Annotated in this window: 73 protein-coding genes (2 of these 73 cut by a window edge); 46 read left to right on the top strand and 27 right to left on the bottom strand. The window is 54.9% G+C overall.

What is annotated here, in order from left to right; translation table 11 throughout:
* The 4 genes from RS9916_RS11545 to RS9916_RS11560 form a co-directional block, all read right to left on the bottom strand.
* Positions 1–138, bottom strand: partial view of a phytanoyl-CoA dioxygenase family protein gene (locus tag RS9916_RS11545; RefSeq protein ID WP_007099600.1) — the beginning only. Its footprint begins 630 nt before the window's first position; 138 of the gene's 768 nt are visible here — the first part of the coding sequence; it begins with the start codon at positions 136–138; its stop codon lies off the left edge, out of view.
* Positions 125–940: a hypothetical protein gene (locus RS9916_RS11550; protein ID WP_007099601.1), complete on the bottom strand. Its 816-nt coding sequence runs from the start codon at positions 938–940 to the stop codon at positions 125–127. The genes RS9916_RS11545 and RS9916_RS11550 overlap by 14 nt, the downstream gene beginning before the upstream one ends.
* Complete coding sequence (locus tag RS9916_RS11555) at positions 928–1443, bottom strand: 2OG-Fe(II) oxygenase (protein WP_232199580.1); 516 nt, start codon at positions 1441–1443, stop codon at positions 928–930. Before RS9916_RS11555 ends, RS9916_RS11550 begins: the two co-directional genes overlap by 13 nt.
* 176 nt (positions 1444–1619) lie before the next feature.
* The gene (locus RS9916_RS11560) at positions 1620–3044 is read right to left on the bottom strand and encodes an NADP-dependent isocitrate dehydrogenase (RefSeq protein WP_007099603.1); all 1425 of its coding nucleotides are present in this window, start codon (positions 3042–3044) and stop codon (positions 1620–1622) included.
* Between the two features lie 95 nt (positions 3045–3139).
* Between RS9916_RS11560 and RS9916_RS11565 the strand changes: the two genes are divergently transcribed.
* Complete coding sequence (locus RS9916_RS11565; RefSeq protein ID WP_007099604.1) at positions 3140–4093, top strand: glycosyltransferase family 2 protein; 954 nt, start codon at positions 3140–3142, stop codon at positions 4091–4093.
* Here the strand turns inward: RS9916_RS11565 and RS9916_RS11570 are convergent.
* Positions 4065–5456, bottom strand: coding sequence for a ChbG/HpnK family deacetylase (locus tag RS9916_RS11570; protein WP_007099605.1), 1392 nt, complete (start codon positions 5454–5456; stop codon positions 4065–4067). The genes RS9916_RS11565 and RS9916_RS11570 overlap by 29 nt on opposite strands.
* 32 nt (positions 5457–5488) lie before the next feature.
* Here RS9916_RS11570 and RS9916_RS11575 point away from each other — a divergent pair, with 32 nt between their 5' ends.
* From RS9916_RS11575 to RS9916_RS11615, 9 genes are all read left to right on the top strand, one after another.
* Positions 5489–5914, top strand: coding sequence for a hypothetical protein (locus tag RS9916_RS11575; RefSeq protein WP_007099606.1), 426 nt, complete (start codon positions 5489–5491; stop codon positions 5912–5914).
* 73 nt (positions 5915–5987) lie between these two features.
* The gene (locus RS9916_RS11580) at positions 5988–6701 is read left to right on the top strand and encodes a heme oxygenase (biliverdin-producing) (RefSeq protein ID WP_007099607.1); all 714 of its coding nucleotides are present in this window, start codon (positions 5988–5990) and stop codon (positions 6699–6701) included.
* 43 nt (positions 6702–6744) lie between these two features.
* A complete protein-coding gene (locus tag RS9916_RS11585; protein ID WP_038023722.1) occupies positions 6745–7827 on the top strand; it encodes a glycosyltransferase in 1083 nt (360 codons plus the stop codon).
* A 78-nt stretch (positions 7828–7905) separates the two neighbouring features.
* Positions 7906–9723, top strand: coding sequence for an ABC transporter ATP-binding protein (locus tag RS9916_RS11590; RefSeq protein ID WP_007099609.1), 1818 nt, complete (start codon positions 7906–7908; stop codon positions 9721–9723).
* Between the two features lie 7 nt (positions 9724–9730).
* Positions 9731–11992 carry a glycosyltransferase gene (locus RS9916_RS11595; protein ID WP_007099610.1) on the top strand — a complete coding sequence of 754 codons (2262 nt, stop codon included), beginning with the start codon at positions 9731–9733 and terminating at the stop codon, positions 11990–11992.
* Positions 11989–13167 (top strand): glycosyltransferase, encoded by a 1179-nt coding sequence (locus RS9916_RS11600; RefSeq protein WP_038023723.1) that lies wholly within the window; start codon positions 11989–11991, stop codon positions 13165–13167. Before RS9916_RS11595 ends, RS9916_RS11600 begins: the two co-directional genes overlap by 4 nt.
* A gap of 1 nt (position 13168) precedes the next feature.
* A complete protein-coding gene (locus tag RS9916_RS11605) occupies positions 13169–14446 on the top strand; it encodes a glycosyltransferase (protein ID WP_007099612.1) in 1278 nt (425 codons plus the stop codon).
* Positions 14443–15561 (top strand): glycosyltransferase, encoded by a 1119-nt coding sequence (locus tag RS9916_RS11610; RefSeq protein ID WP_007099613.1) that lies wholly within the window; start codon positions 14443–14445, stop codon positions 15559–15561. Before RS9916_RS11605 ends, RS9916_RS11610 begins: the two co-directional genes overlap by 4 nt.
* The gene (locus RS9916_RS11615; RefSeq protein ID WP_007099614.1) at positions 15558–16421 is read left to right on the top strand and encodes a sulfotransferase family protein; all 864 of its coding nucleotides are present in this window, start codon (positions 15558–15560) and stop codon (positions 16419–16421) included. Before RS9916_RS11610 ends, RS9916_RS11615 begins: the two co-directional genes overlap by 4 nt.
* Here RS9916_RS11615 and RS9916_RS11620 read toward each other — a convergent pair.
* The 3 genes from RS9916_RS11620 to kdsA are packed head-to-tail and all read right to left on the bottom strand — an operon-like array spanning position 16400 to position 20890.
* Positions 16400–18184, bottom strand: a complete 1785-nt coding sequence (locus RS9916_RS11620) for a hypothetical protein (protein ID WP_007099615.1) — start codon at positions 18182–18184, stop codon at positions 16400–16402. The genes RS9916_RS11615 and RS9916_RS11620 overlap by 22 nt on opposite strands.
* Positions 18181–20016: a hypothetical protein gene (locus RS9916_RS11625; protein WP_007099616.1), complete on the bottom strand. Its 1836-nt coding sequence runs from the start codon at positions 20014–20016 to the stop codon at positions 18181–18183. The genes RS9916_RS11620 and RS9916_RS11625 overlap by 4 nt, the downstream gene beginning before the upstream one ends.
* A gap of 22 nt (positions 20017–20038) precedes the next feature.
* Positions 20039–20890, bottom strand: coding sequence for a 3-deoxy-8-phosphooctulonate synthase (gene kdsA / locus RS9916_RS11630; RefSeq protein ID WP_007099617.1), 852 nt, complete (start codon positions 20888–20890; stop codon positions 20039–20041).
* A gap of 81 nt (positions 20891–20971) precedes the next feature.
* Here kdsA and RS9916_RS11635 point away from each other — a divergent pair, with 81 nt between their 5' ends.
* Positions 20972–21676 carry a hypothetical protein gene (locus RS9916_RS11635; protein WP_007099618.1) on the top strand — a complete coding sequence of 235 codons (705 nt, stop codon included), beginning with the start codon at positions 20972–20974 and terminating at the stop codon, positions 21674–21676.
* Entirely contained in the window at positions 21676–22494 is an 819-nt protein-coding gene (gene kdsB, locus RS9916_RS11640; protein ID WP_007099619.1) for a 3-deoxy-manno-octulosonate cytidylyltransferase, read from the top strand. The genes RS9916_RS11635 and kdsB overlap by 1 nt, the downstream gene beginning before the upstream one ends.
* Here the strand turns inward: kdsB and RS9916_RS11645 are convergent.
* Genes RS9916_RS11645 through RS9916_RS11655 form a run of 3 tightly spaced genes read right to left on the bottom strand, consistent with a single transcriptional unit; the run spans position 22485 to position 24917 of the window.
* On the bottom strand, positions 22485–23363 hold the full coding sequence (locus tag RS9916_RS11645) for a sulfotransferase (protein ID WP_007099620.1): 879 nt from the start codon (positions 23361–23363) through the stop codon (positions 22485–22487). The genes kdsB and RS9916_RS11645 overlap by 10 nt on opposite strands.
* Complete coding sequence (locus RS9916_RS11650) at positions 23356–23919, bottom strand: HAD family hydrolase (RefSeq protein ID WP_038024599.1); 564 nt, start codon at positions 23917–23919, stop codon at positions 23356–23358. Before RS9916_RS11650 ends, RS9916_RS11645 begins: the two co-directional genes overlap by 8 nt.
* A gap of 11 nt (positions 23920–23930) precedes the next feature.
* Positions 23931–24917, bottom strand: a complete 987-nt coding sequence (locus RS9916_RS11655; RefSeq protein WP_007099622.1) for an SIS domain-containing protein — start codon at positions 24915–24917, stop codon at positions 23931–23933.
* 76 nt (positions 24918–24993) lie between these two features.
* On the opposite strand from RS9916_RS11655, the gene RS9916_RS11660 reads away from it, so the two are divergent.
* Genes RS9916_RS11660 through RS9916_RS11680 form a run of 5 tightly spaced genes read left to right on the top strand, consistent with a single transcriptional unit; the run spans position 24994 to position 29915 of the window.
* A complete protein-coding gene (locus RS9916_RS11660) occupies positions 24994–25191 on the top strand; it encodes a hypothetical protein (RefSeq protein ID WP_156777535.1) in 198 nt (65 codons plus the stop codon).
* The gene (locus tag RS9916_RS11665; RefSeq protein WP_007099624.1) at positions 25192–26286 is read left to right on the top strand and encodes a hypothetical protein; all 1095 of its coding nucleotides are present in this window, start codon (positions 25192–25194) and stop codon (positions 26284–26286) included.
* Positions 26279–27529, top strand: a complete 1251-nt coding sequence (locus RS9916_RS11670) for a CCA tRNA nucleotidyltransferase (RefSeq protein ID WP_007099625.1) — start codon at positions 26279–26281, stop codon at positions 27527–27529. Before RS9916_RS11665 ends, RS9916_RS11670 begins: the two co-directional genes overlap by 8 nt.
* Positions 27526–29022 carry a hypothetical protein gene (locus RS9916_RS11675; protein ID WP_007099626.1) on the top strand — a complete coding sequence of 499 codons (1497 nt, stop codon included), beginning with the start codon at positions 27526–27528 and terminating at the stop codon, positions 29020–29022. Before RS9916_RS11670 ends, RS9916_RS11675 begins: the two co-directional genes overlap by 4 nt.
* Before the next feature lie 2 nt (positions 29023–29024).
* The gene (locus tag RS9916_RS11680; protein ID WP_007099627.1) at positions 29025–29915 is read left to right on the top strand and encodes a sulfotransferase; all 891 of its coding nucleotides are present in this window, start codon (positions 29025–29027) and stop codon (positions 29913–29915) included.
* A 16-nt stretch (positions 29916–29931) separates the two neighbouring features.
* Here RS9916_RS11680 and RS9916_RS11685 read toward each other — a convergent pair whose 3' ends face one another.
* Positions 29932–31701: a hypothetical protein gene (locus tag RS9916_RS11685; protein WP_007099628.1), complete on the bottom strand. Its 1770-nt coding sequence runs from the start codon at positions 31699–31701 to the stop codon at positions 29932–29934.
* An 86-nt stretch (positions 31702–31787) separates the two neighbouring features.
* Between RS9916_RS11685 and RS9916_RS11690 the strand changes: the two genes are divergently transcribed.
* On the top strand, positions 31788–34175 hold the full coding sequence (locus RS9916_RS11690) for a UvrD-helicase domain-containing protein (protein ID WP_007099629.1): 2388 nt from the start codon (positions 31788–31790) through the stop codon (positions 34173–34175).
* A gap of 22 nt (positions 34176–34197) precedes the next feature.
* Here the strand turns inward: RS9916_RS11690 and RS9916_RS14570 are convergent, their stop codons facing one another.
* On the bottom strand, positions 34198–34338 hold the full coding sequence (locus tag RS9916_RS14570; RefSeq protein WP_007099630.1) for a hypothetical protein: 141 nt from the start codon (positions 34336–34338) through the stop codon (positions 34198–34200).
* Between the two features lie 3 nt (positions 34339–34341).
* Here RS9916_RS14570 and RS9916_RS11695 point away from each other — a divergent pair, with 3 nt between their 5' ends.
* Positions 34342–35319 carry a hypothetical protein gene (locus tag RS9916_RS11695; RefSeq protein ID WP_156777536.1) on the top strand — a complete coding sequence of 326 codons (978 nt, stop codon included), beginning with the start codon at positions 34342–34344 and terminating at the stop codon, positions 35317–35319.
* Here the strand turns inward: RS9916_RS11695 and RS9916_RS11700 are convergent.
* Positions 35264–36184: a sulfotransferase gene (locus tag RS9916_RS11700; RefSeq protein ID WP_007099632.1), complete on the bottom strand. Its 921-nt coding sequence runs from the start codon at positions 36182–36184 to the stop codon at positions 35264–35266. The two genes, RS9916_RS11695 and RS9916_RS11700, sit on opposite strands and share 56 nt — an antisense overlap.
* Before the next feature lie 155 nt (positions 36185–36339).
* Between RS9916_RS11700 and RS9916_RS11705 the strand changes: the two genes are divergently transcribed.
* Positions 36340–37077, top strand: coding sequence for a hypothetical protein (locus RS9916_RS11705; protein WP_007099633.1), 738 nt, complete (start codon positions 36340–36342; stop codon positions 37075–37077).
* Here the strand turns inward: RS9916_RS11705 and selD are convergent.
* The 5 genes from selD to RS9916_RS11730 are packed head-to-tail and all read right to left on the bottom strand — an operon-like array spanning position 37074 to position 44502.
* Entirely contained in the window at positions 37074–39182 is a 2109-nt protein-coding gene (gene selD / locus RS9916_RS11710) for a selenide, water dikinase SelD (RefSeq protein WP_038023732.1), read from the bottom strand. The genes RS9916_RS11705 and selD overlap by 4 nt on opposite strands.
* Positions 39172–40491 carry a hypothetical protein gene (locus RS9916_RS11715; protein ID WP_156777537.1) on the bottom strand — a complete coding sequence of 440 codons (1320 nt, stop codon included), beginning with the start codon at positions 40489–40491 and terminating at the stop codon, positions 39172–39174. The genes selD and RS9916_RS11715 overlap by 11 nt, the downstream gene beginning before the upstream one ends.
* A gap of 1 nt (position 40492) precedes the next feature.
* Entirely contained in the window at positions 40493–41533 is a 1041-nt protein-coding gene (galE, locus tag RS9916_RS11720; protein WP_007099636.1) for a UDP-glucose 4-epimerase GalE, read from the bottom strand.
* A gap of 10 nt (positions 41534–41543) precedes the next feature.
* Positions 41544–43295: a Wzz/FepE/Etk N-terminal domain-containing protein gene (locus RS9916_RS11725; protein ID WP_232199581.1), complete on the bottom strand. Its 1752-nt coding sequence runs from the start codon at positions 43293–43295 to the stop codon at positions 41544–41546.
* Positions 43296–43308: 13 nt separating this feature from the next.
* The gene (locus tag RS9916_RS11730; RefSeq protein ID WP_083773061.1) at positions 43309–44502 is read right to left on the bottom strand and encodes an SLBB domain-containing protein; all 1194 of its coding nucleotides are present in this window, start codon (positions 44500–44502) and stop codon (positions 43309–43311) included.
* 168 nt (positions 44503–44670) lie between these two features.
* On the opposite strand from RS9916_RS11730, the gene RS9916_RS11735 reads away from it, so the two are divergent.
* The 18 genes from RS9916_RS11735 to RS9916_RS14590 all read left to right on the top strand — a co-directional run bounded on the left by RS9916_RS11735 (position 44671) and on the right by RS9916_RS14590 (position 63918).
* Complete coding sequence (locus RS9916_RS11735; RefSeq protein WP_071961572.1) at positions 44671–46026, top strand: exopolysaccharide biosynthesis polyprenyl glycosylphosphotransferase; 1356 nt, start codon at positions 44671–44673, stop codon at positions 46024–46026.
* Positions 46027–46155: 129 nt separating this feature from the next.
* On the top strand, positions 46156–47223 hold the full coding sequence (locus tag RS9916_RS13570) for a nucleotidyltransferase family protein (RefSeq protein ID WP_007099639.1): 1068 nt from the start codon (positions 46156–46158) through the stop codon (positions 47221–47223).
* 6 nt (positions 47224–47229) lie between these two features.
* Positions 47230–48207, top strand: a complete 978-nt coding sequence (locus tag RS9916_RS13930) for a Gfo/Idh/MocA family protein (protein ID WP_071961573.1) — start codon at positions 47230–47232, stop codon at positions 48205–48207.
* Positions 48208–48214: 7 nt separating this feature from the next.
* Entirely contained in the window at positions 48215–48928 is a 714-nt protein-coding gene (locus RS9916_RS13575; protein ID WP_050752271.1) for an acylneuraminate cytidylyltransferase family protein, read from the top strand.
* A complete protein-coding gene (locus RS9916_RS13580) occupies positions 48915–49685 on the top strand; it encodes an oxidoreductase (protein WP_007099641.1) in 771 nt (256 codons plus the stop codon). The genes RS9916_RS13575 and RS9916_RS13580 overlap by 14 nt, the downstream gene beginning before the upstream one ends.
* 2 nt (positions 49686–49687) lie before the next feature.
* On the top strand, positions 49688–50323 hold the full coding sequence (locus RS9916_RS14575) for a hypothetical protein (RefSeq protein ID WP_156777538.1): 636 nt from the start codon (positions 49688–49690) through the stop codon (positions 50321–50323).
* The gene (locus RS9916_RS13585; protein ID WP_007099643.1) at positions 50316–51314 is read left to right on the top strand and encodes an NAD-dependent 4,6-dehydratase LegB; all 999 of its coding nucleotides are present in this window, start codon (positions 50316–50318) and stop codon (positions 51312–51314) included. The genes RS9916_RS14575 and RS9916_RS13585 overlap by 8 nt, the downstream gene beginning before the upstream one ends.
* The gene (locus tag RS9916_RS11740) at positions 51311–52507 is read left to right on the top strand and encodes a LegC family aminotransferase (RefSeq protein ID WP_007099644.1); all 1197 of its coding nucleotides are present in this window, start codon (positions 51311–51313) and stop codon (positions 52505–52507) included. The genes RS9916_RS13585 and RS9916_RS11740 overlap by 4 nt, the downstream gene beginning before the upstream one ends.
* A 23-nt stretch (positions 52508–52530) precedes the next feature.
* Positions 52531–53424: a methionyl-tRNA formyltransferase gene (locus RS9916_RS13590; RefSeq protein ID WP_071961574.1), complete on the top strand. Its 894-nt coding sequence runs from the start codon at positions 52531–52533 to the stop codon at positions 53422–53424.
* Complete coding sequence (gene neuB, locus RS9916_RS13595) at positions 53424–54425, top strand: N-acetylneuraminate synthase (RefSeq protein WP_007099646.1); 1002 nt, start codon at positions 53424–53426, stop codon at positions 54423–54425. Before RS9916_RS13590 ends, neuB begins: the two co-directional genes overlap by 1 nt.
* Positions 54426–54427: 2 nt before the next feature.
* On the top strand, positions 54428–55582 hold the full coding sequence (gene neuC, locus RS9916_RS13935; RefSeq protein WP_232199631.1) for a UDP-N-acetylglucosamine 2-epimerase: 1155 nt from the start codon (positions 54428–54430) through the stop codon (positions 55580–55582).
* A 73-nt stretch (positions 55583–55655) separates the two neighbouring features.
* Positions 55656–57431 carry an ABC transporter ATP-binding protein gene (locus RS9916_RS13940; protein WP_083773062.1) on the top strand — a complete coding sequence of 592 codons (1776 nt, stop codon included), beginning with the start codon at positions 55656–55658 and terminating at the stop codon, positions 57429–57431.
* Between the two features lie 22 nt (positions 57432–57453).
* Positions 57454–58242 (top strand): class I SAM-dependent methyltransferase, encoded by a 789-nt coding sequence (locus tag RS9916_RS13945; RefSeq protein ID WP_071961576.1) that lies wholly within the window; start codon positions 57454–57456, stop codon positions 58240–58242.
* 74 nt (positions 58243–58316) lie between these two features.
* Entirely contained in the window at positions 58317–59510 is a 1194-nt protein-coding gene (locus tag RS9916_RS14580; protein WP_156777539.1) for a hypothetical protein, read from the top strand.
* 1 nt (position 59511) lies between these two features.
* Positions 59512–60576, top strand: a complete 1065-nt coding sequence (locus tag RS9916_RS14585; protein ID WP_156777540.1) for a hypothetical protein — start codon at positions 59512–59514, stop codon at positions 60574–60576.
* Positions 60570–61670: a hypothetical protein gene (locus tag RS9916_RS15165; RefSeq protein WP_232199582.1), complete on the top strand. Its 1101-nt coding sequence runs from the start codon at positions 60570–60572 to the stop codon at positions 61668–61670. The genes RS9916_RS14585 and RS9916_RS15165 overlap by 7 nt, the downstream gene beginning before the upstream one ends.
* Before the next feature lie 99 nt (positions 61671–61769).
* Entirely contained in the window at positions 61770–63089 is a 1320-nt protein-coding gene (locus RS9916_RS13950; protein ID WP_071961577.1) for a surface carbohydrate biosynthesis protein, read from the top strand.
* A 31-nt stretch (positions 63090–63120) separates the two neighbouring features.
* Positions 63121–63918 carry a hypothetical protein gene (locus tag RS9916_RS14590; protein ID WP_007099650.1) on the top strand — a complete coding sequence of 266 codons (798 nt, stop codon included), beginning with the start codon at positions 63121–63123 and terminating at the stop codon, positions 63916–63918.
* On the opposite strand, the gene RS9916_RS11750 is transcribed toward RS9916_RS14590, so the two are convergent.
* The 3 genes from RS9916_RS11750 to RS9916_RS11755 all read right to left on the bottom strand — a co-directional run bounded on the left by RS9916_RS11750 (position 63905) and on the right by RS9916_RS11755 (position 67017).
* Positions 63905–65296: a hypothetical protein gene (locus RS9916_RS11750; RefSeq protein ID WP_007099651.1), complete on the bottom strand. Its 1392-nt coding sequence runs from the start codon at positions 65294–65296 to the stop codon at positions 63905–63907. The genes RS9916_RS14590 and RS9916_RS11750 overlap by 14 nt on opposite strands.
* Entirely contained in the window at positions 65271–66056 is a 786-nt protein-coding gene (locus RS9916_RS14595) for a hypothetical protein (RefSeq protein ID WP_198003423.1), read from the bottom strand. Before RS9916_RS14595 ends, RS9916_RS11750 begins: the two co-directional genes overlap by 26 nt.
* Before the next feature lie 106 nt (positions 66057–66162).
* The gene (locus tag RS9916_RS11755; RefSeq protein WP_007099653.1) at positions 66163–67017 is read right to left on the bottom strand and encodes a glycosyltransferase; all 855 of its coding nucleotides are present in this window, start codon (positions 67015–67017) and stop codon (positions 66163–66165) included.
* A gap of 3 nt (positions 67018–67020) precedes the next feature.
* On the opposite strand from RS9916_RS11755, the gene RS9916_RS14600 reads away from it, so the two are divergent.
* From RS9916_RS14600 to RS9916_RS13970, 5 genes are all read left to right on the top strand, one after another.
* Complete coding sequence (locus tag RS9916_RS14600; protein ID WP_156777541.1) at positions 67021–67950, top strand: hypothetical protein; 930 nt, start codon at positions 67021–67023, stop codon at positions 67948–67950.
* Positions 67947–69206: a glycosyltransferase gene (locus RS9916_RS13960; protein ID WP_083773063.1), complete on the top strand. Its 1260-nt coding sequence runs from the start codon at positions 67947–67949 to the stop codon at positions 69204–69206. The genes RS9916_RS14600 and RS9916_RS13960 overlap by 4 nt, the downstream gene beginning before the upstream one ends.
* A 145-nt stretch (positions 69207–69351) precedes the next feature.
* Complete coding sequence (locus tag RS9916_RS14605) at positions 69352–69933, top strand: hypothetical protein (protein ID WP_156777542.1); 582 nt, start codon at positions 69352–69354, stop codon at positions 69931–69933.
* Positions 69933–70562 carry an HAD hydrolase-like protein gene (locus tag RS9916_RS13965; RefSeq protein ID WP_071961579.1) on the top strand — a complete coding sequence of 210 codons (630 nt, stop codon included), beginning with the start codon at positions 69933–69935 and terminating at the stop codon, positions 70560–70562. Before RS9916_RS14605 ends, RS9916_RS13965 begins: the two co-directional genes overlap by 1 nt.
* Positions 70559–71305: an HpcH/HpaI aldolase/citrate lyase family protein gene (locus tag RS9916_RS13970; RefSeq protein WP_007099654.1), complete on the top strand. Its 747-nt coding sequence runs from the start codon at positions 70559–70561 to the stop codon at positions 71303–71305. The genes RS9916_RS13965 and RS9916_RS13970 overlap by 4 nt, the downstream gene beginning before the upstream one ends.
* On the opposite strand, the gene RS9916_RS13975 is transcribed toward RS9916_RS13970, so the two are convergent.
* Positions 71283–72029 (bottom strand): 3-deoxy-manno-octulosonate cytidylyltransferase, encoded by a 747-nt coding sequence (locus RS9916_RS13975; RefSeq protein WP_071961580.1) that lies wholly within the window; start codon positions 72027–72029, stop codon positions 71283–71285. The two genes, RS9916_RS13970 and RS9916_RS13975, sit on opposite strands and share 23 nt — an antisense overlap.
* Complete coding sequence (locus tag RS9916_RS11765; RefSeq protein WP_198003424.1) at positions 72026–73045, bottom strand: class I SAM-dependent methyltransferase; 1020 nt, start codon at positions 73043–73045, stop codon at positions 72026–72028. The genes RS9916_RS13975 and RS9916_RS11765 overlap by 4 nt, the downstream gene beginning before the upstream one ends.
* 125 nt (positions 73046–73170) lie before the next feature.
* Here RS9916_RS11765 and RS9916_RS14610 point away from each other — a divergent pair, with 125 nt between their 5' ends.
* On the top strand, positions 73171–73878 hold the full coding sequence (locus RS9916_RS14610) for a hypothetical protein (RefSeq protein WP_156777543.1): 708 nt from the start codon (positions 73171–73173) through the stop codon (positions 73876–73878).
* A gap of 27 nt (positions 73879–73905) precedes the next feature.
* Here RS9916_RS14610 and RS9916_RS11770 read toward each other — a convergent pair whose 3' ends face one another.
* Complete coding sequence (locus tag RS9916_RS11770; protein ID WP_007099658.1) at positions 73906–96246, bottom strand: autotransporter outer membrane beta-barrel domain-containing protein; 22341 nt, start codon at positions 96244–96246, stop codon at positions 73906–73908.
* A 106-nt stretch (positions 96247–96352) separates the two neighbouring features.
* Between RS9916_RS11770 and RS9916_RS11775 the strand changes: the two genes are divergently transcribed.
* Both RS9916_RS11775 and RS9916_RS11780 read left to right on the top strand, forming a co-directional pair.
* Complete coding sequence (locus RS9916_RS11775) at positions 96353–97294, top strand: UDP-glucuronic acid decarboxylase family protein (RefSeq protein WP_038023746.1); 942 nt, start codon at positions 96353–96355, stop codon at positions 97292–97294.
* Positions 97295–97319: 25 nt separating this feature from the next.
* On the top strand, positions 97320–98105 hold the full coding sequence (locus tag RS9916_RS11780; RefSeq protein WP_007099660.1) for a YdcF family protein: 786 nt from the start codon (positions 97320–97322) through the stop codon (positions 98103–98105).
* A 9-nt stretch (positions 98106–98114) separates the two neighbouring features.
* Here RS9916_RS11780 and RS9916_RS14155 read toward each other — a convergent pair whose 3' ends face one another.
* Both RS9916_RS14155 and RS9916_RS14620 read right to left on the bottom strand, forming a co-directional pair.
* A complete protein-coding gene (locus tag RS9916_RS14155; RefSeq protein ID WP_083773064.1) occupies positions 98115–99437 on the bottom strand; it encodes a YadA C-terminal domain-containing protein in 1323 nt (440 codons plus the stop codon).
* 304 nt (positions 99438–99741) lie between these two features.
* Positions 99742–115343 carry the 3' portion of an autotransporter outer membrane beta-barrel domain-containing protein gene (locus RS9916_RS14620; protein WP_038023751.1) on the bottom strand. The gene runs 5602 nt beyond the window's last position, so the window shows 15602 of its 21204 coding nt (coding positions 5603–21204); its start codon lies beyond the right edge, outside the window; the stop codon is at positions 99742–99744.

Raw genomic sequence — 115343 nt, forward strand, 5'->3', positions numbered from 1 at the left:
TCCCTGGCTTTCCCAGCGCTTGGCTGCTTCCAGGATGGGAGCTGTGAGTCGACGCAGTCTGGTGCGGCTGGCCTGGTCCAGCAGCTCAGGCACCCAGGTGAAACCATCCCGCTCCAGGCAGGCGTCAGCGAGGCGCATGGCTCAGCAGATACAACTTCATCGACCAGGTGCCATCGCTCTCAGGGCTCAGTTTGAGATGGCTGAAGCCGTCTTGATGGCTCGGACTCTGCTGTTGACGCCAGTTGTGATGGTGTCGCTGGCATTCCGTGATGGTCTCAGGCGAACACCAGGGCTCCAGTGCTTGCAGCAGGGTCTGCACCAGTGGGTCATTGATCGCGCTGCCACGCTGCAGCCGTCCTACGGGGAACAATTCGAACCCCAGGCGTTGGATGCCATCCGCTCCCCAGTCACATGTGGCGGACCAGCAGAACGTTTCTGCCTGGAGGAGTTCTGCCAGGGTGTCTCTGCATAGGTTTGGTGCCTGGCGTGTCAGCCAGGCCCACTGATCGGGGCCGGTGAGGTTGAGGCGAATGGCCCCGTGTTGGTGGTCGGTTCTGCTGGGGAAGAATCCGCAGTGACTGATCCCCAGGTCCAGGTCGTCGCTGCTGGGCCAGTACAGCGGTTGCTCGACCTGGGGTATGAGCTGCTGGCGCGCTGCCCCCACACCTTCGGCCAGCGCTCCTTTGCGGTGATCGAGGCGAAAGAACACACCCGGGGGATGCGCAAAGGGATGGTCGAATTCCAGCCAGGGTTCCCGCAGCACGCCCCCGGCCACCTGCAGGCTCCGGTCGATGCGATCGCACAGGTCGCTCCAGGCGTCCCAGCCATGGCGCTGCCGGGGTGGTGGCAGCGGGAAGGACAGGTCTGCAGGCCTCTTGGGATCGTCCAGGCGGTACTCGCAGAGAACGACCCTGGCGATTGGTGGCGTTAGACGTAGCAATGCAGTCGGGTGTGGCTGCGATTGAGACGCAGGAATCCTCCCAGCACCACCCGCAGTTCCGGTCCTGATGTGGGCAGCACCTGATGGCGGCGGCAGCCGGCGTTAAACAGCAGCAGCTCGCCAGGGGATAGGGGCACGCAGGTCTCATCGGCGCTGATCTGCAGCTCTCCTCCCTGGGTGGCGGAGCGGACGCCGTACAGAAAGCTCAGTTGAAACGCGGGCTCCAGGGCCACGTCGCAGAGGGTGCCGTTTTCGATCAGGTTGAGGGGATTCCAGTCCTGCTCGCAGTGCTCTGGAATGCGGCCTCCGCTGGCCATTTCCCGCAGCGCCCACCCCGGCAGTTGGCTTCCGTCGCTGCTGCTGAGCAGGTCCAGGGGTAGGCCGAAGTGTTGGCTGAACAACGCAGCCACCGGTGCAAAAAACAGTTGCTCGAGTTGGTCCACGGCGGCGAGCTTGCAGCGCAGCTGGAGATGGTCGAGGTAGCGCTGAGGATCGGTGCCCACGCAACTGCGTGGCAAGGTGCGCCCCCAAGGTGTTGGCGCCCAGGTGCCGCTGTCATCGAGCCCCTGCAATGCATTGCAGAGGGCGGCGATGGCGGAATGGTCCAGAGCGGGTTGCCAGCGTCTCAGCGCCAGCTCCCCCCTCAGGACTGCGGCAACGGCTTCGGCGGTTTGCGGGCTCAGAACCGTTCGATGATGGCCTCGGCGAAGCCGCTGCAGCTGACGGCATCCACTTTGGGCTCCATCAGTCGGGCCAGGTCATAGGTGACCTGCTGGTCGGCAATGGCGGCGCTGAGCCCTTTGGTAATCAGATCGGCGGCCTCTTGCCAGCCGAGGAATTCCAGCATCATCACGCCGCTGAGGATCACCGAGCCGGGGTTGATGCGGTCGAGGCCGGCATGCTTCGGGGCGGTGCCGTGGGTGGCTTCGAAGATGGCCGCATTCGCTCCGATGTTGGCGCCGGGGGCCATCCCCAGACCGCCCACCATGGCGGCCGCGGCATCGGAGATGTAGTCGCCGTTGAGGTTCAGGGTGGCGAGGATCGAATACTCCTGAGGGCGGGTCTGAATCTGCTGGAAGATGCTGTCGGCGATACGGTCGTCCACCAGCACCATCTCCCTCCACTTGCCGTTGCCATGGCTGGCGCCGATGGTGTCAATCACGGCCTGAACTTCGGCGTCGATCGCCCCTTTCTTTTCCGGGGTGAGGCTGTCGTAGCCCGGTTCGATCATGCGGGCATTGGCCTGCACGCTCAGGTTCGCATCGTTATCGAGGTTGCCCAGGATCCAGCTTTCCCGCTCGGTGATGCACACGTCGCGGAATTCGGTGGTGGCCAGTTCATAGCCCCAGTCGCGGAAGGCGCCTTCCGTGAATTTCATGATGTTGCCCTTGTGCACCAGAGTCACGTGGCGCTTGTCGCCCTGGAGGCGCAGGGCGTGCTGGATGGCCTTGCGGATGTGGCGCTGGCTGCCGTGCTTGCTCACTGGCTTGATGCCGATGCCGGCCCCTTCAGGAATCTGGCGCTTGCCCAGCTTGCCGTTGGCGGGGATTACCACCTCGTTGAGATGTTTCCGTAGTTCCTGGCCCACGGCGTCATCGGCTTCCCACTCGATCCCCATGTAGATGTCTTCGGTGTTCTCCCGGTAGACGATCACGTCCAGATCCTGGGGACGCTTGTGGGGGCTGGGGGTGCCTTCGTAGTAACGGCAGGGGCGCACGCAGCAGTAGAGATCAAAGATCTGGCGCAGGGCCACATTCAACGACCGGATCCCGCCTCCGACCGGCGTGGTGAGAGGGCCCTTGATGGCGACGCCGTAGGTGCGGATCGCCTCGAGGGTGTCTTCGGGCAGGTACTGGTAGGTGCCATAGAGGTCGCAGGCTTCATCACCGGCGTAGACCTTGAACCACTCGATTCGCTTGGCGCCGCCATAGGCCTTGGCCACAGCCGCATCCAGCACTTTCTGGGTGGCTGGCCAGATGTCCACGCCGGTGCCATCGCCGCGGATAAACGGAATGATCGGGTCGTTGGCCACTACGGGCTGGCCGTTCTCGAAGCGGACCGGTGTGCCCTGGGTGGGGGCGGTGAGCTTCTCGAACTGAGCCATGGAGAACGGGAGCCGTGGGGCGTTAGTGCAATGGGGCGAGCCTATGACTTAGACGGCGATCCCTAAAGTTCCCTTTGATCAGCCTCCGGTGACCCATGGTGAAACCTGCAGGGGTTTGGGTTGTGGCTGCCTGTTTCAACGAGCAGGCCGTGATCACCCATTTCATCGAACGGGTGCTGGCGGTGCCCGGGGTGGAGCGGTTGGTGCTGATCGATGACGGGTCCCGAGACGGCACCGTTGATCAGATCCGCGCGTTTCAAAAGCATCAACAGCAGCTTGGCGAGCCTGTTCCCGTCACCCTGTTGGAGCTCACCCGCAATTTCGGCAAGGAGGCGGCGATGCTGGCAGGCCTCGACCATGCCCGAGGGAACTGTGCTGCCGCGGTGTTGATCGATTCCGATCTGCAGCACCCGCCCGAGCTGATCGAAGCGATGATCGACCAGTGGAAGGCTGGTGCAGAAGTGGTCACGGCGGTCCGCGATGACAGGGATCAGGAATCCCGCCTCAAGGTGGCCAGTGCTTCCTGGTTTTACCGGGTGTTCAACAAGCTGGTGGATTCAATTCAGCTCCAGGAAGGGGCCGGCGACTACAGGCTGCTGGATGCACCGGTGCTCGAGGCGCTGACCCGGCTGCGGGAATCCAGCCGGTTCTCCAAAGGTCTGTTGCCTTGGACTGGGTTCCGCAGTGTTGAACTGCCTTACCAGCGGGTGAGCCGCAGCGGCGGTGCCAGCTCCTGGAGTCCGCTCAAGCTCTGGAGCTATGCCCTTGACGGCATCTTTTCCTTTTCCGTGCTTCCTCTGAAGGTGTGGAGTGTCATCGGGGTGCTGGTGTCGCTGCTCAGCCTGATCTATGCCCTGGTGATCGTGCTCGACACTGTTTTCACCGGCGTTGATGCTCCAGGCTTCGCCACCTTGATCGTCGCCATCCTCTTTTTGGGCGGTATTCAGCTGATCGGGATTGGGGTCTTGGGGGAATACATCGGTCGGATTTATGTGGAGGCCAAGGCCCGCCCCCACTACTTCATCCGCGCGATTGACCGCACCGATTGAGGGTGCGCACGGCCTCCCATTCCCGTTGGCGCCAAGGGGAACCGGCGAATGGAGCTGACACCCCAAACCCATCCCTCTGCAGGTCGCGCTCGAGCGGAGCGCCTGGATGAACCAGCACTTGGGGTGGCGTTTGCGACGGGTTCTGAGCTGGAGCTCGACTGCTCAGTTCCCTCCACCCGGCCTCCAAGGCCAGGGGCCCCATCTGCCCGGTGAACAGCACGCCCGCAAATCCGTCATTGCTGGCGATGCCCTGTCTGCGCTGACGCCCTGCTGCCCGGGTGGTGAGCACTTGCAGGACTCCCCATTTCAGCAGCCCAGCACTGCGGATTGCGGCACGCCAGCTGCTGAGGGGGAGCCCTGTGGGCAGTGGCTCAGCGGTGCTGCGCATCCAGGTGATGCCTTTCTCCTGCGCCAGGTTGAGCAGGGTGTCGTGGATCAGGGGGACGAGGTGGATGTGCTGGTGGCCGTCTAGAGCCAGTGGCGCGACACCGCCCACCAGTTGCTCGAAGCGTTCGATCTGAGCGTTGATTTCGGCTCGCAGCTGGCGCCTGACCCTGCGGCGACGCGGGTGCCTAGGCGGGAGCAATGAGATCAGCAGCCACTGTCCGAACGACAGCATCAGATGGCCATTGGCGTCGACCAGATCAGGGATGCTCGCAGCCGGTGCACAGCAGGGACCTTCGGTGAGGCAGAGATGCAGGCAAAGTTGCAGATCGCTCCGTCTTGCCTCCAGGTTTTTCCAGCGCCTGACGGCAGGTTGCACCTCAGCACCCTGCACCAGCAGGCTGGCGCCATCGAGCTGGCCTGCTTCGATCAACGCCAGGATCGCTTCGTTGCTGGCCTCACTCAGCCCCAGGTCATCGGCATGGAGGCGGGGCCGGCTGCCGCTCTGACGGCGGCGTTGACTGAACCGGGCCGCTCGTGACCAGATCAGGGCATTGAGCACGGTGGGGGTGAACACCAGCATGGCGAGCCGCACGGGTGCGGGAACCAGTGCCGGCAGCACCAGAGGCAACAGGCTGCAGATGGTGAGATTGACCGCGTATTGCAGCACCAGCCAGCGGCGCGCAAAGCGGGCGCCGCCGGTTTCCGGGCGGAAGGTGAAGCGGGCATGGCCGAGATACCCCGCCAGGGATGCGGCCAGGAAGGCCAGGGGATTGGCGAGCCACAGCGGCATCACCACACCGAGGGCCAGCAGCACCCCTGCATGAACCGCGGCGGCCGCGACGCCGACGAGGCCATAGAGGCTGATTCGGGTGCTGATGGAGCGCAAAGCCATGGTTGGCCCCCCTTCGACCAGAACCGTTCCGGTTTGAACACTGTGGTCGCAACCGTAACGGTCGCTGGCACGTGCGCTCAGCACCCTTCATCCTGAACGCATCGCCTTCGACAGTCGTGAACGCAGCTGAAGCCATTCACAGCGTTCCACAGGCCCAGGCGCTGGCGTCGTCCGTGACGCTGGTGCGGCAGCACTTCCCTGCAGCGAAGCCCAACCTCAGCCCCTGGCGCGATGACCCGCAAACACGCCAGTGGACGGAAGAGGAAACCCTCGACCTGGCCTTCCACTTCCCTGGCTGGAGTCCGCGCCTGCAGTGCCGCAGTCTGTTGTTGCAGCTGCGTCTTCGGGTGGACCCGCGGGAAGAGAGCTCTCCGTTGCTGGGCGTGCTGATGCGCGGGATGACCTACGACGGTGAACGCTGGCGATTGGCCACGGTGGGCGACTGGCAGCCGAGTGGCTCCCATCTGCCTCAGCCCGATCAAGTGCTGCGCTTGCAGCAGATCTGCCGTGAACTGCACACCGTGTTTGCCGTGGCCTCGTAACCCTTCGCAAACCAGAGGGCTTCTGGCGGGAAATGGCTTTTATGGTTCTCTTCTGTGCCACAAGGTCTGTTCCATGTCTGTCGCTTTGGCTGCCCAGCTGCGTGAAGGCACCAAGAAGTCGCACACCATGGCCGAAAACACCGGCTTTGTGAGCTGCTTCCTCAAGGGTGTGGTCGACAAGGCCAGTTATCGAAAACTGGTGGCCGACCTTTATTTCGTGTACACGGCGATGGAGGAGGAGATCGCCAAGCTGGGTGATCACCCTGTGGTGGGCCCCGTGGGGATGAAAGAGCTCAACCGCAGCGAAGCGCTGGAGCAAGACCTCACCTATTACTTCGGTGCCAACTGGAAGGACGAGATCAAGCCATCCCCTTCCGCAGCTGCCTATGTGGAGAGGATTCACGCCGTCGCCCAAGAGTCACCTGAGCTGTTGGTGGGTCATCACTACACCCGTTACCTGGGTGATCTCTCCGGTGGCCAGATCCTCAAGAACATCGCTCAAAAGGCGATGAACATGGATGGCGATGACGGACTGCGTTTCTACGTCTTCGATGACATCGCTGACGAGAAGGCGTTTAAAACCACCTATCGCTCAACGATGGATGAGCTTCCTATCGATCAGGCCATGGCTGATCGCATCGTGGAAGAGGCCAACCATGCGTTCCACCTGAACATGAACATGTTCAAAGAGCTGGAAGGCAACCTGGTGGCCGCCATCGGCAAGGTGTTGTTTGGTTTCCTCACCCGTCGTCAGCGGGCTGGCAGCACGGAGGCCGCCACCGCCTGATTTCAGGCTTGCTTGAGCGGGATGGTTTCGTCACCCTGAGCTGATGCCATCCGCTCCTCCGTCGATTCCACAACGACTCACTCCCATCAGGGTTCTGGTGCCTGGCACCGGAACCCGTTTTCGTTGTGGTGGGTTGAGTGTTGCACTGCAAACGGCCCGGCTGTTATCGCAGTTGCGGCCCATGCAGCTGGTCACCTACCGCCAGCGCCAGGCCGATCATCCGTTTCTCGATGACCTGTTGCGACAGGAGAAGGCTCCAGCCGACGCGCTCTGGCTGGTGAGCTGGGGCTTTGACGTGCCCATGCTGTTGCGCCGGCTGCACGGTCGACCCGTCATTTACCAGGCCCATAGCAGTGGCTACGGCTTTGACCTGCCGCCAGGCGTGCCGGTGTTGGCGGTCAGTCGAAACACCCTCGGGTATTGGGGCGACCGTGCTCCACGAAACCCCCTGTTCTTTCTTCCGAACGCCCTGGAGCCGCAGTGGTTTGAGCGGGGTGCTCGCCACCAAGCATCGGACGCGCGTTCCCTCGATGTGCTGGTGCAGCGGCGCAAAAGCAGTGACTACGTGCTTCGGCAGCTTGTGCCTGCCTTGCGAGCCAGGGGGCTGCGGGTGGAGGTGCAGGACGGCTGGGTCGACGATCTGGTGGATCTGTTCAACAGCGCCAAGGTGTATGTCTATGACTCGGCAGAGCACTGGCGTGCTGCGGGGGTCAGTGAAGGGTTTGGCTTGCCTCCATTGGAGGCGATGGCTTGCGGGTGTGTGGTGTTCAGCAGTGTCAACCACGCCCTTGCCGACACTCTCACGCCTGGAGAGATCGGGCATCAGATCGGTTGCGGAAGTCTGGACCACGACGTCAATCGCATTGCTGCTGCCGTGGCTGATCCAGCCGCTTGGCGTCCGCCTGCGGAGGTGTTGGATCCATTCCTCGAGCCCTATTCCGAGCCCGCTTTGATGGCTCGCTGGCAGAGGGTGCTCCAGCACTTGGATGACCTTCTTCCTGCCCTTGCCACTGGCTCAGTGTTGCAGTCGCAATCGCTCTGGCGCCTGCGCTGGAACCGCCGCCGTCGCGGGCTGCTGCGGGTGGTCAATCGGTTGCCTGGCTGGCCTGCAGGCCGGAAAGGTTGAGGGTTCGAGCGGTCTAAGGTCCAATGATCTGGAAATGGATCGCCTTGTGATCAGCAAGGTGGATCCCTGACGGTCTCCATGCCCTTGCAAAGTCAGACCTGGAGCAATCTCCGTCAGCTGCTGCGTGAGTTGCCGAAGCGGCGCGTCCGCTTGCTGATCCTGGTTCTGCTGGCCTCCCTGGTGCAGGGCCTGCTGGACGTGTTTTTGGTGGCTCTGTTGGCCCGCCTTGTGGGTCTGTTGGCAGGTGCGCGACTGGAGGACTACTTGCCCGGGATCAAGGTCTTTGGCGGTGGTTTCCTTGATCAGTCGGGATGGCTTGTGGCGCTGCTAATCGCGTCCTTCTGGCTGGCGTCGGCGATTCGTTTTGTCGTTGCGTTGATGCAGAGCCTTCTCAGCGCTGAGGTTTGGAACGATCTGGTGAACAAGGTGTATGACAACCTCATGCGCCAGAAATACGAATTCTTTATTCGTCAGCGCACTGCCAATCTCTCTGAAAAGTTCAACCGAATTCTCAATAGCGTTTCTACTGGCGTCATTAGTCCGATTCTGCTGATTGCTGGAAATCTGGTTTCGGTTGCGTCGCTCCTGGTGGGCGTGGTGGTGGTGCTGGGGGTCAAAGCTTTGGCGGTGTTTGCGCTGATGTTGCTGGCCTATGTGATCTCCTCCAAGATCATTACCCCTTATCTCCGCCTTGCCACCAAGCAGCGCATTCGTTACGGGCGTCGGATCAATTTGTTGTTGATGGAATCTCTGCGTTCGATGCGCGAGGTTCAGCTGTATTCCGCCGAGCAGTATTTCGTCTCCCGCTTTGCTCGCGATGGGGTCATTGCCAAGCGTTACGACCGAATTGGTCGCTTGCTCCCCGATGTGCCTCGTCTGGTGATCGAACCAGCAGGGATCACGATTCTGTTCGTGGTGGGCATTGTTCCCGCCATGCTCAGTGGTGATTCGGAGGGCATCAAAAATGCCATCCCGGCGCTGTCAGCGGTGTTGGTGGCCCTGCTGAGGATTTCAGGTCCGTTGCAGTCGATGTTCCGCAGTATCAATCGCTTGCGGGGCGGCTTGCCAGAAATTGCCGATGCTTTGGAGTTGCTCAGCCTCAAGCCCGAGCGTTATCTCCTTGATTCGCCAGGAGTGCCCACGCCTGATGGCGTGATGCCGCGCCGCTATATCCAGCTGCAGGATGTGAGTTTCGCCTACGCCAGTGATGCCAAGCCCGTGATCAATGGCATCAACCTTTCCATTCCGATTGGGGCTCGCATTGCCCTGGTGGGGCGAACCGGCAGTGGAAAAACCACGCTGGCCCATTTGATTTTGGGATTGTTTCAGCCCACGCAAGGGGAGCTGTTGCTCGATGGCATTGAAGTATCCGATCAGGAAGTGCCGGCTTGGCAGGCCAACTGTGCGTTCGTTCCTCAGACCATCCGTCTGATTGATGGCAGCATTCGCGACAATGTGGCCTTCGGTTGTGACGGCGACTCCATTGATGATGACCAGGTGTGGGCTGCTTTAGAGGCGGCTCAATTTGATGAATACGTCGCGGGAATGACCTACGGCCTCTACACCATGATTGGAGAAAACGGCATCAAGCTGTCTGGTGGGCAGCGTCAACGTCTTTCTCTCGCCAGAGCCTTTTTCCGTGGGGCCAAGGTGTTGGTCTTGGATGAGGCCACAAGCGCTTTAGACAACAAGACTGAGCACGATGTGATGCAGGCTCTCGATATTGTTGGTCGCCGCTGCACCACGATTGTGATTGCTCACCGTCTCTCCACGGTGAAAAAGTGTGACCTGATTTATGAAATGGCCAACGGTGAAATTATTGCCAGCGGCGATTTTCAGCAGTTGCAGGAACGTTCGCCCTCGTTCCGTGAGATGGCCCTGATCGAGGGCGACTGAGGCGGCGATGGCGGATTTTGTTGTGCTCGCCACCGCGGATTGGGACCATCCGCTCTGGACCAACAAACAGCACACGGCGCTGACTTTGGCCGCAGCGGGACACCGGGTGCTCTATGTGGAGTCCCTCGGGATTCGTCCGCCGCGGGTGGGTGCTGCCGATCGAACCCGAATTGTTCGGCGTCTGCGCCGCCTGCTGCAACTGCCTCGTCAGCGGCGTGAACGACTCTGGGTGTGGTCACCTCCTGTGTTGCCCGGCGGCCACAGCGGAAAGGTGCTCCAGCTCAATCGCCGCCTTCTCCAGGGTGGGCTCGAGCTCGTTTGCCGTTGGCTCGGCTTCACCAATCCGATCCTCTGGACCTACAACCCGCTCACCACCCTCTATCTCGATCCAGAGAGCTACGCAGGCAGTGTTTATCACTGCGTTGATCGCATTCAGGATCAGCCGTGCATGCCTGTGGCGCGCATCGAAGCCAGTGAGCAAGAGCTCTCTCGGGTTGTGGATGTGGTGTTCGCCACGTCGCCCCAACTGCAGATCAGCCATCGCCAGTGGAATCACCACACCCTGCTGTTCGGGAACGTGGCGGATCACGGCCATTTCAGTCGCGCCCGCTTGGGGGATGACATGGGGCCCTTGCGGTGCCCTGAGCCCCTTGACGCATTGCCCCGGCCAAGGTTGCTGTTCATGGGGGCGATCGATGCCTACAAGCTCGATCTGGCCTTGCTGCTTCAGTTGGCGCAGCGCAATCCTGCCTGGCGGTTTGTGCTGATCGGACCCGTGGGGGAGTGTGATCCCTCTACCGACGTGGCCGCGCTGATGGCCTGCCCAAATGTGGACTTGATGGGGCCTGTGGCCTATGGCGACCTGCCTGCCTGGCTGGCCCATGCCGATTTGGCGTTGTTGCCGTTGCAGGTGAACGGCTACACCCGCCACATGTTCCCGATGAAGTTCTTCGAATACCTTTCGTCGGGACTGCCGGTGGTGGCCACGGCCATTCCCGCCTTGGAGGCCCACGCCGATGTGGCTTGGCTATGTCCGCCGGAGACTGAGGCGTTTGAGCAGGCGATTCAGGCTGCTCTAGTAGGGCAGGGCCCGAGCATGCAGCAGCGCTTGGGGCGGGCGGCGACCCAGACCTATGAGGCACGCACGGATTCAATGCTGGCCTATCTGGATCGGGTGGGTCTGCTTGCGGAGGCCGAGCGCAATCAACCGGATTCTTGTGGCGGGCAACCGTCGCTGCTCCAGCGTGCTGGTCTCTGGTTGCGGGGCCTCAGCAGTCGGGGGCTGGTGTGGATTAGTCACCGGCTGATGCGGGCCGGCCACCCTCGTGCTGCTGTGGCGGTGCTTCAGGGGCTGGCAAAAAGCCGCTGGGGCGATTGCATCCTGCGGGGAGGGCTGGTGTTGCCGCTTGTGCGCTGCGGTGACTACCGCCAGGCCCGATTGGTGATGGAACAGCTCTGGCAGGCCTATGGCCACGTGGGCGAACTCAAGCAGCTGTTGTTTCGTCGCGGCAATCGCCCGTCGGAGCGCAGTGAGCAGGTGTTGCTGTTCGAGGAACTGGTCACGAGCACGGTGCTTCCCCTGTATGCCCTCAACTACTGCCAGGTGGTGCTGGCCCATCGCTGTGTGGATGTGAAGGACAAAGTGCGCATGCGCCAGTCGGCGATGGCGATTGCCGCCATGGCAACCGCTCTAGAGCAGGATCCCGGCACGCTTTTTTGCTTGCGCTCGAATCGCCGCAACCGCAGCAAGCTGTTGGTGTCGTGTTACGCCACGCTGCTGCGTTTGCAGCTGGGGTTGCAGCAGTTTGATGCCCTGTCGGCTCTGGGTCTGCGTTGCCTGAGCTGGGCTGAGCAGTTGGATCTGAATGCGATTGATGCCGATACGTCGTATCGGCTGACGCGCAACATCCTGCGGGTGTTGTTGATCAACGTGTTGGAGGCTTGGACCGAGCGGGATCCTGCCCTGATGCAACGCACAGCTCGGGTGATCGAGCGCGTGCACCATCACTGCCATCGTGGCTTGTTTGACCAGCAATCGGCTCAGGAGAACCACCGCGGGTTTGCTGATGCTGTGCTGGCGCGGGTGCAGCGGTTGGAGCAGGCGCAGCTTCAGAGCGATCCAGAAGGCGCGTTTGAGGAGGCGCTGCCCAGCCTGATGCTGCTGATGCTCAAGAGTGAACGGGAGCTGGCCAGTGAAGCGATCCGCCAAGACCGTCTGACCAACGTGTTGCCTCTGTTCAGCCCCTATCTCGCTGGAGTTCCGTTGTGAGTCCCCCGAAGCGAGTGGTGCTCTATATCGACAGCCTCAAGCTGGGAGGCGCCGAACGGGTCACCCTGACCTGGGCCCGCTGGCTCTACCAGGCGGGATGGCAGCCCATGGTGCTGACTCGTCAGCCCGTCAGCTGGGATTTCTATCCCGTTCCTCCAGATGTGGAGCGGGCTGTGGAGCCCGCTGATGTGTCTTGGATGCGGCGGTTGGGCCCGTTGGCGTTTCCCTTTCGGGTGTTGCGTCTGCAGCGCTGGCTGAATGACCAGAACGTGGACCTCGCCATTGGTGTGACCTCACTCCCGGCCATCAAGTTGCTGTTTGCTGCACGCCTCTTGGGAGTGCCGTGTGTGGTGTCGGAGCGCAATTATCCCCCGCTGAAGCGGATTGGCCGGATCTGGAGTGGGTTGCGCCGGCTCAGTTATCCCTGGGCTGCTCTCCACCTCGTGCAGACCCGCGCGGTCGGAACCTGGATGGCAGCCCATCTGGGCGCCCATCGACAGTTGTTGTTGCCTAACCCCGTGCAATGGCCTTTGGCCCGCTTTCATCCCAGCCTTGAGCCCAAGCACTGGCTGGCGCAACGGGGCTGTCAAGCCTCCGATCATGTGGTGTTAGCGGTAGGAACAAAAGCCGACCAGAAGGGTTTCGATCGACTGGTGCGCTGGTGGATTCCCCTTGCTCAGGCGGATGCTCGGCTGCAGTTAGTGATTGTGGGTCTCGATGAACGGCCTTATCACGGTCGGGATCAACAGGCCGAGCTGCGGGCGTTGCTGGTGGATCATCCTGAGCTCCAAGGCCGGCTGCAGTTCCCCGGCCGCGTGGGCAACCTGGCGGATTGGTATGCCCGAGCCCAGCTGTTTGTGCTCTCGTCGCGTTACGAGGGATTCCCCAATGTGCTGTTGGAGGCGATGGCTGCAGGTTGCTGTTGTGTGGCGGCCGATTGCCCTCAGGGGCCTGCCGACCTGATCCAAGACGGGGTCAACGGTCGTCTGCTTCCTGATACGGCTTCGGACTCGCAATGGCTGCAGGTGCTGGCGGAGTTGTTGGCGAATGGGGCAGAGCGGCAACGCCTGGCCGCTAACGCGGTGGAGGTGCGGGAGCTGTATGCCCCAGCAGCGTTGCAGCAGCGATTGATGCAAGCTCTTGAACGGGTGATGCAGGAGGCGGCCGCGAACTGAGATGCAGCACGCAGCACCTGAGCAAACCGATGATCTCTGGCTGGTCTTGCCTCACCTAGGGCCTGGTGGAGCCCAGAAAGTGGCGTTGCTGGCGGCCGGTTTTTTTATGGCCAAAGGCTGGCGCGTGCGCCTGGTGACGATGCTGCCGGGTCCGGCTCAGGCCCATGCCATTCCAGAGGGATTGCTGGTCACCGATCTCGCCCCTGCCGTGGATGCGCTCTGGAAGCGGGACCACTGGAACCGTTCGCTGTTGGCACGCGGTCGCCGCTTTCTTGCGCCGCAGCGACGGCTGCATCGCGCGCTGGCGCGTCTGGTGATGGGACCACTGGTGGGACTGTTGGAGCCGGTGCAGCCCGGCCCGCGTGACTGGCGCTCGCGTTTGCTCCGTTGGTGTGTGCAGGGCATTGACGGACCGCCCTCCTGGGAGCTGGAACGATTGCTTCAGTCCCATCGCCCCAGACGGGTGGTGTCGTTTCTGAGTCGCACCAACATGCGCATCTGCAGTGCCCTTTGGTGGCGGGATTGCCATCTCGTGGTTTCGGAACGCAATGACCTGCGCAAGCAGCAGTTGCCCTTCCCCTGGCCGCGCTTTCGCCGTCTGCTGTACCGCCGAGCGGATGTACTCACGGCGAATACAGCTGGTGTGATGGACAGCCTGGTGCCCTTGTTTCAGGCCCGTCAGCTGGCCCTGCTTCCCAACCCGCTGCCGATGCCGGTGGTGCCTGCTGCGGTGGGGTCGGCAGGCGATCGCCAGGGGTTTGTGACCGTGGCGCGGCTGGTGCCGCAAAAGGGCATTGATGTGCTGATTCGTGCCCTAGCTCAAAGTGCTGGTGCGGCGCGCAACTGGACGCTGACCCTGGTGGGGGATGGGCCGGAACGGGCGGCGCTGGAGCACCAAGTGCAGCAGGTTGGTTTGCAGGAGCGGGTGCACTTTCTTGGCTTTTGCACGGATCCCCAGACGTTTCTGCTGAGGTCCGGAGTGTTTGTCTTGCCCTCCCGCTTCGAGGGCATGCCCAATGCCTTGTTGGAAGCGATGGCCGCGGGCCTGGCGGTGGTGGTGACGGATGCGTCGCCCGGGCCGCTGGAGGTGGTGGAGAACGGTGTCAGCGGGTTGGTGGTGCCCAGCGATGATCCGTTTGCTTTGGCCGAAGCCCTTGATCGTTTGGCGCTCGACCCTGCGTTGCGGGAGCGCTTGGGTGCTGCGGCGCGAGACACCCTGCGTCAGTTGGATTGGCCTGTGGTCGGTCCGATCTGGGAGTCGTTGGTGGATCAGCCATGACCCTGCGACGGTTGCTGGTGTTTGCTCCCACCCGCCGGGCGGCATCGGAAACCTTTGTGCGCGCCAATTTGGCGGGGTTGCCGTTTGAGGTGCAGGCCTACTTCGGTGATGAACGACCTTGGAACCAACCGGCACGCTTGGCCTATGGCCTTGCGGTGGTGTTGAGCAAGGCCTGCACGCGTCTAGGGCTGTTGCGTCTGGCGGGCTGGCCGGCTGCGGTGGTAGCGCGGGGGTTGATTGCTCGCCATCGGCCCGATCTGGTGTTGGCGGAGTTTGGCTTCCATGCGGTGCGGGTGATGGAGGTGGCCCCGGTGATGGCGGTGCCCTTGGTGGTGCACTTTCGTGGCTCCGATCTCTCTGCCCAGTGCAAATTGGGCGTGTTGCGCGGCCGGTATCGCCGCTTGATGGGGTTGGCGGCCGGGTTGATCTGCAAATCCAAGCCCATGGCCCAGACCTTGCAGACACTGGGTGCGCCTGCGGATCGCATCTTGATCAGTGCATCCGGAGCAAATGCCCAGTTGTTCCATGGCAGTGCGCCGGCAGCGGCGCCTCCGGTTTGTCTGGCGGTGGGACGGTTTGTGGCGAAGAAAGGACCGTTGCAGACGATTCGAGCCTTCGCAGCCCAGCCCCAGGGTCAGCTCTGGATGGTTGGGGAGGGGCCCTTGTTGGCGGAGGCAAAAGCGTTGGCAGAGGATCTGGATCTGGGGGAGCGGATTCGTTTCCTGGGGGTGTGCAGTCAGGTTGAAGTGGCGGCGCTCATGCGGCAGGTGCGGGTGTTCGTGCAGCATTCCCTGGTGGCTGCTGATGGCGATAGTGAGGGCAATCCTGTGGCGGTGATGGAAGCGCAGCTGAGTGGTTTGCCCGTGGTGGCCACGCGCCATGCCGGCATCCCGGAAGTGGTGATCGATGGTCAGACCGGACTGCTGGTGGCGGAAGGGGATGTGCAGGGAATGGCCGCGGCGATGGAACGGCTGCTGCAGGATCCAGCGTTGTGCTCCCGGTTCGGAGCCGCAGGCCGTTGCCATGTGGAGCAAGGATTCACCCTGGACAAGCACTTGGCCGATCTCAGCCGCTTCCTGATCCAGACCCATGCGCAGGCGGTTAAGGGCGCATGAGTGGCATGAAACAACGGTTGTTGTTGATTCGGGGGCTGGGCCACAGCGGCACCACGATCCTCGATCTCGCCCTTGGGGCCCATCCCAAGATCACCGGTCTTGGTGAAGCGGTGCGCTTGCTGGAGAAACCGGCTGTCCAAGACAGCCACCGTGGCCCGGCCCAGTTGCGTGGTGAGCTGCGTCATCAGCGCCGGTGCACCTGCGGCCTGGTGGCCGATGCCTGTCCGGTGTGGGGGCCGATCTTGCGCTGGCTGCCGTCTCACGACGAGCAACCGCTTCCCGACAAACTTAAGCGTCTGCTGGCAGCCCTGAAGCCTCCAGAGGAGGGCTCCTCCATCAACTCCTGGGTGGTGGAGTCGTATCAAGACGATTTCGTGCTGCCCTTCCTGGAGGATCCGGCCTTGGACATCCGCGTGCTCCATCTCACCCGTGACGTGCGCAGTTGGGTGCATTCCCGTTCCCGCGACGGACGCCAACGGGGGCGTTGGCTGCCAGGACTCCAGCCGTTGTTGCGCTGGTGGCGTCTCAGTGCACGGCACGAACGGCAGCTGCAGTGTTGCGGCAAGCCGGTGTTCCGGCTCGGCTACGAGGAGCTGGCCCTGCGGCCTGAGCAGACTCTGCGCCGTCTGTGTGACTGGTTGGAGCTGGAGTTCGACCCGGCGATGCTGGCGCCTGTGGCCCAGTCGGGTAGCCACATTCTCTCGGGCAATCGGGTGCGCTTCGATGCGGAGAAAGGGGCGGCCATTCATTACGACGCTGCTTGGATGACCCATGGGGCCGGGATCGCCCAGCTCGCCTTGGCCTGGCCGCCGCTGGCGGCCCTCAATCGGCGTCTGGTTTACTCCGCTTCTCGCCGGTAGATGTGGCCGTTGCTGACCGCTGGATCGAAGTCATAGATCAGCCGATAGGCGCTCAGATCAATGCCATATTTTTTGAGCTTTTTGCCCGAATCGAGATCCAGTAGCAGGTCTCCTGGCTGCGCTTGGTAAGCATCGCCCCGGTCGATGCCATCGATGATCTCGGCCTGGTGGGTGTCTGGGTCGAGGTAGATCAGGCGGTCGTAGGGGAGGGAGCGCAGGTAATCGGAGTGTTTGAACCACGACTTCGAGAGAATCAGATTCACCGGTTCCCCCCGGCGCTTCATTTCCAGTGCCAGTGTTTGGGCGGCATCAAAGGTGGCGCGCCAGGAGTGTTGGGTGTTGCGAATGGAGCTGAAGCGCTCCTGGAAGTGATGGGCGAAGCGGTGCTCTACGGCCACAATCGACAGGCTGAGTCCCACGCCAATGGCCCCGGTGATCCTGCGGCTGGAGCGGTTGAGGAGCCAGGGGCTGATCGCGACGGCCCACACCACCAACATGTCGAGCACCGCCACCCAATTCACGGGAAGCGCCATGTAGCTCGTGCTTTTGAATCCCACCAGTGCCCAAAGGGCCAGGGCATAGGCGAGGGCTCCGAGATTGAGACCGTCGATCACTGAGAACGAAAAGTCGTTGCGCTGGCGGCACCACTGGGTCAGACGCACCACGATGAACAGCAGCACCACCACCGTGCGGATGTCGAGCTCGAAGGTCGAGAAGCGCAGGCTGGCGTCGTAGCGCTGATCGCCGAGGTAAAGGCTGGGCAATAGGCTGAGCCAGGTGGCGCTCGCCAGAAAGAACGGCACCAAGCAGAGCAGATTTCGTTCCAGCTGGTTGTGCTGGTTCCATTGGTTTGGAGCCCGGCTGAGTAGAGACGCCAGGGCGGGCACCGCGAACCAGAGGATCGCCGTGTCTTTGAGGAAGCTGCCCAGGAGTGCCCAGATCAATGCGAGGAGAGCGGCCCGGTGGTCTCCTGTCTCGCGAGATCGAAGCCAGTGGAAGGTGAACAGCGCCAGCAGCAGGCTCAGCAGCCGTTCGCTGTAGATGAACTGGAAATAGTTGTAAGCCGCGGAGCTCGTGAACAGGTAAAGGATGCAACTGATCAACAGCAGTGCTGGAGCCTTGGCGGCTTGAGGCTTGGTGAGCCTGAGGCTTTGCTGCACCACGGCCACGCTCAGGCCGATGGTGGCCACCAGCTCCGCTGCACTGATCAGGGCCCAGACCTTGGGATAGGGCGTGAACCAACTGAGGATGTGGAGGTCTTGGTGGGAGAGGGGAAAGAAGCGGAAGTCGTTTCGGCCCATGGCTTCACCGATGAAGCTGGGCCGGGGGCCGAAGTTGTCGAGGAGTAGTCCGTTGTGGATGTCGTCGAACCAGGTGACGATTTCCTTGTAAAACCAGCTGCTCTCGCTCACCATCAGCAGCGCGTAGACGGTCAGCAACCCGCAGGCGATCGGGTGGCGGCGGATGAACGTCCAGGTTTGGTGGAGCAAGCTCTTGTTCTGACCCGATGCCTGAGCTGGAGCAGGGAGCCGTTGGATGGCCAGCACCAGCACACCGATCAGCAGAAGCATCACCATCAACCAGAGCTGGTGGGCCAGGGCGTTGTAGTGCTCCAGCAGTGCCGATCCCTCAGGCAGCAGGGGGTCGGGCAGTTGCTGGCGGTGTTGCACCAGCCAGGTGCTCAGGCCCAGACCGAGCAGCAGAATCCCGCTCGAGAGGCCTGCCAGCCAGGCCATCAGCCGGTTGATCCTGGCCATCGTCATGGCTGAATCCGGTAGACGCGGCCGTTCTCCTGGCCGTCGTTGTCTCGGTAGAGCAGTTGGGTGGGCCAGCGCTCCAGCAGGGGTTGGAGGGTGCTGGCGTCTTTGTCGATCGTGAACAGAAGATCGCCTGCCTGGGGTGTGTAGAGCTCGCCTTTGCCTGTTCCTTCCTCGACGCTGAAGCGGTTGTGTTGCTGGTCAAATTCGATTAGGCGGTCAAAGCGAAGCCGGCCCAGGTGGCGTTTGGCCGAGAACCACGATTGTTTGCTGTAGATCAGGTTGATGGCTTCGCCTTGGGTACGGATTGGAGCGCTGATGGCATCAATGGCTTGGTACGCCTCCAGCCATGACTGCTGACGCACCTTGATGGTGCTCACGTTGGCGGCGAAGTTTGGAGGCTGCAGATGGTCGATGCCGATGGTCCCCAGCACGACCGCGGACCCCACAGCACCAGCTGTTCGGGCTGAGCTGTGGCGCTCCAGTGCAGGGCTGATCCAGCAGGCCCAGACGAAACCCAGATCCAGCACCGTCACCCACTGCACGGGCAGGGTCAGGTATTTGTGCGACTCGAAGCCAATCAGCACCAGCAGGCCGGCGGCGTAGGTGAGTGCAGCCAGGTTGAGACCATCCAGCAGGTTGATGCGGCTGCGGCGCACGCTGATGGCTGCGGCGCGAATCAGACAAAAGCCGATCAGAAACCAGAAGCGCCAGTCGGGAGCAAATAGGAACCCCTTGTTTTTGTTGTAGGAGCCCTTGTTGGCAAAGGCGCTGGGCAGCAAGGAGAGCACCACATAAGCCAGCAGAAAGATCAGGGCTAGGGAGCAGAGCCAGAGCTCGAGGCGGTAAGCCTCTGCCCATTCCGATCGGGAGCTGTTATCCCAGCTGGGACGACCTTCCACCAACCCCAGGCTGCCAGCGACCAGCATCACCGCGGGGGGCACCACGAACAGCACCACGGCGATGTCTTTGATGAAGATGCCGATCAGGCCGAACAAGAGAGCGGCATAAAACGACGCCTTGTCGCGGTGCTGGTGATGGTGCAGATAGGCGCCGCAGTAGAGGGCAAACAGGAACGTGAGGAAGCGTTCGCAATAGGAGAACTGAAAGAAGGCCATCCCGGTGGCGGGATGGAACAACAGCAGCAAGCTGGTGATCAGCAGCAGCGCTGGAATCTGGCTGCGGCCACTGAGCCTGCGCACAAACCGGGCACTCACCACCACGATGGTGAACAGCTCAGCGGCGCTCACCAGCATCCACACCTTCACGTAGGCCGTGAACCAACTGAGGATGTGAAGATCCTGGTGGGCGAGGGGAAAGAAGCGGTAGTCGTCCCGCCGCATCGTTTCGCGCAGAAAGTCCTGACGGAACGAGAAGTTATTGAGCAGGTGCTCGCCTGGAATGCCTCTGTACCAGCCCACCAACTCGGGATACATCCAGTTGGTGCCATGCACCATTGCCACTGTGTACCCGGCGAACAGGGCCACTACCAGGGGATGGGCACGGGCAAAGCGCAGCAGCGGATTGCCCGGGGTTGCCTGTTGCTGTGTCGGCTGCTGTTGGCGTTGTTCGTTTTGGGCCCGGCGGATCAGCACCAGCAGGGTGAGCACGCTCAGGGCAAGCAGCGCTAGAAACAGGTCGTGGGAGGTGGCCTGGTACTGCCTGAGCAGGGTTTTGCCGGCACGCACCTCCGGGGAGTGCAACTGGTCGCGGTGCTGCAGCAGCCAGATCCAGCAGCCCAGCCCCAGACCGATCAGCACACTGGCGACGGCATCGATCCAGGCCAGCAGGGGAATGGGTCTGTTGTGGCCTTTTGGTTCGCTCAGCTGCGTGCTCATGGCTGTTTGGTGATGGTCCGCCTCAGTGGATCTCCAGCGCTGGCATGGCTTTGACGACCTTGTCGATGGCCTTCACCTGGCTGAGGAAGGCCTCCAGTTGATCCAGGGGCAGGGCGCTGGGACCATCACAGCGCGCTGTGTTCGGATCGGGGTGGGACTCCAGAAACAGGCCTGCCAGGCCCACCGCCATGCCGGCTCGGGCCAGATCCACCACCTGGCTGCGGCGACCACCGGAGGCGGCCCCACCGGGATCCCGGCATTGCAGGGCATGGGTGACATCAAAAATCAGCGGCAGGTCATGGCAGCTGCGCTTCATCACCCCGAAGCCGAGCATGTCCACCACGAGGTTGTCGTAGCCGAAGTTGCTGCCCCGCTCGCAGATCAGCAGCTGTTCGTTGCCGCATTCGCGAAATTTCTCCACCACATTCGCCATCTGGGATGGGCTGAGGAACTGGGGTTTCTTGATGTTGATCACCGCTCCGGTGCTGGCCATCGCCTCCACCAGGTCGGTTTGGCGGGCCAGGAAGGCCGGCAGCTGGATGATGTCGCACACGGCAGCGGCCGGCGCTGCCTCCTCCGGGCTGTGCACGTCGGTGATCACCGGAATCCCGTGGGTGTCTTTCACCGCTTGGAGCATCTGGAGACCGTCCTTTAGGCCCGGGCCCCGATAGGAGTGGATCGATGAGCGGTTGGCCTTGTCGTAGGAGGCCTTGAACACCAGTGGAATGCCGAGGCGCTGGCAGACCGCCTTGTAGTGACCGGCCACCTCAACCGCGAAGTCGCGCGACTCGAGCACGTTGACCCCGCCGATCAGCACGAACGGTGCGTCGTTGGCGAAACGGATGTCGCCCAGTGCGACGCAGCGTGCGGCCATCGGATGCAGCTCAGGTGAAACGAAGCCTAGGGCTGGCTCTGGGGCCGCTTTAATCTCCCCTCACAGCCGAGATGCAGGCGAATGGCCGTCGCTCCGATCCCGATTTTCATCGGATACGACCCGCGGGAGCGGGCGGCCACCAATGTGTTGATCGACAGCCTTTATCAACACAGTTCTGCGCCCCTGGCGATCACGCCGCTGGTGACGCCCCAATTGGAGGCCCAGGGCTTGTACCGGCGCGAACGTGATCCGAAACAGAGCACGGCCTTCTCCTTTACCCGCTTTCTCGTGCCCCACCTGATGGGCTATCAGGGCTGGGCGCTGTTCATGGATTGCGACATGCTCTGCCGCGCTGACATCCAAGCGCTGTGGGATCAGCGCGATGACCGCTATGGCGCCATGTGCGTGCAGCATGAGCATGTGCCGGGTGAGACGGTGAAATTCCTGGGGGAAGTACAGAGCGCCTATCCCAAGAAAAACTGGAGTTCGCTGATGCTGCTCAATTGCAGCCGCTGCACCAAACTCACCGTCGATTACGTCAACACCGCCACCGGCTTGGAGCTGCATCGCTTTCACTGGCTGGAGGGCGACCATGAGATCGGCGCCATCCAGGGGGGCTGGAATCATCTGGTGGATGTGCAGGCTCCGCCCGAGACGCAGCAGGCTTCACCGATGCTGCATTGGACGCTCGGTGGGCCATGGTTCCGGGAGCAGCGCACCATGGGTGGTCCTTTGGCGGCGGAATGGTTTTCGGCCCGCGATGACGCCATGAAGTTGTGGGACTGATGACGATTCAGCGTTCTGTGGTGGCGGTGCCGGCCCGCCTGGCGTCCTCCCGTCTGCCAGACAAGGTGCTGGCGGAGATCGGCGGCAAGCCGATGATTCAGCGGGTGCTGGAGCAATGCGCCAAGGCCCAGGGGCCGGCGGCGGTGGTGTTGTGCACCGACAGTCCCCGCTTGCAGCAGTTGGCGGAGAGCTGGGGTTTCCCGGTGTTGATGACTTCGGAGTCCTGCAGTTCCGGCAGTGAACGGATTGCCTCGGTGGCCGATCAGCTGGTGGCCCGGGCCTGGAGTGAGGCTGCACAGGGCTGGGAGTCAGCCGTTCGCGCCCAGCGCCTGGCCAGCACGGCGGTGATCAATGTGCAGGGGGACCAGCCATTCCTTGAGCCGGATGTGGTCACCGCGATGGTGGAGGAATTTGGTCGGCGTGATCCTGTGCCCGCAGTGGTGACACCGGTGTATCGGCTCCAGCCCGAGACCATCCACAACCCGGCGGTGGTGAAGACGCTGTTGGCCCATGACGGACGGGCGCTCTATTTCTCCCGCTCCGCCATTCCCCATGTGCGGGATGTGGACCCTGCTGCATGGCATCAGCACACGGATTACTGGGGCCATGTGGGCATGTATGGCTTCCGCGGCGATGTGCTCGCAGCCTGGGATCAGCTCCCGGCGTCTCCGCTGGAGGATCTTGAGCGGCTGGAACAGTTGCGTCTGATTGAGGCGGGTCACACGATTGCGACCTTCCAGGTGGAGGGCACGTCCCTCTCGGTGGATACCGCCGAGCAGCTGGAGCAGGCCCGCCAGATGGCGCTGGCTCAGGCCTGAGACCAGCGGCTGGTGGTAGGCCACAGCTGTTGAAGGTCTAGGCCGGGCAGTGCCTGCTGTGCCCGCTTGAGATCGTCCGCGTGTTGGCGACCCATCTCTGCCAGCAGGTCATCGGGAATCACCGTCTTGGTGGCGCTCACGTTCACCTTCTCGCCCCAGGCGGGTGCCTGGTACGGGACCCCAAGGAAGTGGCAGAGCTCTGCGTAGGTGGGTTGGGTAAACAGGGTTTCAAACAGTCCTACAAAGCAGTGCTCCAAGCCAAAGGCCTGATCGAGCGCATCGAGGGTCTGGCCGTAGTCGCTGCGCAGGCCGCGCCCTTTGGCCACCCGTTTGCGCAGGGTGGCCACTTCCGTGGCGGCATCCCGCAGCCCCTGCTTGCGCAGTTTCATCCGCTGGCTGGAGATCAGCCGTTCGATCGGATCGCGCATCAGAAACACCGGTTTCACGGGGGTGCCGCGGACCTGGAAGCTGGTGTTGATGCCCTTCAGGGTGTCGGCGCTGAGCAGCGCATAGGAGGGGGTGATGTCTCCCGTGAGCTGGATCTGTGCGCCCCGCAGACGCGGACGGGTCAGCAGCCACTGGAAATACTCCGCGTAATGCTCGGGGTTGTGGATGAACCACTGGCGCAGCCAGGTGCGCGGTTGAACCCAGGTGCGCGGTTGCAGAGGCTTGCAATTGAGCTGCCGGAAGCGCTTCAGCTCGGCGATGGTGCGGGCGTCGTGAACGTGATATTCCTTCAGGCAGCCGAAATCGGCGTCAGGCCGCGTGTGCAGCTGCTGATGTAGCCAGGAAGTTCCTGCTTTCTGGGCCCCGACCCCCAGCAGGAATACGCCTGGAGGATTGGCATTGGAATCGAGGGACTTAGTCATTGCGGTCTCTCCAGCCGTTGCGGCTGAGGTCGGTCCAGAGCCCTCGAGCTTTCAGGATGTGTTCCGCCAGCTCGCGGACGGCGCCATGGCCACCCCGCCGGAGCAGCACCCCGTCGGCCTGCTGGCGTACAGCAGGGCAGGCATCGGCTGGGGTGATCAGCAGCCTCACCTGATGGTGCACGGCCAGGTCGTTGAGGTCGTCGCCGATGAAGGCGGTGCTGGATGGTGTCGCACCCACCTGCTGTTGGAGCCGGGTCAGTGCAGTGGGTTTGTCTTTGATGCCCACCAGGCAGTACTCAATGTCCAATTGCCGGGCTCGTACTTCGGTGGCTCCTCCTTTGCCGCCGCTCAGGAAGGCCAGCTGCAGGCCAGCCTGTTGCAGCAGGCGGATGCCCAAACCATCGCGCACGTCAAAGCGTTTCTGCAGGAGCCCATTGGGGTCGAACCAGAGGCCGCCGTCGGTGAGCACGCCATCCACATCCAGCACCAACAAGTCGATCTGGCGCAACGCGGGCCGTTGGCGTCGCCATTGGAGTGCATTGAGCAGACGTTTCATCAGGCCAGTCATCAGGCCAGACCTGCCTGGACCAGGTCATGGAGTCGCAGTAGTCCGTCCAGCTCCCCAGCGGCATTCACCACGGGCAGCACGGAAATCGGTTTGCGCCGGTTGTGTTCCATCCGTTGGATCGCATCCACGGCCATCAGCTCTGCCGTCACGGTGATTGGATCCGCCGTCATCAGGTCTTTGGCCTGCAACGATGCCCAGCCTTCAGGGTTTTGGTCACGCAGGGCTCGCCTGAGATCGCCATCGGTGATCAGGCCCACAAGACGGCCTGCATGCTCTGGGTCCTCCACCCAACCACTACCGATCGCTCCCTGGGTGAGTTGGCTGATCACATCCGGCAGGGGCGTCTCGGGCCTGAGAGCTGGCAGCTGCTGGGCCGGCACCATCAGGTCGGCCACGGTCATGGTGAGCTGTTTGCCCAGTGATCCGGCCGGGTGATTGATGGCGAAATCAGCCGGGGAGATGCCGCGCCGTTCCATCCAGACCGCCGCCAGGGCATCGCCAATGGCCATAGCCACTGCTGTGCTGGCGGTGGGGGCGAGGTTGAGGGGGCAGACCTCCCGGTCGACGGAGGCTTCCAGCACCACATCACTGCCCAGAGCTAAAGAGGATTCCGCCCGCCCTACCAGGGCAATGCGCGCGGTGCCCCGGCGTTTGAGGTGGGGCAGCACCTCGAGCAGCTCGCTCGTTTCGCCACTGTTGGAGAGCAGCAGGCAGACGTCGTCAGGAGCTACCACGCCCAGATCCCCGTGCAGGGCATCGAGGGGATTGAGGTAGAGGGCCATCAGGCCGATGGAGGAAAAGGTGGCGGCGATCTTGCGGGCCACGATGCCGCTTTTGCCCACGCCGGTGATCACCAGCTTGGCTTTGCGATCCGCGCAGCGTTCCAGGAGGGCCAGGGCTCCTTCCACCTGATCAACGCTTAGACGATCAGCCGCAGCAGCGATGGCGGCCGCTTCCTCCTGCAGGCAGCGGGTGAGTGCAGACAAGGCAGATGGCGTCGCGCGTGTGCCGATTCTGGGCCCTGGCGCTGCTCGTAAGCTTTTCCAAAGGACAGGCAGGTTCGTGAACAAGGCGCTAAAGGCTCTGGTGCTGGTGGCGGAACGCCTTGGCGGCCCTGGCTTTGTGCAGATGCTGCAGCAAATGCAACTTCCACGTTTTCGCTTCTCGTTCTTTGTTGGGGAGTACTTCGAAGTGGGTGTCGGCAAAGATCTGGACTACAAACGTTCCAGCGATCACTGGAAGGTGTGGGTCCGCAGCTGAATGGGGATCCGTGCTCAGCTACGCCTCGCTTTCGGTCTTCCGGCCCCCCCGCGTCGGCCACCACCAGTGCGCTGCTCGGTGGAGGGGCCTCGTCGTCTGATCGCTTACCTGACAGGAGGCTCCCAGGGCTGGATTCTCGAGTTCCTCTGGCGAGACATCACGGCGATGCCGGTGTGGGGCGAACAGAACGCGCCTGAACTGCTGGTGGCATCCGATCGGGCCAGCCTGGCTGCGGCCATGGACGGGTCCAATGCTCTGGTGGTGGTGATGTTCCAGGGCCATCTCCAGCGCCTGTTGCGCGATGGCATCCCGGCGGAGCGGGTGATTCTTTATCTCAGCCATTCACGCATTGGCTTGGCGCTTCCTGATCTCAACCAGCTCCATGCTGTCTTGGCGCTGAATGGTCAGGAACAGGCGCTGCTTCGGGTTGCGGGGGTGGAGTCGCAGCGGTTGCACTGGTTCCCTGCGGGCTACGACCCTGGCAAATTTTTTCCTGGTCCACCTTTGGCGCAGCGCTCCATTGATGTGCTGCTGGTGGGGCGGTATGTGCCGAAGACGAACCCGAGTTATCACGAGCGCAAGCGTTTTGGCCTGCTTTGCGAGCTCTCAGGCCTGCTGATTGATCAGGGTCTGCGGGTGGTGGTGCTGGGCAGCGGCTGGCAGAGCTGTGATTATCCCCTGCCCTCATCCGTTGACGTGAGGGATGTGCCCCACGGCGACTACGGCGCGATCTACCGCCAGGCCCGGCTGGTGTGCTCCGTTTCTGCCCAGGAGGGTGGACCGGTGTCGTTCCTGGAAGGTTTGGCCAGTGGTTGCCTGATGCTGTCAGTGCCCACTGGCTTTGCTGCTGATTTTCAGTGTGGGGTGGACGGCATCTGGCATCTGCCGCTGTCGGCGTCAGCAGCGCAGTGGTGTGAACAGATTCAGCACTGCCTGCAGCGCGGTCAGGCGGATGCGGGCATGGCGGCTGGTGACGGATCACCGCAGCGGCAGGCCTATCTCCGCCAGGCGCAGTTCGAGCAGTTGGCACGGCAATTGCGCCAGCTCTGTGATCAGCCGGTGTCAGACGGCAGCATGGAGCGACCCCATGGCTGAAGCCTCCCCTGTGCAGCTGCCAGGTATTCCAGACAGTGTGTTGCTGGCCTTGCAGGACGAGGCGCGGTTGCAGGGTGGCGTGCGGCTGGCGTTGGTGGGGGGTGCGGTGCGCGATGCCCTGCTGCATCACAACCATCGGGATCCCTGGCGTGAGCTGCCGGATCTGGATCTCGTGGTGGAGGGCAGCACAGAAGCCCTGGCTCAGGGGTTACGCCAACGGCTTGGTGCTGAACGGGTGCCGGAGCTGCGGGTGCATGGCAGTTTCGGCACGGTGGAGATGGTGCTCGACGGCGTGCTGCTGGATTTGGCCCAGGCTCGTCAGGAGCGTTATCTCGCCCCTGGAGATAACCCTGTGGTGGAGCCAGGCTCTTTAAGGAACGACCTGGCGCGGCGCGATTTCACGGTCAATGCCATGGCGCTGGTGCTGGGCGTTGGAGACGCTGAGCCTGAATTGCTGGATCTGCATGGGGGGCAGGAGGACCTGGAGGCGCGTCAGCTGAACTTCCTGCACGTGGGAAGTGTGCAAGACGATCCCACCCGTGTGGTGCGGGGGGCTCGTTACGCGGCGCGGCTTGGATTTGGGCTGGCTCCCCAGGCCTTGGAGCAAGTGCAAACCACGGTGGGGGCCTGGCCCTGGCCATGGCGCCAAGGTGATGCCCTCGATCGGGTGCCGCCAGCTTTGGGCACCCGCTTGCGCATGGAGTTGGAGTTGCTGTTGGGCCGGGAGCCCTGGCGGCAGGCGTTGGGGTATTTGCAGGCTTGGGGTGCGTTGCCCCTGTTGGACCCATCGCTGCAGAACGATCGCTTGTTGTTGCGTCGTTTGCGCTGGGCCGAGCGGTTGGGTGTTCCTTTGCTCTCCGCCCTGGTGGCGGCCTCCGCATCGTCCCTGGCCTTGGCCCAGCGGCTGCAGTTGCCCTTGCAGCAGCAACGTTGGATCGAGGAGCGGATGGGGTTTCAGATCTGGTTGGCGGAGCAGGTGCTGCCCTGTTCCTGGCAGGACTGGTCTGCGGCCCGCTGGACGGAAGCCTTGGAATCACGCCCCTGGAGTGCGGAGGTGGTGGCGCTGGAGGTGGCGTTGATGGGCCCCTGCTGGCGGCCGTTGTTGCGTTGGTGGGGGCGTTGGCGCCATGTTCAATCACCGCAGACAGCGCGCGACTTGATCGCAACGGGCCTCAAACCCGGTCCTCAGCTCGGGGAGACCTTGCGCCAATTGCGTTTGCAGCGTCTGGAGGCGATGCGATGAGCGGAGCGCTCGGGGTTGTACGCCCACGTCTGGGACTGGTGTTGGTGGTGCTGGTCTGCAGCGTGTTTGCCCTACGGGCGCTGCTGCTGATTGATGCCACAGGCCTCTGGAGTGATGAGCTCTACACCGTGGGCAAGAGTTTTCAGCCCAGTTATGCGGCGCTGCTGGCGATGCTGCGGCTGGATACCCATCCGCCGCTCTATTACTCATTGGTGTGGATCTGGGGGCGGGTGCTGCCGGCTTCGGCCGTCACCTTGCGGCTGTTCTCGTGGTTGGCCTATCTGGCGGGCGGTCTGCTGATCACGGCGCAGGCTGGAGCTCTGGCCAGGCGGTGGTCTGGGGCCAAGCCGCGGCTGGCGGTGGCTGCTGCAGCGCTGATGGCCTTCTGTTCGCCCTACCCCGTGCGCTTTGCGATCGAGGGCAAGGGCTATGCCCTGTTGGTGTTGCTGGTGGCGTTGGCCTGGTGGTGGCGCCAGCGTCACCAGTGGCTGGGCTACGGCATCAGCGTCGTGTTGGCGGCACTCACCCATTACTACGGACTCTTCCTGTTTGCCGCCGCCGCTGTGTGGGACGGCTGGCGTGGCCGTCGCAGGGCTTCCCTTGTTGCGTCGGTTGGGTTGGTGCCGGCTTTGCTGTGGATGGTGCAGGCTTCGGCCTACCTAATGCGCAATGGCACAGGTGCCTGGATCGGTCGGCCGGATTTCGCATTGTTAGAAGACACCCTCGCCAGGGCTCTGGGCCTTTGGCCGCTGCCCAAGCTGGCTTTGCTGCTGCTGGTGGCGGTGGTGGTTGCGCGGGCAGGTCTGCAGGCGAGCCCACCGGATCAGAACCCCCGTTCAGAGAGTCCTGGTTTGGCTGATCGCAGCGGGCTGACGCCGAGCTTGCTGATGGTCGGCGGCGTCGTGGCGATGTCGTTCTGGAAACCAATGGCGTTCAGTCGTTATTTCGTCGTGCTGCTCCCGGCTTTGATTCCCTGGTTGGCCGTGCGCCTGTCGGCGTTGCCGTTGACGCAGCGTGGCCGCGGCGTGGTGGCTTTGGCGGCTGCAGCGCTGGTGCTCAGTTGGTGGTGGCACAGCTTCTGCGAGTTGGATCCGGCCGTGAATGGCCATGGGGCTCGGGAGGCGGATCAGTTCCAGTTGGTTAGTCGCGCCTTGGCGGCGGAGCCCCATCGCTTCTCGCGGCGAGAACGGCTGTTCAATCTCAGCGACCGCATGGAGGTGGCGGCTGGTCGGATGGCGCAGCCCGAGGTTCCCTGGGGTGGGGCATCCGAGTTGGATCAACTGCTGGTTTCGTCTGCTTTGCCTGACGAGCTTTGGCTGGCCGATAGCGGCGATGTTGAGGGAACTCGTCGGCGGCTGAAGGCGTTGCGGCGGCGGGCGGAAGGGGCGAGTTACCGCTGCCAAAAGGCCGAAATCGCAGGCTCTGGCAGTGCTCCCTATGCCCAGGTGCAGCAGTGCCAGCTGGAGGTACCCCTACATTCAGAGCACCGCTGACCATGCCGGGACTGATGCCGCTGCAGAGCCAGCAGACGATCAAGCCGCGGGTGCTCTACATCACCAGTCGTGGCCACAGTGGCTCCACCTTGCTGTCGCTGCTGGTGAGTGGTCACAGCCAGGTGGTGAGCGCCGGTGAGTTGAAGATGCTTTCCAATCCCGACCCGCAACGGCGCCTCTGCAGTTGCCACCGGCAGGTGCCATCGCAGTGCCCCTTCTGGAGTGTTGTGGAACAGCGTGTGAAAGAGCAGGTGGGCTGTTCACTCGATCAATTGCTGCTGGTGGATGAGGGCGATGACGCCACGTTCCGGCGCCACAACGAGGCCTTGTTCAGCGCGATCGCGCAGGTGAGCGGCAGTGCGCTGATCGTCGATTCCTCGAAATCCCTGCCCCGGCTGTCTCGCCTGCTCTCGGTTGAGGCCCAGGGGGCGGCATTCGAGTTTCATCCTGTGCATCTGCATCGCGGCCCATTTGGCTCGATGAACAGCGCTCGCAAACGGGGGGATGCCCTCCGTCAAGCGGCCTACAACTACACCCGTTTGTTTTTTCTCACCCGGGAGCGGTTGCGTGGAGTTCGCGCGCTGCGTGTCTATTACGAGAATCTGGCGGCCGATCCCCGCGCGGAGATGCGCCGGGTGATGGCCTGGCTCAATCTCCCGCTCGAGGAGGGTCAGTTTCAGTGGCGTGATGGCGTCCGCCGGGACATCCACGGCAACGACATGCGCTTTGGCAGTTCAGATCAGATCCGTGTGGATCAGAGTTGGCGACAGCAACTCACCTGGACGCAGAAGCTGGGGGTGTTGGCCTGGACCCTGCCGGTGCGGTTGCGCTCTGCCTGGTTGTTCCGCCGCGTGCGGCTGTGGATCAAGCCTGGCGTGGATCCCTTCCCCTGAAATCTGCGGATCGCGCTTAGGGCTTGCGTTCGTAAATGGCGCCGTAGTTCATCCCAGGGCGGAAGCGATAGATCTCGGCATAGCGCTGGCTTTCATTGCCCAGCACTGACAGCCGGCGTTTGTCGATGTTGGCGAGCAAGTCCCCTGGTTTGGGTTCGTAGGCCTGCCCGGCACCGATGCCATCGATCACCGTGTAGGTGACCTGATCGGGGTTGAGTTCGATCAGCCGCTCATAGGGAAGGCGTTCGTATTCGCTGCGGCCAAACCAGGTCTGCATGAAGATTAGGTTGCGTGGTTGGCCGGTCTCTCGCCGCTTCTTCAACAAGTGATCCAGCTGCTCGAAGGTGGATTGCCACTTCTGTTGGTTGGTTTGGATCTTGCTGATGCGTTTCCGGAAATTCTTTGGCTGACCGCCTTCCAGAGCGAGCACCCCTCCACCGATCCCTATGGCGATCGCTCCCACAAGGGCGGGGTTGGCTCTGCTGCCCAGTGACGGGGCGACCCACTGGCTCCAGATAAAGGCCAGATCCAGCACGGTGATCAGTTGTACTGGCAGGGTCCAGAAACTTTCGTAGGGGTAGCCAACGCTCAGCCACAGCCCCGTGGCATAGGCCAGGGCAGCCAGGTTCAGGCCATCGGTCAGATGGGCTTGGCAGCGTTGCTTCGCGATCAGAAGCCAGCGACTGAAGGCAAACAGCAGCAGTGCCACCAGGCGCCAGTCAGCCATCAGCGTGAAGCGGTCACCACTGTCGAAGCCACCGTTGGCGGCGTAGAGGCTAGGCAGCAAGCTGAGCACTCCATAGGCCGCGATCGCTACGAGGCTGAGGCCCATCAACCACCACTCGAGGGCATAGGAGGTGCGCTGTTGCCCGCCCCGGCCCGTGGCTGCCAGCAGCAGGGTGAAGGCGGCGGGGGCGACGAACAGCACCACAGCGATGTCTTTCACGAACACGCCCACCAGGGCGCAGCTGAAGGCGAGCGCAAACGAGCTCCTGCCCTCATGGGTCTGATGGGTCAGCAGGGCTGTAATGAAAACGGCTAACAACAGGGTGAGCAGCCGTTCGCTGTAGATCAACTGGAAGAATCCCCAGCCGATGGCGGGGTGGAAAAGCAGCAGCAGGCTGATCAGCCAGAACTGGCCGGGTCGTTCGTGTCCGTCTGATAACTCGCTCACCGCGCGGTTGGCTAAGTGCACGATTGCCACCAGCTCCAAGGCACTCACCAGGGCCCAGACCTTCACGTAGGGCGTGAACCAGCTGAGGAGGTGCAGGTCCTGGTGGGCGAGGGGAAAAAAGCGAAAGCTGTTGGCCCGCATCGTTTCGTTGATCAGGCCATCGCGAAGCTGGAAATGGTCCAGCAGCGGGGGTGCCTGAATCTCCCGGAGCCAGCCCTGTAGTTCGGGGTAAAACCCCGAGGTGCTTTGCACCATGGCAATGGTGTAAGTGCTGAACAGGATCAGCAACAGCGGATGCTCGCGGCACCAGCGCAGCACCCGTTCCCCCCGTAGGAGTGGAGGTTCGAGGTAGTGCTCGGTGTTGGTCGTGGTTGCTTGTTGTGCCCCGCGCCAGAGGCCGGCGATGGTCAGCCCTACGCCGCTCAGCAACAGGCCATGGGAGAGGTGGTTGTAGTGCCGCAGCAATGCTCGGCCGGCATCTGATGAAGGTGTGGGGAGGCCGCTGTGACCACTGAGTAACACCATGGCGGCCGCCAGGACGCTGACCCCGACCAGGCCGGAGGCGATCAGGAGCCAGCGCAGGGACGGAGGTGGTTGCAGTGCCGGAACCATGGGCAGAGAAGCGTTCAGGCCCTGCTTTCGTTGGAATCGAGGCTACGTCCGGCGCTGGGGCTAGTCGTGAGCGATAGCCTCACCCCATGAGTTTTCTTGCCGGTCTCAACGACGCCCAGCGCCGGGCGGTGGATCACCATGAGGGGCCCCTGTTGGTGGTGGCTGGAGCTGGCAGTGGCAAAACCCGGGCCCTGACCCATCGCATCGCCCATCTGATCGGTGAGCACGGGGCCGACCCAGCCCAGATCCTGGCGGTGACCTTCACCAACAAAGCCGCCCGTGAGATGAAGGAGCGGCTCGAGTTGCTTCTGGCCCAGCGTTTGGCGTCCAGTCAATTCGGCCAGCCCTGGAGCACCCTGCCGGCGGTGGAGCAGCGGCAGCTGCGGTCGCGTATTTATCGGGAGGTGACCAAGGAGCTGTGGATCGGCACCTTCCATGCGCTGTTTGCGCGCATGCTGCGCTTTGACATCGACAAGTTCAAAGATGCGGAGGGCCTCACCTGGACCAAGCAGTTCTCGATCTACGACGAGGCCGATGCCCAGAGTCTGGTGAAGGAGATTGTCACCCAGGAGCTGCAGCTCGATCCCAAGCGTTTTGAGCCCAAAAAAGTCCGTTGGGCGATTAGCAACGCCAAGAACCAGGGCTGGCTACCCGATCAGCTGGAGGCCAATGCCGAGGGACAGCGTGGCAAGCTCATGGCCGATGTCTATCGCCGCTATCGCAAAGCTCTGGCGGCCAATAACGCCCTCGATTTCGATGATCTGCTGCTGCTGCCGGTGCAGTTGCTTCAGCAGAACGAGCAGGTGCGTGGCTACTGGCACCGTCGTTTCGCCCACGTGTTGGTGGATGAATACCAAGACACCAACCGCACCCAGTACGAGCTGATCAAGTTGCTCGTGACCGATGGCAAGGAACCCCAGGTGTACGACAACTGGACTGGGCGCTCGGTGTTTGTGGTGGGCGATGCAGACCAGAGCATCTACAGCTTCCGTGCTGCCGACTTCACGATCCTGATGGGCTTTCAGGACGACTTCGGTGACAAGGCTCCTGATGACGCCACCCGCACGATGGTGAAGCTGGAGGAGAACTACCGCTCCACCGCCACGATCCTGGAGGCGGCCAATGCCCTGATCGCCAACAACAGCGAGCGGATCGACAAGGTGCTGCGGCCCACTCGCGGCGAAGGGGAGCTGATCACTCTTACCCGTTGCGACGACGAAATCGCCGAGGCCGAAGCCGTGGTGCATCGGCTGCGGATGATGGAGGCGGCCAACCCCGAGCTGAGCTGGGGCGACATGGCTGTGCTGTATCGCACCAATGCTCAGTCACGGGCGATCGAGGAATCGCTTGTGCGCTGGCGGATTCCCTATGTGGTGGTCGGCGGTCTGCGCTTCTACGACCGGCGCGAGATCAAGGATGTGCTCGGTTACCTGCGGCTGCTGATTAACCCGGCTGACACCGTCAGCCTGCTGCGGGTGATCAACGTGCCCAAGCGAGGGATTGGCAAAACCACGATTCAGCGCTGCACCGATGCGGCCAATCAGCTCGGCATTCCCCTCTGGGATGTGGTGAGCGATCCGGAAGCGGCCCGTTCCCTTGGGGGGCGTTCGGCCCGTGGGCTGTTGCAGTTCTGCGAACTGATCAACGATCTCAAGCAGCGCATTCACGACACACCGCCTTCGGAGCTGATCCAGCAGGTGATGGAGAAGAGCGGCTATGTGAGCGAGCTGATTGCCGAAGGCACGGACGAAGCGGAGGAACGCCGCCGCAACCTGCAGGAACTGGTGAATGCAGGTCTGCAATACCAGGAGGAAAACGACGAGGGCGATCTCGAGGGCTTCCTGGCATCAGCGGCGCTGGCGAGTGATGCCGATAGCAAAGACACCGAAGCCGACCGGGTCACCTTGATGACCCTGCACAGCAGTAAGGGGCTGGAGTTTCCGGTGGTCTGCCTCGTGGGCCTGGAGCAGGGGCTGTTCCCCAGCTACCGCTCCCTTGATGATCCGGCCTCACTCGAGGAGGAACGGCGTCTCTGTTATGTGGGCATCACCCGCGCGAAGGAACGCCTGTTCCTCTCCCACGCCAGCGAACGACGCCTTTGGGGCGGGATGCGGGAGCCGGCCGTGCCCAGCGTCTTCCTCTCTGAGTTGCCGGAAGCCCTGGTGCAGGGCGACATCCCGCGCTCGGGCGGCGCAGCGATTCGCCGTGAGCAACGTTTAGATCGTCTGACCCGGGTCGATCGCGCCAAGCCCACCAGCGCGCCGGCCAATGCGGTTCGACGCCGTCAGGCCGGCCCTGCCCCTGGCAAAAGTTGGTCTGTGGGGGATCAGGTCAGTCATGCCAGCTTTGGCATTGGCGAGATCACCCACACCTTCGGTAGTGGGGAGAAGGTGTCGATCGCGGTGAAGTTCCCCGGCATGGGGCCGAAGATCCTCGATCCGCGCCTGGCGCCGATTGAGCCCGTGCAGGGGTGATGCGATGGGGTGGCGAGACCGGCTAAGGCGCGGGTTCCGTCGTTGTTGGACCGCATTGTGGTCTGCCCCGCAGCCCCCAGAGCTCGATCCGGGTGTAGCGATCGATGGAGGCAATGGTTTCGGCGGGCAGAAGTTGCTGCGCTCCATCCAGCCGGCTGGCCATCAAATGCAGAGGGGGTCGCAGCTGCTTCCATTAGCGGATGTGCAATTGATCACCCGTTATTGCGGGATTGAAGCGCCCTACTGGCCCAGCTTTCTCAGGCATTACTCCTCCTTGGGTGTGGAGTGTCTCCATGTCTGCGTTCAGACCGACGCAGATGCCAAGGCGGTGGAAGCGTCTGTGATGTCAACGGGTTTTCGGTGTCAGCTGCATCGATTGCCGCTCGCGTTGTCGCCGGATCAGGCCTTGAAGCAGTTGCCTCTAAAAGCGCTGGTCCATGGAGCTGCTTACACCTTGCTGGTGGATGGGGATGAATACGTCACACCGTTGCGCTCGGATGTGGGTGTGGCTCAGTTGTTTGCTCTTTTCCCGGATGTGCAGCAGTTCTTTCTCCCCTGGTTGATGACACCGTTTCTTGACGCTGGTCAGCCTCCGCGGTATGGGTATTGGGGGCATATCGGTAAGCCAGTGGTGCGCTCCGACTGCATGGCTGGCATTGCTTTTGATCACGGCTTTTTTGTTGATGAGACCCATGCCAATCACCGCTTGGGCTCCGCTCCAGCGGGTGTGTTTGGTTTGGCGATCGCCCACTACTGGGCCCGTGGTTTTCGCGAGTGTCTGCTCAAGACCTTTCACAACCGCTTCAACGATGCCAAGAGTGTCGATCGCTTTGAGGCCCTTGCCCTGATCCGTGCTGGTGAGTTGCCAATTCGCCTTCGGCTGTTGGCCTTTCTCACGCTTCAGCAGGGGTTTGTGCCGCTGCCGTCTTGGCAGGAGCAGTGGATTGATCGAGGCCTGGAAGCTCAGTTGCTGCGCCAGGTGCTGAGTGAGGAGGAAGAACGCCGCTGCCGTTTCTGTTTTGACCGTTATCAGCAGTTGTTGCGCGCTCACCTGCCGCAGCTTCCTCTCTATCCCGCTGCCTCGTTGCTCACGTTTGCGAAGCTGTTGCCGAGCTTGGCTCAGTTGGAAGCTTCTCGGTTGTAACCCAGCGTGCATGGGGCCAGAGATCAAGCACCGTCTCGCTGAAGCGATCCACCATCGCTGCATACACATCCCGGTAGGCGAGGGCCACGGTCTGCTGCAGCTTTGGGCAGATATCGATCGTTTTGGGCGAAGCGTTCACCCGGGTGCCGAAGTCGGCGGCGGGGAGATCGAGCTCCAGAAATGCAGCCAGGCGTTGATGGGCGTCTGGGGTGAACAAGCGTTCGTAGAAGTCGATGTGGATCTGATTGGTAGAGAACACTCGCTCCAACCGCTCAAGCGTGCGGTGGTACTGGGTTTTGGCGGCAAAGCGGGGATGGTGATGCAGCAGGGCGAGGGCCGTTTCCTCTTCGCGATAGCCGCAGAGGTCGGGAAAGCGGTTCTGGCGTCGCAGCATGCGCAGCTGCGACCAGACTCGCTCCACTGGATCCCGCAACAGCAGGATCACCTTCACGTTGAAACCGCCTTTCTCCAGTAAGTGGCGGATGTGCTGGAACTGCTGAGCGCTGAGTTCGCTGTAGTGGGGAGAGATGTCTCCCGTTGCCAACAGCTTGGGGTCACGTCGCACCAGAGTGCGGAAATAGTGGCGATAGGCCCTCGGGTCCGTGCGTATCCACTGGAGCTGATCTGTTGCAGACAGCTGCGCAAACCGTTGCGGATCGAATTTTGGCGGGCGTGTCGGCCATGGCCATCGGTTCTTGGGTCCCGTGGACTTGATGCTGGGGAAGGCTTTGTATTCCTTGCAGCCCCCCAGATCAACTGTGGAACAGCGACTCAGCTCCCGGTGCAGCCAAGTGGTGCCAGCTTTTTGTGCTCCCACCCCAAGAATGAAGCTGGGTTGTTGCAGAGTGGCGCGACGGCTTGGCACGGTGAAGGGCGCGGCAGAACAGGGCGGGATAGGCTCCCGGGGGCACCTGGATCATTCAGGCTTTGGCGCACAAGTTATACGTTTGTGGTTACTGGCCAGTTCGTGGAAATCTGAAGCGATCAGGAGAGCATTACAACACCCTGCTCCCTCAGACTTTGCAGCTGATCCGCGGTGAGGAGTTGGTGTTCTACTCCTCATCGGAGGAGATCCTCAGCCGGGTAGAGAGCATTTGTCAGCAGTTTTCGATTCGCATGCGTCCGGTTTTGCAGGCGTTGGAACATCTCCCGGCCTGGTCCTTGGCTGATCGTTTGGTGCAGTGTTGTGGGGCCATGCAGCTCGATCAGTGGCAAAAACCTCGCTCCTTTGGTGGTGAAAAGGGCGTGATTCATTACTGGCGCGACTACAAAGGTGCCGGTCCGGATGCATTTCGGGCGATGCATGCGGTCTGGCTAAGCAAGCTCGCCCTGGTTGCTGAACAGGCCAGTCAAGTGGAGCATGAGCGCCTTGCCTGGATGGATTCCACCGTCGCTCGTTTTCAAGGTCTTCGATCGAATTGGCGGTTCAGGGTTGCGAACGAACATCCGCAAAAGTTCTCTCATTACGGCAGCGATATGCGTCGTTTTGGTCGTCTTCTTCCACTGAATGCCTCCTATATCTCAGGCCCGCGTCTGCAATGGCCAGCATTCCAAAATCTTTTTTCAGAGAAAGCTGAGTTGGCGACTCAGATGCCCTATGGGAATGATGAGGAAACCATCCTTTCGGAAGTCATTCGCGAGCAACCGCACTGGTTCCAGTGCATCGGCATGCCTTACAAACGGCTGACGGGTCGCCAGCTAATGAAAGCGCGTCTCAAGGATGGTTTGATGGCTGTTTATCCCAAAGTGCATCCTTAGGCCTGGCCAATGGCGATCCAGCCTTGGTCTCCCAGGATTCGAGCCGTGGCGCCGGCGCAGCTCACTAACAGCGGGCCGCAGGTTTGGGGGTCGACAAGCAGTGCTTCGAGACCAGCCTCAAGGCTGTTGCTGACATCTTCAGAGTGCTGAATCGTCCGCACACGACTGCCCAGGCTGGCCAGGGCTCTCCGGTTTGAGGGGGCCAGGGTGCTGGCTAGACCGCTCTTCAGTAGATCCAGGGCTCCCTCGAAGCTGGGGATTTTTTCGATCCAGAGATCGACGCAGGCTGCAGGGCTGGCGGCCAACATTTCGTTGAGGTGGCCCAGTAACCCAAAGCCGGTGATGTCTGTGCAGGCATGGATGCAGCCAGGATCCTCAGCTTCGAGCTTGAAAAGTTCGTGGAGACGTGAGTGCTGGCTGGTGCCTAGCTGCTTAAGGCAGGCATCAAGATGCCATGGATCACAGCGCCCTTGCATGGCGGCTGCAAACATCACGCCGCTTCCAAGGCCGCGGCTGAGCAGCAAGACATCTCCAGGCTGGATCGGTCCTTTCGACCAGGGTTGTGCGCCCGTTGGGGTTTCACCTGTGACGCTGAGGCTGAGCTGACAATCGAGGGCTGATGGGGTTGCAGACGGCTGGCGCGATTCCATCGTGTGGCCGCCAATCAAGTCAGCTCCTTGTTCTTTCAGGGCGGATCGCACACCGGCCAGGGTCTGGCTGAGCAGCTCCACCTGATGGTCGGGATCGATGGCCGGCACGGTCACGATCGCGTGCACGGTGGTGACGCGGGCGCCTGAGGCCCATAGGTCTGAGCAGGCATGCAGAGCGGTCAACCGTCCGTTGAGCCAGGGATCCGGGATCAGTGCAGGGAATCCATCCACAGAGCTGAGCACGGTGGCGCCGTTGTCGGTTGCGCCAATGGCTTGGGCGTCTTCAGGTTGCTGACCCAGTTCCCCAATTCCGCAGCGTTGCAGGGCCTGCTCGAGGGGGGCGGCTGGGAGCTTGGCGGCGCAACCACGGCAGGCCATGGAGGTTTTTTCTGCCTCGCTTTCAGCGCTGACCATGGAGTCATTGGGCTGGAGCATGCCTATGAAGCGTTGATCGAGATGGCGCTTCCAGCGCCAGATCCAGCGATGGGGGCCAGCCCAGACGGAGCCCCAGATCAGCCAGGCCGAGGGTGTTTGCCCTGGCATCGGACAACCGAGCAATTGCAAGGCTCGTTGTTGGGGGTGCCATGGACGCAGCGGTTGTTGTCGACTCAGGCGCTCGAGGTTGTTGGCGAGTGGATTGGCGGCTCGGACGGCCCAGACCCCAGAGGCTGGGCGTCGATGGTGCTCAATTACGGCGCAATCGCCGGCCGCGAAGATCTTGGGATGACCCATCACTTGCAGGGTCGCGTCGGTTCTCACCCGACCCTGCTCGTTGCAGGGGAGTCCACTGGCTTCCAGCCATGACGGCGCATGACTGCCAGTGCAGAGCAGCGTGTTTGCGGTGTCCGGGGCTGGTTCAGACCTGATGGCAATACCTGCTTGTTGCAGGTGCTGAATCACATTTTTGTCGAGTGAAGAATGCTTGGTATGCATAATCAGCTTGCGGTTGGACCAGCGTTGTCTGAGGGCAAAGGCAAGTTCAATTCCTGCTAAGCCCGCGCCAACAATTCGGAAAGGTTCTGGTGATGGGTTGTCGGCTCTTGGATCTTGTTGTGTAACTGCCTCTAGGCCAGATTCCAGGGGCTTGATGCTGATGGCGTGTCGGAAGTCTTGGCGGTTAGTAATTGCTCCTACATTGAGGCTGAGTCGGTCAAAGTGCAGTGCAGGTCGATTGCTGAGGAGTAGTTCTCCATCCGGTTGCAGCCCAACAATCTCTGCTTGAACGAAATCGACTTGGGCTTGCTGGGCCAGCCAGCGCACATTGATGCTGATTCGATCGCGCTGATCAATTCCAGCGATATAAGCCGGCACCATGCCGGAATACAGCGAAGCACTGTGATTGCTGACAAGAGTGATCCTCCCCTGAGGTCGCTTATGAGGCTTCATGGCCCAACGTCTGAGCAGCAGGGCGTGGCTGTGGCCACCGCCAGCAAGAATTAAATGCTCAGAAGCCAATGCTGAACTGGGTGATCCAACGCAATTCGTCGAAGCTCACAATTTCGTCGTTTTCAGCAAAGTGAACGCCTGCGGTGACACGCAATGGGATCCCTCCGGTGAGGTTGGCGGAGATGCCCAAGGTGGCACGACCGATGGCGTATTCCACAAAGGTGCCCCACCACTCGTCGAAGACAAGGCTGACCGATCCAATGGGCCCCCAGCAAAGATTTTCATCAACTTTGCCTACCTTTCGGTTGGACTCCACAGGGGTGCAAGTGAAGTTGAAGGGTTCGTCCTTGTCGGTGAGGCTTGCGAAACGCCCCGTGCCAAGGCCGCCGTTGGCGATGAACAGCGGATAGTCCTTGCCGTTGTCTCCCAGCCACCAGCCATTGGAGGCCATCAGATAAAGGTTCCGTCCTGTATCGGTATTATCATCCCACTGGATTACCTGCTCGCCACCAAAGGCAATGCCCCCTGTGTCGCCGATGGCCCGTGCGATGCGGAAGCCAGAGGAAACGCCATCTTCAATGCCTGTGCTGCCACCGGGAATATCAGGGTTGTTCTGAAGGCTGCGGAATGAGGTGTTCAGTGCAACGCTCCAGTTTGTGGTTTGAAGAATATTGGCGTGAATGATTCCCCAGCCATCAAGATCTCCGGAGTCTCGAGCTGGAATAAACGGATCGCCTGGATTGCGACCGTTCTGATAGTCGTAACCAAGAATGCTGACATCGCCAAACCAGCGTTGGCTCCAGCGGAAACCATTGGGAATTCGTAGGCTGATGTCGGGTCCAACTAAGCCATCGCCAAAGGCAACCGAGCGATTAAGAGCTTGGATCGGTGGTGGAGGTGGTGGACCTGGGAAAATGCGAGGCGGCATTGCTGCTTCCTGGGCGACGACCTCTGGGGGCGCGGCTTCTTGTTCGTTGGCTGACGCACCAATTTTGTCTTTAGCCAGGTTTTCGCTATGGGTAGACACAAGAGGTGTATCACTTTCTTGGATAGCTTCCCACACTACAGTGGTATTTAGATGAGTTCTATCTGCAGGAGACTCGTTTTCGGATATGCGCACCCAGATTATCGAACCACTTTTCTGATTCTTTTTAGTTTCAGTGAAAGGTGCGATTTCCCAGACGAGGTGTTTGGTAGGCGTTGAGTATTGTTTCGTATTTTTAGATTTGAAGCCTTGATTGCTTTCAGGGTTTGATGTATTTTCTTTTACTGGACGCCATATCGGCTGCGCTTGAAGTGGACGAGGAGAAATAATTGGCAATAGAAATAATAAGATTAAAAGGTCAATATAATAGCCTAAATTTTTAGTTGAAATCATCTTATGTATTCTTATACCCATCAGGATTCTTTGACTGCCAGGACCAGCCATCTCTGCAAATATCAGTAATGTCTCTTACGCATCTCCATCCTATTTTATCTGCTGCTAGTGTTGGATCAGCGATGGTAATTGCAGCATCTCCATTCCTCTTTTCAACAATCTCGTAAGGGATAGAATTTCCAGATGCAATTTCAAACTCTTTAATCAGCTGAAGAACTGAATACCCAGAACCACTCCCTAAATTAAGTGTTACTAGTTGTGGCTTATCGTTCAACAAATAGTTAAGAGTCTCCACATGTCCCTCTGCTAAATCCATTACATGAATATAATCTCGAATACCAGTTCCGTCTGGCGTTGGCCAATCTCCACCAAAAACACTTACTGAATTTCTTCTGCCTATTGCAACTTGACTTATATAAGGAAACAGGTTATTAGGTGTTCCTAGAGGGTTTTCACCAATGAGACCGGAAGGATGAGCCCCGACAGGATTGAAATACCGTAAGCAGGCGATCCGCCAAAGTTGAGAGTTGCTATCGAAAAGATCAGTCAACATCTGCTCAACAGCTGCTTTTGTATATCCATAAGGATTAATTGGTTTTATAGGTGCAGTTTCTTTAATCGGTACTTCAACTGGATCACCATAAAGAGTTGCACTACTGCTAAATACTAAAGTATTGCAGTTATTATTTGACATCGCTGACAAAAGCGAATAGGACCCGCAAACGTTGACATTCCAATATTTCAATGGATTGTTTACTGACTCTCCGACGGATTTAAGCCCCGCAAAATGAATCACACCCTCAAATGGTGCTCCTTGTTTGCTGGCAATGCTAAATACTTGGTCAAGAAAATAATTATCACAGATATCGCCTTTAATATATTCCAATGATTTAAGTGAGATATCTTGAACTCTTTTCAAAGCAAGCTCAGAACTATTAGAGAAATCGTCGATGATGGTTATCTCATGTCCTGCTTCAAGTAATGCAATGCATGTGTGGCTTCCTATAAAGCCGGCTCCTCCAGTGACAAGTAATTTAGCCATCTTAAAATCGCTAAATATTTAATGTTGAAACTAGATTTGTATCTAACAATACCCAACCAGTGACGTCACCACCTTGCAGAATCAGCTCTTCTCTAAGTCTATAAATATCATCTCTTTTCGCGGCTCCCAGTGCAGTTATTATCACTTGAGTGCTACATGCACGTGTTTCTAAAAGGTTTTGATTTAATATGATAGTTTTATTCGCGCCAAGATAAGTTTGAAGATGACTGGAAAAATTTTTCACTATAGCATCATCAATCTTCCCTAAAGTAATAAGGGCAATTGAATTGTGTGCCAATAAGGGACCTTGCGCGATAAGTTTTATTGGTTCAATCCATGATTTTTGAATCGTTTGATCAGGGTATGGAAGGCGGTTAAGAAGAACGCCAGGAAGTACCGCTTTTAATTCTCTTATACTAAAAATTAGCCCACTTCGCTTATCTATGGTTAGAGCAATGAAAGCGCCTAGAAAAATACCTATAAGTAATCCAGATCCAATTATTCGGTATTTCCGAGGACTAACAGGATTTTCAAGCATTGTTGGGGAAGATATTAATTCCCAGGGGGATGCCTTTCGAGCCTGTTCTAATCGGAATTGATTAAGTTGGTTTTGCAAAGAAACCAGAGTAGCCTCATCCCGCAATGCCTTTTGAGTTAATTGCCTGTGAGCATTGACTACATCTTTGGGACGATCAAGGGCAGACAGATTTGCAACTGCTAAATCAAGCTCTCCTTTAAGAAGTGAGATTGTTTGCGTGTTAATATAGCCAATAAGGGCCATTCTTTCTCTCTCAAGCTTTAATATCAGTGGGTCAGTATCAGTAAAACGAGAGCGATATTCTGCGAGTTTTGTTTCTAGTGAAGTAAGTTGATCAAAAGTTGATGACTTATCGGTAAGTGCTGAAATTTGGGAGGCAAAGTACAAAGAACCTCTTCCAGCATCTTGAGCTCGTTTGATTTGTAATTTAAGTGCTCTAATTTTTTGTATAGCTGCGGTTCTAGCGGCTTCTATGCCACCACCTGTTCCAGAGACAGCCTCTCCAGGTCTACTGCCTGACGCACCACCAGAAACAGTACCAGCTAGGGGCAGTCCATCGAGTAATCCAAGTGCATTAGCATATCCATAATCAAGAGCCTCCTTTGTACTAGCTTCTGACTTTAACTTAATATCTATAATTTGTTCTTCTAAGTAAGAAATTACATTTTCCAGTTCACGCCTTCGTCCTCTATTGGAATAGTCTTGATATGTTTTTGAAAGCATTTTAGATATTGGTAATACTAAACTTTTATCAGAATCCCTGTATGCAACTTTTAAAACTGAGGTGCCCTGTAATTGCTCGGCAGAAACTGATGAATTAACCCAGCTTTGAAATGTCAGATCATCAGTATTAGTCTTTGTTTTATTTGCAATTACTAGATTATAGACTGGTCTTAATACAGAAGGACTTCTCAAAATTTGGAGCTCTGTTGCTATCGAATCATTCCCACTTACACCGCTTAAGCCCGCTATAGCTGCCAGTGCTTGATTTTGAGATAATATTGACTCACCTCCTGCCTTGTTCGCACTCAGGACTATCTCAAATTCTGCTTGATAAACTGGACTTGTACGTGCAACTTGGATCAATCCTAAGCAAAGACCTGCAATGCCCCCACCAATAATCCAATGTAAACGGCGAAGACAAGCATTTTTTAGTTCAATCAGATCAATCTCGCCTGTGAGAATATCTAACGATTCTATTTTTTTATCTGAGGAGGAGGTCATTTTCATTCTTAATCTACCTAAAAAGATTGTAAATTGAGTAAACGCCAACCGCCGGACCAGTGACCTCATTAAGTACGTCTAGAGTTGCGGATAAAGGAGATTGATTAACTCTAATGACATCTCCACTCATCAATATTGGGTTAGTAAATGATCCGGCCGAATTACTACCATCACTGAAAAAATTCCGTTTATCTGTGCTTCCATTACGATTGAACCGAACAAACTCAACTTGTCCACGCAATAGCTTTTGTCCTCCTGCTGCAGCTAATGCTTGATCTAACGAAGCTCCTTGTGGCAAAATCTTCATACCGGGGTCACGTACTCTACCTGTAATATAAACTTGAATAAAACTAGGACTTAAATTCGTTTGACTTGCTTTGATAATTTGATCTCTAAGTTCAGTAGTGGACCTTGTGACGAATACTGTATCTCCGTCTACTAGTCTAAGATTTCCAGATTCATCACCATTGGTTATTAACGATAAAAAATTTACTTTTGCTCTCATTGATCCACCGCCTTCACTCAATGGGCGCTTACGTGTTACGGTGACCTCTTCAAGATTTGAAAATGGAGTGACTCCGCCAGCTACTTGCAATGCATCAAACAATCTAGGTAATCTATTGGAAGATGGATTTTGTTGACCATTATTTGATAGATTATTAAATTGTTGAACAATTTCGGATTGCATTTTGATGTTTGAATTAAGGTTAAGAGCATCGCGCCTGGATGCATAATCTTCGGATATGACTGTATTGGTTGTACTTAGATAATAGTATCCAGGACGAGCCACTTCACCACCTACGTAAACCCTAACAGGCCGATACGCGGCAGGACTTACAAAAATATCTGGATCCTTAATAAAGGATGCATATTGGGAGAAAAGAAAATACCTTAGTTCTTCAACTGTCAATCCCTCAACATATAATGATCGGAGCCTTGGCAAATATAAAGTACCATCTGGACCAATCGAATAAACACCAGAAAATTCTGGTATATTGATTAATTCTATAAATACCGAATCTCCCGGACCTAAGATATAATAATTACTGTGGAGACTCTTTTGAGAAATACTTTTATGTTCAGTTGTCTCTTTTTGATAATCAATCTCATTAGCATTACTTGCTAGAGGGAAAAGAATGATGGATAAAATTTGGAAGAATAAGAGGAATTTAAAGTTAACCAAGCTTTGAACACTTAACCCTAACATCTTATTTCTGGACTACCATTACAGCCTGATCAGTGGACACGGCTCGTACTGTCCGATTCGGGGCAACAAAGGTGTCAATCATGCTATATGTTGAAATGAGATTATTTTAGGTTTCACCATAAGCAAATAAGATGTTTATTTATCTTTTTCAACGGTAATAACCACTATATGCAATTCAGAATACCGTGGATTCTTTCTAGAAAACGATTAATTGCCGCAACATTACTTGATTCTGTAATCTTTATTGCTAGTTATACCTTTTCATTTCGCTTAAGCTTTGAGCGTTGGCCTGATCTAAATTTTTCAATCGCTTTTTTTTTAATCTATTGGTTAATTGTTAGTTATGTTATAGGACGTTATCCTAGGTCACATCATCCTCCTCAGATATCCACTTTATTAAATATTAGTCAACAATTATTCAAAACCCTCTTTGTTGCACTTTTAAGTACTTGTTGCATAATCGTTTATTATAATTTTTTCAAACTTACTAACAGCGTTGAAAGTGTAAATATATTTTTACTGCAAAGTGGCATCTTGTTTTGCATTATTAGTTCTAGCTCCCAAGTACTTTTTGACGACTGGATAAGAAGAAATTCGAAGAAGAATAATTTATGGACATTCATAGGGTCGCAAAACAATTTTCATAAGCTTCAGAATTACCTTCAGTGGTCTCGAGTTCCTGCAAAGTTGTACTTTGCCGAAATAGATAATTTAAACATATGTAGTTCCTTGCAAATTGTTGTTGATAACTATACCGACTATAATAAATCGCAGCTTGATAAGCTTCTTCACTTTCAACAAACAGGAATTACCATAATCACCAAATACTCTTGGTGTAAACTTATCCTTCAACGTTTTCCTCCTGATCTTTTAACAGAAGTTGAATTATTACGTGGTGAATTCTCCATGCCTCAAAGTAATTTACAGACTCGCATTAAACGGTTAGGAGATGTTATAATTTCACTTCTATTACTTATTTCATCTTTCCCATTAATATTCTTTTCATGTTTTTTAATTTTCTTGGAGGATGGTAATCCAATCTTTTATTCTCAAATACGTAGCGGGTTGTCTGGTAAGTCTTACAGGGTTTGGAAATTGCGTACTATGTACCGTGATTCTGAGAAAAATGGACCTCAATGGGGAATGAAAACTGACCCTCGTGTCACCAAGATTGGATATTTTCTAAGAAAATTTAGAATTGATGAACTTCCACAGCTTTTATGTGTTTTAAATGGAACTATGAGTCTTATTGGACCACGACCTGAACGTCCAGAATTTGATGTTCAGCTTGAGGCCGAGTTGCCATTTTACAAATTACGTTATAAAATGAGACCTGGTCTAAGTGGATGGGCTCAAGTCAACTATCCGTACGGAGCATCTGTCAAAGATTCAGCCAATAAACTCAGTTATGATCTCTACTATCTTAGAAATGCATCACTTTGGTTGGATTTGCTGATTTTGGTGAAGACCATTCGACTGGTTTTTAATGCTCAGGGCTCTATACCTGTCGACAAAATTAATTAACAATTTTAATCTATAACTATAATAATGCAATCATCCCTTTTAAACGAAGAATCTGCAGCATCCGCTTCTTTATCAGATATATTTACTAACCAGATTTTTTAAAAATCAACCTTCAAGACACTCTAAATTTTGAATCACTCCTTTTCTGGTCCTAGCAATCTTAAGAATCTTCTTTTATCGGCTGACGCGAAGATTCTCGACGCAATGCGAGTTATTGACTCTACACCCGCCCATATTTCGCTTGTAATTGATAAAGCCAATAAGTTAATCGGAACCCTGACCGACGGTGACATTCGTCGTGCATTGCTTCACGGAGAATCTTTAACTTCTCCTGTAGAAAATATCATGAATCACGACTTTTATGCATTAGTGCACAATCAAGACAAGAGTCATGCCTTAGATATCATGAAAAAAAAGAAGATTAAGCAGATTCCCATTGTTAATTCTTCTGGAGAAGTTATTGATTTATTGTTCGATGATCAATACAACACTTCAAATGTAGTCAGCAACCCTGTGGTGATTATGGCGGGAGGTAAAGGTACTCGTCTTCGTCCATTTACCGAAAATTGTCCTAAGCCTATGCTGTTAATAGATGGCAAGCCAATGCTTGAAATACTGCTTGAAAATTGTATTTCCTCAGGGTTCAGAAATTTTTACTTCTCTGTAAATTATCTCAAAGAACAGATTATTGATTATTTTGGCGATGGTAAATCATGGGATGTTTCTATTAACTATCTTATAGAGAGTGAGCCGTTGGGTACAGCAGGTTCACTTAAATTGTTGCCCAAAACTGTAAAAGAGCCAATATTGGTTCTAAATGGCGATGTTTTGACAAGCTTAAATCTTTTGCATTTATTAGATTTTCATACACATCACCATGCTCAGGCAACTGTATGTGTCCGTCAAAATCAAACCACTATCCCTTTCGGTGTTGTTCAAGTTGATGGATTGGATTTAATTGATTTCGAAGAAAAGCCTGTTTACTCACATTTGGTAAATGCTGGAGTTTATGTTATTGACCCTATTTTGTTGACTAGTATTCGTCCTGATTGCTTTACTGATATGCCTACACTGTTACAAGTTTCTCGCTCCAATAGTGAGCGTGTTATTGTTTATCCTATTCACGAGTATTGGATTGATGTAGGTCGCCCTGAGACATTAGAAGAAGCACATAAAACTTGGAAGAATCTAAATTAAATTCATATGGAAGGTTGCAAAATTTCAAAAATTCTTATATGTGGACTTGGTAGTATTGGAAAACGTCATTTCAGGGTTCTTAAGCGACTTTATCCTTTCATGAAGATCGGAGCGTTACGTTCTGGTTATGGTCTTGAGAGCAAAGAGTCTAACTCTGTGGACATTACTTTTAGTAGTCTAGATGAATCTATCAAATGGTCACCTAATGCGGCTATTATTGCATCACCCGCTCCTTATCACTTAGCGACGGCAATTCGATTGGCAAGATCTGGAATTCCTCTTCTTATAGAGAAACCTATTGGTACTGGATTTGAGTCTACTGACCTTTGGAACGAATTGCTCGCAATATCCCAAGATCTTCCTATATTAATTGGTTATGTCTTTCGCCACGATAAATGTCTTTCAAAGGTAATTAACCTTTTGAATTCCAATCTAATTGGCAATCCTGTCGAGTTGGATATATATTGCGGGTCTTGGCTCCCGGATTGGAGACCTAACCAGGATTACAAAACATCTGTTTCTAGTTGTAAAAGATTGGGGGGCGGTGTGTTATTAGAGTTGAGTCACGAAATAGATTTGGCTTTTAGGTTGTTTAGTGATCTACAGCTTGAAAGTTGTTTATTGTCTCTGTCTAGAAACCTTGAGATAGATGTAGAGGATAACGCAGTTCTGGTATTGAGATCATCAAGATGTCAATCTATTGTTATACGTATAAATTTCTGCACTACCCCGCCAAAACGTTTTTTATCAGTCCGAGGCACATCAGGAGAAATTTCATGGAATTTGGCACAAAATTTTGTGAGTTTACACTCACGCCAACTAGATACAGTTTTCCACTCACATGAAGTCATTGATGACTTGTATTTTAAACAAATTAAGCATTTTTTTGCATGCATCGAGGGACAAGAAAGTGTTATGTGTACTGTTGAAGATGGCTTAAAAGTAATTAGCCTTATTGCTCAAGCCAAATCAATTTCGAGTTGAACTTTTAATGAAAATTGTAAACGCATTTATTTTTGCTCGTGGCGGATCCAAAGGTTTGCCAGGTAAAAATATTTTACCTTTGGGTGGTGTTCCTTTAATAACTCGGTCTATTCAACTCGCACAAGACCTAAAGTGTGTGAAGAATACTTTTGTATCTACGGATTGTCCGCAAATTGCCGATATTGCTTCTTCAAGTGGTGCAGAGATTATTATGCGTCCTGCTGACTTGGCGACTGATACTTCCCCTGAGTGGCTATCTTGGCAACATGCTATAAAGCAAGTTCAAAACTCTCATGGAGACTTTGATAGTTTTCTAAGTCTTCCAACAACTTCACCACTTCGGTCGATTCGAGATGTTGAAAAATGCATTAATTCTTTGAATAATGGGGTTGACATATGTATTACTATGACACCTTCAAGGCGAAGCCCTTGGTTTAATATGGTAACTCAATCTCAAACAGGTTTTGTTGATTTAGTGTCCGGAGAAGGTAATGTCGCTTGTAGGCAGCAGAGTAAAGTTTGCTACGACATGACTACAGTTGCTTATGTTGCGAGGCCAGACTTTGTTTTAAATTCTTCTAAAATGTGGGATGGTAAAGTGTATGGAGTTGAAGTACCTGCTGAGCGTGCTATAGATATTGATACTCCTCTTGATTTTGAATTTGCAGAATTTCTTCTGAGTAAACTCACTAGGCTACCCCAGAACTATGAATCTATCTGATCAAACTGTCCTTATTACCGGTGCTGCAGGTCGTATTGGATCTGCAGCCGCAAATCTTTGTCTAGAGTATGGCGCTAGTTTAGTACTGGTTGATATTTCAAAGGAAAGGCTTGAATCATTTGTAAACCAAATGCCAGCCGATCTGCAAAATAAAGTAAGTACAATTGTATGTGATCTCACTTCAGAACAACAGCTCAATCAATTGTTCCTTAAAATTAACGAGTCTCCTTTTTTGATTACATCAGCTGTTCATTCTGCTTATCCTACTTCTTCAGGTTGGGGCACATCTTTTGAGGATTTGACTCCAAAAAACCTAGCATCTGACCTTTGCTCTCAACTTGGTGGAGCCATCCTTTTTTCGCAGAAAATGATGAATTATTTTCAGGAAAATAGCGCAGGTAACCTTATTCATATATCATCTATTCAGGGTATTTCAGCCCCTAAATTTGAGCACTATCATGGCACTAATATGTCGTCTCCAATAGAATACTCAGCCATCAAAGCAGGTGTTATTGCGATTACTAGATGGCTTTCAAAATACTATTCAAATCAGAATATTCGCGTAAATTGTGTCAGTCCAGGCGGCATTTTGGATAATCAGCCGGAATCATTCTTGCAAGCTTACAGAGAAAGTTGTACAAATATTGGCATGCTATCCTCCAAGCAAGTAGCAGAGTGTATTTGCTTCTTGTTGTCTAGTTCTTCTGCTGCAATTAATGGGCAAAATATTATAGTAGATGATGGTTGGTCCTTATAAATATGCATGATCTTTTCACAGGCATCAAGGATTGTTTCGCTCATCAAGCATTGCTCTTTTGCAATAAGAATCTAAATCTTGATTCTTTTGGGCCTTTATTCACTAATTCTCAACAGAGATACCATCATTGTCTTTCCAAGAAAAAAATCAAACATTATCCTACTTCTGTATTGCTCCATGCAGATGAATATACTAGTTTTCTATATATACTATCTAATGAAGCATGGAGACTCGGAATTATAGAAGTGGCAGAAGTTGCTTATCTGCTTAATAGGAGGATTAATAATTTTGAATGCTTTTACACGCGTGAGTTGCCAGATGTATTTCATCTTGAGCACCCAGTTGGTTGTGTCTTAGGTCAAGCAGCCTATGGAGAGAATCTTGTTATTTATCAAGGCGTCACTGTCGGAGGAGACCTAAAATTACGTTACCCTAGGATTGGAGCCGGCATAGCCCTGTTTGCTAATGCTACAATAATAGGTAATTCTTCTGTAGAAGATAACTGTGCTTTAGGTGCAGGGGTTCAGATTTACGGCGAAAAAATCCCCGCTAATTCCTCTATTTCTCTGAGAAATGGTATACAATTGACCTTACCCATGCAGTGGTCTGTAACCCACCGGTTTTTCTCTTATGACTAAGGTACTTGTTACAGGAGCCGATGGTTTTATTGGTAGTCACTTAACCGAGAAGTTGCTTAGTGAAGGATACGATGTTAGAGCATTTTGTCTTTATAATTCAAATGGCTCTTGGGGGTGGCTTGATTCTCTTCCGCACGAAGTTAAATCTAATTTAGACGTAGTTTTAGGTGATATTCGCGATCCATTATGCGTACGTTCTGCTATGAAAAATTGTGATGTTGTTTATCACTTGGCCGCTCTGATTGCTATCCCATATAGTTATATCGCCCCATCTAGTTATGTCGATACTAATATTCATGGCACGTTAAATGTTCTGCAAGCAGCAAGAGAATTAAATGTTTCTAGAGTTGTGCATACCTCAACTTCGGAAACTTACGGAACGGCTCAATATGTCCCAATTGACGAAAAGCACCCCCAAGTAGGTCAATCACCATATGCAGCTAGCAAAATAGGTGCTGATCAGATAGCTTTGAGTTACTGGCGTAGTTTTGAAACTCCGGTTTCCGTGCTTAGACCCTTTAATACTTATGGTCCACGGCAAAGCTCCCGAGCCGTTATACCAACCATTATTACTCAAATAGCGTCAGGAAATCATCAGTTACGACTAGGTTCTCTTTCACCAACTCGAGATTTTAATTTTGTAGAAGATACTTGTAATGCCTTTCTTTCAGTAGCTTCTTGTGATACTTCTTTAGGTCAGGTCTTGAATTCTGCCAGTTCATTTGAAGTTTCTATAGGCGAGACAGTAAATATGATTGCCAATATTATGGGTTCAGATGTAGAAATTATTGAAGATACTTCTCGTTTGAGACCAAAAGACTCTGAAGTTAATCGTCTATTTGGAGATAATACGTTACTTCGTTCCCTCACAGGTTGGCAGCCTTCATATTCGGGGTTAGAGGGCTTCCGTCGAGGGCTTTCAATTACCATTGACTGGTTTTCTGATCCTACTAACTTGCGACAATACCGTCCTGGTATTTATGCCGTATGAATCATCTACAAAAAGCAGAGTCAGTATTATCCCATTTAAAGTCATCTTATGACTCTGAAGGCATAAGGCTTCCAGTTCACCTTCATGAGCCGGATTTTAGGGATACTAATGCAATTCAATATGTCTCCGAATGTATAAATACAGGTTGGGTTAGTTCTGCAGGTCAGTGGGTGAATAAATTTGAGCAACAATTGTCAGTATTTACAGGAGCTCGTCATGTTATAGCTGTTACGAATGGAACGGTTGCCTTGCGACTTGCTCTTCATTTGGTCGGAGTTCGTTCTGATGATGAAGTAATTGTTCCACCACTTAGTTTTGTAGCGACCTGCAATGCAATTTCTCACCTAGGAGCTATCCCTCATTTTGTTGACATTAATAACCGTACACTTTCTCTTGATACTGTTAAGCTATCCGATAGACTTTCCCATATAGCCATAAAAAGAGAAAACAAAGTCTATAATAAAGAATCAGGCCGAAGAATAGCAGCTATTGTACCTGTACATATTTTTGGGCATCCTGCAGATCTCGATGATCTAATGCGAGTATCTCAAGATTGGAACCTTCCTATTGTTGAGGATGCTGCAGAGGCTCTTGGAAGTTGGTTTAAAGATAAACATTGTGGCCTTACTGGATCTGTGGGCATCTTGAGTTTTAATGGCAATAAACTCATTACTACTGGTGGCGGTGGTGCATTAATTACCAACGATGATCTTATTGCTAAGCAGGCTCGTCATCTATCCACTACTGCAAAAGTATCTCATCCTTGGGAATTCTATCATGACAGTGTTGGTTGGAATGATCGTATGCCTAATATTAATGCGGCATTAGGCTGTGCTCAGCTGGAAAAACTTCATAGTCGTCTTCAGCTTAAACGTAAAATTTACTCATTTTATTCTAATCTATTTTCTAAATTTAGTTATTGCCAAGTAATTGAAGAGCCTACTGGTTCAGTGAGTAATTATTGGTTAGTATCTCTTCGGCTTATTGAGCAAGACTTATCCGAGGTACTTGCCCTGCGTAATGCACTACTTGCTTCAGCACATTCCCAAAAGATTTTTTTGCGTCCATGTTGGAACTTGCTCAGCGACCTCCCAATGTATAGGAATTGTCCATCAGGAAGCCTTTCAAACGCAAAAGACCAGGTTTTACGTCTTATTAGTTTACCTAGCAGCCCATATCTGTTGGGCCAATAATTGTTTCTTGTAAAAAAAAAACTATGACACCATTCAAAATTGGTTATTTTGCAGATGGCCCTTGGTCACATGGCTCACTCGATTTAATTACTAGTGATCCATCCTTAGCTGTTGAGTTTATATGTGCACGATATGATGCGCCAGACCCAGTTTTAAGAGAGAAAGCCAATTTCCTCAACATTCCTTTTTTAACGCACGAAAACGTTAACTCTCCTGCATTTACTTCATTATTGAGTGATATTAATTGTGATATTTTTGTTTCAATGTCTTTCAACCAGATTTTACGGCCGAAGACATACTCTTTGCCTCGTTTTGGAACCATAAACTGTCATGCCGGCATGCTTCCTTATTACAGAGGCAGAAATATACTTAACTGGGCATTAATTAATGATGAAAAATCATTTGGCATAACTGTACATTATGTCGATTCAGGGGTTGACACTGGTGATATTATTTCACAAAAGTCATTCCCAATATGTGACAATGACGACTATTCTTCTCTTTTAAAAGTAGCCTATAAGGAATGCCCTCCTCTCCTCTATGGTGCTATCTTAGATATTTGCAATTGCCGTGCAGATAGAATTCCCCAGAAAACAATACACCCTCATGGGTCCTATTTTAGCCAGCGTGTTGTTGGTGACGAAATAATCGATTGGAATCAACCTTCTAGATCAATTTTCAATTTTGTTAGAGCTCTTTCAACTCCTGGTCCAAACGCCCAGACATTTGTTGGTAGTAATTGCATCAAAATAGCCAAAGTAGAGCTTATCGATACCGCTCCTATTTATAAATGTATTCCAGGAGCTATTCTCGCAAAAGATGATAATACCTTCATAGTAAAAACCTCAGATTCTTACTTAAGGCTGCTACAATGGCAGTGTGACTTTAAACTTGCCGCCGGCATGAGGTTTTCCTGATGGTTCTAATTATTGCTGAAGCAGGTGTTAATCATAATGGCAGCGTAAAAATGGCCAAGGAGTTGATTGATGCAGCATCTTCTGCTGGCGCAGATGTTGTAAAGTTCCAAACATTTAAAGCTTCTTCATTGGTTACTAATTATGCATCTAAAGCCACTTATCAACAAACTAATACTGACCCGCTTGAGTCTCAACTTAATATGTTGAAAAGTCTTGAGCTAAGTGAAGATGACCACTATAGTCTTATAGATTATTGCCAGAGCAAGGGCATAGTATTTCTGTCAACTGCTTTTGACTTATTAAGCATTGATTTTCTTAGGAAAACACATCCAGTTTTTTGGAAGATTCCTTCTGGTGAAATCACGAATCTACCGTATTTAAGATCTATTGGCTCGTTTAATATGCCTGTTCTTCTCTCTACCGGTATGTGTACCCTTGGAGACATAGAGACTGCTATAAATATCCTCGAAAATGCCGGAACTTCTCGTTCTAACATAACTGTCTTACATTGTACGACGGAATACCCAGCACCATTTGATGAAGTTAACTTAAATTCGATACCAGCTATTGCTAAAGCTTTTGGTACATCCGTTGGTTATTCAGACCACACCACTGGTATATCCGTACCAATAGCTGCAGTCGCGCTTGGTGCTACCGTCATAGAAAAACATCTTACTTTAAATCGTAGCCTACCTGGGCCCGACCATAAAGCCAGCTTAGAGCCATCAGAATTCGCGGCTATGGTTGATGGAATTCGCTCGGTAGTCTCTAGCCTAGGCGACGGTATTAAGAGACCCACTTCCAGCGAGACTAAGAACCTTATCATTGCTCGTAAATCTATTGTCGCTGCCACTCCTATAAAAGTTGGCGATCGTTTTACTTCTTCCAACCTTACAACCAAACGTCCTGGGTCTGGCATCTCCCCAATTTATTGGGATTCTTTACTTGGCAAGTCTTCTACTAGAGACTATATGCCTGATGATTTAATCTATTGGCTCTGATTATGCGGAAAATCTGTGTAGTTACAGGTACACGGGCTGACTACGGCTTGCTTAGATGGGTTATTGACGGAATCAGTAAGTCCTCCATGCTTCAACTGCAGATTGTTGCGACTGGAATGCATCTATCTCATGAATTTGGTCTTACTTTTAAGGAGATTGAGAATGATGGTTATAATATTGATCTTAAAGTTGAAATGCTTTTGAGCTCTGATTCAAGTGTCGGGATTACCAAATCAATTGGATTAGGAATTATTGGTTTTGCAGATGCTTTTAAAGAATTGAATCCTGATATTGTCTTGTTGCTTGGCGATCGTTTTGAAATTTTTGCTGCAGCAACGGCAGCACTTATTTCTAAAATTCCAGTTGCTCATTGTCATGGTGGCGAGACAACTGAGGGTGCTTTTGATGAGTCAATACGACACAGTATCACTAAAATGTCTCACCTACATTTTGTCGCGGCTAGAGAATATCAGGAAAGAGTTCTGCAACTTGGTGAAGATCCTGAGAATGTCCACTTAGTTGGTGGATTGGGAATTGATAATATCAAAAAGCTATCGCTTTTGGACAAGTCCTCATTAGAGTCAGAACTTGAATTTAAATTTCAAGATACTAATTACCTTGTTACCTTCCATCCAGTAACGCTTGATACTTACTCTGGAACTGAGCAGATTACTGAGTTACTTAGAGCCCTTTCTAATTTAGTAAATACTGGAATTATTTTTACAATGCCGAATTCGGATACGGGCAGCCGTCCCTTGATGAACCTTATAAATAACTTCTGTAGCGACCATGAATATGCATCATCATATACTTCTCTTGGTCAAATAAAATATTTATCTACGCTAAAGTATGTTGATGCCGTTATTGGAAATTCTTCTAGTGGCTTGCTAGAAGCACCGACATTTAAAACTGCTACTATTAATATTGGTGATCGACAAAAGGGCAGGCTTATGGCTAGTAGCGTCATTAACTGTGATCCCAACTGTATTTCAATCCAAAACGCTATTAATCATTTAAATTCTCATGCTTTCAAGCAATCCCTTAATACTACCGTTAATCCCAATGGATCTGGTGGAAGTGCAGACAAAATAATCAAAGTCTTAGAAAGCTATAAGTATCCTACAAAACTACAGAAAAAATTTCATAGTTATCCATAAAAACTCTCATTTTTATTGTGATTCCAATCTAGTACTTCTTTCTTTTCTTTTATACTAGTCACTTTTACTGAAAATGCCCGTTTCATTTATCATCTTAAAAACTTTATGGTTGCATATCCCTTATCGTATCCAAAAGCTTTTATTATTTCAACTATTTTTAACTATTCTAGTAGGCATTTCGGAATTTTTACTTTTAGGCTCAATTTATCCTTTTTTACAGGTTCTTACTTCGACAAGCAATGAGAAATCACCCCTTATAATTAGTATATTATCTCAATTAAGTGTTAGCCTGACCGATAATAATATATTATTATTTTCTTGTATAATTTTTATCTTTTCTATTGTATTTACCACTTCTGCAAAATTGTACAATTTGCACTTTGGTGCTTTTGTAGCTTCTCAAGTTGATTCCTGGCTGTCCAAACGTTTATTCGATGGATTCCTTACAATGACATATTTAGAATCCACATTAACTAGTAGTAGTAATATTACAACCACAATTGTCCAACATGTAGCGAGTGTAACTTCGGTTGTTCGTGCCTACATTCTCATTATTACATCTTTTACCTCTGCTATTGGCATTCTGGCTGCATTATTTTTTACCGAACCTTTTCTATCCTCTTCTGTTCTTATTATTCTTATCATTTGTTATATCCTCATTGGTTCAAGAGTTAAAGAAATTTTATTGAGCAATGGTTCTATTGCTTCTCAATTAACTACTGACATCTATAAGCATATTCAGGAATCATATGGCGCGCTATCTGATATTATTATCAATAGCTCTCAAGTTATGTATTCTAAGAAGTTTGATGTTTTAAATCAGCATAAAAAAAATCTTCAAGCTCAAAAATTATTTCTTACTTCTTTTCCCAGGTTTCTACTGGAAGGGATATCTCTCACGGTTCTCATAATTGTCGCTTTTACCTCATACCTTCTTGTTTCCACTAATGTTCTATCAAAGATTGCTGTATTAGCCCTCGGTCTTCAGAGAATGTTACCTTCACTTCAGCAAATTTACGGTAATTGGTCAAATATTAAGGCTTCTTCAACACCAGCTTTTAATGTTTTAACGCGACTTTCTGACGCTGAACCCAAATTTTTAGTGCAATCACAGATTAAAGCACTACCCTTTAATAAAAGTATTACATTGAGCAATGTCTCTTTTGCTTATCCCAATTCACAAAAGACAACCATATCTAATATTAGTTTATTTATTCAGAAAGGCGAAATCGTTGGTTTCGTAGGAAAATCAGGTCAAGGCAAAAGTACTCTAATCAACATCTTGATGGGTTTGCTGATACCTACCTCTGGTTCCATTTACATTGACTCTGAACTTATTTCTATTCCTAACGATCCCAATTTCAATGTCTCCTCTCGATGGATGAAAAATATTTCTCACGTATCCCAAAATATTTTCATTTTTGATAGCACTTTATCTTCTAATATTTCATTAGAAGAAGACTCAAGTATATGTTTGCAGAATTTGCGTGAATGTGCCACAGCAGCATGCATAGATGACTTTATTATGTCCCTACCTGACCAATACTCCTCAATGGTTGGTCAATCTGGTGCGAAGCTCAGCGGGGGACAAAAGCAGCGTATTGGTATTGCCCGTGCCCTGTATCAAAATCCATCGGTGCTTGTCCTCGATGAGGCAACCAGCGCTTTAGACCCAGACACAGAATCGAGAATTATCCGCAACATCATTAATTTTAATAAAAAAATGACAATTATTATGGTGTCTCATCGTTATGGTACATTATCCAATTGCGATAAAATCTTTTCTGTCGATTCAACAGGTGTTAAAGAAATTTCCTATTCTTCATTAACATCTCCTCAGCTTTCCTAAGTTTCATTCCCTACAATCTCAAATGTTTAATCATAAGTTTGTTAAGAAGCTTCCCAAAAATCCTTTTGGGACAAAGCCTATGGCTACTGCTGATGAGTATCTACTTCTTTACAATGAGCTTATTTCGAAAAATGAAAGCCCACAGCTTCTTGAATTTGAAAAAAAATATCAGTATAATATTCCATTGGATTGGTTTTACCCCTTAGTTCTACAAACCAACGTCGTTATAAAGAAATCAGCCCTTAATTGTTCTCATGGTAGATATTTATACACTTTACTTTCTCATTATATTTCATGTTACTCCTCTCAGGATATAACAATTCTTGAAACTGGTACAGCTAGAGGTTTTTCATCGGTATGCATGGCTAAAGCGCTTAAAGATCAAAATACTAATGGGCGAATTCTCTCAATTGATTGTATAGCACATAATTCACCCATTTACTGGAATTGTATCGCTGATAAATATGGCCCTATGTCTAGGTATCAGCTCTTAGCTCAATGGAGAGATTTGTGTAATTCAATTATCTATCTTACTGGATGGACAAACGATGTTCTTAATTCTTTATCACTTAACAGAATTAATTTTGCATTCCTAGATGCTCAGCATGACTTTGACAGCATTCTTGTTGAGTTTGACTTTGTAAGCAAGCGCCAAATATCAGGTGATATTGTGTTTTTTGATGATGTTACTGAATCTGCATTCCCTGGTGTATGTGATGCAGTTAGATATATTAATTCACTTGGTAGCTATACAGTGACTTATCTTGACTCTGATCCATCCCGAGGTTATGCTATTGCTATTAAAAATTAAAGATGCATATTAGTCCTTCGAAACATATTAAATATATAATACTTCCTTTCCCTTCAATAGGTTCCCTTGAGAACTTGCTTTCCTTCAGGGACATTTATATAAAAAAACCTGTTGCTCTTTTATTTCTTAATAATGAACATATTTATCAGTATCTAAGCTATTTACTCTTGACTAACTGCTGTTCATTACAGCTTTACTCTGATGAATTTCTAGTCATCGCCTCCAATAATCGCTTGATTGACATTAAATTTATAATTACCTTTTTCTTTGGTCTTGTCAATCTATCCTTTCCGCTTAAAAAGCTGATCCTGATTCTTATACGACCTCTTATTTGCAATCCTCTCCTCTATCATAGTTGGACATTTTTTATCCCTAATGTTAATTTTGATTTTAGCAATTTACAAGTTATAGTTTCTGACTTTCTAGCTCTTCACACTAAAAACCTCCTTTCTTATCTTAGGCGGTTTAAGCCTAATCAATATATTTCAATTAGACATGGTGTAACCATTTCTCCTTTGTGTCCTGTTACTAGTGACCAAAAAAAGTTATATTCTGACTTCAGTTTGCCTTCCGAGCATTTGTATCTGTATACTAACACTCATGAATTAGATTATTTTTCAACTGTCCTTCCTTGTAATTCATCAAAGTTTCTTTATATTCCCGTTTTGCGACTTTTAAATAAATCAATTTCATATTCATCTATCGATTCATCTACCATATCAATTTTCACTCGACCTATTTCACCACCATATTTGTCTAAAGATGATATTCTTGATTTTATTTACTTAGCAAATCAGATCACGGCTTATCGTTCTGACCTTACTTTCGTTGTAAAAAATCATCCAAAAGATAAGCATAAGTACGTTTATAGGCTTTTAAAAAAAGGACTTACCAATTGTTCGGTTTACGAAGCTCATTATGATGCAATTTCACTGGCGCGCAAATCGAAAATTTCAATAACCTTTTACTCAAATCTGTCTGTAGATTTTTCCTATCTAAAAATACCTCATTTTGAATTCTACTGCAAATCTTTAGAAACCATACATGCTGAATCAGGTTTATTTCACGACTGTAATCACTATCCTAGTCTAGACTACCGCTATTTTGGCCTCTCTCCTGTATTACACAATTCCGATCAATTACATAATGCTCTTCTCGATAATTGTTGTTATGAGCATCATGTCGACTTTTCCTACAATGCGCATATTGAACTATTTAATCCTACTTTGCCATTAGATCATATCTACGAAGGCTTGCCAGCATCTTAAAATGACCTCTGTAAAAGTATCTGTAAATCTAAAAGTTTTTTTTCAATATAAGCTTCTCCTGTTTTTCGCTAAAACAAATGTTTGCCCTCTTTTAACTGAAAAAATATTTCCTCGAAGCGGACCAAGGTATTTTTTCCTAAATCTTCTTGTTGCAATTACCTCCCATAAGTATTTAAAAGTTTCATATAATACATCAAGATCTAAGTATCATCTACATAATAGTGGTGATGTAACTATTAAATATTTTTCCTCTATTCCACCTAGTAAATCGATTCTTCGTCTTGATGGTATCGGTTTTGAGTCATACGAAGGCGAAAAAAGAAAACAATATGTCCATACTATGAATGAACTTGTAAACAAATCTCATGCATTAATATTCCAATCCAATTTTTCAAAATCCATATTTCAAGATTTCTATTCTGACTTAATTCTTTCTAAGCCGCATACCGTTATTACTAATGGCTCATCTCAGTTATCTTCTAGTATCAACAAACGTAAACTTCAAAAGAGTTATAATATATATTTGCCAGATAAATTTTTCGTCGTTGCCGGTCGTAATGTACCAAGAAAGCGTATAAATTTAATTATAGACCTTTTTAAAAGCTTACCTCAATATAATCTAGTAGTTTTATCTGATGTCAGTTCAAATTTTTTCGAATATCCTAATATTTATCCACTTGGTATTCTACCTCCCGGAATTGCTAGGTATATCATCTCTATCTCTACTGCACTTATCCACGTAGACACCTACGACTGGTGTCCTAATATTGTTGTCAATGCTTTATATGATGGCGCTTCTATTATTTGTTCAAACTATGGAGGTACACCCGAAATTGTGCGTAAATCATGTAACAACCACTTCATTATCCAGGAACATCATACGCATTCCGATACCTTCGACTACATGTGTAATTTATCCAGTGCTAAGTTTCCTCTAGATTTATTTTATGATGCTTTAGATAAAGCTTATAACAAACAAACGATAAATCTTACTTCTCAGTACGAATTCTCAATAGATTATTCTGCTTTCAACTATTCAAGTTTTATTCAAGGCCTTTCATGTTAAATATTTTTGGATTGGCTAATGCTCTTTCGCTTCCTACCATGGAAGCTTATTCTTTAAATCCCCTTTTAACTTTAACTCTTGCACTTACTCCGTTAGCTCTTTTTTTCTTTAACTCATTAACCTACCGAGTACGAGTTGCTTTACTTTGCCTTATTCTTCCTTTAGTACAATCCCTCCATAGAGCAGGTGGAGATCTTTTTAATTATACTATTGCAATCAATACATCAACAATTTGGAATATTGAACCCTTCTGGTTCATCTTCTTCTTGCTCCATAAAATTTATCATGTCAACAATGAATTTTTAATTTCTTTCCTTTATTTTATCATTAGTTTATTATTCTTCGGCTCCATACTTTCCTTTTATAATGGTCATAACATTAAGGACATATTCTATGGATTGTTACTTGCATCAGTTATGTTTGGCCCCGCTTTGTATCAGGCCCAAATACGGCTTTCTTTGTCTATAGCATTTACTTACTTATCTATCTTCTTATTTAAAAAGCGCAAATCAGTTATAGCTACTTTGCTTATGCTTTCAAGTGTTATCAGCCATTCAACATCCATCCTTTTTTCACCATTAATAATATACCTTGCTTTCTCAGATAATGTCGATGATTATCTCACACTACTGATCCAGAAATCACGAGTGAAATTTATATTCTTAATGGTTTTAATTCTTCTAGTTTCGTGTGTTATTGTTGTTTTAGTTGTTCTTGCACCAAGATATTTTAGTGCCGACTCAAGTCAGTTTCAGCTTGGCCAAGCAAGTGGGTCTTTTCTCTATGACCTTATTAGCTCATTTACTATTTTTATCTTGTACAAGTTTTCTTTAAATTCAAATTTCGTCTTTCAATTTGCTTCTTCTTCGAAATATATTCGTAGCCAATTTTTTAATTCAATTATTTCGTCTTCAATTCTTCTTGGATTTATTGGATGGCTCGGTCGATTTAAATTTTGGTTTTATCCCTATATCTCATTGACTATATCTTCAAATTACAAGCCATTTATATTTTTCATTCTTGCTTTATTCACTCTTAGGAATCTTCGATTATATTTTCTTGTAGACCCATCTTATATGGTCTTTCTCTTTTGAGCTTCCTCATTTTTAATACCTTTGTATTTATTTGCTTTTAATGCTCAGCACCTACCCACATGTGTCTGGTAGAATTACTCTTGCTTTTCTTTTCCGTCAGTGTTCGTTGTCATAACTTATGAAATTCTTAACAGAGAGGCTCCTTTCATCTCAGCACTCACCTCTCAATTCAAGCGTGATGGTATATCTGCTATTGTTTTGCATCAACAGCACTTAGTCCCTATCCTTCGCTTCCTTCCAAAGTGTTTTATAATTTTTAAAAGCGCCGATCATGGGAGACTTCCATGGTATAAACTCGCTAAGAAATATTTGCATACTGTCAGTTGCTTTGATTCTGAAGGCCTTTTCGTACATCCTAAAGACTTCACTAAAGTGCGCATTTCCTCAGATGTATATGAACTCTTAGACATTTATTTCATATGTGGAGTTTATCAAAAAGGTTTATTAACTAATGCCCCTTCTTTTGATGCTTCTAAGTCACTAGTCGTTGGTTCTCCATCAATTGATTTTCTTAAATCCTTAAATATTTTCGAACGCGGTGTTCCAAAGTTTGACATTGGTATCCTGACTGGCTTTGGCGGTTACAATCATCGTGGTGGCCACGACTATCGCCTTTTAGTTCAATCAATTAAAAATACTCCTTTTACTAAACAAGAATTGTCAGATATTAATGAGTACATTGATACAGCTAGACGTGCCCTTTTTGAATATGTTGATTTGGTTTCCAATATTTGTAAAAAATATTCTCAGCTGAAAATCCTTATCCGAGTTCACCCGTCCGAATGCCCGAAGCGTTGGAAATGCTTAGAAGAACAATTCCCCCAACAAATATCTGTAGATTCTACTGGAACAATATTTGAGTTTTTAAACAAAACTAATCTTATCGTTTCATTCAAAAGTACTGTTTCGCTTGAAGCTCTCGCACTCAAGAAACCTATTATTTCCTATGCTCCTTCCTCTATCGATCCAAACAATATCTTTTACCCAAATAATGAGCCATCCAACTTATCTTTGCTTGTTACTGAACGTTCTGATCTCTTTAGTTATATTGATGCTATTGTTAGTAACGAGTATAAAACCATCTCTTTGCCAACACCGCCTAGCGCTTTGCAAACAGCAGATAGCATATGTGAAGGTTTCTCTAGCTGTACTTATTCTTCTGTTACCTATCTTGTGAGTTACATTACAGAGCATTTTCAGCCTTCACGCTTGTCTATTATTAACCGTATTCTTCTTTGCTATATATCTGTTCTTTGCTTTTTTTCGCATGTATTTTTGATTGTTCGTCGTCCTAAATCCTATCTTCTTTATGGTAGGTCAAAAATTGGCAGTAGGCTTAAACTTGCTGGGCTATCACCTGATAAGTCTAATCCCTTTTCTCTTATTCTTGCCTTTGTCACTAGAACCATTATTACTTGATATTTTTATTCCTTTTTAACTTTCCATTTCTATGCTTAATGCCTCTATTGTTGTATACTCTCAACATTCAAAAATAAATCACTTTAAACTTGAAATTCTTGCCAAACTTGTAGATAATCTTTCTTCTCATCCTCTTCTCTCAAGTTTATTAATTGTAGACAACAGCCCTTTCCCATATTTCTCTCGCTTAGCAAGCTATCCTAACATATTTTATCACCATTCACCTGAGAACGTTGGCTATGGTGCCGGCCACAACCTTTCAAGACAATTCTTATCACCTCAAAAATATCATTTAATTGTCAATCCCGACATTGACCTGATTTCACCCAATGTTATCAATATACTTATAGACTATCTTGAGCAGCAAGCTCAAGTTTGTATGATACAGCCCCAAATAACCACTATTGGTTCAGGGGAAATTCAACATTTATGTAAATTAAATCCAACATTATTCGCACAAGTATCCCGATTATTAATCTCCTTATTTCCTAGGATTCGCTTTCTTAAATACTATAACAATAGATATATTATGCTCGACAAAGCCTATAACGAAGAAATAATTTCTTCGTCTTATCTTTCAGGGTGCTTTATGCTGTGCCGAACAAAAAACCTGGATCAAGTCGGTTGGTTTGATGAACGTTTTTTTATGTACCTTGAGGATGCTGATCTTACAAGAAGTCTAAGTAACATAGGTGAATGTCTTCACTACCCTAAAGTTAAGATAGGCCATCTATGGGCTCGACAGAGTTATTCCTCCCCTTTCTTATTTCTTGTCGCAATTCATTCATTTATCAAATATTCTATGAAATGGGGTCTCAAGTTAATATAATATCTTCTAGTATTTTTCTAACTTCTGTTGACTTTATCTCTTCTTTCTTATGATTTGTATCTGATAAAATTCTTTCAGGGTCTATCGTCCATAAGATACCTTTTTTTGAATGTTTGCCTGTATGGTGATCTGTAACATTAAAAAACTCGAATCCAAGATTACCATATAATTTTCTCATTTGTTTTATTGTGTACTCCTCCTTGTAGAAATCTATAGTGATTACTAGTTCGCACTTATTAATATCAATCTTATGTTTAATCCTTTCTTCTGCGCAAAATTCTCTTATTAGTTGAGCGGCTATCTCTGCCTCTTCACAGGTACGACAACTAATTCCATACTGAGGTTCCATATTATTCTTTTGTTTCAATGGTATTTCTCTTCCCTCTCTTAACTCAATATATTCGCGAATTCTACTCATAAATAATTCCATTTTCTGTATCTTTCCATCGTACATTCTATTTATGTTTGCGGTTTTGTTCGCTTTTTGTCCCATCCCCGTACATAAGATTATTATTGTATCTTTCTTACTCATAGAGAATATATCACCAATGAGATCGTCAAGTAGCCATAATGAATAATCTATAATTCGTGATTTCTTTGATAACCACTTTTTAGTATACATTGGCTTGTCGAATTCTTCTGGCCATGTTGCCGCCCAATATCTATGCATATTTGCTGCTATATGGTTACTAAAAAGAATTGATACATCAGGCCTTTCTTCTCTTATTGTATTTACCAAAATCGCCGATTGATAAACATATTGCAATGTCCTGATCAGCTCAACTTCGGAATACTTTATTATCTTAGCAATAGTCTTCATGGTTAAATACAGAGACTTAATAGTTATGCCATTGCTTATCGGCTTTTTTATTGTGTTTATAGCAAATTTCAATGATTGAAATACAAGTTTCTGCAACCTTACCCTTCGTCCTGATGCACTTGTAATTTCATTATTTAGTTTAACAAATTCTGTGTATGTTCGAGGATACACTTTATTTATATCCCCAAATGCGTCCGGAATAAACAGTTTAATGCTAGGTCTATCTAGTGCCTCCTTTTGTATTTTTGATGAGTGAAGAACTCCTATAGCGGCTACAGATTTTCCGCTCTTTATCACTTTTTCTAAAATCGTTTCATCTTTTAAAGGATCTGAATACCAGTAACACCCATGTTCATCGTAAGGTTTTCCAGTATGAACAGTTGCCCATACTTGCGATGGATAAAGATCCTTTTCACAGACATCATCATTAATAATACTTTTTTTGTATATTTTGTTTGCCACAAAGTACTTCGATAAATTTGAGCTTTTATTCTCGACTATGAACTGATGTAGGACCTTCTCAGGAACTTCATTAATCTCTAAAATTATTGTTTTCAATGAAGGTTTTAGCAGAGCCTATTAAGTATGTTAATACCTCGACTCCTATTGCCAGTAGCCTAAATGCCCAGTTGTTTAAGTGGCCACATTTTGCATTATATGATTCTTGATAATTCTTTCTTCTGCGTCTCATTGATATTCCCGGTGTTTCAATGTCCCACTTACCAAATATCTTGTTAGTTTGATGACAATATAGGTCTTTCTGCTCCTTTATTACCCTTCGCGCTTCTAGATTTAGTTTGTAGTCAGCAAGCGCTGTGTAGTTTTCATCGTACATTCCTAGACTTATTACAAAATTTTTCTTATATATAATAGCTTGATGATGTGTTGGATTTCTCTCTATCGCTATCAACAGTTGCTTGTAATTATCAATTTTTGCTTCTCTCAATTTTTTCCCAACTTGTACAATACCAGTTGCAACAACTATTTCCCACGAATTCAAAATATCCCCAATCTCACCAATTACACTTCTTAGGTTTTGTATATATGGTGTGTCGGTATCTCCACAAAAATATAACCATTTTCCTGATGCGTGCCTTATCCCCTCATTCATGGCAGCATAAATTTTTCCCTTTGACTTAACTAAGATCATACTATAATCTTCACTTTCCATGCAACCTTTATAGTTTTCTGGTACAACTACAATTAGCTCTATCTCCTTATACCTTTCAACCGTTTGTGCTAGTATCAACAGCTTTTCGCTTGCTAGTTCACTTCCTAAGCTCGGTACAATAATTGATAAATTCATTTTTTCTTTCAATCTTACCATACAGAGCACTCTGGCTGCATTGTTTCAATTCCTTGTATTTATAATTATTTATCCTAGATCTTCGTAACCCTAATCATTTCACTTTTGTCATTAGCAATTAGGAAAACATGATCTTGTCAATACATTTGTATGCTATTGCCTGTGAGATGTATTTTATTCTGTTTATGTAGTTTGTTTTTTCCTTTCCTTTTTTCCGCAGCAAACATTGTCTCATTAGTATTAAACCACTTATATGCCAGCTTGCATATCCTCTTTTCTTCATTGTGTTATTGCTTATTTTTATATGGCTTTCTATCTGATCGTCTCTCTTTTTATTTGTGATTGAATCTTCTGATATACGATATCTAATTTGCTTTTCTTCTATTATCACTGAATTATCCCTTTTCACTATTCTTGACCATAGCTCATAATCCTGAGCCGTTGTGTAATTCTCATTGTACTTGTTCCTGTTTAATACATTTTTTTTAACGGCGATGCTTGAGTGTATAAATGGATTAGCAATAGCTAGTGCAGCGTATGTCCCCAACTTTGACCTTTTTTTTCCCATTAAGCCTATTTTTTTTCCCTCTTCGTCTATCACCTCAGCGCGTGTTCCTAATATTTCTAGGTCACTATCCTTATGCATGTAATACAATGTTGTTTCTACTCTTTTCGGGTAACTTATGTCGTCCGCATCCTGACGCATTAATATTGTTCCATTGGCTTTTTTTATTCCTTGATTTAAGACCTCAGCTAAGTTTTTGCAGCATTCCACATTAATTACTCTTATTCTTCTATCAAGCTTTTTTGCCCATGATATATGATTTTTTATTTTCTCTGATGCACCATTGTCCAATATCATAATTTCAAGATTACTATAAGTCTGATTTACTATACTATTAAGTGACGCATCAAAATGTTCTACCTTGCCATCACGTATTGGCAATAGTATACTTACTAGATCTCGTTCCATCTAATGCAAAAATCTTTAATTATTGTACACTCTGATGGACCTGTAGCCTCGACCTCGCTCGCTGGTTTATGTGAGTATTATGGCTTTTGCTTCTTGCCTTTGCGCAAATTTCTTCTTGAAGAATATATATCAGGTTCCATTCCCTTTTATTCTGATAAAATCAGACATCGTATCTTAGAAGTCATTATATCTTTATCTATACCTCGGCAAACAGGCGGTGTTTCCGTATCTCATCGTGATCAATTATTACCAATAGTTCTTACAAAACCTCCACTTGCTAGCGATATTGAGTCATTTTTGTCTTATATGCCGACCAGTTTGGAGGATCAGATATTTTCGTGCCTTCAATTTATTGAAGACGCACTTATTTACAAGACGCCTAGCTCTTCTAACGGATACATTATTCTCACTTTACCCCGTCCATTACTCTCAGAATCTTTATTCTTATCTTGCTGTAATGACAGCAATTATATTCGAACCCTTGTCATGACTCGTCCTTATATTGACTGGTGTTTATCTCTTTTGTCTCAAGAAGACAGTAAATCTCAATTTTTTAATTTTACACGCCTTTCTTGTTTGTATCAACGCCACGTTAATTCACTAGATCTACAAAATCGTTTTTCTGAAATTCCAATTTCTACTTCTGATGTTTTGCTGCCAAATACTTTCTCATTATTTAATAAGTTAGGCATTCTTTTTGGTGCCAGAGTCCTTAGTACTGAGTTGCTAACAAGTTCAAAGTTTGATCTTTATGGTAGGCTTCTTGATTTTAAATCTGCTTTCACACCTTCGTGTGATTCCATAAATGTCTCTAATAATATATCACGTTTTTTCATTAAACATTTTTCTAGCCCATCATTTATCCCACCTTTGTTAACCGACTCTTTATTTGTACTTCTACGTTTGACTAAGGTTTTTTCTTTTAGGCAATGAAGATTATTCTTTTTTCTAATTCTGATCACCATGGAGGAGCTTCGCTTACAGCTCTTAATTTAGCTAGCGCACTTTTTGAATATTTCCCGAAGGAATTTTGCGGTTTATATGTAAGTCGAAGACGTTACTCTAAGCCCTTTGTTTATTATTTTCCGTTTTCCAGGTACCTTGTTTATCCTTATCTTCGCAATAAGTTAGCTCAGTATATTCTTTCTCTTATGTCTTATTCAAATCCTCATGTTCAGTCACTCGCCCTCTTTCCGTCAGCTTTAAAAAATATTATCTCCCAATACTATAGGCCAATTGTTCATTTGCACTGGATTAATGGTGAGTTTATTTCCATTTCTGATTTAGATGGTATCAACTCTCCTGTCGTTTGGACACTACACGATTGTTGGCCATTCTTGGGAACTGAACATCATGATTTTCTCTCTACTACAGATCGATTTTACGACGTTACTCATTCAATGCAAGCGCCCTCTCAGCTAAAAGGCATTGACTTATCTTTATGGACTTGGAAGCGTAAATTAAATGTTTATCGTCAATTAAATTTACACGTGATATGTCCCAGTAACTGGATGAAAGCAAAAGCTCAACGCTCTCTTCTTCTCAAAGATATTCCTCTTCATGTCATACCTAATGCAGTTGATACTTGTACTTTCTCTACTTTTGATCGTAAAGACGCTCGTACCGCTCTTAATATTCACACCAATAAAAAGATAATAATGTTATCTTGTTATGGTAATTCTTCTTCAGACCTTAAGGGTTTTTCTTTCGTTCCTGAAGTTATACGTTTACTTGCTCTTCTTGATCTTCCCATTCAGTTTCTGATTGTAGGCAGTAATTCTTCTATTCCTTTGAACACTGACAATATCATTTCAATGGGTAATATTCATGATCCACGTATTATGGCGAGGTGTTATCAAAGTTCAGACCTTTTCTTAAGTCTTTCTAAATTTGAGAACCTTCCTACCGTATGTATTGAGGCTCAATCATGTGGTGTCCCTGTGTTTGCCTTTGACGTAGGTGGTACTCGGGATACTATTGCAGATGAGTCAACTGGCTTTTTGGCCTCTCCTTATGAATTAACTGAGATCGTCTCTGCCATCCATCAATTTCTTGTCTATAACACTATTAATGGCAAGCTATTTTCTCCAGTTTTTTGCAGAAATAAGACCGTTAAACGCTTTAGCTTCTCTTCTGTTGCTAATCAGCATATCGAACTTTATCGCTCGATTGAAAACACCCAACTCTAACACATTTTATGTAGTCTTAGTTGGGTTTCCTGTTTTTAATTTATACCTTGCGACCTCTCTTGATTCATTAATTTTCTTTATGTGAAGGCGTTCTCCCTCAAGGTTCCTTCCATCCTGCTATGATTATTGAACACTCTTTAACACGATGATCGCAGGTTTCGATAATTTCTCGGAAAAGTTTGCTTCTGTTCTTTCTTCTGACTCTTGGAAGAAGGCTGAGTCTGATTTTTTGTCCTCCTCTCGTATTCTTGCCGTTGGCAACGGTGGCAATCTTGCTGTTTGTGATCACGGTGCTATTGATATTGCTCGTCTCACAAACAAGTCTGCATCTGCACCAGGAAGTGGTATCCTTGCGAGTTCTTTGATTAATGACGTCTCTCATGATGAATGGGTGAAAAATTGGCTTTCCATCTCCTTGAGAGGTCTTCCAGCCTCTTCTGTGAGCGAGACGATGTTGATCGGTGTGAGTAGCTCTGGTTATTCGAAAAATATCTGTATGGCTCTTGATCACGCTCTTCAACTAGGTTGCAAGGCATGTTTAATTTCAGCTCAGCAGCCAAAAATTGATGGCACTTATAACACAGTTATTCTCGATGTTGATGAGTATCATACTAGTGAAGTTTTGACTCTTTCTTTGTTTTACCAGTTGATTGACTCTGCTGGTTTCTCTTGCCCAACGATTAGTTCTTCTGTCGCCCGTACCCAAATTGATGATTATTCCAATTAATGCAATTTGATTTACGTGCCTCAATAGATAATTACGATACTTTTGTCTTTGACTTTGATGGTGTCATAAAGGATTCTGTTCCTGCAAAGTCAAAGGCTTTTTCTCTCCTTTTTTCATCATATCCTTCTGTTCTTCCTAGAATAGTTGCTCACCACCTTGCTAATGGTGGTATTTCTAGAGATTATAAATTACCACTTTATATGTCTTGGTGTGGCATTGATCCCTCTGACATCAATGTTTCGACCTATACTTCCAGCTTTTCATCGATTGTTTCATCACTAGTTATTAATTCTCCCTTTGTTTTAGGTATTTATAATTATCTTGAATTCTTATCTTCTAATTCGAAACGCTTGTACATCCTTTCTGCTACTCCACAGCAAGAGATCATAGATATTTCTTTGGCTCTTCAGCTAACACAATATTTTTCTACTAAAAATATCTACGGGCATCCCGCCACTAAGTCCTCCATTCTTCAAAGACTGTCACTTACTTCGCCAGTCTTATTTTTTGGTGATTCCTTGAGTGATTTCCAATCCTCAATTGATTCTAATGTTGATTTTGTTTTTTGTTCTACAAATCCATCGGTTACTATTCCTAATAATACACCTACTATTTCTTCCTTTTTATGAAATCCCCTTCTCTCCTTCGTCATAAATTTCAGCTTGGTCAGCATTCTGTTGGCACTTGGATGCAAATTTCTTCTCCCGAAATTGCTGAGATTTTTGCTGCTAATAATCTTTTTGACTGGGTTGTTGTTGATGATGAGCATGGATGTTTCAATTCTTCTGTTTTGCCATCTATTTGTCGTTCTATTGAATTGCATGGAAAGTTACCTTTTATTCGCCTGAAAGATCGAACCTACAAATCAGCGCGGGATGTTGCGGAATTCGGTTTTTCTGGTTTTATAGTGCCTATGGTTGAATCCGCTAAAGATCTACTCAATGTATTTAATGCGATAAATTACCCCCCTTTGGGTACGCGTGGTGTTGGTTTTTGTCGCTCTAATCAATATGGTATTAACTTCAATAGTTCCTTTAAGCAAGATTCTCCCTTCCTCGTTTCAATAATAGAAAGTGCTCTTGCTGTTCAAAACCTCGATTCAATTCTTCAATTTAAACACTTAGATGCGATTATGGTTGGTCCATATGACTTATCCACTTCATTGTCTATACCCGGCGAGTTCGATAACCCTTTATTTACTTCAACTCTTGCCACCATCAGAGAAAAGTGCCGTTTTTATAATGTTCCATTTGGTCAGCATATAGTCTCTAATGACAAAAATCTACTCGATGAGGCAATAATTAATGGCTCTAAATTTATAGTATATTCTATGGATTCTGTAATGCTTTCTAACCCTTTTCAGATTCCATAATCTTTTCTACTTTTAGGATATCTTCTGGTACGTCAACAGGGTGTGAGTGGGTTTCTACATCGACCATTTTGACCTTATATCCATATTCTATAAATCGCAGCATATCTATTGATTCAACCTTTTCAAGAGGCGTTGGCGCTAGTTTGCTATATTTTTTTAAGCTTTCTGGTGTAAATGGTATTATACATATCTGTTTACCGACATTTGTTAAATCATCACCATTATATGGTATACCTACTCTTGACATGTAAATTGCTTCTTTTTTGGTATTTGTTAGTACTTTAATGCAATTTGGATTTTTGAAATCTTCAGCATTCATTGCTGCTATTCCATTTGCGCAGCAATACTTCTCACGTTCTTCCTCAAATCTAAGGGTTATTTTCTTTATCGTTTCAGAATCTACTAGTGGTTCATCACCTTGCACTAAAGTTATTATGTCATAGCTTTCGCCTTCCTGTTCAAGTTTTTCGATTACCTCAGTGCATCTGTCCGAGGCGCGTTCATGTTTTTTTGATGTGATTATTGAATCGAAATTTTCTTTACTGCAATAAGTTAGTATTTCCTTGTCAGGAGTTGCAATTACTATTTTATCAAATATTTTAGCATTTGCACAGTTATTATAAACATAATATAGCATTTCTTTTCCTTTTATCTGTGCCAATGGCTTGCCTGGAAATCGGCTGCTTCCCATTCTTGCTGGAATTATGCAAATCTTGCGTGTCATTTTTCGCAGAATATGTGCATGTGTGAACTTACTTTACTACTAACAATCAACCTCTGAAGAGCTTCTTTTGACTCTTTGTCGCTTCTTGTAATGATTTTTCTCAAGGTCTCGTTGCAAATTTTGTCTGCTTGTTTTTCCATTATATTTACATCAAGCTTGCCCGGCGTAATTGTTTCTATATTTCTAAATCCTATCTCCCTAAGAATTTTCTCGGCTCCGTTTGGGCTTAAGAAATTTATATGATGAGGTGGTGTTATTGCTTTTGAATTCTCTTTTAACTCGTTGATGTCAATTCCTTCCCCCGATAAGGTTGTAAGGTATAGCATATCTCCTTTGTTCATAAGATTATTTATTGACTCTAGAAAGGCTTTCGGTGATGTCAAGTGCTCCAATAGCTCAAACGATGTAAACAATTTTTGTCCCTGTGGTAAGTCTTGCTTGTCCATTTCATTTGTAAATTTATTGATAACGCTTATTTCTTTTCTTCTGCATTCAGCCGCAAGTTTAGGATTCGGCTCTACGACTAAAGTAAATTCTTTGCCGAAAAATTGACTTGAAGCTAATTTTGCAAACGTGCCAAATCCTCCACCTATGTCGACAAGTATTGTCTTGCTCCTTTTCTCCCTTAATTTAAAAGTCTCTATTATCCTTTCTAGTTTTGGTTTCCAGAGCAGTTCTTCCCTCTTAGATTCTGTTTTCTTATAAAATACATCTGCCCAATACTTTGTTGATTCTCCCTCAGTGTAGAATTCCTGGAAACATTTTTCATCCGCATTGAGATTTGCATATATGCTTCCACATGTCGTGCATTTCTTGTAGTAAAACTGTTCTTTCTTGCAGAAGTGCCTGTTGTTTGACTCGCATCCAGCTGGGCAATTAGCTTCAGTAGTCAAACGTTGCGGGAAAAAATTTTTGCAATCTTTTTTCGATAACCTAATGTATTCATCGAATATTTCTTGAGGTCTTATTTCCTCCTCTTTTATTTTACGTTTTAGATCGTTGTCCGAGTTTTGCACAGTCCTCTCCTTTTCTGTACATCTTATCATTTCATGCAGGTAAGCGCTTTTGATGGCCCGTCGCGAATGTTCGTATTGTAGTTTTTGGCTTGGTGTGATAAAATTTACTTTATTATCTTCTGTGCATGATTTCCTCTACTCTCTATAAGGATTTTTCGGACAGGTTGATAAGTTTTGATTGTTCTTATGGTTCACGCGAAGAGCGCAATTTATCCGCCTCTCAGTTTATCCGCTCTTTTGTCCTTTCAGATAGCGGTAGTATTCTTAATATTGGCGGTGGTGGCAAGCGTCATTTATCTCAATCACTTCCAAATTCCTATGATGTTTTCGAGGTAGATATCCAAGGTGATTGTGATCTTCTCTTTAACCTTGATTCTGGCCCATTGCCTTCCGAAATAGGTTCTTTTGATCTTTGTTGTGCTTTTGATGTCTTGGAACATCTGGAAAATTTCCATTCAGTCCTTGAGGATCTTTATTCCTTCTCTAAGCGTTCAATATTGATTACATTGCCGGTTGCTACCGGTGAAGTTTTTTCCAACTCTTTTTATCGTCCTTTCTTTGCTCGTGATTGTTCAGAGAATGGTTTTTACAACAAGTACTATGGTCTTCCTTTACAGCCCCCTGCCGATAGGCATAGGTGGTTTTTGACTTTTGCTGATATTGTACGTTATTTTCTTGACTTTGAAGAGAGGCATTCCTGCAAAGTTAACTTTGCCGTCCCTTTTTCTTCTCGGAATACTTTAAAGAAAAAGTTTTTCTACAAGATTCTGGGCCCTCTTCGCGCTTCTGAGGTTTTTGTTCCTTACGTATGGATTTGGATTAAAAAACTCTAACCATCGCCTTTTTGTGATAAGATTTTGCTAAAATTTCCACTCTAAGCCACCGCCGTAGTTGATGGATTGGGTGCTGGAAGGTGAGAGCTGACCGAGACCGTTGATGTAGATGGAGAAGCGGTCATTGATGGCGAGATCAAGGCCGAGACCGACGTTGAACCAGGAGGACGGCGCTGGTGTGCCGTCGACAGTGAAGGATCCCTTGGGAGCGGAGTTAAAGCGCGCGGTGAGCGCGCGGTTGGTGTCACCGAGATCCCAGGCATAACCAAGGGAGATGCGGGGGATGAGGGTGGTGGATCCTGCCTTGAAGGGTTGCTTGTAGGAGAGTCCGAGCTCGAGGGGGATCGAGTTGTAGGTGGCAGCGTCGTAGGTGAGGGCGTAGCTGGCCTTACCGGGGTTGGGGGTTTTGATCAGCGGGTTGCCGGGCTGAACGTAGGCGGTGTTGTTTGAGGTGGTGGTTTCGGAGTACTGGGCTTGGTTGAGCTGGAGCCAGCTGAGGCCAAGGGAGGGTGTGAGGCTGCCCTGGTTGCCGGTGGCGATGAGGTGGCTGAGGCGGAGGCTGCCGCCGATGGCGGTGCTGCTGGATGAACCTTGTTCGGTGGAGGGGTAACCGGGGATGTTGACCTGACGGGTGATGTCGGTGGAGAAGCCACCAGCGGAGAAGGAGCCTGAGAGCCAGGTGGATGGGGTGAGGCGTTGCTTGGCGTAGAGCATGCCGCTCCAGCCCTCGGTTTTACCGAATGTGGTGGGTTCAGTGGTGGTGGTCCAGAGGTTGTCAAAGCGGCCTGCGATACCGATGAGGGTGTTGTCACCGACGAGGGTGTCAGCGCCAACGGAGGTGTTGAAGGCATTGGTGCTGTAGCCGGATTGCTCGGAGCTGCCGCTGCCGGGTGTGGTGGCATCGGAGCCGCCGGCATTGACCCAGGTGCGCCACTTGCCGCAATCAGCGGGATCACCGGTGTAGGTGTCGCCGGGCTTGAGGGATTGGACGTTGAGGATGCAGCGCTGCAGCTGGGAGAGGACAGCCGAATCGAGGGTCTCGTTGACCTCAGCTTGGAAGGCCTGACCGGTGGCGAGGGCGACTTGGGGGAAGGCGGCGGAGGTGGCGCCAGAGAGCTGGCGGTAGAGGGAGTTGAGCTCCTTGGTGGTCTCCTGGGCAAAGATCAGCGCGGCCGTGGAATTGAAGGCCGAGGTGCTGCCGGCGGCTTGGATGGTGTTGACGGCCTTGCCGACGGCGGTGGAGTTGGGATCAAGGCCCTTGGGGGTGTAGTCAACGGTGTACTTGAAGGCGAGATCGGTGCGGTTCTCGATCAGATCAAAGCCAAAGGAGGCAACGGCTGATTGGGGCGCGATGAGCTTGAGATCACCGATGGTGATGCCTTCTTGGGCATTGACGATGCCGTCTGAGATGAAGGTGCCAGGCATGGCCTGACCGACCTGGTTGGCGAGGAGCTCAACGGTGCCGTTGAGGTCAGCGCGGTAGTGGGTGGTGAGGTTGTCGGTCTCGCCGGAGCGGAGGACCAGATCAGCCTCATAGAGGGAGGTCAAGCCCGTGGTGTAATTCGCCTTCACGTTCAGATCACCGATCCGGTAAGGGCCTTTCGGGTTGATTAGGCCGCGTTGCACCAAGGTGACGTTGCCATTGGCATCGACGAGTTCGGCTTCCAGCCGTGCCCCGGGAGCGTTGTAGATGTTTTTGGTGAGGCCGGGGATCAGCACATCACCGCTGATGATCCCCCAGTTCTTGATTTCATCCGGCCCGCCCTCGCCGGTGATCGCAGGGCTGGTGCCGACGTCTCCGCCGATGATCCAACCGCGATTGTTGATGCGCTCCACCTCAATAGTGGAGAGGTGGATTGCCGATGCATCAGGGCCGTTGCCGCCTTGGATGGTGGCGCCCTTGGCATTATCGACGCGGAGGTTGCCGTGCTGGATGCCGTTGGTGCTCTTGGTGATGCCGACGCCTCCGGTGCCTGAGGAGATGATGGTGCCGGTGTTGAGGACGATGACTTCACCGGCCGGAGCCACGCCATCGATCGCGCCTTCTGTGATGGCAGAGACGTGGCCGTCGGGGTTTTGGTAGAGGTAGGCGCCGCCGGTGGCGTTCTGGAACAGCAGGGCAACAGCATTGGTGCCGCTGGCGGAGATGGTGCCTGAGTTGTTGATGGTGATGTCTCCGGAGCGGCCGGTGGGGCTGTCGAGCAGCGTCTCGGAGCTGTCCTTGCTGACGCCACCAAAGACGAATCCGCCTCCGCCGGCGATGGTCTGGGCAATGAGAGCGTGGGCTTTGCTACCTCTCGACGAGATCAGGCCTGAGTTGGTGAAGGTGATGTTGCCGGAGCTGGAGTTGGCGTTGGTGTTGTTCAGGGAGACGGCACCTGTAGAGGACCCAGCAACACCACCGCCGCCACCGATGGTTTGGAGGAGAACACCAAAGCTGTTGTCACCGGTGGTGGAGATGATGCCTGTGTTGGTGGCCTCGATGTCACCGGAGCTGGTGGAGGTGCCGGCATGGCCAGCGGCGGAGAAGCTGACGCTGGAGCCGCCCGTGGTGTAGCCACCCCCACCGCCGATGCTCTGAAGGACCACCGCAGGTGACAGGTCACCGCTCGTGCTGATGCGGCCTGCATTGCTCCAGGTGATCGGGCTGCCGGTGGCTTCGGAATTTCGGCTTCCAAGACCCCCGCTCCCCAGTTGCACAGTGCCTCCTGTGCTGGCGGCAAAGCCGCCGCTTCCACCGATGCTCTGGGCGATTAATGCGGGGCTATTGAAGCCGCTGCTGAATACATTCGCCCCTTCAGTCAGGTTCAGGCTCAGCGCTCCAGCGTTGGCGTCGCCGTTGTGGAGATCGTCACTAATGCGTCCCAGGTTGAGGTCCCCTGCCACAACACCAACGGCGCCTCCACCACCACCAAGGCTTTGCACTTGGATGGCCGTGGCGTGATCACCACCCGCTCCAACTGTGTTGTCAACGCTTAGTTGGATCGTGCCGCCGGAGCGGTCTCCGTTGCCGAGGCCACCCAGAGCGGCATTGCCTCCCACCGAACCAGCGACGCCACCACCACCACCGATGCTCTGGGCTCGCAACGTGGTGCTCCGATCACCGCTGCTGGTGAGAGCCGTGTTGATCGTGAGATCGAGCGCTCCGCCGTGCCCATCAAGGGAACCAGAGTTCGCCGTGACCGTGTCAGCGCTACCTCCAAGGCCGGCATTGCCGCCGATGTTGCCAACTCGTCCACCACCACCACCGATGCTTTGCATCAGCATGGCGCTGGCATTGCTGCCCGATGTGGCTGTGGCCACTTGGCTGCTCAGGCTCAGATCAGCTCCGGAAGACAATCCGCGGTAGGTGCCGCCTAGCTGGGCATTGGCGCTGCTGTTGCCGGCATAGCCGCCGCCACCACCGATCGTTTGATAGGCCAGGCCACTGGAGCCTTCGCCGGTCGTAATGACGCGGCTGCGGCGCCCTGCAGTGAAGGTGATCCCATCACCCCGGCCCTGGGTGCCTGAATTCCCTCCGCCCAGCAGTAGATCGCCACTAGTGATGTTGGTGTTCGGGAAGACAAGGCCCCCGCCGCCACCAATCGATTGCACAACGAAGGCTGGTGACTGCGCTCCGGTGGTCACAATCGATCCGTCATTGCCTAGCGCCAGGCTGGTGAGGTTGAGCGTCACCGCGGCCGCATTGCCTCGGGCGCCGTCGGCGCCGAGGGTGACGCTGCCGGAGGCTTCCCCGCCACGGCCGCCGCCGGCACCAATGGATTGGGCTGCGATGCCAATCGATTGCTCGCCTGTGGTGGTGATGGTTTGGCTGCTGCGAACGCTGACGGCGGCAGCATCGCCATGCCCTCCGCTGCCTGCGCCAAGGATCAGGCTGTTGGTGGTGCTGCCCACCAGACCACCACCCCCACCAATGCTCTGTGCGATCACGCCATCACTGGCAGCGCCATGGGTGGTGGCGTTGGCACGCATCACGATGTCGACGGCTGCACCGTCGAGCCCAATGCTGGTGGTGGCACCGACCTGAGCTGCCCTGCTGGTCAATGGCGCATAACCACCTCCACCGCCAATGGATTGGGCCAGCACCGCTGGGGAGCCATCGCCGAAGGTGTTGAGGGCGTCCTGGATGTTGAGGGTGACGGTGGCTGCCTGATTGCTCGTCGCTGTTGTTCCCCCGAGGGAGACGGTCGTGGCGGTGGAGCCAGGTTCAGCGAACACGGCACCGCCGCCGCCACCGATGCTCTGCGCGACGATGGCCGCTGAGTTGGTGCCGCCGGTGCGGATGCTGCCGCGGTTGGTGAAGTTGATCGCACCACTGCCGTTCTGGCCCACAACCGAGCCGCCGAGAGCGACCGTCGCTCTCCCGGAGCTGGTGGTGTAGATCCCACCACCCCCGATGCTCTGCAGCACCACACCGCTGGAATTGGCCCCGGTGGTGACGACGGCGCCGGTGTTGGTGAAGTCAATGGCTCCGGCACTGCTGTTGCCACGGCCATCACCACCAACACGCACCGATGTCGGGGCACTCCCCACGAGGCCTCCGCTCCCACCGAAGGATTGAAGTGTGACCCCCGGTGAGCTGACACCTGTGGTCGTGACGGGTGCAGCGCTACTGGCGCTGATCGCTCCTGCGCTGACATCACTGCGAACCGCTGAAACAGTTCCCACCGTGACGCTGCCATTCACGGCACCCATCAGGCCGCCGCCACCGCCGATGCTTTGCAGCACGACGCCGGGGCTGTCATCCCCCAGGGTGGTCACACTGCGTCGCAGCTGGGTGTAGTTGAGGCTGCCACCGCTGGCGTCGACGCCCGCCTTGACGTCGCCACCGATCGCCACGGATCCCCCGACATCGGCCACCACACCGCCGCCGCCGCCGATGCTTTGCAGCACAACGCCGGGGCTGTTGTCTCCAACGGTGAGCACTTCAAAGGGCAACGCCAGGGTGAGGTCTGCGCCAGTGGATGTGTCGGTGGTGTGGCCACCCAGCGCCACTTGTCCTTCGGGCACATTGCCGATCCAGCCACCACCACCACCGATCGATTGATGAATCACGCCGGGTGAGAAGGGGCCCTCCGCTTGGAGCGTGCCGCCCGCATTGACCAGCGTCAGCGTCCCACCAGAGCCATAGGTGCCTTCGGTTCCGCCACCCAGGACCACGGTGCCGCTGCCATTGGAATCACCAAGGCCCACCTGGCCGCCACCGCCACCGACGGATTGCATGAGATAAGCGGGGGCATAGGCACCACGGGTGGCGATCACCCCATTGGCGTTGTTGATGGTCACTTCGCCCCCATCACCGCCGCCGTCATTGCTGCCCAAGGTCATCGTGCCGCTGGCCTGGCCGACGCGGCCACCACCACCTCCGACGGACTGGGCTACCACGCCAATGCTGTAAGCACCAGAGGTTTGAATGCGTCCATTGCGGTTGTTCACCACCACCGCGCCTGCATCACCGCTGGCATTCGCTGCTCCCATGACGAGCGAGCTGAGGCTGCTGCCGGCGGTTCCACCGCCGCCGCCGATGCTCTGGGCAATCACGCCTTCGGAGCGATCGCCGAGGGTGATCACGGTGCCCTGGTTGTCGACCGTCACGTCGCCGGCATTCCCGCGTCCCCCCTCCATGCCCAGGCGCATGCGCAAGGCGTTTTGAGACGTGAAGCCACCACCACCGCCGATGCTCTGCACGATCACGCCTTGCGATTCTTCCCCGCTCGTGATCAGTCGGGTGCCCCGACTGATGGTGAGGTCGAGCGCTCCGCTACTGCCAAGTTGTCGATAGTTACTCCCCAGACGCACAACGGCTGCCACACCTTGTCCATCGCCGCCGACGTACCCGCCACCTCCACCAACGCTTTGGGCAATCACAGCCGGAGATGATGTGCCTAGGGTCTGAATGCGTGAGCTGCCTTTGGAGACCAGCGTGACCAGTCCGGCGCTGGTGTTGCCAATCGCCTTAGACCCCATGCGCACAGAGGCGCTGGAGGTGAATGCCACGCCACCGCCACCACCGATCGATTGCAAGGTGAGGCCAGGGCTGTTGTTGCCTTCCGTGCTGATCTGCCAGTTCGCGCTGATGGCGCGCACCGCTGCAGCCGAGGTGTCTCCCACGCTGAGGGTGCCGAGCTCGATGCTGCGTCCTGCTACCTCGGAGGCATAACCACCACCCCCACCGATGCTTTGCAGCACGACGCCAGGGCTTTCTTCGCCCAGGGTGATTGCCTGGAACGGACCATTCAGGGTGATGCTGCCGCCTTGGCTATCGCCGATGCCATTGCTGCCTAGCTGAAGGGTGCCGCCCACGTTGTTCACACTCCCGCCGCCCCCGCCGATGCTCTGCACCATCAGCGCAGCGGAATTGTTGCCTTGGGAACTGAGGCTGGCCCCAGCGTTGCTGATCATGCGAATCGAGCCTCCATTGGCACTGCCGATCGCGTCCTGCATGCCCAGGGTGGCGTCACCGCCCACGCTGCCTAGGCGTCCACCACCACCACCGATGGCTTGCACCAGTAGCACCGGTGAGGTGGAGCCTGCGGTGGTCACGCTGCCTTGAAGGTCCACCAGCAGGGCTTGCTCCACCGGAGCTTCGGGGCAGGAGCCGATTGGGCAGGCCACGGGATAAAGCAGCCCGCTGCTGCCGCTGATGTCCAGGGCGCCACTGCTCCGGCGGCTGCCGAGGGTGCCAGTACCTGTGGTGTTGCCGGCAAAACCGCCACCACCACCAACGCTTTGCACCACCACACCAGGACTCACCTCCCCTGTGGTCTGGGCCGTGCCGCGCATGATCAGGTTGATGGCCCCACCACTTCCGCCGGTGAGTGCCGTGGAACCCAGATTGCTCGATGTGCTGCTGTCGACCAAGGCCCAACCGCCGCCGCCGCCGATCGACTGGATCACAGCTGCTGCAGATCGGTTGCCGGCCGTTGCGATCAATCCCCGGATCGGGGAGAGCGTTAGGGCACCGGCTGATGCGTTGATGGCGGTTTTCGCCCCCAGCTGAAGGCGGGTGGTGCTGGCCTGTCCAAGACCTTGCACCGCACCGCCGCCACCGCCGACGCTCTGCGCCACAAGTCCTGGTGCAGCATCCCCAGTGGTGATGATCTGGCCGGTGTTGGCCAGAGTCAGCTCTCCGGAGGCACTGCTGTTGCTGCTGGCAAGGGCTGCTCCAAGGATCAGGTGTTCGCCGCGCCCTGCAAGGCTGCTGAGGGCGGTGAATCCCCCTCCCCCGCCAATGCTTTGCGCGATCAAGCCACCACTGTTGTTGCCAGTGGTCTGCAGATCGGCGTCATTGCTGATCGCAATCGCTCCTCCCCGTTGGAGTCCGGCGCTCGAACTGCTGCCCAGATGCACAGCGCCCTGGACGGTGTCGACCATGCCCCCGCCACCGCCGATGCTCTGAATCACCATGGCGGGTGCGTTGTTGCCTTCGGTGAAGGCGCCTGCCCCCTGATTGGTGGCCGACACGCTGCCTCCGCTGAGGTTGGAGTTGGCGCCAGTGGCTTCACTGGCGCCTAAATCCGCCTGGGTGTCGACTGAGCCGAACAATGTTCCGCCCCCACCCCCGAGGGAGAGCACGGCAATGGCGGCTGCGTTCGCTCCACGGGTGACCACAGTGCCGCTGTTGGTGACCGTGATGGAGCCGCCGCTGAGATCTCCCGCTGCTTCGGTGCTGCCGAGGCGCAGGGTGTTGATCGAAGCACTCGAGGCCCCGCCACCGCCGCCGATGCTCTGCAGGCGGAGGCCCTGGGCGTCGTCGCCCAAGGTGAGCACGTTGCCGGATGTTCTGATGTTCAGCGCGCCGCCACTGGCTCCACTGCCGCCGCGTTGGCCGAACTGGCCGTTGGCGATTTGATTGCCGTCAAAGGAGGTCCAACCACCCCCCCCTCCCACGCTCTGCACTAGCAGGGCGGAGGCCCCGTCGCCGCGGGTGCTCACCCGGGTGCCGCTGTTGGTGACATTGATTGAACCTGCGGTGCTGTTGTCGCTGCTGGTGGCACCCAGATTCAGCACAGTGCCGGATCCCTGATCATTCGACCGGCTGACATCCGAGAGAAAGCCGCCGCCTCCCCCGACGGACTGCGCCAGCAGTGCCACGGACCCCGTGCCGAGGGTGGTCAGGGTGTTGGTGTTGGTCACACTGACGGACCCCGCTGTTGCCCGTGAGGCTTGCACCGCGCCCAGGGTGATGGCGGGGGAGTCGCTGGCGCTGGCGAACCCACCGCCTCCCGCGATGCTCTGGGCTACCAGAGCACTGGAACCGCGCAGGGTCGTGGCCACTGGGCCGCTGTTGCTGACGCTTACATCACCACTGTTGGCTGTGGCTGCTCCTTGCATGCCGAAGCGGAGAACGTCGTTGCCAAGGCGTCCGGCGACGCCACCACCACCACCAACGCTCTGTGCCAGGAGACCAGGGGATTGAATCCCGGCGGTGGTCACCGTGGCTGTGTTTATCAGGCTCACGTCGCCACCACTGATGACGTAGGTGTCGTTGAGGCTGATCAGATCGGTGCCTCCGCCGAGTCGGCCCAGGCTGAGGCCTTCGCGGGTCTGGGACCCTGCATAGCCCCCGCCACCGCCGATACTTTGGGCGATCAGGCCACCGGAGTTCTGCCCGGTGGTGAGCACCCGCGCTCCTTCGTTGGTGAGGCTCACCGATGCCCCGTTGGCCACCAAGGAGTCCGTGGTTTGCACGATGCCCATTTGCAAGGCGCCGGCGAGGTTGTTCGCCCTGCCGCCGCCGCCGCCGATGCTCTGGGCAAAGGCTGCAGGGGCGTCATTTCCTTGGGTGGCCAGGGTGGCTGTGTTCAGGATGGTCACGGCGCCACCGGAGGCGCGGCCGCTGCCACGCACACTGCCCATGCTCAATGCACCGGCTTGGTTGCCCACCACCCCGCCACCACCACCGATCGACTGACCCACCAGAGCAGCGGCACCGGCTCCTGTGCTTGTGAGATCGGCGCGATTGGTGATGCTGACGCTGCCGCCTGAGGTGTTGCCGTTGTTGTCGGTGGCACCCAACAACGCATTTGTGGAGGCATCCACTTCCGCGGTGATCCATCCACCACCGCCTCCGATCGATTGCGCCAGCAGCGGCCGGGCGTAATCGCCGGTGGTGACCACCGCACCGGTGTTGGTGACGCTGATGGAGCCACCGGCACCATCGAGCGTGTCATTGCTGCCCAGTTGCAGATCAAAGTCGAGGGTCTTTTCACCCAGCCTGCGGGCAATGCCGCCGCCGGCACCGATCGACTGCACCACGAGTGCACTGGAGGAGGTACCTGTGCTGACCAACCGGCCGCTGTTGCTGATCTCCACATCGCCGGCGTTGCCGTCGCTCACCCCCTGGCTTCCCAGGGTGATGGTGCGTGCAAACACAGGGTTGTTGGCGATGGTGGTGAAGCCGCCGCCGCCGCCGATGCTTTGCGCCGTGAGCAGGGCCGAACTGCGGCCAAAAGACCGGAGGTCGCCGCTGTTGGAGAGGGTGACCGCTCCGGCATTCGCGATCGCCAGATCGCTGCCTCCCATTTGCAGAGACGTTCCCTCTGTTAACCCGATGATTCCGCCCCCTCCGGCCAGGCTTTGAACGACAAGGGCAGAGGAGCCTCCATTCAGAGTGGTGATGTTGGCGCGGTTGCTGACCTCGACGTCTCCCCCGTTGGAGGTTTGCAGGGAGCTGCCGCCCAGGGTGGAGGGGGAGTTGCTTAGTCCCAGACGGCCTCCGCCACCGCCGAGGCTCTGCACCACCAGACCAGCGGACCCCTGACCCCGGGTGGTGATCGTGGCGCCTTGGCTGTTGACCGTGATGTCTCCACCGCTGACTCCGGTGCGGGCCGTGCTGTTGGTGGTGCCCAGTTGAGCGCTTGTGCCTCCAGACCCAGAAGCACTTCCCCCACCCCCACCAATGCTTTGCACCAGTACGGCGGGGGAGGTGACCCCCTGTGTTTCGATCGCAGCACGATTGGTGACCGTGATGCCACCCCCACGGGCGGTGGCACCGAGATCCGTGGCCCCCAGTTGCAGGCTGCCGCCGGCAGAAGCCATCACGCCACCACCACCGCCAATGCTTTGCACCGTCAGCGCTGCGGAATTGTCTCCCAGTGCCAGCAGGTCGGATCGGTTGGTGACCGCGACGTTGCCGCCGGAGCTGTTGCCGTCGCTGCCATTGGTGCCCAGTCGTGTCTGTGCTCGATTGCCCGCATTCACAAGGGCATAGCCACCGCCGCCGCCGATGCTCTGGGCGGTGAACACCGGTGCGTTGTCACCTCGGGTACTGAGCTGTGCAGCGGTGCTGGTCACGGTCACCGCACCGGCGTTGCCGGTGACGTTGCCTGTCGCTCCAAAGGTGAGGTTGTAGTCCTCGTTGCCGTTGGCTTCGGAGATGAATCCACCGCCACCGGCGATGCTCTGGGCGATCAGGGCTGCGGATCCCTTTCCGGCCGTCTGGATCACAGACTGGTTGGTCACCGTGACGTTGCCGGCGTTGGCTTGACCGCTACCGCTGGCACCAATGGCAATACTGCTCCCAGCGGCTGTGGCACTGGTGCCACCGCCGCCGCCGACGGATTGCGCCATCAGGCCAGCTGCATTCAGCCCGAGGGTGGTGATTGTGGAGCGGTTCGTCACGGTCACGTCTCCTCCCGGATTCGCGCCCTGTTGGTTGGCACCCAGCACCAGGTCGTCGCCCAGGGTCAGGCCCGTGTAACCACCGCCCCCTCCAATCGACTGCACCAGCAGTGCTGTGCTGTTGCGCCCTTCGGTGGCGATCTGTGTGTGTTCACTGGTTACTGTCACGGCACCGGCAGTCCCGCTGGCAGCACCACTGCTCCCAAGGACGGCCGAACCGATCACACTGCCCAGCCAGCCCCCGCCGCTGGCGATGCTTTGCACCACAAGTGCCGGTGCATTGAGGCCACTGGTTTGGATTGTGTCGCCACTGCCGGTGAAGCGGACGGCTCCGGCATCGCTCAGGCCAGAGCCACGGCTGTTGGTTTGGCCTAATTGAACTGACCCCAGGGTGCTGGCGCCGAGACCGCCACCACCGCCGATGCTCTGCACCACCAGGCCTGCTGCTTGCTTGCCCAGGGTGATGACGGAGCCGTTCTGGGTGGTGCTGACGCCTCCAGCGCTCAAGGTGCCGCTGACCTGACTGGCCCCTAGGGCGATGCTGTCGCCAGCGTTGCCGACCACACCGCCGCCGCCGCCGATCGATTGGATCACGGCACCAGCGGAGGAGTCGCCCGCTGTGGAGATGGCACTGGCGTTGGTGATATTGACCGCCCCACCTTGGAGGGTTGTGCCCGCCTGGGCACCGAGCTGGGCATCGGCTGTGCTGAGCAGCAGCGACCATCCGCCACCGCCGCCGATGCTTTGGACCACCAGGGCTGGACTGATTTCCCCGAGGGTGACCAGTCGTTCGCCGCTGTTGCGGAGCTGCACCATGCCGCCTTCGGCGTTGCCCACTCTGGTGCTGCCCAGGTGGACGCTGAAGGGAGTATCGGTGCTTTGGCGTGAGGTCTCGGCAATGAAACCGCCGCCGCCGGCGATGCTTTGGGCCATCAGTGCAGGGGAGCCGTTGGCACCGGTCTGCAGGGTGCTGCTGTTGGTGACCGAGACCCTGTCGGAACTAGCGTTGCGGGTGTTGCCCCCTCCCAGCTGGGTTCTGGCCCCACCTGCGGTGGCCACGGTGCCTCCACCACCGCCGATCGACTGCGCCAGTAGAGCAGCTGAATTGATGCCGAGGGTGGTGATTGCCCCTCGGTTGGTGACGTTCACGCTCCCGCCACTTCCTGACAGGCTTCCTCCCAAGGTGATGCTGTCCCCCGCTGACAGTCCTGCGATGCCACCCCCACCGCCAATGCTTTGAGCGAGCAAGCCGATGGCGTTGCGCCCATGGCTTTCCAAGAGGCCCCGGTTGGTCACGCTGACCTCGCCGCCGGATCCGCTGCCGGTGCCAGAGCCCCCCAATGTGACTGCGGTCTGAAGGCTGGCGATGGAGCCGCCACCCCCACCGATGGATTGCACCCGCAGGACGGCCGAGTTGTTTCCGCGACTGATCAACTCCTTGCCCGTTTGGGTCACCGAGACTGCGCCGCCATCACCACTGCCGTTGAGGGTGATGGCCCCCAGCTGGATTGGGCTGTTGCCGGCACCGATCTCCCCTGCACTGCCGCCGCCAGCGCCGATCGATTGCACGTTGATCAGGGGGCTGTGCTCCCCAGTGCTGAGGATCGATCCGCGGTTGCTGAAGGTGATAACGCCGCTGGACTGCTCGCCGCTGCTGGCAGTGGAGCCCAGGTTTGCTTGCCCAACGACCGACCCCGCTGCACCGCCGCCGCCACCGATGGATTGGAGGCTGATGGCACCGGAGTAGTTGCCGCTCACCACAACCGTGGCCTGGTTGGTGGCGTTGATGCTCCCCCCCAGCATGCTGCCGCTGCTGTTGCTCGCACCGGCCTGGAGTGCTCCGCTCACAGGACCCACCCAGCCGCCGCCGCCGCCAACGCTTTGGACCATGAGCGCCGGGCTGTAATCGCCCTTGTTGATCAGCAGATCACCTTTGGAGGTCAGCTGAATGCTGGCGCCATCGAGCGTGGTGCCGGCGTCGCTGTACAGGCTTCCCAATGTGGCGGAGCCACCGACGCTTGAGACGTGCCCACCACCACCGCCCAGGCTTTGCGCCATCAGGATCGGAGCGAACGACCGCTCGGTTTGCAGATCGGCGCTGTTGGTCAGCTGCAGTTCACCACCGCGTTGGCTGCCGTTGGCGGCTTGTGAACCCAGCTGCGCTGCCGCAGTGATCTGGTCGACACCGCCGCCGCCGCCGCCGATGCTCTGCACTACCAGAGCCGGGGAATCGATCCCTTCTGTGATCAGGGTGGCGGAGTTGGTGAGCGCAATCGCACCGGCATCGCCGCTGGCATCGTTGCTGCCCAGTGTTGCCGTGCTGTAGTTGCTGGCGGCTTCACCGCCGCCGCCGCCGATGCTGCTGATGGCGATCGCAGCGGAATTTCGCCGGTTGGTGGTGATCGTGCCGCGGTTGGTGATGGTGATCGCGCCTCCATCGCCACTGCTGCCACCACTGTTGCCCAGCTGGATGGCGCTGTTGCTCACAGATCCGGTCACGCGGCCGCCACCGCCGCCGATGCTGCGGGCCACCACTCCCGTGGCATTGATGCCACTGGTGCTGATCGCACCGCTGTTGGTGATGGTGATCGTGCCGGCGTTGCCATTGCCTCCGTTGCTGGCACCCAGGCTGATGCTGCCGCTGGTCATCCCGGCATCGCCGCCGCCGCCGCCGATGCTGAGGGCACTGATGGCAATCCCATCAGGGCCTTGGGTGCTGATGGGTGCGCTGTTGGTGATGCTGATGTTGGCAGCATCGCCGCCACTGCCCCCGCGCGTTCCAAGCTTGAGGTTCAACGCCGAGGTGCTGGACACACTGCCGCCGCCCCCTCCGAGGCTCTGGGCACCCAAGCCATAGGAGCCCTCGCCGCGCACCTCGATGCTGCCGCTGTTGGTGATCGCCACCGCACCGCTGTTGCCACCATCGCCACCGGATCCTCCGAGCAGCACGCTTGCGTTGTTGAGCAGGCTGTTGCCTCCTCCGGCGATGGCGATGCGGCCACCGCCACCACCAATCGACTGACCGAACAGGCCGTGCGATTGCATGCCGGTGGTGACGATGGTGCCGCTGTTGTTCAGGTTGACGCTCCCACCGTCGCCGCCACTGCCGCCACTGCCGCCACTGCCGCCGATTTGTAGTGAACCGCGCACAGCGGTGCGTTGCTCTGCATCGGCAATGCTGACGCTTGCGCCACCGCCGCCGCCGCCGATGCTCTGGGCATAGAGGCCAATGGCATTCACCCCCGTGGTGAGCAGGTTGGTGCTGTTGGTGGCGTTGATGCTGCCGGCGTTGCCACCGCTTCCGCCTGAGCCGCCAATCTGCCCCTCGAGATCGATCACAGAGCGTGTTGTGCCTGCAGCCACCGTGGTGGCGAGACCACCGCCGCCGCCAAGGGTCTGGAGCATGAGTGCTGTGGATGCGGCACCACTGGTGAGGATGCGACCGCCCTCGCTGCTGAACGACAGGGCTTGGCCCTCACCCCCATCACCGCCCGCACTGCCAAGGGCGACGTTGACGTTGACAAGGCCGTTCTGGACATCGTCGATGGTGTGGCTCGCTGCGCCACCGCCGCCGCCGATGCTCTGCAGGGTGAGGCCAGGGCTGTTGTTGCCGCTGGTCTGAATCAGCAGTTCTCCCAGGCTCACTTGAATGGCGCCAGCATCGCCGCCACCGCCTCCCAGGCTTGTGGTCGTGGTGCTGCGGGTGGCTTTGGCGATCACGGTGCCGGCCTGGCCGCCTCCGCCGCCGATTGATTGCAGCAGCACGGCCGGGCTCGCCTCGCCGCTGGTGAGCACGGTGAGGCTGTCGTTGCGGCCATGGCTGAAGTTGACGCGGCCACCATTCCCACCGCTGCCGCCATCACTGCCCATGGTTGTCGTCATGGATGAGGCATAGCTCGCTTGGTCGCTATCGCTGGTTTTGATCACTGAGCCACCGGCACCACCGCCGCCGCCGATGCTTTGAATCAACACGCCGACCGATTGATCCCCCCGGGTGATCACGTTTCCGGTGACTTCGCCCCTGAGTTGCTGCCCGAGCCCTCCATTGCCGCCGTCAGCGTCGGAGTCTTCATCCACCGACAGCCCGAAGGTATAGATCGATTCGATTGTCGTTGTGGTGTCGGAGTCAACGTTGCTGGTGACGGCCCCTCCCTGACCACCACCGCCACCCACGGACTGCAACAGCACCCCATGGGAGTTGTCTCCTGTGGTGATCAGCGTTCCGTCGATGTAGGCACTGACCCTGCCGCTCTGACCACCGTCGCCGCCTGCACCGCCCATGCTGAAGCTGGCCGACAGGTTGCCGCTGGTGTTGCCACTGTTGACGGTTCCAGTCGACCCGCCGCCCCCACCCACGGACTGCAGGAACAGGGCATGGGCGTTATCACCGGCGGTGACCAGGTTGAGGCGTGCCGGCTGAGAGGCCGTGCCGATCGAGACATCACCACTGTTGCCACCGTTCCCGCCATCGGTGGTGACCGCCGCTGATGCGCCGAGAGAGACCGAGCTGTTAGCGGTGCTGGCACTGACGTTGCTGCCCAGTACGGATCCCGCGGTGCCGCCACCACCACCGATCGATTGCAGCAGGATGGCGTGAGCACCAGAGCCGCTGCTGCGGTTGCTGTCTCCGGTGATCACGGTGAGCGGTTCGGGGGCCAGCAAGGTCACATCCCCCGCAGAACCACCACTGCCGCCAGCTCCTCCCATGGAGAAGGCGGTGGCAGCCGAGACGTTGGCATTGCCGCCATCGGCGTTGCTGGTGACGGATCCACCGGCACCACCGCCGCCGGCGATGCTCTGGGCGAACAGGCCGATCGAGCCTTGCCCGGTGGTGACGATCCGGCCGCTCAGGGATGCGGTGACATCCCCTGACCAGCCGCCGCCGGCTCCATTGCCGCCAGTGACGGCTGAAGCTCCGAAGGAATACTCGCTGTTGGCGGTGCCAGTGCCATCGGCATTGGACGTCACTGCTCCGCCCTGACCGCCGCCGCCGCCGACCGACTGAAGCAGCACGCCATGGGAAAGATGGCCTGTGGTGATGAAGGTGCCGTCGCTGTAGACCGTCACATCACTCGCGGTGCCGCCATTCCCACCCGGACCGCCGAAGGCGAAGGAGGCGGAGAGATTGCCGCCGGCCGAGGAGCTGTTGACACTGCCGCCGGCACCACCACCGCCGCCGATCGATTGCAGGAACAGAGCATGGGCCGTGTCTCCTGAGGTTTGCACCTGCAGATCCGTCCGTTGGTTGCTGGTGCCCAGCTGCACCCGTCCGCCAGCCCCGCCGGCGCCACCGCTGCCGGAAGTGGCCACGGTGGCCCCCAGCGAAAAGCTGCTGTTGGAGGTGCTGGTGCCGGCCGTGGTGCCACTGACCACCGAGCCTCCCTGACCGCCGCCGCCGCCGACCGATTGCAACAGAATGCCGTGGGAGCCATGGCCGCTGCCTTCGCTGTTGCCTGCATTGCTGTCGCCGGTGATCACAGTGAGCGTTGTTGGCGTGGTCACCTGGATGGCGCCAGCCGATCCACCACTGCCGCCCGCTCCCCCCATCGAAAGGGTCGTCGCTGCTGAGAGTTCGCCCCCGCCGGAGTCGGCCACGTTGGTGACGCTGCCGCTTGATCCGCCACCGCCACCCACCGATTGGGCAAACAGACCGATGGCGCTGTCGCCGAGGGTCCGGATGGCCCCGCTGAGGGATGCGCTCACCCGACCCCCATTGCCTCCCCGTCCGCCGCTGCCTGAGAGGGCCGCTGAGGCGCCAAAGCTGAAGGTTGCGTTGGCGCTGTCGTCGCTGCTCACCGGTGTGGCATTGGCGGTGACGGCACCGCCTTGGCCGCCGCCGCCGCCGACCGACTGCAGCAGGATGCCGTGAGAGGTGGCCCCTCGTGTCAGATAGGTGCCATCGGCGAACAACGACACTGCCCCCGCTGTGCCTCCCACGCCACCATCGCCACCCATGGCGAAGGAGGCGGAGAGATTGCCACCGGATGTGGTGGCGTTCACCGCACCACCGGCACCGCCGCCGCCGCCCACCGATTGCAGAAACACCGCCATGGCGTTGTCGCCGCTGGTTTCCACGCTCAGGCTGGCCGGTGTTGCGTTGCTGCCGAGGGTGACGCTGCCGCTGTTGGCGCCGTAGCCGCCATCGCCACCGTCACCCGTGCTCAGTCCGAAGGACATGGAGGTGTTGGAGCTGGAGGTGGAGACGTTGCTGCTGCTCACGACCGCGCCGCCTTGTCCACCACCACCACCAATCGACTGCAACAGAATGCCGTGGGAGCCGTGGCCTGTCCCTGCATCGGCATCGCCCGTGAGCACGGTCAGGCCATCGGGCACCAGCAGGTTGATGCTGCCCCCCCGGCCTCCATTGCCGCCATCTCCGCCCATGGCGAAGGAGGCTGAAGCGGAGAGGTTGCTCCCGCCGGTATTCGCACTGCTTGTGACCGCGCCGCCAGCGCCGCCACCACCGCCCACCGATTGGGAGAAGAAGCCGATGGCACTGTCGCCGAGGGTGCGGATCAAGCCACTGATGGAGCCGCTGATGGCGCCTGCACTGCCGCCACCGCCACCATCCCCACCGCTGCCGGCGGAGGCCCCGAAGGAGAAGTCGGAGTTGGCACTGCTATTTGGGGATGCGTTGGCGGTGGCCGAGCCGCCCTGACCGCCGCCGCCGCCGATGGATTGGATCAACACACCGTGGGACAGGGTTCCCTTTGTGATGTAAGTGCCGTCGGCATAGAGGTTGACGGCACCACCGGATCCGCCATTCCCCCCGTCGCCACCCATGGCGAAGGAGGTGGACAAATTACCGCCACTTGCCCCTGACTGGCTGCTGCCGCCGATTCCACCACCACCACCGACGGATTGCAGCAACAGGGCAATGGCGTTGTTGCCGATCGTGCTGGCTTTGGCACTCACTGGGCTGCTGGAACTGCCCATGGTCACGCTGCCACCAGCGCCACCGGAACCACCATCACCTCCACTGGCCGCAGAGACCCCGAAGCTGAAGTCGGCATTGCCATCGGTGGTGCTTGTCGACTTGGCCGCTCCGCCTCGTCCACCGCCACCGCCAACGCTCTGGACGGTGATCGCCGCAGCATTGGTGCCGCGGGTTGACACGGTGATGTCACGCAGCCCTTGCAGGCTGGCACTGCCGCCGTCACCGCCATTGCCTCCATTTCCGCCGAAGCCCATGGAGACGGACCCGGAGGAAGACGTTTGGGTGGAGCTGTTGGATGTTGTGCTGCTCGAGCTCGAGCCGGAGCTGTTGCTGTTGCTTTGTCCCGGACTGCTGGAGCTGGAGGCACTGCTGATCGCGGCGCCGCCGCGACCGCCCCCTCCACCGATCGACTGGATGAACAGTCCATCAGCTCCAATCCCTCGGGTGCTGATGCTGCCGCCGAAGGCCACTGTTACAGCGCCGGCATCACCGCCACCGCCGCCATCCCCGCCATCGCTGACGCTGGCGCCGAAACTGAAGTCCACATCGGCATCACTGGTGGTGGACCCGCTGATGGCACTGCCACCGGCACCGCCGCCGCCGCCCACCGACTGCGCGATCAGACCTGAGGAATGCACCCCCCTGGTGCTGATGTCGCCAAGCAGGAAGACGTTCACGCTGCCGCTATCACCACCGGCACCGCCCTGGGCTCCAAAACTCATGTTGCTGGACAAGGAACCGCCCGTTCCGCCGCTGACGGCACCTCCGCCTGCCCCACCGCCGCCGCCCACGGATTGAGCCAGAACAGCATCGGCGGCTAACCCGGTTGTCTCCACAACAAGGCGCAGTGGGCTGCTGGTGCTGGAGCCGATCTGAACCGATCCGCCGGTGCCGCCGGTGCCGCCACTGCCCCCTTCAACCGCGGAGGCTCCGAAGCTGTATTGCGACGACGACACGGTGACACTGCCGGCCATCGAGCTTCCGCCCTGACCACCGCCGCCGCCGATGGATTGCGCGTTGAGACCGAGGGCCATCACGCCGCTGGTGCTGATGCGCAGCACGCTGTCGGCGGAGGGGCCTTCCACAATCACGGCTCCTGCCGTTTGGCCATCCCCGCCGCTGCCGCCCATACCCACTGAGAGGCTGCCGCTGATCGAGCTGCTGTTCTTCGATCCCGAGGCTGAAAGCGATTGCGTGGATCCGCCGGCACCGCCACCACCACCCACCGATTGGGCCAGAAGGCCAGTGGCTTGGAAGCCCACAGTGCTGATCGAACCCGACACGGTCACCGACACATTGCCGCCGGTGCCGCCATCCCCTCCATCACCCCCGAAGTCGGCACCCAAGGTCACTGCATCACCACTGCTTGATGCCGAGAGGGAGTAAGAGCTCGTTGAGCCACCTGCACCGCCACCGCCGCCAACGGATTGGGCGAGGATGCCGTAGGAAAAAGCACCAGCCGGTAGGAGCAGATCCGGCCTCAGGGTGTTGCCGGTCACGATGACGCCGCTGGTGGTCAACGCGACATCTCCGGCCGAACTTCCACTCCCGCCAGCACCGCCGAGACTCACACCGCCAGTCACGCTGGTGCTGCCTCCGGCAGACCCGTTGAGGGTTGTTGTGCTGCCGCCCGTGCCTCCGCCTCCGCCGATTGATTGGGCCACGATCCCAGGCGAATGCTCTCCTTTGGTGGTGATGATCCTGGTGCTGTTGGTGACAGTTACAGCACCGCCGGTGCCGCCATCGCCCCCAGAGCCGCCGATCGACACAGTGCCGCTGACGCTTGTTCCGCTGCTGGCCGATAGCCCAAGGGTGCTTGTACTTCCGCCACTTCCGCCGCCGCCGCCCACCGATTGGACGTAAAGGCCTGGGGCAAAGTCCCCCCGGGTGCTGATGCTGCCGCCGCTATTGATCACAGACACGGAGCTTGCGTTGGCCCCAGTGCCTCCGGAACCACCCACCACGCCTCCGACTGCGACGGATGTCCCGCCTGAGGCTGAGGCCTGCATGCTTGTGCTTGACCCCCCTTGCCCCCCACCACCGCCGATGCTTTGGGCGATCAGGCCAGCGGAATAGTCCCCCAGGGTGTCGAGCACCATGTTGGTGAGTGACACCGTCACGGCTCCCCCCGTTCCGCCGTCTCCTCCAGAACCCCCCAATCCGAAGCTGCCGCTGAAGGAGCCATCGCTGGACAGCGACACCGATCCACTCACGCTCGACCCTCCTTGTCCACCACCACCACCCACGCTTTGCACCAAGAGTGCAGGGGAGTGGCCGATCAGAATCCCCTCAATGCTGCGTCCTGTCTTGATGGAGCTGTCGCTGAAGGTGAGGCTCACGGATCCTGCGCTGTTGCCGCTTCCTCCGTCTCCTCCCAGGGCAACGGCAACCCCTCCTGACACAACGCCTGCGGTCATCGAACCCGAGACGGCAGACCCGCCGGCTCCACCGCCACCGCCCACGCTTTGAATCAGAGCCCCTGGGGATGATTCGCCGTGGGTTGTGATGTCTCCAGCCAAGGTTGCGCTGACATTGCCGCCGCTTCCGCCAGCTCCACCATCGCCACCGACGGCAACGGAAGCGGAAACGGTGCCTGCAGAGGCAGAAAGCGAACTACCGCCGGTGCCGCCACCGCCACCAATGCTGCTGACGATCGCGCCCGGTGAGTAGCTGCTGCGGGTTTCGATCGGACCATTGAAGTTGACCGTGACATCACCAGCGTTTCCACCCGCTCCCGCGCTTCCGCCAATGGAAGGTGCTGCCGCGATCGCTCCACCAGAGATCGCCATGCTGCTGCCGCCGTTTCCGCCACCCCCTCCAATGCTCTGCACTTGAAGGCCAGGTGCTTGGAAACCGTGGGTTTGGAGCTCACCTTCCAAGGCCACCGTCACGCTGGCGCCGTTCCCGGCTGCGCCTCCGATGCCACCAACCCCCACCGCAAACGACTGCGCACTGACCGACCCAGACACCGCATTGCCGCCATTGCCACCGCCGCCACCGATGCTGTTGATCGAGACACCGGTGGAGTAAGCGCCAAGGGTTGAGACATTGGCTTTGAAGGGCAGGTCCGTACTGCCGACGGTGACCGTGCCTGCGTTGCCGCCTGTTCCACCATCCCCGCCAACGGCGAGTGAATAAGAGGCGGTTGTTCCAGCAGACACTGACGTCGCACTTCCGCCGGTGCCGCCGCTGCCACCGATGCTCTGCACCAGTAGCCCTGGTGCTTGAAAGCCCAAGGTGACAAGGCTGATTGCGCCTGATTCGGAGGAATCGGTTCCCACACTCACATTGCCGCCGACACCGCCGCCCCCTGCATTGCCGCCAACAGCAACGGAGGCACCAGCTCCCGCGCTGTTTGCATTACCGCCATTACCGCCACCTCCTCCAATGCTTTGCACCACTACGCCACCGGCGTAGTCCTGTTCGGTGAAGACAGAACCGTTACTGAGAACGGCACTGGCGCTTCCTCCATTCCCTCCGTCACCACCGCTGGAGCCGACGGCAATCACGCCCGAACTGGTGCCGGCGTTACCACCACCACCACCGATGCTTTGCACCAGGATCCCTGTGGAACCCACATTGGCGCCCCCGTCACTCGCTCCAGTCGTGATGCGTCCACCGGTGAAGGTGAGCGACGCTGAGCCACCATTGCCTCCTCCTCCAGCTTCGGACCCGACGGTGGTCAGGCTGGTTTGATTGCCCACAGAACCACCGCCACCACCGACGGCCTGCACCAGGATCCCCTGGGCGTTGTTGCCGTCAGTGGTGACACTGCCACTGGTCATTACCAGTTCGGCTACTCCTGCATTCCCGCCCACGCCTCCACTTGATCCGCCGAGGTTGGCGACAGACAGTTCTCCTGTGACAGCGCCGCCGCCGCCTCCCACGCTCTGCACATTGATCCCAGTCACGCTGTCGCCGGTGGCTGAAATGTCGCCCGTGTTGGTGACCGAAACATTGCCGGCTGTGCCTCCGGTGCCGCCTTGTCCGCCGTAGGTGATCAGGCCGCCTGAGCCCGTAGCGCCGCCTTGGCCGCCCACCGATTGAACCAGGATGCCGGAGCCACCAGGCCCTGCGTCATTTTCAGAATTGACCACGATTGAGCCGGCGTTGGTGATCGTGGCGAGCCCGGAATAGCCGCCGTTGCCGCCGTCACCGCCACCGGTGGAGTACCAGCCTCCGTCGCCGCCGTCACCACCAACGCCACCCACGCTCTGGCTGAGGAGTCCAATGGCGCCGTAGTCGGTGGAGTCAATCGACACATTGACGCTGACATCACTGTCAACGGTGAGGTTGACGATTTGATTTTGCGACGAGCCTCCTGCACCACCACTGCCGCCACTGCCGCCGATGCCGGCATTGCCTCCATCGCCGCCGTTGCCGGCTTGGGCTGAAGCGATCCCACCTACGACGTTGTCAAAACCATCGAGGAGGTCGCCACCGTCCACGGTGATGGAGACACCGCTGCTGAGCACAACCGTGACCGAACCAGGACTGGCGCCCTGGCCACCATTGCCGCCATTGCCAAAGGTGGGACTGTTGCCTTTGGATCCGGTATCCCCCCCCGAATTTGCACCACCGGATTCCGAGAGGCTCCCTCCCAGCGTGTAGGTGATGGTGGGGCCAGGGTTGCCGGTTCCGTAGATGTAAGGAGCTGTGGTGACGGTCCCTGAACCACTACTGCCGTAGAGGTACGTGCCACTACTGCTGCCGATGTTTTCGGTCTGGGCGATCACACGCCCGATTGATCCACCAGCTAGCAGCAGGGTGGGCAACACAATCAGGAAGCGCTTGGTGCTTGCTCTCAAACCAAACGCCAGTGCTTACTTACTGGACGCTAGGGAGTGTTCAATTTGCTGCAGGAGTCTTAATGATTAAGTTGCCTCGATAAGCTCAGGCCAATGCTTGTTTGCTATGCCCGCTGGTCCTGTTCGCAACTTAGTAACCGGCGGTGCGGGTTTTCTTGGATCACATCTCGTTGATCGCTTAATGCATGCCGGTGAAGAGGTGTTGTGTCTCGATAACTATTTCACTGGACGTAAGGCAAATATCGCCCAGTGGATTGGCCATCCCCGCTTTGAGTTGATCCGTCACGACGTCACTGAGCCGATCAAGCTCGAGGTGGATCGCATTTGGCATTTGGCCTGTCCAGCTTCACCGATTCACTACCAGACCAATCCGGTGAAGACGGCTAAAACGAGTTTTCTCGGCACCTACAACATGCTGGGCTTGGCCCGCAGGGTGAAGGCACGGCTTTTGTTGGCCTCCACCAGTGAGGTGTATGGCGATCCAGAGCTTCATCCTCAGCCCGAAATGTATCGCGGCTGTGTGAATACGATTGGCCCGCGAGCGTGTTACGACGAGGGAAAACGCATCGCTGAAACCCTCTGCTTTGATTACCGGCGCATGCATGGCAGCGAAATTCGCATTGCCCGCATCTTCAATACCTACGGCCCGCGCATGCTCGCCGATGACGGCCGTGTGGTGAGCAATTTCATTGTGCAAGCACTGCGCAATGAGCCGCTGACGCTTTATGGCGATGGAAGTCAAACCCGTTCGTTTTGCTACGTCGACGATTTGATCGAAGGGTTGATCCGTTTGATGAATGGGGATCACATTGGGCCGATCAATCTGGGGAATCCCAATGAGTTCACGATCCGCCAGCTGGCAGAGCAGGTGCGAAGCCGAATCAATCCAGATCTGCCGCTGATGGAAGAACCTCTTCCTGCCGATGATCCACGCCAGCGTCGACCCGATATCGGTCTGGCTCAACGTGAGCTGGGTTGGACCCCTTCGGTTGCTTTAGAGCAGGGCTTGGATCCCACAATTCGTTGGTTTCGCCAGCTGCTGAGCTGACGCACCGGATTTTGGCCTGCAGTTGATGAGTTATCTACTCAGCAAAATCCTGCCTCTGGCGATGCTGCCGCTCGGCTTCAGTTTAATCCTGCTGCTGGTGGGGTTGATCGGGCGCCGGCGTTGGCCGGTGATCGTTGCAGTGGTGTTGCTTTGGGTGTCGTCTCTGGGCATCGTTAGTCAACTGCTGTGGCGTTGGTTGGAATCACCATGGCAAAGGCAGTTGGTCTCTGCTGCATCCAAGGCTGATGCGATTGTGGTGCTCAGTGGAGCTCGGCACCCTGCCCCTGGTGCTTCCCAGGTTAGTGAGTGGCACGATCCAGACCGTTTCCTTACTGGTGTGGATCTCTTTCGTGCTGGCAAAGCACCGCGATTGCTGTTCACCGGAGGAGCCAGTCCATTTCTGCCTGGTCAGCCACCGGAAGGGTCTTTGTATTTGAAGGAGGCAGCGGCGTTGGGAGTTCCCACTGCTGCAATGGCCAGCACTCCCCCGGTGGTGAATACAGCGGAGGAAGCTGTTGCGATCCGCCGGCTTTTGATGGCTGGATCAGGGTCTCAGCTCTCTGATCAGGATGCTTCTTCTGGGCGTATCATCCTGGTGACCAGTGCTTTTCACATGCGCCGCGCTCAGCGCTTGTTTGAGCGTCAGGGGTTGGTGGTGCAGCCCTTCCCTGTTGATTTTCAAGCTCGTGGCCGTTGGGCAGGTGCCGTGTGGACCGATCCCACCCAGTGGTTGCCGACTGCTAGGGCCTTGGACGACAGCTCCCGCGCGATGCGGGAGCTGCTGGGCCGAGTTGTCTATCAATCTTGGTAAGAGATGGTTTTATTGACCTGAGGTAACGGTTGTTGTGGCCATCACCTTGGGTGCTGTCATCCCTGTAGCAAGAGCTTCCAGTTGGTTCAGCCGTTGTTGAAGGCTGTCCAGCTGATAGGCCAGCTCTGCGTTTTTAGTCTCGACGTCCTTCAGTTTGGATTGCAGCTGTGCATTGGTTTGGTTGTTGTTTGAGGGGGTGATTGTTCCCAGCTTGAACACAAAGCCTGCGCGTCCTGCCACGGTGTCGAGGCTGCCCTGGCCGTAATCGCTGGATCCCCCAAACAACACCGAACCGCCTGCATTGAAAGAAAGTCGTTCGTTCAGGCGTGCTGCGCAACCAACGCCCATTGCGTAGCGGCTGCTGTATCCCCCGGTGCCAACACCACAGGAGAAGGGGGCATCGTCGGAGACGGTGGGCAGAGAAGAAAGAGCAGCTGACAGTGCTGCCGCGCCGGCAACGCCGGAGCCGAGGGCATTCACATCATCTTGAAGGTCGTTGATTGACTGGCTGTTCTTTTTGATTGCCGCTGTGTTGTCGTTGATTGAACGGGTGTTGCGTTGAATGTCGACTGTGTGTTGGTCAAGCTGGCCTTGTACGCTCACGCCATTGATTTGAAGGTCAGAGCCTTCGGTGATGTTGATTGGAATTTTCTTTCCTTCTGCATCGGTGGCGTAGAGCTTTTGAACACCATTTGACTCAACGGTGACTAAGGAGTTCTCGCCAATGTGAACTTCTTCGTCGCCGTCTGCATTGATTTTGCGGCTCACCATACTCTTGCCGCCAACCGAGAGGCCTTCGCTGTCGATTACCGCAATGGATGAATCTCCGCTTCCACCAAGTACCACCTTGGAAGGGTCGGAACTTGTGCATTCGTCAGAAGACGTTGTGCAGGTTTTTTGGACGATATCGTCGAGAATTGTTGGATACTCGATAAACATTGGGCTTCCGCCCGATGGAAGGCCGTCGATAGTTGTATAGCCCTCAAACTTTTCTGTTTTGATGTCCCAAACTCTGATTTTTCTCTCTGCTTGTCCTCCAGGCGGTTCCAGGAAGTAAATTTTCCCGTTCTTTGTGTTAACTGTGTAATCAGAAGCACCGAAGGTGTTTAGCGAGCTGTTTGGAAAAATATTTTCGTAGACTTGTGTGGCAACTCCGTCAGTGCCCATTTTGTAGAGGTCGAGCCTCGAGCTGCCTCCTGGGGGTGTGACGGTGGTAACGAAATAGCCTATGCCGCTACCAGTTGCGTCGACGGTGCTCTCTGCGTTTGCGGGTGACTGAAGGCTTAGTGCGGTTGCTATTGCTGCACAGCTTGCTGCCAGTAGCTTTTTCATTGTCTGAGTATTTGCTGAGTTTATTTTCACGCAGACCTCTACTTCCTTGCGTGCGTTGCTTGCTTTGGTTGGTGTGCAGTCCTCGCCCTGTCACCGGATGGATTTGGTCTTAATTGCCGAAAGTGGATCCCCAGCGGGAATTTGTGTGCGTTTCCGGAACTGTCCCCCGCAGGATTTGGTGGTCAGTTGCGGCTGAGGGATGGCAGCCGCATGGCGTGGGAGTTATGGCTTGAGGATGGCGAGAGCTGGAATTTTCATGCCAGCCCCGTGGTTGGTTGAGCGGTTGTTGTTGTTGATTAGTGGATCAGAACGACCACCTAAAGCCGCCGCCGTAGTTGATGGATTGGGTGCTGGAAGGTGAGAGCTGACCGAGACCGTTGATGTAGACGGAGAAGCGGTCATTGATGGCGAGATCAAGGCCGAGTCCGACGTTGAACCAGGAGGACGGCGCTGGTGTGCCGTCGACCGTGAAGGATCCCTTGGGAGCGGAGTTAAAGCGCGCGGTGAGCGAGCGGTTGGTGTTGCCGAGATCCCAGGCATACCCAAGGGAGATGCGGGGGATGAGGGTGGTGGATCCTGCCTTAAAGGGTTGCTTGTAGGAGAGACCGATCTCGAGGGGGATCGAGTTGTAGGTGGCGGCGTCGTAGGTGAGGGCGTAGCTGGCCTTGCCGGGGTTGGGGGTCTTGATCAGCGGGTTACCGGGCTGGACGTAGGCGGTGTTGTTGGAGGTGGTGGTTTCGGAGTATTGGGCTTGGTTGAGCTGGAGCCAGCTGAGGCCAAGGGATGGGGTGAGGCTGCCCTGGTTGCCGGTGTCGATGAGGTGGCTGAGGCGGAGGCTGCCGCCGATGGCGGTGCTGCTGGATGAGCCTTGTTCGGTGGAGGGGTAACCGGGGATGTTGACCTGACGGGTGATGTCGGTGGAGAAGCCACCAGCGGAGAAGGAGCCTGAGAGCCAGGTGGCTGGGGTGAGGCGCTGCTTGGCGTAGAGCATGCCGCTCCAGCCCTCGGTCTTGCCGAATGTGGTGGGCTCTGTGGTGGTGGTCCAGAGGTTGTCAAAGCGCCCTGCGATACCGATCAGGGTGTTGTCCCCGACGAGGGTGTCAGCGCCAACGGAGGTATTGAAGGCATTGGTGCTGTAACCGGATTGGTCTGAGGTTCCGCTGCCCGGTGTGGTGGCATCGGAGCCGCCGGCATTGACCCAAGTGCGCCACTTGCCGCAATCGGCGGGATCACCGGTGTAGGTGTCGCCGGGCTTGAGGGATTGAACGTTGAGGATGCAGCGCTGCAGCTGGGAGAGGACGGCGGAATCGAGAGTCTCTTGGACCTCAGCTTGGAAGGCCTGACCGGTGGCGAGGGCGACTTGGGGGAAGGCGGCGGAGGTGGCGCCAGAGAGCTGGCGGTAGAGGGAGTTGAGCTCCTTGGTGGTCTCTTGGGCAAAGATCAGCGCGGCCGTGGAATTGAAGGCCGAGGTGCTGCCTGCAGCTTGGATGGTGTTGACGGCCTTGCCGACGGCGGTGGAGTTGGGATCAAGGCCCTTGGGGGCGTAGTCAACGGTGTACTTAAAGGCGAGATCGGTGCGGTTCTCGATCAGATCAAAGCCAAAGGAGGCAACGGCTGATTTGGGGGCGATCAGTTTGAGATCACCGATGGTGATGCCTTCTTGGGCATTGATGATGCCTTGTGAGATGAAGGTGCCAGGCATGGCCTGACCGACCTGGTTGGCGAGGAGCTCAACGGTGCCGTTGAGGTCAGCGCGGTAGTGGGTGGTGAGGTTGTCGGTCTCGCCGGAGCGGAGGACGAGATCAGCCTCATAGAGGGAGGTGTCAGTGGTCTCGTAGTTGGCGTAGACCTTGAGGTTGCCGATGCGGTATTCACCACCTGGGTTGACAGTGCCGCGCTGGGTGAGGGTGACGTTGCCGTTGGCGAGCACGAGGTTGGACTCGAGTCGTGCCCCGGGTGCGTTGTAGATGTTTCTGGTGAGACCGGGAATGATGATGTCGCCGGAGATCGTGCCGTAGTTGTTGATCTCATCAGGGCCGCCAGGGCCTGTGATGGCATCGCTGCTGCCATCGCTGCCGCCGATGATGGTGCCGTAGTTGTTGATGCGCTCAACATCGCCGGTGGGGAGGTTGATGGCGGAGCCACCATCGCCGCCTTGAATGACGGCACCTTCTGCGTTGTCAACGCGGAGGTTGCCGCTGAGATCACTGGTGCTCTTGGTGATGCCGACGCCGCCTTGGCCTGTGGCAACGATGGTGCCGGTGTTGATGACGACGACCTGACCAGCTGGAGCTAAGCCATCGGTGGCGCCTTGGGTGATGTTGGAGACAAAGCCGCCTGCGTTTTGGTAGAGGTAGGCGCCGCCTGCTGCGTTCTGGAAGAGGAGCGCTGTTGCACCGTCACCGGAGGCGCTGATGGTGCCGGAGTTGTTGACGGTGATGTCACCGGAGCTGCCTGTGGGGTTGCCGAGCAAGGAGATGGCGTTTTCCTTTCTGGCGCCGCCAAAGACGAAACCACCACTGCCGGCAATGGTTTGGGCGACCACGGCGTGGGAGCCGGTGCCGGATGTGGCGATGGTGCCTGAGTTGGTGAAGGTGATGTTGCCGGAGCTGGAGTTGGCGTTGGTGTTGCTCAGGGAAACGGCGCCTGTGGAGGATCCGCCGACACCACCGCCGCCACCGATGGTTTGGAGGAGCACACCAAAGCTGTTGTCACCGGTGGTGGAGATGATGCCTGTGTTGGTGGCCTCAATGTCACCGGAGCTGGTGGAGGTGCCTGCGTGGCCAGCGGCGGAGAAGCTGACGCTGGTGCCGCCGGTGGTGTAGCCACCACCGCCGCCGATGGACTGGAGGACGACAGCGGGTGAGAGGTTGCCTGATGTGGCGATGCCGGCGGTGGTGATGGGAACGATGCCGAGCTCGGTGACTTCTTCTGTGGTGCCGCCAGCGGCGTTGCTCCAGGAGATGGCGCCAGCAGCGGCATTGGCCGCGGTGGTGCCAGCGCCGCCAGCACCGAGCTGAACAGTGCCAGTGGTGGATGCGGCGTAGCCGCCGCCACCGCCGATGGTCTGGGCGATCAGTGCCGGGCTGGTGTTACCGGTGGAGAGGATCTGGGCTGCGGAGTTGACGGTGAGGCTGAGGTCACCTGCTGAGGTGTTGCCGGTGTTGGGCTCGGTGAGGGCTGTTGTGCGTCCGAGGGTGAGGTTGCCGCCGACGGTGTCGACGCTGCCGCCACCGCCGCCGATGGTCTGGGCGAGGAGCGCGGGGGAGAAGCTGCCAGCGGAGCTGATGCGGTTGTCGGCGGTGATGGTGAGGTTTCCAGCGGAGCGGTTGCCGGTGCCGAGGCCGCCGAGGGTGGCATCGCCGCCGATGGCGCCTGCGGTGCCGCCACCACCACCGATGGTTTGGAGCATGGCCGCAGCACTGCGATCACCGGCGCTGCTGAGGTTGGAATTGAGGGTGATGGAGAGGGCGCCGGCCTGAGCCTCGGGTGCAGTGAGGAGGGCATTGGTGGAGGTGCCGCCGAGGACGGCGGTGCCACCGATGTCGCCGGCGCGACCGCCGCCGCCACCGATGGATTGGATCAGCAGAGCGGAGGCATCGATGCCGTTGGTAGCCGAATCAATTTGGCTGGCGAGGGTGAGCGCAGCGCCAGTGGAGGTGGCGCGGTAGAGACCACCGAGTTGGGCATTGGCGGTGGTGCTGCCGGTGTAGCCACCACCACCACCGATGGATTGGTAGGTGAGGCCGCTGGATCCAGCACCTGTGGTGAGGATGGAGCTGCTGCCGCCGGCGGTGAAGGCGACGGTGCCGCCGCTGCCGGAGGTGCCGAGGTCCCCGCCACCGAGGAGGAGATCACCGCTGCTGGTGTTGGTGCTGGGGAAGACCAGACCACCACCGCCGCCGACGGATTGGAGGACAAAGGCGGGAGATTGGGTGCCGGTGGTGAGGATGGAGCCGTTGCCGCCATTGGCAGCAAGGTTGAGGGTGACGTTGCCGGCGTTACCGGTGGCGCCATTGCCGCCGAGGGTGACGGATCCGGCTGCGGTGCCAGCGCGACCACCACCGGCGCCGATGGATTGGGCGGAGATGCCGATGGATTGATCACCGGTGGTGGTGATGGTGCCGGTGGTGTTGATGGTGATGTCTGCGGCATCGCCATTGGCGAGAGCCGACGCGCCCATGGTGAGGGAGGTGGTGGTGGCTCCAGCCACGCCACCGCCAGCGCCAATGGACTGGAGGAGGAGACCGTCGCTGCCAAAGCCAGTGGTGCGCAGATCAGCGTTGAGGTCAACGGTGATGGCACCGGCGTCGAGGTTGATGCTGGAGATCGAGCCGAGGGTGGCGGAGGCGGAGGGCAGTGGCGCATAACCACCACCACCGCCGATGGACTGGGCGATCAGCGCTGGTGAGAAGTCACCAAAGGTGGAGAGGTCCCCTGTGATGGCGAGATCGATGGTGCTGGCCTGGTTGTCGGTGGCATTGCTGCCGCCGAGGGTGAGGGTGGTGGCGGAGGCATCCGCGAGGCCAAAGACGGCACCACCACCACCGGCGATGGACTGGGCGACGACGGCAGCGGAATTGCTGCCGGCGGTGGCGATGGGTGCTGTGGTGGAGAAGGAGATGGCGGCACTGTCATTGGTGCCGATGACCGAGCCACCGAGGCGGATGGCGTTGCCACCCGCGGAGGTGGTGTAGAGGCCGCCGCCGGCGATGGACTGGAGGATCACACCGGAGGAGTTGATGCCGGCGGTGGAGATGGCACCGGAGTTGGTGAAGTTGATGGCCCCGGAGCGGCTATCACCCAAGCCAGAGCCCCCTGCGGTGACGGAGGTGGGAGCACTGCCGATGAGTGCGCCGCTGCCGCCAATGGATTGGATGGTGAAGCCAGGGGAGCTGACGCCCGATGTGGAGATGGGAGCAGCACTGGTGGCGGTGATGGCACCGCCGCGGACATCGCTGCCTTCTGCGGAGGTGCTGCCGGTGATGACGCTGCCATCCACAGCGCCGAGGAGGCCACCACCACCACCGATGGACTGGAGGACGACGCCTGGGCTGTCGTTGCCGGCGGTGGAGATGGTGCGTGAGAGCTGGGTGTAGTTGAGGTCGCCAGCGGAGGCATCGACGCCGAGCTGCTGGGTGCCGCCGATGACGACGTCGCCGCCGACATCAGCGACGATGCCGCCGCCGCCGCCGATGGACTGGAGGAGAGCACCTGGGCTGTTGGCCCCGAAGGTGGCGACAGCAAAGGGAAGGGTGAGCTCAAGATCAGCGCCCGTGGATTTGCCAGTGGTGAGGCCGCCGAGTTGAACGGTGCCAGCGGGGACGCTGCCGATCCAACCACCACCACCACCGATGGACTGGTGGATGACGCCAGGAGAGAAGAGGCCTGTGGCCTGGAGGATGCCGCCGCCTTCGACGAGGGTGAGAGTGCCGCCGGAACCGGCGGTGCCATTGGTGCCGCCGCCGAGGATGACGGTTCCGCTTGCGGTGGAATCACCGAGGCCGACCATGCCGCCGCCGCCACCGACGGATTGCATGAGATAGGAGGGCGAGTAGTCACCGGCTGTGGCGATGGTGCCAGCGGTGTTGTTGATGGTGACGTTGCCGGCATCACCGGAGGCGTTGTCGCCACCAAGGGTGAGCTGTCCGCTGGCGCTGCCGATGCGACCACCGCCTGCGCCGACGGATTGGGCCACGACACCGGCGCTGTAGTCACCAGCGGTGACGATGGTGCCGCCGGTGTTGTTGACGGTGACGTCGCTGGCATCGCCAAAGGCATCGATGCCGCCCATGGAGAGGGCGAGGCTGCTGGAGCCGGCGTTGCCGCCGCCACCGCTGATGGATTGGGCGATGAGGCCCTCGGAGTAATTGCCAGAGGTGGAGATGGTGCCCTGGTGGGTGATGAGCACGCTGCCGGCATTGCCCGTGCCGCCGCTGACGCCGAGGCGCATGGTCTTGCCGTTTTGTGAGGTGAAGCCACCACCACCAGCGATGGACTGGGCGATGACGCCTTGGGACTGGAGGCCTGTGGTGATGAGGGTGCTGCCGCCACTGAAGAAGAGATCAATGGAGCCGCTGCTGCCGATCTGCTGACCGGTGCCGCCGAGGGTGACGGTGTCGCCACGGCCGGTGCCGTCACCGCCGACGTAGCCACCACCACCACCGATGGTCTGGGCGATGAGTGCGGGAGAGGAGACGCCGGTGGTCTGGATGCGGGAGTTGAATTTGGAGGTGAGGCTGAGGTCACCAGAGCTGGTGTTGCCGATGACCGCACCACCGAGGTTGACGGAAGCGGAGGAGGTGTAGGCGACACCACCACCACCACCGATGGATTGAAGGATGAGGCCAGGGGAGTTGAGGCCTTGGGTGCTGATCTGCCAGTTGGCGCTAATGGCGGTGACATCGCTGGCGGAGGTGTCAGCGGTGCTGGAGGTGCCAAAGGAGATGAGGTCGCCATCGACATCAGCGGCAAGGCCGCCACCACCACCGATGGACTGGAGGACGACACCGGGGGAGTTGATGCCTTGGGTTGCAGCGGCAAAGGGCCCGTTGAGGGTGATGGCGCCGGCGCGGAGGGTGCCGGCGCCAGTGCCGCCGAGGGTGGCGTTACCGCCGATGGAGTTGACGGTGCCGCCGCCACCACCGATGGACTGAATGACAAGAGCAGCGGAATCGTTGCCGCGGGAGGAGAGAGACGCGCCGGCGTTGCTGACGACGCGGATGGCACCGCCGTCGTTGTCACCGGAGCTGAGGGACATGCCGAGGGTGGCGTTCCCGGTGACGGTGCCGAGGCGTCCGCCACCGCCACCGATGGCTTGAACGAGCATGACCGGTGAGGTGACACCGGTGGTGATGAGATCGCCTTGGATGTCGACAAGGACGGCCTGATCGACGGTTTGGACCTCACAGGATCCAAAGCGACAGGCGATGGGCATGAGTGCATCACTGGAGCCAGCGATGCCGTTGGCACCGGAGAGATTGAGGCCGCCGAGGGTGGCGTTGCCGGAGACATTGCCGGCAAAACCACCACCACCACCGATGGTTTGGACGACAAAGCCAGGGGAGGTGTTGCCGGTGGTTTGGAGAGTGCCGTTGACGTTGGCAGTAATCGGAGCACCGGTGGCTTGCTCGGTGCCCTTGGCGCCGAGGGTTGAGGTGGTGAGGCTGTCAATGAGGGCCCAGCCACCGCCACCGCCGATGGACTGAAGGATCGCAGCAGCGGAGCGGTTGCCAGCGGTAGCGATGGTGCTGCCGCCTGTGGAGGTGAATTCGATGGCTCCAGCGGAGGAGGCGGCGCCCTTAGGGGTTTGGCCCGCATTGAGATAGCCAAAGCGGATGGAGTGAACTGCAGCGCTATTCAAAGCCTGCACTACACCACCACCACCACCGATGGACTGGAGGAGGAGCGCGGGTGAGCCGTTGCCGCTGGTGATCAGGTTGGAGGTGTTACTGACATTGAGATTGCCGCCAAGGCTGCTGGCGGTGCCAGTCGCGGAGAGAGAGAGCTTGTTGTCCTTAGTGATGGAGAGGTCAGGGGAGCCTGTGAGGGCAGCTGAACCCCCACCACCACCGATGGACTGGGCGAGGAGTGCCGCGGAATTGTTACCCGACGTGGTGATGGACCCAGAGTTGTTGATGGTGACGTCAGCGGCATTGGCTGTGCCGGCGCGCTTGCCACCGAGATTGGTGCGATAGATGGTCGTGTTGATTCCAAGGAAACCGCCCCCGCCAGCGATGGACTGAGCCAGCAGACCGGTGCTGTTGTCGCCCTGGGTAACGAGATCAGAACTGGAAGTGATCGAGATGGCACCAGCGGAGACATCACTGTTGTTGGTAATGCTGAAGCTGCCCAAATCGACTTGACCACCCGCCTGGGCCACCCAACCACCGCCGCCTCCGATGGACTGGGCAACGAGGGCTGGGGAGTGATTGCCAGCGGTGCTGATCCCGCCGGCGGTGGTGAGAGTGATCGAGCCGCCTTTGGCTTGGTAGTCGGCGTCGTTTTGCTTGTAACCCATGCTGACGGCGCCGGAGATGGATCCGGAGAGGCCACCACCACCACCGATGGATTGGGCGAGCAGGCCACTGGAGAAGATGCCCTTTGTGCTGATGGTGCCGTTGTGATCGATGGTGATATCACCGGCAGAGTTGTTGCCATGTGCGCTGGTGCTGCCAATGCGAGCCATCAGATTGGAGTCGCCGGTGGCGCCGCCGCCGCCGCCGATGGATTGGGCAACAAATGCGGGTGAATTGGCGCCAAGACTGATCAGATCGAGCTCGGTTGTGGCGTTAATAGCACCACCAACGCCGCCTTTCGAATCCAGTGATCCAAGGAAGGTGTAGTTGTTGCCTTGATCGAGTAAGAGCCAACCGCCGCCACCGCCGATGCTTTGGAGGAGAACAACGGACGAGTTGTCTCCTTCTGTGCGGTATTGATCGCCGGAGATATTGATGTCGATCGAGGCAGCATCGCCACCACCACCAAGACCGATGATTTCACCACGGAGGATCTTATCAGTCGCGTCGAGATTGTCTAGGTTTTTGAGCCAATTAGGATCAGTCTTAGTGATTTTGCTGGTAAATTTGAGCCATTCGTTTTGCCAAATGGTCGCTAATTCTACTGACTTCTTGTCATTGTAGCCTTGGCTGCCAAGCAGGGCTGCACTTTCGCCTGTTGCGTTGGGTGCTATATCTCCAAAGAATCCGCCACCGCCACCGATGGACTGAGCAATCAGGGCTTGAGAGCCGACGCCCTGGGTGAGAATATTGCCTTTAGTGGTCAAAGTAATTGATCCGCCGTTATTAATAGCCCCATCCTTAGAAGAGTTGCCGAGCCAGATGAAATCAGGGTCGGAGGCGATGGGCGCATAGACACCACCACCAGCGATCGATTGGAGAAGAAGTGCAGGGGCAGCGTCATCTGCCGTGCTGATTGATGCGTTATTGGTGATGGAAAGATCACCGGAGGAGCTGTCAGAAGACCCAATACTTCCGATCGCAATCAGCTCGTTGCCCCCGCTGACGGGACCAGTGACAGCACTTCCGCCACCATGACTCATGGCCGCAAGGCCGATTGAGCCTGCCCCGGTGGTGGAAAGTGTGGCTGAGTTGGTCAAGGTAATGGAGCCGCCTTTGGTATCCCCTTGGGTGTTGGCGCCGCCGAGCAGGTTGCCTTGTACTTCAGAGAGGAAGCCGCCGCCTCCACCACCGCTGATGGCGAGGATGGCGCTGGCTGACTCTCCCTTAGTTGTAATGAAGGTGCCGGTGTTCTTGATCTCCAGGTCGCCACCGTTGGCATTAATGGTGAGATCAGGCGAATTGGTGCCGAAAGTGGTGGTATCGGTGGCGATGCCAAAGATGGTGCCGCCGCCTCCGCCAAGGCTCATGATGTTGACTCCGGTAGAGCCATTCCCTTCTGTAGAGATGCTTCCGGAGTTGGTGAACTTGATAGCACCGCCACTGCTTTTGCCAGCCATGGCCTTCGATCCGAAACGGATTTCGTTGCCACTAGCGGCAATGGCGCCACCGCCACCACCGACGCTCTGAATGCGAATTGCCTGTGAATAGAAACCTAGTGTGGCAATGTCGGCGGTATTGGTGAAATTAATATCGCCACCATTGCCATTCGATCCATAGTCGCTGCCAAGGCGCAGGTTGCTTGCATCAGCATTGGCAAGAGCTGCCCATCCACCACCACCACCGACGCTCTGAATGAGCATTGCGGGAGCACCTTTCCCTTTGGTTGAGATAACAGTGCTTGTGTTAGTGACAGTGATATTGCCTGATCCAGAGTTCTTGGCGTCAGAGCCCGAAAGGAAAATTCTGTCATTAGATGCTCCAGCTTCGAGGTCTTCAATCTCGGAATAAGCATTGACGCCACCGCCACCACCGATTGATTGAGCGAGCAGGCCAATGGAGCCCACTCCCTCTGTGTAAAGGCTGCCGCTATTGGTGAGTTGAACGTTTCCGCTAGTGGATTCGTTGGTGTAAAGGGATCCCATGAACATTTCATTCATGGTTTGTGAACTTAGGAATCCACCGCCACCACCGATGGATTGCGTGAGTAGCGCTCCTGATCCTCTTCCAGTGGTGCTGATGGTGCCAGTATTGTTAACCGTGAGATTTCCGGCTTTTGTTGTAACTGGACCATTCGTGCCCAGGGTAATGATGTCAGCGTTCATTCCGCCTGCGTAGCCGCCACCGCCACCGATGGATTGGGCTACGAGGCCTGGTGAGATTTCACCTGTGGTCTTCAGATCTGCCGAATTGCTGGCATCAATGTTGCCCGCAATCATGACGTCGTCACGAACGTCAGCGATGGGTTTTCCCTCGCTATCACGCAGGTATTTTCCGGCCCCGACGCTTCCAGTCAGATTTGACGGGTCTTTAGTGAGTTGGCTGCCAATGTAGCCCCCGCCACCAGCGATTGTTTGGATTGCAATAGCTGGTGAGTTGTACCCCTCAGTCGTAATAAAATCGCCAGAATTTCTCAAGTTGATGTTGCCGCTCTTGGCCTGGAGTTGTCCGCCATTCCCTGTCAGGCCAAGCTGAGCATTGCTTTCATAGCGATTGGCGCGACCTCCTCCTCCTCCGATGCTTTGTACCAAGAGCCCTGGAGCGTCTTCTCCTTTAGTGCTAATAAAGCCAGAATTGTTGATGTCAACTGAGCCCCCATCTGTAATGCCACTGCCTTTGTTCAGGCCCATGGTGATGCTGCCTGCCTGACGGCCAATCAGGCCGCCACCGCCCCCGATCGACTGAATGGTGATTCCACCTGAACTGAGGCCAGCAGTGGTGATGTCGGCTTTATTAACAACCTTAAGTTCACCACCGTGAGCTTTTCCGGATGGCTGAACAGCACCAAGAATTGCCGTTCCTGTATACAGGTGTGATCCTGCAAGCCAACCGCCACCAGCGCCAATGGATTGAACCAGTATTGCTCGGGAGAAGTCACCTTGCGTGATGACTGATTGGCCGGTATTGCGCAATTCGATATTTCCGCCAGATCCGTCTTTGTTTTGTGTTGAGCCGAGTTGGAAATCGGAACCCAGTGGATTGACGTTGAGTCTCTTCAGAATGCCGCCACCGCCGCCGACGGATTGAACTGCGATTGCGGTGGAGCTTCTTCCACTTGATCGCAAGTTGCCACTGTTGGTGACGGTGATGCTTCCCCCTCTTGAGCGAACAGAGTTTTGATCGCCGAGGGTGATGACTGAGCCCGCTGATGCTGTGGGCGTGTTTTCGGTCAGGGTTGTTTTGCCGCCCCCGCCACCAATGCTCTGTACGGCAAGAAGTGTTGAGTTGACTCCAGTCGTTGTGATGTCACCTGAGTTGGCGACTGTGATGTTGCCCGCAACGGCGTCTCTCAGCTTCTCTCCGCCAAGGTCGACATTCTCGTTGCTTGTGGTGCCGATGAATCCACCGCCACCACCGATGGATTGGGCAAACAGGCCTGCCGATGTCCTGCCGGAGGTGTAAATCGTGCTGGAGTTTCTGACAGTGACGTTCCCGGCACTGATATTGGCCAGTCTTGTGCCGCCGAGGGTTGCCCCATCTTTGGTTGCCCCAACGAAACCACCGCCACCACCGATCGACTGGGCCAGGATTGCTGTTGCTGCCGAGCCAGAGGTCTTGATGGATTTGCCTTTTGAATTGAGTGTCAGATCACCTGAGTTGCCGAGAGTGTCACTGAGGCCATTAACAGCACCAAGAACGGCCGATCCACCGCTGGAACCGGCGATGAAGCCACCACCGGAGCCGATGGTTTGAACGATGATGCCGCTGGAGTAATTGCCATCGGTCTGGACGAGATTGGTGTTGGTGACATCAATGTTTCCTGCAGCTGCAGCCCCTTTGTGATTTTTGGTGCCGAGTTCGAGGCTGCTTGCAGCAGAGTTGATTACACCACCACCACCACCGATGGTTTGAGCGGTGAGAGCAGTTGAGAAGTTGCCTTGTGTGTAGAGAAGAGCGTTGTTGGTGACGGACACGTTGCCTGAGTTGGCTTTGCCGAGGCCGTTGTTGATCGAGCCGATGCGCGTGCTGCCGCCACTCTTGGCGGAGATGAGGGCAAAACCACCGCCACCACCGATGGATTGGGCGACGATTGCGGGGCTGTAGTTGCCAGCTGTGAACAGTAATTCGCCCGAGTTGTTGACGGTGACATCGCCTGCAGTGGCGTTGATGTTGCCATTGGCGCCAAAGGTGATGGTGTATTCATCACTGCCACTCGTTTCGGCGATGTAACCGCCACCACCGGCGATGGATTGGGCGAGCAGTGCGGCTGAGCCGATGGCACTGGTGCGGAGGTTGGAGGTGTTGGTGACCGTGACGTTGCCGGTTTTGATCAGTGGGAGTGCACTGGCATCCACTGCCGTTGAGATCGAGCCCATGCGGATGCTGTCACCGTCGTTCGTGGCTGCTGCACCACCACCACCGCCGATGGACTGGGCGATGAGGGCAGCGGAGTTGATGCCAATCGTGGTGATGTCTGCTCTGTTGAGCAGAGTGATTTCACCGGTGTCACTGGAGCTGCTGGCAGCGACGGTGCTGCCCAGGGTGAGGGATGAGCCACTGGTGGAACCAACAAAACCACCACCACCACCGATGGACTGGGCCAGGAGGCCAGTGGAGTTTTCACCTGCAGTTTGGATGGAGTCGTAATTGATAGTGGCTTGGATGGCACCAGCATTGGCCTCACCGATATGGGAGGCGCCCAGTGCGGCATTGCCGCCGATGTTCCCAAGCCAGCCGCCACCACCGGCGATGGACTGGAGAACGATGCCGGGTGAATCAATGCCCTTGGTGGCAATGAGATTGCCCTTGCCTTGGAAGGAGATCGAACCAGCATTGGCAGTGCTGCTGGCAGCACTGGTCATGCCGAGGGTGGCGTTACCGGTCACTTCAGCACCAAGGCCACCACCACCAGCGATGGTCTGAACGACCATCGCTGCGGAATTCTGCCCTTCAGTGATGGCATCACTGGTGAGTGAGGCGGTGACGGAACCGGAGCTGAGGTTGCCAGTGGTTTGGGATGCGCCGAGGGTGACATTGCCAAGGGCACTGCCGGTGACACCACCGCCACCACCGACGGATTGGATGACTGCCGCAGTGGAGAAGGCAGCAGTGGATCCGAGGGTTTCTGTGGTGCTGGTGAGGGTGACGTTGCCGCCCCGGAGTGAGGATCCTGCTTCACTGCCGAGCTGGGCATTGGGGGTGCTTCGGAGCAGGGACCAACCACCCCCACCACCGATGGACTGGGCGACGAGGGCTGGGCTGTAGGCGCCGACGGTGATGACGGATGCAGCGTTGTTGGTGACAGAGACGTCGCCTGCGTTCGCAGAGGTGAGGTTGCTACCGGCGAGGGTGACGTTGTATTTGGCCTGGGCGTTGGTTTCCGCGATGTAACCACCACCACCGGCGATGGATTGAACCATCAGAGCAGGTGAGCCGTTGCCCGAGGTTTGGAGTTTGCCCCGGTTGGTGACCGAGACAGAATCGGCGTCGGCGATGTCTCCGGCACTGGCGCCGAGACGACTGAGGGACCCGAGGGACTTGGCAGCGGCACCACCACCACCACCGATGGATTGGGCGAGGAAGGCAGCGGCATTGATGCCCGTAGTGGTGATGTCACCTGTGTTGGTGACAGAGACCCTGCTACCGGAGGCATTGCCGATTAGGGAGCCGCCAAGGATGACGGCATCACCAGCGGAGAGGCCGGCGACACCACCACCACCACCAATCGACTGGGCTAGCAGACCGATGGAGTTGTTGCCGGAGGTTTGGATCTTGCTGGAGTTGGTGACGCGCACCGAGCCGGCGTTGGCGATGCCGGTGCCGCTGGCACCCATCGTCACGTTGCCGGTGACCTCAGCTGCAGCACCACCACCACCACCGATGGATTGGGCGAGGAGTGCTGGAGAGCTGAGGCCTTTGCTGATTAGGAGTTCACCGGTGTTGTTGACGGTGACATCAGCGCCATTGGCGGATGCGCCAATGAGGTTCACGGCACCGAGGTTGAGGGTGGTGCCGATATCACCGGTGCGACCACCACCACCACCGATGGATTGGACGTTGATCAGTGGGCTGAAGTTACCGGTGGTTTGCACCGAGCCCGTGTTGGTGAGGGAGACCTTGCCTGCGTTTTGGCTGCCGGAGCTGCTGATGCTGCCGAGCTGTGCAGCTCCACCGATCTGGCCGGTGTAGGCACCACCACCACCGATGGACTGGAGGCTGATGCCAGGTGAAATGTTACCTGAGGTGGAGATCAGCGAGCGGTTGGTGACGGTGATGGAGCCGCTATCCATGGGAGCAGCGCTGTTCTGCGCACCAACAATGAGGTTGCCTTGGACGGTTCCAACCCAACCGCCACCGCCACCGATCGATTGGGCGGAGAGGGCTTGGCTGTAGTCGCCTTTTGTGATGAGCTCTTTGCCGGTGGAAGAGATGTTGATTGATCCACCGCTGAGGTCAGCCGAGGCTGCAGCATCGGTGCTGCCGATGGTGACGTTGCCGCCCGAGGTTTGGGCGATGCGACCACCACCACCACCGATGGCTTGGGCAAAGATGGCGGGCGAATACTGGGCGAGGGTGATCAGGCTGCCCTCGTTGCGCAGGGTCATGGCCTGCGCGGATTGGATGCTCGTGGCGTTGGCGGAACCGATGACGACAGTGCCGTTGGCGGAATCGGCGGAGCCACCCCCACCACCGACGGCCTGGTGAAGGATGGCCGGCGAGAAGGCGTTGTTGGAGAGGAGTGTGCCGGTGTTGATGAGTGTGGATTTTCCGGACTGACCAGTGGCACCGTTGCTGCCGAGGGTGGCATCACCGAAACCGGATTGGACGTCACCACCACCAGCGCCAACGCTGCTGAGATAGACGGGGATGGAGGAGGTGCCGTAGGTGGCGATGTTGCCGGTGTTGCGGAGGGTGACCGTGCCTGCCGTACCGCCGGAGCCGCCGGAACCACCAAGACTAAGGGTGCCTTCATTGATGTTGGCGGTGGCACGGCCACCACCACCAGCGATCGATTTGGCGACGACGCCGTAGGAGCCATCCCCCAAGGTGGTGATATTGCCGTTGTTGGTGATGGTGATATTTCCGGCGTTACCGCCCTTGCCACCGGATGCACCGAGGCTGAGGGAATCTTGGCTGGCACCGATGTCACCGCCACCACCACCGATGGCGAGAGCAAAGACACCAACGGCGTTGTCACCGCGGGTGACGATGTCAGCGCCAGCGGCGTTGGTGATGGTGATGTTTCCGGAGTTGCCGCCGCCACCACCAGAGCCACCAAGGGACGCGCTCATGGCAGCCGTGCTGGACAGGGAGCCGCCGCCGCCACCGACCGATTGGGCATAGATGCCATAGGCGGCAGGACCGCTGACATCAATCAGGCCGGAGTTGGTGACGGAGACATTGCCGGCGTCACCGCCATCACCACCTGAGCCACCAAAGGAGATGGAGGCCTCAGTGCCTTCTGATGCGGTTTGCGTTGCGATGGAGACGCGACCGCCACCACCACCAACGGATTGAGAGAAGACACCGTGGGACTGGCTGCCTTTGGTGATCACAAGCCCGCGGTTCGTAACAGAGACATTGCTGGCGCTGCCTCCGCCACCGGCTGAGCCACCGACCTGAAGGCTTCCGCTGATGGTGTTGTCAGCGGACGATGAGGGCGCGGCGATGGAGGTTTCACCACCACCACCACCGACCGATTGGGCGTAAATGGCGACGGCGTTGTCGCCAAGGGTCTGGATGTCAGCGGCGTTCACGATGGTGACGCTTCCGGAGTTACCGCCGGCGCCACCAGAGCCGCCGATGGTGCCGTTGATGGCGATGTTGGAGGCGGAGGACCCACCGACAAAGCTGCTGCTGCTGCCGCCGCCACCACCGACGGACTGGA

Source organism: Synechococcus sp. RS9916, from assembly GCF_000153825.1.
Classification (GTDB): Bacteria; Cyanobacteriota; Cyanobacteriia; order PCC-6307; family Cyanobiaceae; genus Synechococcus_C.

Excerpts from the sequence above, each read along its gene's own strand:
- RS9916_RS11560 (WP_007099603.1), bottom strand. The coding sequence starts at position 3,044 with ATGGCTCAGTTCGAGAAGCTCACCGCCCCCACCCAGGGCACACCGGTC.
- RS9916_RS11565 (WP_007099604.1), top strand. The coding sequence starts at position 3,140 with ATGGTGAAACCTGCAGGGGTTTGGGTTGTGGCTGCCTGTTTCAACGAG.
- RS9916_RS11580 (WP_007099607.1), top strand. The coding sequence starts at position 5,988 with ATGTCTGTCGCTTTGGCTGCCCAGCTGCGTGAAGGCACCAAGAAGTCG.
- RS9916_RS11585 (WP_038023722.1), top strand. The coding sequence starts at position 6,745 with ATGCCATCCGCTCCTCCGTCGATTCCACAACGACTCACTCCCATCAGG.
- RS9916_RS11590 (WP_007099609.1), top strand. The coding sequence starts at position 7,906 with ATGCCCTTGCAAAGTCAGACCTGGAGCAATCTCCGTCAGCTGCTGCGT.
- RS9916_RS11595 (WP_007099610.1), top strand. The coding sequence starts at position 9,731 with ATGGCGGATTTTGTTGTGCTCGCCACCGCGGATTGGGACCATCCGCTC.
- RS9916_RS11605 (WP_007099612.1), top strand. The coding sequence starts at position 13,169 with ATGCAGCACGCAGCACCTGAGCAAACCGATGATCTCTGGCTGGTCTTG.
- RS9916_RS11610 (WP_007099613.1), top strand. The coding sequence starts at position 14,443 with ATGACCCTGCGACGGTTGCTGGTGTTTGCTCCCACCCGCCGGGCGGCA.
- RS9916_RS11615 (WP_007099614.1), top strand. The coding sequence starts at position 15,558 with ATGAGTGGCATGAAACAACGGTTGTTGTTGATTCGGGGGCTGGGCCAC.
- RS9916_RS11620 (WP_007099615.1), bottom strand. The coding sequence starts at position 18,184 with ATGACGATGGCCAGGATCAACCGGCTGATGGCCTGGCTGGCAGGCCTC.
- RS9916_RS11625 (WP_007099616.1), bottom strand. The coding sequence starts at position 20,016 with ATGAGCACGCAGCTGAGCGAACCAAAAGGCCACAACAGACCCATTCCC.
- kdsA (WP_007099617.1), bottom strand. The coding sequence starts at position 20,890 with ATGGCCGCACGCTGCGTCGCACTGGGCGACATCCGTTTCGCCAACGAC.
- RS9916_RS11635 (WP_007099618.1), top strand. The coding sequence starts at position 20,972 with ATGGCCGTCGCTCCGATCCCGATTTTCATCGGATACGACCCGCGGGAG.
- kdsB (WP_007099619.1), top strand. The coding sequence starts at position 21,676 with ATGACGATTCAGCGTTCTGTGGTGGCGGTGCCGGCCCGCCTGGCGTCC.
- RS9916_RS11645 (WP_007099620.1), bottom strand. The coding sequence starts at position 23,363 with ATGACTAAGTCCCTCGATTCCAATGCCAATCCTCCAGGCGTATTCCTG.
- RS9916_RS11650 (WP_038024599.1), bottom strand. The coding sequence starts at position 23,919 with ATGAAACGTCTGCTCAATGCACTCCAATGGCGACGCCAACGGCCCGCG.
- RS9916_RS11665 (WP_007099624.1), top strand. The coding sequence starts at position 25,192 with ATGGGGATCCGTGCTCAGCTACGCCTCGCTTTCGGTCTTCCGGCCCCC.
- RS9916_RS11670 (WP_007099625.1), top strand. The coding sequence starts at position 26,279 with ATGGCTGAAGCCTCCCCTGTGCAGCTGCCAGGTATTCCAGACAGTGTG.
- RS9916_RS11675 (WP_007099626.1), top strand. The coding sequence starts at position 27,526 with ATGAGCGGAGCGCTCGGGGTTGTACGCCCACGTCTGGGACTGGTGTTG.
- RS9916_RS11680 (WP_007099627.1), top strand. The coding sequence starts at position 29,025 with ATGCCGGGACTGATGCCGCTGCAGAGCCAGCAGACGATCAAGCCGCGG.
- RS9916_RS11685 (WP_007099628.1), bottom strand. The coding sequence starts at position 31,701 with ATGGTTCCGGCACTGCAACCACCTCCGTCCCTGCGCTGGCTCCTGATC.
- RS9916_RS11690 (WP_007099629.1), top strand. The coding sequence starts at position 31,788 with ATGAGTTTTCTTGCCGGTCTCAACGACGCCCAGCGCCGGGCGGTGGAT.
- RS9916_RS14570 (WP_007099630.1), bottom strand. The coding sequence starts at position 34,338 with ATGGCCAGCCGGCTGGATGGAGCGCAGCAACTTCTGCCCGCCGAAACC.
- RS9916_RS11695 (WP_156777536.1), top strand. The coding sequence starts at position 34,342 with ATGCAGAGGGGGTCGCAGCTGCTTCCATTAGCGGATGTGCAATTGATC.
- RS9916_RS11715 (WP_156777537.1), bottom strand. The coding sequence starts at position 40,491 with ATGATTTCAACTAAAAATTTAGGCTATTATATTGACCTTTTAATCTTA.
- galE (WP_007099636.1), bottom strand. The coding sequence starts at position 41,533 with ATGGCTAAATTACTTGTCACTGGAGGAGCCGGCTTTATAGGAAGCCAC.
- RS9916_RS11725 (WP_232199581.1), bottom strand. The coding sequence starts at position 43,295 with ATGACCTCCTCCTCAGATAAAAAAATAGAATCGTTAGATATTCTCACA.
- RS9916_RS11730 (WP_083773061.1), bottom strand. The coding sequence starts at position 44,502 with ATGTTAGGGTTAAGTGTTCAAAGCTTGGTTAACTTTAAATTCCTCTTA.
- RS9916_RS11735 (WP_071961572.1), top strand. The coding sequence starts at position 44,671 with ATGCAATTCAGAATACCGTGGATTCTTTCTAGAAAACGATTAATTGCC.
- RS9916_RS13930 (WP_071961573.1), top strand. The coding sequence starts at position 47,230 with ATGGAAGGTTGCAAAATTTCAAAAATTCTTATATGTGGACTTGGTAGT.
- RS9916_RS13575 (WP_050752271.1), top strand. The coding sequence starts at position 48,215 with ATGAAAATTGTAAACGCATTTATTTTTGCTCGTGGCGGATCCAAAGGT.
- RS9916_RS13580 (WP_007099641.1), top strand. The coding sequence starts at position 48,915 with ATGAATCTATCTGATCAAACTGTCCTTATTACCGGTGCTGCAGGTCGT.
- RS9916_RS14575 (WP_156777538.1), top strand. The coding sequence starts at position 49,688 with ATGCATGATCTTTTCACAGGCATCAAGGATTGTTTCGCTCATCAAGCA.
- RS9916_RS13585 (WP_007099643.1), top strand. The coding sequence starts at position 50,316 with ATGACTAAGGTACTTGTTACAGGAGCCGATGGTTTTATTGGTAGTCAC.
- RS9916_RS11740 (WP_007099644.1), top strand. The coding sequence starts at position 51,311 with ATGAATCATCTACAAAAAGCAGAGTCAGTATTATCCCATTTAAAGTCA.
- RS9916_RS13590 (WP_071961574.1), top strand. The coding sequence starts at position 52,531 with ATGACACCATTCAAAATTGGTTATTTTGCAGATGGCCCTTGGTCACAT.
- neuB (WP_007099646.1), top strand. The coding sequence starts at position 53,424 with ATGGTTCTAATTATTGCTGAAGCAGGTGTTAATCATAATGGCAGCGTA.
- neuC (WP_232199631.1), top strand. The coding sequence starts at position 54,428 with ATGCGGAAAATCTGTGTAGTTACAGGTACACGGGCTGACTACGGCTTG.
- RS9916_RS13940 (WP_083773062.1), top strand. The coding sequence starts at position 55,656 with ATGCCCGTTTCATTTATCATCTTAAAAACTTTATGGTTGCATATCCCT.
- RS9916_RS13945 (WP_071961576.1), top strand. The coding sequence starts at position 57,454 with ATGTTTAATCATAAGTTTGTTAAGAAGCTTCCCAAAAATCCTTTTGGG.
- RS9916_RS14585 (WP_156777540.1), top strand. The coding sequence starts at position 59,512 with ATGACCTCTGTAAAAGTATCTGTAAATCTAAAAGTTTTTTTTCAATAT.
- RS9916_RS15165 (WP_232199582.1), top strand. The coding sequence starts at position 60,570 with ATGTTAAATATTTTTGGATTGGCTAATGCTCTTTCGCTTCCTACCATG.
- RS9916_RS14590 (WP_007099650.1), top strand. The coding sequence starts at position 63,121 with ATGCTTAATGCCTCTATTGTTGTATACTCTCAACATTCAAAAATAAAT.
- RS9916_RS11755 (WP_007099653.1), bottom strand. The coding sequence starts at position 67,017 with ATGGAACGAGATCTAGTAAGTATACTATTGCCAATACGTGATGGCAAG.
- RS9916_RS14600 (WP_156777541.1), top strand. The coding sequence starts at position 67,021 with ATGCAAAAATCTTTAATTATTGTACACTCTGATGGACCTGTAGCCTCG.
- RS9916_RS13960 (WP_083773063.1), top strand. The coding sequence starts at position 67,947 with ATGAAGATTATTCTTTTTTCTAATTCTGATCACCATGGAGGAGCTTCG.
- RS9916_RS14605 (WP_156777542.1), top strand. The coding sequence starts at position 69,352 with ATGATCGCAGGTTTCGATAATTTCTCGGAAAAGTTTGCTTCTGTTCTT.
- RS9916_RS13965 (WP_071961579.1), top strand. The coding sequence starts at position 69,933 with ATGCAATTTGATTTACGTGCCTCAATAGATAATTACGATACTTTTGTC.
- RS9916_RS13970 (WP_007099654.1), top strand. The coding sequence starts at position 70,559 with ATGAAATCCCCTTCTCTCCTTCGTCATAAATTTCAGCTTGGTCAGCAT.
- RS9916_RS13975 (WP_071961580.1), bottom strand. The coding sequence starts at position 72,029 with ATGACACGCAAGATTTGCATAATTCCAGCAAGAATGGGAAGCAGCCGA.
- RS9916_RS14610 (WP_156777543.1), top strand. The coding sequence starts at position 73,171 with ATGATTTCCTCTACTCTCTATAAGGATTTTTCGGACAGGTTGATAAGT.
- RS9916_RS11775 (WP_038023746.1), top strand. The coding sequence starts at position 96,353 with ATGCCCGCTGGTCCTGTTCGCAACTTAGTAACCGGCGGTGCGGGTTTT.
- RS9916_RS11780 (WP_007099660.1), top strand. The coding sequence starts at position 97,320 with ATGAGTTATCTACTCAGCAAAATCCTGCCTCTGGCGATGCTGCCGCTC.
- RS9916_RS14155 (WP_083773064.1), bottom strand. The coding sequence starts at position 99,437 with ATGAAAAAGCTACTGGCAGCAAGCTGTGCAGCAATAGCAACCGCACTA.